Source organism: Tenacibaculum sp. MAR_2009_124 (assembly GCF_900105455.1).
Taxonomy (GTDB): Bacteria; Bacteroidota; Bacteroidia; order Flavobacteriales; family Flavobacteriaceae; genus Polaribacter.
The window spans coordinates 576,713-692,055 of sequence record NZ_FNSF01000005.1; the positions used below are offsets into that span (position 1 = coordinate 576,713).

116 protein-coding genes and 1 tRNA gene (2 of these 117 running past the window's edge) are annotated in these 115,343 nt (G+C 32.5%); 37 read left to right on the forward strand and 80 right to left on the reverse strand.

The features are described 5' to 3' along the window. Nucleotides 1–37 carry the end of an ATP-dependent nuclease gene (locus BLW23_RS13195; RefSeq protein ID WP_093670592.1) on the forward strand. Its footprint begins 1,886 nt before the window's first position, so the window shows 37 of its 1,923 coding nt (coding positions 1,887–1,923); its start codon lies beyond the left edge, outside the window; the stop codon is at nucleotides 35–37. A 12-nt stretch (nucleotides 38–49) separates the two neighbouring features. Here BLW23_RS13195 and BLW23_RS13200 read toward each other — a convergent pair whose 3' ends face one another. The 6 genes from BLW23_RS13200 to BLW23_RS13225 all read right to left on the reverse strand — a co-directional run bounded on the left by BLW23_RS13200 (nucleotide 50) and on the right by BLW23_RS13225 (nucleotide 5,989). Beyond that, nucleotides 50–1,420, reverse strand: a complete 1,371-nt coding sequence (locus tag BLW23_RS13200; RefSeq protein WP_176829824.1) for an alanine/glycine:cation symporter family protein — start codon at nucleotides 1,418–1,420, stop codon at nucleotides 50–52. 174 nt (nucleotides 1,421–1,594) lie between these two features. Continuing rightward, nucleotides 1,595–2,884, reverse strand: coding sequence for an aminopeptidase P family protein (locus tag BLW23_RS13205; protein WP_093670594.1), 1,290 nt, complete (start codon nucleotides 2,882–2,884; stop codon nucleotides 1,595–1,597). Nucleotides 2,885–3,072: 188 nt separating this feature from the next. Then, the gene (locus BLW23_RS13210; RefSeq protein ID WP_093670596.1) at nucleotides 3,073–3,654 is read right to left on the reverse strand and encodes a Crp/Fnr family transcriptional regulator; all 582 of its coding nucleotides are present in this window, start codon (nucleotides 3,652–3,654) and stop codon (nucleotides 3,073–3,075) included. A gap of 173 nt (nucleotides 3,655–3,827) precedes the next feature. Continuing rightward, on the reverse strand, nucleotides 3,828–4,079 hold the full coding sequence (locus BLW23_RS13215; RefSeq protein WP_093670597.1) for a hypothetical protein: 252 nt from the start codon (nucleotides 4,077–4,079) through the stop codon (nucleotides 3,828–3,830). A gap of 75 nt (nucleotides 4,080–4,154) precedes the next feature. Then, a complete protein-coding gene (locus tag BLW23_RS13220) occupies nucleotides 4,155–5,120 on the reverse strand; it encodes a succinylglutamate desuccinylase/aspartoacylase family protein (RefSeq protein ID WP_093670599.1) in 966 nt (321 codons plus the stop codon). Beyond that, nucleotides 5,087–5,989, reverse strand: coding sequence for a RimK family alpha-L-glutamate ligase (locus BLW23_RS13225; RefSeq protein ID WP_093670601.1), 903 nt, complete (start codon nucleotides 5,987–5,989; stop codon nucleotides 5,087–5,089). The genes BLW23_RS13220 and BLW23_RS13225 overlap by 34 nt, the downstream gene beginning before the upstream one ends. A gap of 276 nt (nucleotides 5,990–6,265) precedes the next feature. Here BLW23_RS13225 and BLW23_RS13230 point away from each other — a divergent pair, with 276 nt between their 5' ends. The 11 genes from BLW23_RS13230 to BLW23_RS13275 all read left to right on the forward strand — a co-directional run bounded on the left by BLW23_RS13230 (nucleotide 6,266) and on the right by BLW23_RS13275 (nucleotide 19,884). Then, a complete protein-coding gene (locus tag BLW23_RS13230; protein WP_176829825.1) occupies nucleotides 6,266–9,088 on the forward strand; it encodes a glycosyl hydrolase in 2,823 nt (940 codons plus the stop codon). A 159-nt stretch (nucleotides 9,089–9,247) separates the two neighbouring features. After that, nucleotides 9,248–10,468 (forward strand): IS4 family transposase, encoded by a 1,221-nt coding sequence (locus tag BLW23_RS13235; RefSeq protein WP_093667314.1) that lies wholly within the window; start codon nucleotides 9,248–9,250, stop codon nucleotides 10,466–10,468. 122 nt (nucleotides 10,469–10,590) lie between these two features. After that, complete coding sequence (folB, locus tag BLW23_RS13240) at nucleotides 10,591–10,953, forward strand: dihydroneopterin aldolase (RefSeq protein ID WP_093670603.1); 363 nt, start codon at nucleotides 10,591–10,593, stop codon at nucleotides 10,951–10,953. A 56-nt stretch (nucleotides 10,954–11,009) separates the two neighbouring features. Continuing rightward, nucleotides 11,010–11,080: transfer RNA gene (locus BLW23_RS13245), tRNA-Cys, on the forward strand. 235 nt (nucleotides 11,081–11,315) lie between these two features. Beyond that, nucleotides 11,316–11,480 carry a hypothetical protein gene (locus tag BLW23_RS23265; protein WP_176829826.1) on the forward strand — a complete coding sequence of 55 codons (165 nt, stop codon included), beginning with the start codon at nucleotides 11,316–11,318 and terminating at the stop codon, nucleotides 11,478–11,480. Nucleotides 11,481–11,643: 163 nt separating this feature from the next. Next, nucleotides 11,644–12,489, forward strand: a complete 846-nt coding sequence (locus BLW23_RS13250) for an MBL fold metallo-hydrolase (RefSeq protein WP_093670605.1) — start codon at nucleotides 11,644–11,646, stop codon at nucleotides 12,487–12,489. A gap of 10 nt (nucleotides 12,490–12,499) precedes the next feature. Then, nucleotides 12,500–14,140 carry a S8 family peptidase gene (locus BLW23_RS13255; protein WP_093670607.1) on the forward strand — a complete coding sequence of 547 codons (1,641 nt, stop codon included), beginning with the start codon at nucleotides 12,500–12,502 and terminating at the stop codon, nucleotides 14,138–14,140. 95 nt (nucleotides 14,141–14,235) lie between these two features. After that, complete coding sequence (locus BLW23_RS13260; RefSeq protein WP_093670609.1) at nucleotides 14,236–16,080, forward strand: M1 family metallopeptidase; 1,845 nt, start codon at nucleotides 14,236–14,238, stop codon at nucleotides 16,078–16,080. A 611-nt stretch (nucleotides 16,081–16,691) separates the two neighbouring features. Next, nucleotides 16,692–17,138, forward strand: a complete 447-nt coding sequence (locus BLW23_RS13265; protein ID WP_093670611.1) for a hypothetical protein — start codon at nucleotides 16,692–16,694, stop codon at nucleotides 17,136–17,138. Then, on the forward strand, nucleotides 17,128–18,021 hold the full coding sequence (locus BLW23_RS13270) for a sensor histidine kinase (protein ID WP_093670613.1): 894 nt from the start codon (nucleotides 17,128–17,130) through the stop codon (nucleotides 18,019–18,021). The genes BLW23_RS13265 and BLW23_RS13270 overlap by 11 nt, the downstream gene beginning before the upstream one ends. Before the next feature lie 171 nt (nucleotides 18,022–18,192). Continuing rightward, entirely contained in the window at nucleotides 18,193–19,884 is a 1,692-nt protein-coding gene (locus tag BLW23_RS13275) for a glutamine--tRNA ligase/YqeY domain fusion protein (protein ID WP_093670615.1), read from the forward strand. 47 nt (nucleotides 19,885–19,931) lie between these two features. Here the strand turns inward: BLW23_RS13275 and BLW23_RS13280 are convergent, their stop codons facing one another. Both BLW23_RS13280 and BLW23_RS13285 read right to left on the reverse strand, forming a co-directional pair. After that, nucleotides 19,932–21,518 (reverse strand): Ig-like domain-containing domain, encoded by a 1,587-nt coding sequence (locus BLW23_RS13280; protein ID WP_093670617.1) that lies wholly within the window; start codon nucleotides 21,516–21,518, stop codon nucleotides 19,932–19,934. A 63-nt stretch (nucleotides 21,519–21,581) separates the two neighbouring features. Then, on the reverse strand, nucleotides 21,582–22,127 hold the full coding sequence (locus BLW23_RS13285; RefSeq protein ID WP_255362793.1) for a ComF family protein: 546 nt from the start codon (nucleotides 22,125–22,127) through the stop codon (nucleotides 21,582–21,584). A gap of 190 nt (nucleotides 22,128–22,317) precedes the next feature. Between BLW23_RS13285 and BLW23_RS13290 the strand changes: the two genes are divergently transcribed. The 6 genes from BLW23_RS13290 (at nucleotide 22,318) to BLW23_RS13315 (ending at nucleotide 28,472) form a co-directional block, all read left to right on the forward strand. Beyond that, nucleotides 22,318–22,878, forward strand: coding sequence for a class I SAM-dependent methyltransferase (locus BLW23_RS13290; protein ID WP_093671806.1), 561 nt, complete (start codon nucleotides 22,318–22,320; stop codon nucleotides 22,876–22,878). Nucleotides 22,879–22,943: 65 nt separating this feature from the next. Continuing rightward, nucleotides 22,944–23,810 carry an SH3 domain-containing protein gene (locus tag BLW23_RS13295; protein ID WP_143032174.1) on the forward strand — a complete coding sequence of 289 codons (867 nt, stop codon included), beginning with the start codon at nucleotides 22,944–22,946 and terminating at the stop codon, nucleotides 23,808–23,810. 27 nt (nucleotides 23,811–23,837) lie between these two features. Further along, complete coding sequence (locus BLW23_RS13300; protein WP_093670621.1) at nucleotides 23,838–24,716, forward strand: hypothetical protein; 879 nt, start codon at nucleotides 23,838–23,840, stop codon at nucleotides 24,714–24,716. Between the two features lie 143 nt (nucleotides 24,717–24,859). Next, nucleotides 24,860–26,401, forward strand: a complete 1,542-nt coding sequence (locus tag BLW23_RS13305) for a glycine--tRNA ligase (RefSeq protein WP_093670623.1) — start codon at nucleotides 24,860–24,862, stop codon at nucleotides 26,399–26,401. A 293-nt stretch (nucleotides 26,402–26,694) separates the two neighbouring features. Then, nucleotides 26,695–27,951 (forward strand): transposase, encoded by a 1,257-nt coding sequence (locus tag BLW23_RS13310; protein ID WP_093668298.1) that lies wholly within the window; start codon nucleotides 26,695–26,697, stop codon nucleotides 27,949–27,951. 299 nt (nucleotides 27,952–28,250) lie between these two features. Then, entirely contained in the window at nucleotides 28,251–28,472 is a 222-nt protein-coding gene (locus BLW23_RS13315; RefSeq protein WP_093670625.1) for a hypothetical protein, read from the forward strand. Between the two features lie 33 nt (nucleotides 28,473–28,505). Here the strand turns inward: BLW23_RS13315 and BLW23_RS13320 are convergent, their stop codons facing one another. Together BLW23_RS13320 and BLW23_RS13325 are read right to left on the reverse strand one after the other, a co-directional pair. After that, on the reverse strand, nucleotides 28,506–30,041 hold the full coding sequence (locus tag BLW23_RS13320; RefSeq protein WP_093671808.1) for an SGNH/GDSL hydrolase family protein: 1,536 nt from the start codon (nucleotides 30,039–30,041) through the stop codon (nucleotides 28,506–28,508). A 13-nt stretch (nucleotides 30,042–30,054) separates the two neighbouring features. Then, complete coding sequence (locus BLW23_RS13325) at nucleotides 30,055–32,814, reverse strand: TonB-dependent receptor (RefSeq protein ID WP_093670627.1); 2,760 nt, start codon at nucleotides 32,812–32,814, stop codon at nucleotides 30,055–30,057. Between the two features lie 366 nt (nucleotides 32,815–33,180). Here BLW23_RS13325 and BLW23_RS13330 point away from each other — a divergent pair, with 366 nt between their 5' ends. From BLW23_RS13330 to serS, 3 genes are all read left to right on the forward strand, one after another. After that, nucleotides 33,181–34,119, forward strand: a complete 939-nt coding sequence (locus tag BLW23_RS13330; protein WP_255362794.1) for a bifunctional riboflavin kinase/FAD synthetase — start codon at nucleotides 33,181–33,183, stop codon at nucleotides 34,117–34,119. Between the two features lie 159 nt (nucleotides 34,120–34,278). Continuing rightward, nucleotides 34,279–34,506, forward strand: a complete 228-nt coding sequence (locus BLW23_RS23915; RefSeq protein ID WP_093670631.1) for a helix-turn-helix domain-containing protein — start codon at nucleotides 34,279–34,281, stop codon at nucleotides 34,504–34,506. Nucleotides 34,507–34,571: 65 nt separating this feature from the next. Then, entirely contained in the window at nucleotides 34,572–35,846 is a 1,275-nt protein-coding gene (serS, locus tag BLW23_RS13340) for a serine--tRNA ligase (RefSeq protein ID WP_093670633.1), read from the forward strand. Between the two features lie 56 nt (nucleotides 35,847–35,902). Here the strand turns inward: serS and BLW23_RS23270 are convergent, their stop codons facing one another. Further along, entirely contained in the window at nucleotides 35,903–36,046 is a 144-nt protein-coding gene (locus BLW23_RS23270) for a hypothetical protein (protein ID WP_176829827.1), read from the reverse strand. A 206-nt stretch (nucleotides 36,047–36,252) separates the two neighbouring features. Between BLW23_RS23270 and BLW23_RS13350 the strand changes: the two genes are divergently transcribed. The 4 genes from BLW23_RS13350 to mgtE all read left to right on the forward strand — a co-directional run bounded on the left by BLW23_RS13350 (nucleotide 36,253) and on the right by mgtE (nucleotide 40,608). Continuing rightward, nucleotides 36,253–38,028, forward strand: a complete 1,776-nt coding sequence (locus BLW23_RS13350; protein ID WP_093670637.1) for a tetratricopeptide repeat protein — start codon at nucleotides 36,253–36,255, stop codon at nucleotides 38,026–38,028. Between the two features lie 69 nt (nucleotides 38,029–38,097). Beyond that, on the forward strand, nucleotides 38,098–38,427 hold the full coding sequence (locus BLW23_RS13355) for a DUF4286 family protein (RefSeq protein WP_093670639.1): 330 nt from the start codon (nucleotides 38,098–38,100) through the stop codon (nucleotides 38,425–38,427). 38 nt (nucleotides 38,428–38,465) lie between these two features. Next, nucleotides 38,466–39,278, forward strand: a complete 813-nt coding sequence (rsmA, locus tag BLW23_RS13360) for a 16S rRNA (adenine(1518)-N(6)/adenine(1519)-N(6))-dimethyltransferase RsmA (protein ID WP_093670641.1) — start codon at nucleotides 38,466–38,468, stop codon at nucleotides 39,276–39,278. Then, a complete protein-coding gene (gene mgtE / locus BLW23_RS13365) occupies nucleotides 39,259–40,608 on the forward strand; it encodes a magnesium transporter (RefSeq protein ID WP_093670643.1) in 1,350 nt (449 codons plus the stop codon). The genes rsmA and mgtE overlap by 20 nt, the downstream gene beginning before the upstream one ends. 11 nt (nucleotides 40,609–40,619) lie before the next feature. Here the strand turns inward: mgtE and BLW23_RS13370 are convergent, their stop codons facing one another. From BLW23_RS13370 to BLW23_RS13385, 4 genes are all read right to left on the reverse strand, one after another. Then, entirely contained in the window at nucleotides 40,620–43,598 is a 2,979-nt protein-coding gene (locus tag BLW23_RS13370; protein ID WP_093670645.1) for a T9SS type A sorting domain-containing protein, read from the reverse strand. A gap of 602 nt (nucleotides 43,599–44,200) precedes the next feature. Then, nucleotides 44,201–45,409 (reverse strand): T9SS type A sorting domain-containing protein, encoded by a 1,209-nt coding sequence (locus BLW23_RS13375; protein ID WP_093670647.1) that lies wholly within the window; start codon nucleotides 45,407–45,409, stop codon nucleotides 44,201–44,203. Between the two features lie 131 nt (nucleotides 45,410–45,540). Further along, the gene (locus tag BLW23_RS13380) at nucleotides 45,541–46,227 is read right to left on the reverse strand and encodes a LysE family translocator (RefSeq protein ID WP_093670649.1); all 687 of its coding nucleotides are present in this window, start codon (nucleotides 46,225–46,227) and stop codon (nucleotides 45,541–45,543) included. Nucleotides 46,228–46,243: 16 nt separating this feature from the next. Continuing rightward, nucleotides 46,244–47,287 carry a ferredoxin--NADP reductase gene (locus tag BLW23_RS13385; RefSeq protein ID WP_093670651.1) on the reverse strand — a complete coding sequence of 348 codons (1,044 nt, stop codon included), beginning with the start codon at nucleotides 47,285–47,287 and terminating at the stop codon, nucleotides 46,244–46,246. Nucleotides 47,288–47,408: 121 nt separating this feature from the next. Between BLW23_RS13385 and BLW23_RS13390 the strand changes: the two genes are divergently transcribed. From BLW23_RS13390 to BLW23_RS13405, 4 genes are read left to right on the forward strand one after another with little or no spacing between them, the layout of a single operon-like run. Further along, a complete protein-coding gene (locus BLW23_RS13390; protein WP_093670653.1) occupies nucleotides 47,409–47,747 on the forward strand; it encodes a PadR family transcriptional regulator in 339 nt (112 codons plus the stop codon). An 11-nt stretch (nucleotides 47,748–47,758) separates the two neighbouring features. Beyond that, the gene (locus tag BLW23_RS13395; protein ID WP_093670655.1) at nucleotides 47,759–48,403 is read left to right on the forward strand and encodes a hypothetical protein; all 645 of its coding nucleotides are present in this window, start codon (nucleotides 47,759–47,761) and stop codon (nucleotides 48,401–48,403) included. Continuing rightward, nucleotides 48,400–49,068, forward strand: coding sequence for a hypothetical protein (locus BLW23_RS13400; protein ID WP_143032175.1), 669 nt, complete (start codon nucleotides 48,400–48,402; stop codon nucleotides 49,066–49,068). Before BLW23_RS13395 ends, BLW23_RS13400 begins: the two co-directional genes overlap by 4 nt. Nucleotides 49,069–49,073: 5 nt before the next feature. Further along, nucleotides 49,074–49,778 (forward strand): hypothetical protein, encoded by a 705-nt coding sequence (locus BLW23_RS13405; protein ID WP_093670659.1) that lies wholly within the window; start codon nucleotides 49,074–49,076, stop codon nucleotides 49,776–49,778. On the opposite strand, the gene rsmI is transcribed toward BLW23_RS13405, so the two are convergent. Next, a complete protein-coding gene (gene rsmI, locus BLW23_RS13410; RefSeq protein ID WP_093670661.1) occupies nucleotides 49,771–50,448 on the reverse strand; it encodes a 16S rRNA (cytidine(1402)-2'-O)-methyltransferase in 678 nt (225 codons plus the stop codon). The genes BLW23_RS13405 and rsmI overlap by 8 nt on opposite strands. Before the next feature lie 76 nt (nucleotides 50,449–50,524). On the opposite strand from rsmI, the gene BLW23_RS13415 reads away from it, so the two are divergent. Further along, nucleotides 50,525–52,294 (forward strand): 1-deoxy-D-xylulose-5-phosphate synthase, encoded by a 1,770-nt coding sequence (locus BLW23_RS13415; protein WP_093670663.1) that lies wholly within the window; start codon nucleotides 50,525–50,527, stop codon nucleotides 52,292–52,294. 31 nt (nucleotides 52,295–52,325) lie between these two features. On the opposite strand, the gene BLW23_RS13420 is transcribed toward BLW23_RS13415, so the two are convergent. The 5 genes from BLW23_RS13420 to BLW23_RS13440 all read right to left on the reverse strand — a co-directional run bounded on the left by BLW23_RS13420 (nucleotide 52,326) and on the right by BLW23_RS13440 (nucleotide 55,383). After that, nucleotides 52,326–53,312, reverse strand: coding sequence for an SPFH domain-containing protein (locus BLW23_RS13420; RefSeq protein ID WP_093670665.1), 987 nt, complete (start codon nucleotides 53,310–53,312; stop codon nucleotides 52,326–52,328). A 168-nt stretch (nucleotides 53,313–53,480) separates the two neighbouring features. After that, nucleotides 53,481–54,083, reverse strand: coding sequence for a hypothetical protein (locus BLW23_RS13425; RefSeq protein WP_093670667.1), 603 nt, complete (start codon nucleotides 54,081–54,083; stop codon nucleotides 53,481–53,483). A gap of 38 nt (nucleotides 54,084–54,121) precedes the next feature. Beyond that, entirely contained in the window at nucleotides 54,122–54,973 is an 852-nt protein-coding gene (locus BLW23_RS13430; protein ID WP_093670669.1) for a hypothetical protein, read from the reverse strand. Next, nucleotides 54,973–55,176 carry a hypothetical protein gene (locus tag BLW23_RS13435; RefSeq protein ID WP_143032176.1) on the reverse strand — a complete coding sequence of 68 codons (204 nt, stop codon included), beginning with the start codon at nucleotides 55,174–55,176 and terminating at the stop codon, nucleotides 54,973–54,975. Before BLW23_RS13435 ends, BLW23_RS13430 begins: the two co-directional genes overlap by 1 nt. Before the next feature lie 3 nt (nucleotides 55,177–55,179). Continuing rightward, nucleotides 55,180–55,383 carry a hypothetical protein gene (locus BLW23_RS13440; protein ID WP_093670673.1) on the reverse strand — a complete coding sequence of 68 codons (204 nt, stop codon included), beginning with the start codon at nucleotides 55,381–55,383 and terminating at the stop codon, nucleotides 55,180–55,182. A 448-nt stretch (nucleotides 55,384–55,831) separates the two neighbouring features. On the opposite strand from BLW23_RS13440, the gene BLW23_RS13445 reads away from it, so the two are divergent. Continuing rightward, nucleotides 55,832–56,557, forward strand: coding sequence for an alpha/beta hydrolase (locus tag BLW23_RS13445; protein WP_255362795.1), 726 nt, complete (start codon nucleotides 55,832–55,834; stop codon nucleotides 56,555–56,557). A gap of 53 nt (nucleotides 56,558–56,610) precedes the next feature. On the opposite strand, the gene BLW23_RS13450 is transcribed toward BLW23_RS13445, so the two are convergent. From BLW23_RS13450 to BLW23_RS13460, 3 genes are all read right to left on the reverse strand, one after another. Beyond that, nucleotides 56,611–57,261 (reverse strand): DUF2306 domain-containing protein, encoded by a 651-nt coding sequence (locus BLW23_RS13450; protein WP_093670677.1) that lies wholly within the window; start codon nucleotides 57,259–57,261, stop codon nucleotides 56,611–56,613. 96 nt (nucleotides 57,262–57,357) lie between these two features. Next, nucleotides 57,358–57,711, reverse strand: coding sequence for a hypothetical protein (locus tag BLW23_RS13455; protein ID WP_093670679.1), 354 nt, complete (start codon nucleotides 57,709–57,711; stop codon nucleotides 57,358–57,360). 82 nt (nucleotides 57,712–57,793) lie between these two features. Continuing rightward, nucleotides 57,794–58,138: a winged helix-turn-helix transcriptional regulator gene (locus BLW23_RS13460; protein WP_093670681.1), complete on the reverse strand. Its 345-nt coding sequence runs from the start codon at nucleotides 58,136–58,138 to the stop codon at nucleotides 57,794–57,796. A gap of 101 nt (nucleotides 58,139–58,239) precedes the next feature. Here BLW23_RS13460 and BLW23_RS13465 point away from each other — a divergent pair, with 101 nt between their 5' ends. Continuing rightward, nucleotides 58,240–58,977 (forward strand): SDR family oxidoreductase, encoded by a 738-nt coding sequence (locus BLW23_RS13465; RefSeq protein WP_093670683.1) that lies wholly within the window; start codon nucleotides 58,240–58,242, stop codon nucleotides 58,975–58,977. A 94-nt stretch (nucleotides 58,978–59,071) separates the two neighbouring features. On the opposite strand, the gene BLW23_RS13470 is transcribed toward BLW23_RS13465, so the two are convergent. From BLW23_RS13470 to BLW23_RS13490, 5 genes are all read right to left on the reverse strand, one after another. Beyond that, the gene (locus tag BLW23_RS13470; RefSeq protein ID WP_143032177.1) at nucleotides 59,072–59,704 is read right to left on the reverse strand and encodes a hypothetical protein; all 633 of its coding nucleotides are present in this window, start codon (nucleotides 59,702–59,704) and stop codon (nucleotides 59,072–59,074) included. Between the two features lie 255 nt (nucleotides 59,705–59,959). After that, nucleotides 59,960–60,307, reverse strand: coding sequence for a hypothetical protein (locus BLW23_RS13475; RefSeq protein ID WP_093670687.1), 348 nt, complete (start codon nucleotides 60,305–60,307; stop codon nucleotides 59,960–59,962). 174 nt (nucleotides 60,308–60,481) lie between these two features. Beyond that, on the reverse strand, nucleotides 60,482–60,820 hold the full coding sequence (locus BLW23_RS13480) for a P-loop nucleotide/nucleoside kinase family protein (RefSeq protein WP_176829828.1): 339 nt from the start codon (nucleotides 60,818–60,820) through the stop codon (nucleotides 60,482–60,484). Between the two features lie 593 nt (nucleotides 60,821–61,413). Continuing rightward, the gene (locus BLW23_RS13485; protein WP_143032178.1) at nucleotides 61,414–61,935 is read right to left on the reverse strand and encodes a hypothetical protein; all 522 of its coding nucleotides are present in this window, start codon (nucleotides 61,933–61,935) and stop codon (nucleotides 61,414–61,416) included. An 89-nt stretch (nucleotides 61,936–62,024) separates the two neighbouring features. Continuing rightward, nucleotides 62,025–65,054, reverse strand: a complete 3,030-nt coding sequence (locus BLW23_RS13490; RefSeq protein WP_093670693.1) for a fibronectin type III domain-containing protein — start codon at nucleotides 65,052–65,054, stop codon at nucleotides 62,025–62,027. A gap of 197 nt (nucleotides 65,055–65,251) precedes the next feature. Here BLW23_RS13490 and BLW23_RS13495 point away from each other — a divergent pair, with 197 nt between their 5' ends. Beyond that, a complete protein-coding gene (locus tag BLW23_RS13495; protein ID WP_093670695.1) occupies nucleotides 65,252–66,124 on the forward strand; it encodes a hypothetical protein in 873 nt (290 codons plus the stop codon). Between the two features lie 63 nt (nucleotides 66,125–66,187). Here BLW23_RS13495 and BLW23_RS13500 read toward each other — a convergent pair whose 3' ends face one another. The 24 genes from BLW23_RS13500 to BLW23_RS13615 form a co-directional block, all read right to left on the reverse strand. Further along, on the reverse strand, nucleotides 66,188–66,691 hold the full coding sequence (locus BLW23_RS13500) for a hypothetical protein (RefSeq protein ID WP_093670697.1): 504 nt from the start codon (nucleotides 66,689–66,691) through the stop codon (nucleotides 66,188–66,190). Nucleotides 66,692–66,893: 202 nt separating this feature from the next. Further along, the gene (gene atpG / locus BLW23_RS13505) at nucleotides 66,894–67,754 is read right to left on the reverse strand and encodes an ATP synthase F1 subunit gamma (protein ID WP_093670699.1); all 861 of its coding nucleotides are present in this window, start codon (nucleotides 67,752–67,754) and stop codon (nucleotides 66,894–66,896) included. 73 nt (nucleotides 67,755–67,827) lie between these two features. Then, nucleotides 67,828–69,408: a F0F1 ATP synthase subunit alpha gene (gene atpA, locus BLW23_RS13510; RefSeq protein WP_093670701.1), complete on the reverse strand. Its 1,581-nt coding sequence runs from the start codon at nucleotides 69,406–69,408 to the stop codon at nucleotides 67,828–67,830. A gap of 21 nt (nucleotides 69,409–69,429) precedes the next feature. Continuing rightward, on the reverse strand, nucleotides 69,430–69,987 hold the full coding sequence (gene atpH, locus BLW23_RS13515) for an ATP synthase F1 subunit delta (RefSeq protein ID WP_093670703.1): 558 nt from the start codon (nucleotides 69,985–69,987) through the stop codon (nucleotides 69,430–69,432). 7 nt (nucleotides 69,988–69,994) lie between these two features. After that, entirely contained in the window at nucleotides 69,995–70,495 is a 501-nt protein-coding gene (locus tag BLW23_RS13520; protein WP_093670705.1) for a F0F1 ATP synthase subunit B, read from the reverse strand. A gap of 105 nt (nucleotides 70,496–70,600) precedes the next feature. Beyond that, nucleotides 70,601–70,795, reverse strand: coding sequence for an ATP synthase F0 subunit C (gene atpE / locus BLW23_RS13525; RefSeq protein WP_093670707.1), 195 nt, complete (start codon nucleotides 70,793–70,795; stop codon nucleotides 70,601–70,603). Between the two features lie 44 nt (nucleotides 70,796–70,839). Further along, nucleotides 70,840–71,958, reverse strand: coding sequence for a F0F1 ATP synthase subunit A (gene atpB, locus BLW23_RS13530; RefSeq protein WP_093670709.1), 1,119 nt, complete (start codon nucleotides 71,956–71,958; stop codon nucleotides 70,840–70,842). 125 nt (nucleotides 71,959–72,083) lie between these two features. Beyond that, nucleotides 72,084–72,464, reverse strand: coding sequence for a DUF6168 family protein (locus BLW23_RS13535; RefSeq protein WP_093670711.1), 381 nt, complete (start codon nucleotides 72,462–72,464; stop codon nucleotides 72,084–72,086). Next, complete coding sequence (locus tag BLW23_RS13540; protein WP_093670713.1) at nucleotides 72,457–72,690, reverse strand: AtpZ/AtpI family protein; 234 nt, start codon at nucleotides 72,688–72,690, stop codon at nucleotides 72,457–72,459. Before BLW23_RS13540 ends, BLW23_RS13535 begins: the two co-directional genes overlap by 8 nt. Then, entirely contained in the window at nucleotides 72,659–73,066 is a 408-nt protein-coding gene (locus tag BLW23_RS13545; protein ID WP_093670715.1) for a bactofilin family protein, read from the reverse strand. Before BLW23_RS13545 ends, BLW23_RS13540 begins: the two co-directional genes overlap by 32 nt. Nucleotides 73,067–73,091: 25 nt before the next feature. Continuing rightward, on the reverse strand, nucleotides 73,092–75,332 hold the full coding sequence (locus BLW23_RS13550; RefSeq protein WP_255362796.1) for a type IX secretion system periplasmic lipoprotein PorW/SprE: 2,241 nt from the start codon (nucleotides 75,330–75,332) through the stop codon (nucleotides 73,092–73,094). A gap of 147 nt (nucleotides 75,333–75,479) precedes the next feature. Further along, on the reverse strand, nucleotides 75,480–76,175 hold the full coding sequence (locus tag BLW23_RS13555; protein WP_093670719.1) for an ABC transporter ATP-binding protein: 696 nt from the start codon (nucleotides 76,173–76,175) through the stop codon (nucleotides 75,480–75,482). Nucleotides 76,176–76,190: 15 nt separating this feature from the next. Further along, nucleotides 76,191–77,669, reverse strand: coding sequence for a DUF5687 family protein (locus BLW23_RS13560; RefSeq protein ID WP_093670721.1), 1,479 nt, complete (start codon nucleotides 77,667–77,669; stop codon nucleotides 76,191–76,193). 160 nt (nucleotides 77,670–77,829) lie between these two features. Further along, a complete protein-coding gene (locus tag BLW23_RS13565; RefSeq protein WP_093670723.1) occupies nucleotides 77,830–78,330 on the reverse strand; it encodes a DUF1761 domain-containing protein in 501 nt (166 codons plus the stop codon). A 92-nt stretch (nucleotides 78,331–78,422) separates the two neighbouring features. Further along, nucleotides 78,423–79,412, reverse strand: coding sequence for a DUF4837 family protein (locus BLW23_RS13570; RefSeq protein WP_093670725.1), 990 nt, complete (start codon nucleotides 79,410–79,412; stop codon nucleotides 78,423–78,425). 4 nt (nucleotides 79,413–79,416) lie between these two features. Beyond that, nucleotides 79,417–80,955, reverse strand: a complete 1,539-nt coding sequence (locus BLW23_RS13575) for a lytic transglycosylase domain-containing protein (protein WP_317039326.1) — start codon at nucleotides 80,953–80,955, stop codon at nucleotides 79,417–79,419. A 78-nt stretch (nucleotides 80,956–81,033) separates the two neighbouring features. Beyond that, nucleotides 81,034–81,795 carry an exodeoxyribonuclease III gene (locus tag BLW23_RS13580; RefSeq protein WP_093670729.1) on the reverse strand — a complete coding sequence of 254 codons (762 nt, stop codon included), beginning with the start codon at nucleotides 81,793–81,795 and terminating at the stop codon, nucleotides 81,034–81,036. 44 nt (nucleotides 81,796–81,839) lie between these two features. Further along, the gene (locus tag BLW23_RS13585; RefSeq protein ID WP_093670731.1) at nucleotides 81,840–82,073 is read right to left on the reverse strand and encodes a hypothetical protein; all 234 of its coding nucleotides are present in this window, start codon (nucleotides 82,071–82,073) and stop codon (nucleotides 81,840–81,842) included. A gap of 60 nt (nucleotides 82,074–82,133) precedes the next feature. Beyond that, a complete protein-coding gene (locus BLW23_RS13590) occupies nucleotides 82,134–82,787 on the reverse strand; it encodes a 3-oxoacid CoA-transferase subunit B (protein WP_093670733.1) in 654 nt (217 codons plus the stop codon). A gap of 130 nt (nucleotides 82,788–82,917) precedes the next feature. Then, nucleotides 82,918–83,262, reverse strand: a complete 345-nt coding sequence (locus BLW23_RS13595) for a four helix bundle protein (RefSeq protein ID WP_093670735.1) — start codon at nucleotides 83,260–83,262, stop codon at nucleotides 82,918–82,920. A 31-nt stretch (nucleotides 83,263–83,293) separates the two neighbouring features. Then, complete coding sequence (locus BLW23_RS13600; RefSeq protein ID WP_093670737.1) at nucleotides 83,294–83,995, reverse strand: CoA transferase subunit A; 702 nt, start codon at nucleotides 83,993–83,995, stop codon at nucleotides 83,294–83,296. 15 nt (nucleotides 83,996–84,010) lie between these two features. After that, entirely contained in the window at nucleotides 84,011–86,314 is a 2,304-nt protein-coding gene (locus BLW23_RS13605) for a penicillin-binding protein 1A (protein WP_093670739.1), read from the reverse strand. Then, entirely contained in the window at nucleotides 86,314–86,817 is a 504-nt protein-coding gene (locus BLW23_RS13610; protein WP_093670741.1) for a gliding motility lipoprotein GldH, read from the reverse strand. Before BLW23_RS13610 ends, BLW23_RS13605 begins: the two co-directional genes overlap by 1 nt. Beyond that, nucleotides 86,792–88,399 (reverse strand): PSP1 domain-containing protein, encoded by a 1,608-nt coding sequence (locus BLW23_RS13615; protein WP_093670743.1) that lies wholly within the window; start codon nucleotides 88,397–88,399, stop codon nucleotides 86,792–86,794. The genes BLW23_RS13610 and BLW23_RS13615 overlap by 26 nt, the downstream gene beginning before the upstream one ends. Before the next feature lie 301 nt (nucleotides 88,400–88,700). Between BLW23_RS13615 and BLW23_RS13620 the strand changes: the two genes are divergently transcribed. After that, complete coding sequence (locus BLW23_RS13620; protein WP_093670746.1) at nucleotides 88,701–89,915, forward strand: S8 family serine peptidase; 1,215 nt, start codon at nucleotides 88,701–88,703, stop codon at nucleotides 89,913–89,915. Between the two features lie 116 nt (nucleotides 89,916–90,031). Here the strand turns inward: BLW23_RS13620 and gdhA are convergent, their stop codons facing one another. Continuing rightward, the gene (gene gdhA / locus BLW23_RS13625) at nucleotides 90,032–91,375 is read right to left on the reverse strand and encodes an NADP-specific glutamate dehydrogenase (protein WP_093670748.1); all 1,344 of its coding nucleotides are present in this window, start codon (nucleotides 91,373–91,375) and stop codon (nucleotides 90,032–90,034) included. A gap of 193 nt (nucleotides 91,376–91,568) precedes the next feature. Between gdhA and pheS the strand changes: the two genes are divergently transcribed. The 3 genes from pheS (at nucleotide 91,569) to BLW23_RS13640 (ending at nucleotide 94,493) form a co-directional block, all read left to right on the forward strand. Next, complete coding sequence (gene pheS / locus BLW23_RS13630; RefSeq protein WP_093670750.1) at nucleotides 91,569–92,588, forward strand: phenylalanine--tRNA ligase subunit alpha; 1,020 nt, start codon at nucleotides 91,569–91,571, stop codon at nucleotides 92,586–92,588. Nucleotides 92,589–92,701: 113 nt separating this feature from the next. After that, on the forward strand, nucleotides 92,702–93,097 hold the full coding sequence (locus BLW23_RS13635; RefSeq protein WP_093670752.1) for a hypothetical protein: 396 nt from the start codon (nucleotides 92,702–92,704) through the stop codon (nucleotides 93,095–93,097). 175 nt (nucleotides 93,098–93,272) lie between these two features. Beyond that, complete coding sequence (locus BLW23_RS13640; protein WP_093667314.1) at nucleotides 93,273–94,493, forward strand: IS4 family transposase; 1,221 nt, start codon at nucleotides 93,273–93,275, stop codon at nucleotides 94,491–94,493. Nucleotides 94,494–94,587: 94 nt separating this feature from the next. On the opposite strand, the gene BLW23_RS13645 is transcribed toward BLW23_RS13640, so the two are convergent. From BLW23_RS13645 to BLW23_RS13770, 26 genes are all read right to left on the reverse strand, one after another. Continuing rightward, entirely contained in the window at nucleotides 94,588–95,742 is a 1,155-nt protein-coding gene (locus tag BLW23_RS13645) for a hypothetical protein (protein ID WP_093670754.1), read from the reverse strand. Between the two features lie 350 nt (nucleotides 95,743–96,092). Continuing rightward, nucleotides 96,093–96,455: a cupredoxin domain-containing protein gene (locus BLW23_RS13650; RefSeq protein ID WP_093670756.1), complete on the reverse strand. Its 363-nt coding sequence runs from the start codon at nucleotides 96,453–96,455 to the stop codon at nucleotides 96,093–96,095. 29 nt (nucleotides 96,456–96,484) lie between these two features. Beyond that, complete coding sequence (locus BLW23_RS13655; protein ID WP_093670758.1) at nucleotides 96,485–97,042, reverse strand: carboxymuconolactone decarboxylase family protein; 558 nt, start codon at nucleotides 97,040–97,042, stop codon at nucleotides 96,485–96,487. A gap of 268 nt (nucleotides 97,043–97,310) precedes the next feature. Beyond that, on the reverse strand, nucleotides 97,311–97,634 hold the full coding sequence (locus BLW23_RS13660; protein WP_218134054.1) for a hypothetical protein: 324 nt from the start codon (nucleotides 97,632–97,634) through the stop codon (nucleotides 97,311–97,313). Nucleotides 97,635–97,644: 10 nt separating this feature from the next. Next, nucleotides 97,645–98,484, reverse strand: a complete 840-nt coding sequence (locus BLW23_RS13665) for a helix-turn-helix domain-containing protein (protein WP_093670760.1) — start codon at nucleotides 98,482–98,484, stop codon at nucleotides 97,645–97,647. A gap of 814 nt (nucleotides 98,485–99,298) precedes the next feature. Beyond that, nucleotides 99,299–99,697, reverse strand: coding sequence for a hypothetical protein (locus tag BLW23_RS13670; protein WP_093670762.1), 399 nt, complete (start codon nucleotides 99,695–99,697; stop codon nucleotides 99,299–99,301). A 326-nt stretch (nucleotides 99,698–100,023) separates the two neighbouring features. Continuing rightward, nucleotides 100,024–100,446 (reverse strand): hypothetical protein, encoded by a 423-nt coding sequence (locus tag BLW23_RS13675; RefSeq protein WP_093670764.1) that lies wholly within the window; start codon nucleotides 100,444–100,446, stop codon nucleotides 100,024–100,026. A gap of 441 nt (nucleotides 100,447–100,887) precedes the next feature. Beyond that, nucleotides 100,888–101,367 carry a hypothetical protein gene (locus BLW23_RS13680; protein WP_093670766.1) on the reverse strand — a complete coding sequence of 160 codons (480 nt, stop codon included), beginning with the start codon at nucleotides 101,365–101,367 and terminating at the stop codon, nucleotides 100,888–100,890. A 1-nt stretch (nucleotide 101,368) separates the two neighbouring features. Continuing rightward, entirely contained in the window at nucleotides 101,369–101,740 is a 372-nt protein-coding gene (locus BLW23_RS13685) for a hypothetical protein (protein WP_093670768.1), read from the reverse strand. Between the two features lie 725 nt (nucleotides 101,741–102,465). After that, nucleotides 102,466–102,804, reverse strand: a complete 339-nt coding sequence (locus BLW23_RS13690) for a YrhB domain-containing protein (protein WP_093670770.1) — start codon at nucleotides 102,802–102,804, stop codon at nucleotides 102,466–102,468. 79 nt (nucleotides 102,805–102,883) lie between these two features. Next, nucleotides 102,884–103,312: a hypothetical protein gene (locus tag BLW23_RS13695; protein ID WP_093670772.1), complete on the reverse strand. Its 429-nt coding sequence runs from the start codon at nucleotides 103,310–103,312 to the stop codon at nucleotides 102,884–102,886. Nucleotides 103,313–103,314: 2 nt separating this feature from the next. Then, nucleotides 103,315–105,984: a hypothetical protein gene (locus BLW23_RS13700; protein WP_093670774.1), complete on the reverse strand. Its 2,670-nt coding sequence runs from the start codon at nucleotides 105,982–105,984 to the stop codon at nucleotides 103,315–103,317. A 14-nt stretch (nucleotides 105,985–105,998) separates the two neighbouring features. After that, nucleotides 105,999–106,595: a hypothetical protein gene (locus BLW23_RS13705; RefSeq protein WP_093670776.1), complete on the reverse strand. Its 597-nt coding sequence runs from the start codon at nucleotides 106,593–106,595 to the stop codon at nucleotides 105,999–106,001. A 111-nt stretch (nucleotides 106,596–106,706) separates the two neighbouring features. After that, nucleotides 106,707–107,558, reverse strand: a complete 852-nt coding sequence (locus tag BLW23_RS13710; RefSeq protein WP_093670778.1) for a hypothetical protein — start codon at nucleotides 107,556–107,558, stop codon at nucleotides 106,707–106,709. 174 nt (nucleotides 107,559–107,732) lie between these two features. Continuing rightward, nucleotides 107,733–109,061, reverse strand: coding sequence for a hypothetical protein (locus BLW23_RS13715; protein ID WP_093670780.1), 1,329 nt, complete (start codon nucleotides 109,059–109,061; stop codon nucleotides 107,733–107,735). 387 nt (nucleotides 109,062–109,448) lie between these two features. Further along, nucleotides 109,449–110,489 (reverse strand): hypothetical protein, encoded by a 1,041-nt coding sequence (locus tag BLW23_RS13720; protein WP_143032179.1) that lies wholly within the window; start codon nucleotides 110,487–110,489, stop codon nucleotides 109,449–109,451. 66 nt (nucleotides 110,490–110,555) lie between these two features. Beyond that, entirely contained in the window at nucleotides 110,556–110,984 is a 429-nt protein-coding gene (locus BLW23_RS13725) for a phage holin family protein (RefSeq protein WP_093670784.1), read from the reverse strand. After that, on the reverse strand, nucleotides 110,977–111,408 hold the full coding sequence (locus BLW23_RS13730; protein WP_093670786.1) for a TIGR02594 family protein: 432 nt from the start codon (nucleotides 111,406–111,408) through the stop codon (nucleotides 110,977–110,979). The genes BLW23_RS13725 and BLW23_RS13730 overlap by 8 nt, the downstream gene beginning before the upstream one ends. Before the next feature lie 225 nt (nucleotides 111,409–111,633). Beyond that, entirely contained in the window at nucleotides 111,634–112,032 is a 399-nt protein-coding gene (locus tag BLW23_RS13735; RefSeq protein WP_143032180.1) for a hypothetical protein, read from the reverse strand. A 347-nt stretch (nucleotides 112,033–112,379) separates the two neighbouring features. Then, nucleotides 112,380–112,658, reverse strand: a complete 279-nt coding sequence (locus BLW23_RS13740; protein ID WP_255362797.1) for an immunity 22 family protein — start codon at nucleotides 112,656–112,658, stop codon at nucleotides 112,380–112,382. Nucleotides 112,659–112,691: 33 nt separating this feature from the next. Then, nucleotides 112,692–113,168: an SMI1/KNR4 family protein gene (locus tag BLW23_RS13745; RefSeq protein ID WP_093670792.1), complete on the reverse strand. Its 477-nt coding sequence runs from the start codon at nucleotides 113,166–113,168 to the stop codon at nucleotides 112,692–112,694. Between the two features lies 1 nt (nucleotide 113,169). Continuing rightward, nucleotides 113,170–113,358, reverse strand: a complete 189-nt coding sequence (locus BLW23_RS13750; RefSeq protein ID WP_093670794.1) for an HNH endonuclease — start codon at nucleotides 113,356–113,358, stop codon at nucleotides 113,170–113,172. 347 nt (nucleotides 113,359–113,705) lie between these two features. Continuing rightward, nucleotides 113,706–113,942 (reverse strand): hypothetical protein, encoded by a 237-nt coding sequence (locus BLW23_RS13755; protein WP_093670796.1) that lies wholly within the window; start codon nucleotides 113,940–113,942, stop codon nucleotides 113,706–113,708. Between the two features lies 1 nt (nucleotide 113,943). Beyond that, a complete protein-coding gene (locus tag BLW23_RS13760; protein ID WP_093670798.1) occupies nucleotides 113,944–114,327 on the reverse strand; it encodes a hypothetical protein in 384 nt (127 codons plus the stop codon). Between the two features lie 191 nt (nucleotides 114,328–114,518). Beyond that, nucleotides 114,519–114,914 (reverse strand): hypothetical protein, encoded by a 396-nt coding sequence (locus BLW23_RS13765; RefSeq protein ID WP_093670800.1) that lies wholly within the window; start codon nucleotides 114,912–114,914, stop codon nucleotides 114,519–114,521. Between the two features lie 15 nt (nucleotides 114,915–114,929). After that, nucleotides 114,930–115,343, reverse strand: partial view of a hypothetical protein gene (locus BLW23_RS13770; protein ID WP_093670802.1) — the end only. Its footprint extends 672 nt past the window's final position; 414 of the gene's 1,086 nt are visible here — the last part of the coding sequence; its start codon lies beyond the right edge, outside the window; its stop codon occupies nucleotides 114,930–114,932.

Sequence of the window (115,343 nt, forward strand, 5' to 3'; positions counted from 1 at the left end):
TCATTTCATTAAACCCTATCATCAAAAAAGTAGCTAAATTTTAAAGCCGTTAATTATTAAAAGCTCCTGCTTTCAGTCTGCCAAAATAATCTTTAGCGGCTCTTTTAACCTTTGGTGCTAATATTAATGTTGAAATGACCGTTGGAATTGCCATTAATGCATAAGCACTATCAATAATACTAATTACAAATTTTAAATCGATTACTGAAGCAATAACAATTGTCACTATGTATATGTAGTTGTAATACTTCCCTATTTTAATTCCAAACAAATAACTCAAACAACTATACCCATAAAATGAATAGGTGAACAGTGTAGAGAATGCGAAAATTAAAACGCAAATTGTAATAATTATGCTTCCTAGATTAGCTGGTAGTACTGTATCAAAAGCAACCAGTGTTAATGAAATACCATTACCTTCAAATCCTTGCCAAACTCCCGAAGCTAGAATAGCCAATGCAGTTAATGTACATACCAATAAAGTATCAATAGCTGGCCCTAACATCGCTACTAACCCTTCTCTAATAGGTTCACTTGTTTTTGCAGTTCCATGCATCATGGGAGCCGTTCCCAAACCAGCCTCATTAGAAAATGCTGCTCTTCTGACACCCGTTATTATCAATGTTCCTAAAGCCCCTCCAACTACAGCTTTTCCAGAAAAAGCATCAGTAAATATTAATGAAAATATTGATGGCACGTCTTCTATTCTTAAAATTAAAATTGTTAGAACGGTTACTAAATATACCACCACCATAATGGGCACCAACTTACCTGCTACCTTTCCAATTCGTTTTATTCCTCCAAAAATTACCATTGCAGTAATGATCGCAATGCTAATTCCTAAGAGAAGCTTTGCGGTATCAGTATTCGATTCTCTCACCTGAAAAACATCTACCAAGGTTTGAGTTAATTGATTTGCTTGGAAGGCTGGTAAGGTTCCAAATAATCCAGCAAAAGCAAAAAATGCAGCTAACGGTTTCCATTGTTTCCCTAAACCTTCAGTAATTACATACATTGGTCCCCCTTTAATATTTCCTTCTTCATCTTTCCCTCTATACATTACAGATAAACTACAAGTAAAAAACTTAGTAGCCATTCCTACAAAGGCGCTTACCCACATCCAAAAAATAGCACCAGGACCTCCAGTAGCAATAGCTATAGCAACACCGCTAATGTTCCCCATTCCTACGGTGGCAGCAATAGCAGAAGATAAAGCCTCGTAGTGCGATAAATCACCAGGAGAATCGTGCTTATCATATTTACCACTTAAAATACGAACTGCATGCCTCATATACCTAAAAGGAACTAATCCAGAATAGATAAAAAGGAATAGGCCACCTCCAATTAAAAGAATTAATAATGGAATTCCCCATACCCATTGAGAAAATTCAGATATAAGGCTTTGTATAGATAAATACATACTACTTTTATTTTGTGCGAAAGTACGGAATCTTCAGAAATTAAACTTTTCATGTAGTTCAAATGCTGTATTGATTATTTGGGTGTTTTCATCCACAACCTTATCAAAAACAAAAAAGAATGGTGTTTTAACCATTCTTTCTTATAATTCATTTTGAAAATTTTAGTTTGACAATTAATTCATCAAATCTTCAATTTCATCCGCTTCAATAGGTATGTTTCTCATTAAATTAAAAGGGCTCTCATTTTCTTGGATTATTACATCATCTTCCAAACGAATTCCGAATCCTTCATCGGGCAAGTAAATCCCTGGCTCAACAGTAAATACCATATTGGCTTGCATTGGTTCATGCAATAAACCATAATCATGCGTATCTAAACCGATATGATGTGAAGTTCCATGCATGAAATACTTTTTATAAGCTGGCCAATTTGGATCTTCATTTTGTACATCTGCTTTATCTAACAAACCTAATCCTAGTAATTCATCCGTCATGATTTTCCCAACCTCAACATGGTAATCTGCCCAAATAGTTCCTGGTACTAACATTTTAGTCGCTTCATTTTTGACCTTATTTACTGCATTGTATACAGCTTTTTGTCTGCCCGTAAACTTTCCAGAAACAGGAATTGTTCTTGTCATATCTGCAGAGTAGTTCGCATACTCCGCACCAACATCCATTAAAATTAAATCTCCTGAATTACATTGATTATTGTTTTCTATATAATGTAATACATTAGCGTTATTTCCTGATGCAATAATTGGAGTATAAGCAAATTTTTTAGAACGGTTTCTTAAAAACTCATGAATGTATTCGGCTTCAATTTCGTATTCCCAAACCCCAGGCTTTACAAAACCTAGCACACGTCTAAAACCTTTTTCCGTAATATCACAAGCTTTTTGCATTAAATCAATTTCAATAGCATCTTTAACTGAACGTAATCGCTGTAAAATTGGGTTACTTTTAGCTACTGAATGCGCAGGATATTTATTTCGTAACCACTTTGTAAAACGATCTTCTCTTGTTTCAGTTTCAACATTCGCTCTGTAATGCTCATTCGTATTAATATAAACCGTATTGGCATAACTCATTAATTCAGACATTACTTTTTCTAAATCTTGCAACCAAAATACTGTTTTAACTCCACTAACTTCAAAAGCTCTTTCTTTGGTTAATTTATCACCTTCCCAAACAGCAATATGCTCGTTAGTTTCTCTTAAAAATAAAATTTCTCTGTATTGTGGTTTTGGACAATCAGGAAAAAGTACAAGAATACTTTCTTCTTGATCTACCCCACTTAAATAAAAAATATCTCTATGTTGTTCAAAAGGCAAAGTACTATCTGCACTTACTGGATAGATATCATTTGAATTAAAAACCGCTAAACTATTCTCTGACATTTTAGCCATAAAATTTTTTCGATTCTTTACGAATAAATTACTATTAATAGGTTGGTATTTCATCTCTATATTTTTATATGTTTATACCTTTTATAATTTGAAATTACCATCGCAGAACATTCTTCTTTTCCATTTATAAAAGAGAAAGTTTTTATTTTCTTGTACGATTATTTCAAATATCAATTGGTATGTAGGAATATCTTGCTCCAAAATTAATTAAAATCATAGTGAGTACTTGCAGCCAAATGGCACTATTTTACATTCTTTCGAATTCTACTCATATGTCTTTTTGAAATCCCTAAGAAAGAAGCTAAGTAATGCAGAGGTACCTCATTCAAGAGATCGGGCTCATTAATGAGTAATTTTTTATATCTATCTTCTGGTTGAAGAGTTAACAAATCAAGTCGATAATCATCAATTAAAAAAATCTGGTTTTCAATAAGGTTGTAATAAAATTGTTTAAAAGCTATATTAGACTGCATCAGCTTCTGAAAGTCATGTGTTTTTACAACTTTAAGTTGACATTTACTCAATGCTTTTATATTCTTTGATGAAGGTGTTTGCTTTAGGAAACTTTTTAAGGATGTTGTACAACTATTTTTGAGAGCTAAGTAGGTTGTTTTATCTTCATCCTTCACCGTAATTGAATGTTGCAGAATACCACTTTCAACAAAACAGAAATGTTTACAAATTTCTCCTACTTCAACAAATGTCTTATCCTTAGGAAGTTCGTATAAACTAAAAGCTTCCAAAATTTCATCTACATAAACATTCAAATTATTATCATTAATTACTTCAAAAAGATAATTTCGAAAATTTGCGACATCCTTCATTACAATCTATAACTTTTTTGCAATAAATGTATAAAAAAGAAAGATGCTATCAATAGCATCTTTCTACCCTTCATCCTATTCACTCACATAGTGAGTCAAAATCTTTCGACATTTGTCAAAATATCTTTAAAATGATTACATTTCTACCTTGGTTCATCCAAGATAAGAACATCTTATTTACTCATGGCGTTTTTAATAAGTCCAATAATGACCATTAAAACTCCACCTCCAACACCACCACCTGCGATGCTTCCTAAGATACCTCCGAGATCAATTCCTAACATTCCAAGTAATTGACCTCCAAGACCACCTCCTAGAATTCCCACAACGGAGTTCCAAAGTGTTCCCATAGAGAATTTTTTAAGCAAAGCGCCTGCCAGGTTACCACCTAGGGCACCTGTTAATAAACTAATTATTAATTCCATGTTTTGATTTTTTTGGTAGTTATCACTACCTAAATTAACTAAAAATAAAACAATAAAACAAATAAAATCAACACATTACAGTTCTCCAACATGAAATAAAGCATCTCCCATGTTAATAATTGGAAAGTTATTCTTTGCAATTACATAGCCATTTATTGGAGATTTAACTTTGTAGTTCGTCTCTCCATAAGTATCCATTATACTTCCTAAAATTTGGCCTTTTTTTATTGCGCTTCCATTAGCGACTTTTGTAGAAAAAAGCCCTGCTACTTTTGCTCGTACCCATTTTCTTTTATTTAAATGTATACTCTCTATTTCGGTTATAGTTTCTGGTACATTGGTTATCATTTTGAAGTATTGTAAAACTCTTAATGTTCCATCTATACCTTCTTTAATAGCATTCTCATCTAATCTTAAAGACTCTCCTCCTTCGTATACAATTACAGGAATGCTATTTTTATAACATTCATTTCGAAAAGATTTAGGTATTAACTTAGAAGCGAACATTAAAGGTGCGTTAAAAATTTTAGCCAACTCCAATCCCTCTCTATCCTGAGGAGTATATCTAATTTGAGGAAAATTATTTCTTTGTGCTCCGCCGGTATGATAATCAATAGCAAAATCAACATTTTTAATCAATTCTTCCATTAAATAACGAGCAATTCTACTGGCTAAAGAACCCGATTTAGATCCTGGAAAACTTCGATTTACGTCTTTTCCGTGCATATTTCTTGTTAAGTCAAGAAAACCAAAAACATTAAGTAAAGGAAGTACAATTACACATCCTTTATGAATTTTATATCGCTTATCAATAAGCATTCTTCTTACTAATTCAATACTATTCGTTTCATCACCATGCAATCCTCCTTGAAGTAAAACTGTAGGGCCTAATTCATCTCCATTAAAAACATATACAGGAATTTCTATCAACGTCCCCGTCGCCAATCTATCCACGGGAATTTTGATTAATTTAGACTCCCCTAATCGAATTCTTTCATTTCGTATAACTACCTCTTCGTTCTTGAACTCTTTGTCAAACATTTTCTCTCAATGTATTTAATAATTTCTTCTGCTACATTCACTTTTGTATAGGCCTCTATTCCCTGTAAACCAGGAGTTGAATTTACTTCAATTAACAAAGCACCCCGTTTCGAACGTATCAAATCAACTCCAGCAACTGGTAATCCTAAATAATGCGCCGCTTTAATAGCCATTTCTTCTTCTTTGGAAGTTAAACTTACCACTGATCCAATTCCTCCTCGATGAATATTTGATCTAAAATCATCCTCCAGACCTTTCCTTTTCATTGAAGCAATCACTTTATCTCCAACCACCAATGCTCTTATATCTTCACTATTGCTTTCTTTAATGAATTCCTGCAATAAAAAGCTCGTATTCATGGTATGTAGGGTGTCAATAATCGATTTGGCTGACTTTTCTGTTTCTGCCAGTATAACCCCCATTCCATGTGTTCCTTCCTGTAATTTAATAATCACTGGGGCTCCGCCAAGAAGATCTATTTGTTCTTTAATAGTATCAGTGTTTACAGAAAAAACGGTATCTGGAATTGGAATATGCTTCCTGTTCATAATCTGTAAAGTTCTGAGTTTGTTTTGAGCTCTTAAAATCCCTAACGATCTGGCGGTACTAAAAACATCATTCATTTCAAACTCTTTAACAATAGCCGCTCCATGACCTGTAATAGATGCTCCAATACGAGGAATAATAACATCAGGTTCGTCAATGATATCATCTCCTTCGAAAATAACTTGTCTTTTTCCCTGACTTAATTTAACGGAACATTTGGCATGATTAATAATACTTACATCGTGTCCGCGATTAATGGCCTCATCATAAAGTCGTTTGGTAGAATACACTTGACCACTAACAGAGAGGATAAAAATGTTCATAAGCAAGATATTGTTATTGATATTTAAAAACTATGATTCTTCATTAAATCTACCTAGCTATTTGCTATAATATCTAATCCATTTTAAATTCCATAATCAACGATTTATGAAATTTTCTCAAAGATTCTATATAAGAATTTTCGTGTTCTCACAAATCTAAGCTTTTTTTTAAGTTTTATATAATTGAGCTTAAAGGAAAATCTTAATATGTGTTAATTATTTTGAATTAGGTATGGGTTATAGTACTTTCATCGTTTCAACCAAAACATCAACTAAATGAAAACCATTCTAAAAACGGCCCTAGTGCTGTTGTCTTTGAACGTAGCAGCGCAACAAATGCCCACTTCTTCAAAGATTATGAAGCAATCTTTGAAAGATAAACAGGCTCTTCATAACAATTCAATTGTTAAAAACATCTCTTTTAAGAATATTGGCCCAACAGTAATGAGCGGACGTGTTGTTGATGTTGATGTAAACCCTAATAATACCGCTGAGTTTTATGTTGGGTATGCATCTGGTGGTGTTTGGTACACAAATAACAATGGAACAACATTTACTTCCATTTTTGACAACTCTCCAACTCAAAATGTCGGAGATATTGCTATTGACTGGAAAACTGGTGTCATTTGGGTTGGAACAGGAGAAAACAATTCTTCTCGTTCGTCGTACGCTGGTATTGGTGTTTTAAAATCTACTGATAAAGGAAAAACATGGGAGAACATGGGATTACACGATAGTCATCACATCGGAAGAATCCTTATAAACCCAAATAATTCTAAAGAAGTTGTTGTTGGAGTGATTGGTCACTTGTACTCTTCAAATGAAGAAAGAGGAATTTTTAAGACCGTAGATGGAGGAAAAACATGGAGTAAAACATTATTTATAAATAACAAAACAGGAATTATAGATATTCAGCAAGTGCCTAATGATTTTAATGTTTTATACGCCGCGTCATGGGAAAGAGAGCGTAAAGCATGGGATTTTGACGGTGACGGCTCAGGGTCGGCTATTTATAAAAGCACTAATGCTGGGAAATCATGGGTAAAGATTACGGAAAATAGTGGTTTCCCTGAAGGAACAGGAGTTGGTCGAATTGGATTAGCTGTTTTTAATGAAAATACAGTATACGCCATTCATGATAACCAATTCAGAAGGAAGAAAGAAAAATCTAAAAAGAAAACTTCAAGTTCATTGACTAAAGAAGACTTTAAAACAATGAGTGTTGAAGAATTTTTAGTTTTAAAAGATAAAAAGCTTAATTCATATCTTAAAACCAATGGATTTCAAGAAAAATACAGAGCTCAAAACGTAAAACAAATGGTACGTGCTGGATCGGTTAAACCTATTGATCTTGCTAAGTATTTAGAAAATGCCAACACCTTACTTTTTGATACTCCTGTTATTGGGGCTCAAGTTTTTAGAACTACGAATGGTGGTGAATCTTGGAAAAAAACACATGAAGGATATTTAGATGATTTATATTATTCATATGGATACTACTTTGGTGAAGTAAGGGTTGATCCAAGAGATGAAAACGGAATTTACGTTTTAGGAGTTCCTATTTTAAAATCAAAAGATGGAGGAAAAACATTTAATTCGATCAGTAAAGAAAATGTGCATTCTGATCATCAAGCTTTATGGATAAACCCTAAAAAATCTGGACATTTAATTGACGGGAATGATGGTGGTTTAAACATTTCTTATGACGACGGAGAAAACTGGACAAAACTAAACTCTCCTGCCGTTGGGCAATTTTATTCAGTATATGCCGATAATCAGAAAAACTATAATGTATACGGAGGCTTACAGGACAATGGTGTTTGGGTTGCTAATAATAATGCTAAAATGAATAAGTCATGGAAGCAATATGGTAAAAACCCTTACGAAAACTTAATGGGAGGTGACGGCATGCAAGTAGCTGTCGACGACAGAAATTCCAATATAGTTTACACAGGTTATCAATTCGGAAACTATTACAGAATTGACAGAGAAACAGGTAAACAAAAATATATTCAACCTAAGCATACTTTAGGAGAAAACCCATATCGTTTCAATTGGCAAACCCCCATTTTGCTTTCAAAACACAATCAGGATATACTTTACCTTGGAGGAAATAAATTGCACCGTTCATTAGACCAAGGAAATAATTGGGAAACTATTTCTGAAGATTTAACTCAAGGAGGTAAAAAAGGAAATGTTGCTTATGGAACATTAACAACTATTTCTGAAAGTCCTTTTCAGTTTGGATTGTTATATGTTGGTTCCGATGATGGTTTAATTCATATTACTAAAAACGGTGGTGGATCATGGGAAAATATTTCAACAAACCTTCCAAAAGATCTTTGGGTAAGCAGAGTCATTGCCTCTAAACACAAAAAAGAAAGAGTATATGTTACTTTAAACGGATATCGCTTTGACGACTTTACTAGTTATGTTTTCCAATCGGATAACTACGGAAAAACATGGAAAAGGATAAGTAGTAATATTTCAACGTCACCAGTAAACGTTATTAAAGAAGACCCTGCAAAAGAGACTATTTTATATGTAGGAACTGATAATGGCGCTTATGTTACTTTCAATAATGGTGAGGAATGGCATCCATTTTCTAAAATTCCGAATGTTGCAATTCATGATTTGGTTATTCAACCGAAAGCAAAAGAACTTATATTAGGAACTCATGGACGCAGTTTGTACAAAGCTAACATCGCATCTTTCCACTATCTTAAAAATACTAATAACAACACTCTTTTCCCTATAAAAAACATAAGAAAGAGTTCATATTGGGGTAATTCATGGAGCACATGGCTGAAATCAAATACACCTAAGCATGCAATCGCTTTTTTCTCGGATTCTGATAAAAAAGTAACTCTAACCATTAAATCAGATGATATTGTTGTAAATACAATTACCGTCAATGCGACCAAAGGATTTAACGAGACTATTTATGACGTTTCTTTTTCTGAAAAGGGTAAGAAAACTTATTTAAAGAAGAAGAAAGAGGTTCATCTGAAAAAAGCTAAAAACGATGTATATTATTTACCAAAAGGGAAATATACAGTTGAATACTCAGGAGAGAAACAAACTTTTGAAGTTAAATAAAAAAAGCGCCTAAGGGCAGTCATGGTCGGAAGATTTTTCTTCCGACTTTTTTTGTTTCTAAGAAATAAAAAAAAATTATTTTAACCTGCTGTTTTTCAGCTGTTTAACTTGTTTTTGAGTATTGTTTCCTGTATCTTATATACTGATAATTAAGCTATTATGTCAGTATTTAAAGATCATAAAATATCCGTAAAAGAATTATTAGGTATTATTCCAGAAGCTCTTTTATCTAAATTATCATCCACAACTAATGTGGATTATTACACCAAAGTGCTTCATGGTAAAAAAATGTTTTATTTGTTGCTTTATGGTATTGTAGAAAACGAAAAATTAAGTCAACGTACCTTAGAAGATACTTTTAATGATTCTCTGTTTAAAACTCTTTTCAATTTAGATAAATCAGAATCCATCAGAAGAAGTTCTATCTCAGAAAGGTTATCTAAAATTGATTCCGATTATTTCGCTCAAATATATCAATGCATTTATAGCCAGTTTCACGATGCTTATCCAATGACTTCTAATAACGAAAAACATCAATTAGTTCATGTGGATAGCTCGATGGTTAGTGAAGCTGCTAGTAAATTATTAGAAGGAATTGATCATAAAAATGGTAAGAAATCTGTTAAATATACTATTACCTTTGATGGTTTATTGCCTTGTGAGTTTAAAGTGTTTACAGAACCTAAGTATTCCAGTGAAGATATGGCTTTGCCTGAAGTTATAATGGATCATGTAAAACAACACAAAAATCATAAAAATATTTACGTCATTGATAGAGGTCTTCAATCTACCAGAACCATGAAAGATTTTAGTGGTAATGATATTTATTTTATTGCTAGAGCAAAAGAAAATAGAAAATATGTAGAATTGGAATCTTTACTCGATAAAAATCAAAACTCTGACCTAGGAGAGTTAAGCCTTATAAAAGATAGTAAAGTATATCTGTATACTGGTAAAGCTATAAATAATAAGAGAGGAAATATTCACTATAAACAAGAGTTAGTAAAGACTCCTTTACGTTTGATTGTTGCAAAAACAAAAACTGAAGATCACAAAGAATTTTGTTTTATTTCTAATCAATTTGATCTCTCTGCTAAGGAAATTACGCAAGCCTATAGAAAGAGATGGGATATTGAGGTCTTTTTTCGCTTTATAAAGCAAGAACTAAATGTAAGTCACTTAGTATCTTTGAATAAAAACGGAATCAAAGTAGTTCTATATATGACTTTAATTGTAGCAATGTTAATAGCAATCTATAAAAAAGCTAACAATATTGGGTATAAAACGGCTAAAAGAAGGTTTAAAATGGAACTCAGAAATTTAGCCATTGCTATGATTGTGGTAATTTGTGATGGAAATTTAGATCATTTTGAAACTTAAAAATAAATGGTCGGAATTTCTTCCGACCATGACTGGCCTAAGGGCGTTTTTTTTGTCTTAAATCTAAATTTAATTCAAAATAAAACCCTCCCTCAATGTTAAAAGATTAATATCTTTGTTTCATGGGAATAATACAAGTAAATAATATCCGTTTATTTACCAATCACGGATGCTTAGAAGAAGAAGCAAAAATAGGTTCAGAGTATAAAGTTGATTTAGAAGTAAAAGCTGATTTAACCAAATCTGCTCAATCGGATGTGTTAGTGGACACGGTTGATTATGTCCATTTAAATAATATTGTAAAAGAAGAAATGGCTATTCGTTCTAAGTTATTAGAGCATGTAGCTAAAAGAATTTTAGACCGTATTTTCGAAGAGTTATCTTTAGTGGAACAAGCTGAGGTTAAGGTTGCTAAAATCAACCCTCCAATTGGTGGAAATGTTGAGGAAGTTGTTATTATTTTAAAAGATACTCGTAAAAATTAAAAAACATTTGCAATAAACAATAAAAGGTGTAAATTTGCAATCCTAATCATTAATAGGGTGTCGTGGCCGAGTGGCTAGGCAGTGGTCTGCAACACCATCTACAGCGGTTCGAATCCGCTCGACACCTCAAGAAAAAACCTGATCAATGATCAGGTTTTTTTTATGCTTTACAATTTCGTCTAATTCTCATGAGAATTGAACCACTTTTAAAACTAAAACACAGAACTCCATTCCTGTTACCAACAATTCTATTTCTTATTACTTTAAGATACTCCCCTATTTCCAAACGGTAAAACATTCGACAATTCCATCTATATTATTTTTCTTAAATTCGGGTCAACCAAATTAAAAACCAAACTATTATGTCTAAATCATTTTTAACCCTTAAGGGAGTTCAAAAATTAAACAAAGAAGATCAAAAAGAAATTAACGGAGGTTTCTCTGGACTTTATTGTTATAGAAACTCAGATTGTTGGAAAATTGATAGAGCTTCTTTTTGTAATAGAAATAATTGCATCTTTTTCTAAAACTTTAAAATGCGATCCTCGGGTCGCATTTTCATATATTGTAATTATTTGGTTTTAAGAATTCAAACTAACACTTTAAAAATATAGCAATACTCCCTCCAAAAACTGACTCTTTTGCTTTTTATTAACAAAAAATTAGTTAAAATTCTGCATCTTTGTAGCTATGCGTATATATCCTATTGAAACAGGTAATTTTAAATTAGATGGGGGTGCCATGTTTGGCGTTGTACCAAAATCGATTTGGCAAAAAACGAATCCAGCCGACGATAAAAACATGATTGACATGAGTATGCGCTGCCTGCTCATTGAAGACGGAAACCGTTTAATTTTGATCGATACTGGTCTCGGTAACAAACAATCTGACAAGTTTTTTGGATATTATTATTTGTTTGGAGATTTTTCATTAGATACTTCTTTAGCGAACCACGGTTTTCATCGTGATGATATTACTGATGTTTTCTTAACGCATTTACATTTTGATCATTGTGGTGGTGTTATCCAATGGAATAAGGACCGAACTGGATATATGCCAGCATTTAAAAACGCTAAAGTTTGGAGTAACGACAGGCATTGGCAATGGGCAGTTGAACCAAACCCCCGTGAAAAAGCTTCTTTTTTAAAAGAGAATATTCTACCAATTGAAGAAAATGGACAACTGAACTTCATTCATCGAAATGCTAAAGATCAAATAGGATTTGATGTAATATTTGTAGATGGGCATACAGAAAAACAAATGTTACCTAAAATTGAATATCAAGGTAAAACAATTGTTTTTATGGCCGATTTATTACCAACGGTTGGACATATTCCTCTTCCTTATGTAATGGGCTACGACACAAGACCGTTACTTACCATTAAAGAAAAGCAAGTTTTTTTAAGCGAAGCAGCTGACAAGGAATTTTATTTATTTCTAGAACATGATGCTCATAATGAGCTTTGTACTGTTAAGCATACCGAAAAGGGTGTTCGTTTAAAAGAGAGTTATAGATTTATAGACATTTTTAATTAAGATAGAAATTATGAGAGTTTTAAAGCCTGTATTTTATTCGGCTATGGCTATTACAACCTTAGTAGGTTGTTCTTCAATAAGTAAAATCCCTGTACCTTCAGGTAGCAATACTGTTGTTAACATTGCTCCGAAAAAAGCACCTTTAACAGAATACCAAGAAAACAATTGGCAACATTTAGATTTAGCAACGGACTCAATTCCGGGAATGAGTGTTTTAAAGGCTTACAAGTTTTTAAATGGTAAACAAGGAACCGAAGTAGTTGTTGGCGTTGTTGACAGTGGTACAGACTTAAAGCACGAAGATTTAAAAGATGTTGCCTGGGTTAATAAAAATGAAGTAGCTGGTAACGGTATTGACGACGACAAAAATGGTTATGTTGACGATATTACTGGATGGAACTTTCTAGGAGAATCGTATGCTGAACACTTAGAATATGAGCGTATTTTAATGAACCCATCTATTGCTGATGCTGAAACATTAGCGGAAGTAAAAGCTTTTCAAGAAACAAAAGTTGATGAGGCTCATAAAACGAAAATGAACTATGGAAACTACTTATTTGGCTGTGCAGAGTCTAGCAAAGTTTTAAAAGATCATTTTGGTAAGAATGATTATACTGCTAAAGATTTAAAAAACATAAAAAACCCAACTCCAGAAATAGAAAGAGCGGTAGCTTTTGCAGGGCAAATGTTTAGCTATTTTTCGTCTCTAGATGAAGCAAAAGAATACTTCGAAAAAGAGCTTAAAAAAGCTGATAAAACTATTAATGGAGAAAACTTAAAGGAAGATTATCGTAAAGTTGTTGGAGACAATGCCTACGACATAAATGATAAGCCTGGATATGGTAATGGAAAGACTGGGCACTCCGAAAAGGGAGAGTCTCATGGTTCGCATGTAGCTGGAATTATTGGTGCAACTAGAGGTAACGGTAAAGGTATGGATGGTGTAGCTGGAAACATCAAAATAATGGCAGTAAGAACCGTTTCTGATGGTGACGAGTATGATAAAGATGTTGCTTTAGGTATTCGCTATGCTGTTGACAATGGGGCGAAAGTACTTAACACAAGTTTTGGTAAAGCCTTTTCACCTAATAAAGAATGGGTATATGAAGCTATTAAATATGCCGCTAAACATGATGTGTTAATTGTTAATGCAGCAGGAAATGACGGAAAAAATATCGATGTAGAAAAAACCTTTCCAAACGATGCTCCAGATTTAAAAAATGAAATCGCTGATAACTTTATTACGATCGGAGCGATGAGTTCGAACTATAACGAAAGTTTACCAGCTAGTTTTTCTAACTATGGTAAAATAAATGTAGATGTTTTTGCTCCTGGAGTTGATATATACTCAACGACTCCAGAAAATGAATATGGTAAGAAAAGTGGTACATCAATGGCTGCTCCTAATGCTGCTGGTGTAGCTGCGTTAGTTCGTTCTTATTACCCACAATTATCAGCAAGTCAGGTGAAGCATATTTTGATGAACTCTGGAACTAAAATTGACATTAAAGTGTTAAAGCCAGGTTCTCAATCGCAATCATCTCCAAGAGGAATTTTAGTTCCTTTCTCTGACCTATCAGTTTCTGGACGTGTAGTTAACACTTACAATGCCTTAAGAATGGCTGACAGAATGGTAAATGGAAGAAAATAACAAATTTAATTTAAGTATATTTGAAAAGAGCATTTATGAAAATTAAATGCTCTTTTTGCATAATAAGAGGACTATTTTAATTAAAATTAATTCGTGTGAAAAAAATAATATTAGCAGTACTATCTCTTTCTATATTAAGCTGTGCTTCTGCACAAAATCAACAGACAGCAGATAACATTCAACAAAAAAAGAGCAATAATGGTTATTGGCAACAACATGCTGATTACACCATGGATATCGATGTAGATGTAAAAAAGTATCAATATAAAGGAAAGCAGAGTCTTATTTATACAAACAACTCTCCTGATGCCCTAGATAAAGTTTTTTATCATCTATATTTTAATGCCTTCCAGCCTAATTCTCAAATGGATGTTCGATCAAGAAATATTCAAGATCCAGATAGACGAGTTGGTGATCGCATTAGCAAATTAGCTCCATCTGAAACAGGTTATATTAAAGTGAAAAGCTTGAAACAAAATGGTATTGATGTAAAGTTCAAAACAGTTGGAACTATTCTTGAAGTTACTTTAAACCAACCTATTCAACCAGGAGAAAGAGCGACCTTTGATATGATCTTTGATTCTCAAATACCTAAACAAATTCGTAGATCAGGACGAAACAGTAAAGAAGGGGTTGCTTTATCAATGACGCAATGGTATCCGAAAATGGCTGAATACGATTTTGAAGGATGGCACACTCCTCCTTATTTGGGAAGAGAATTTCATGGTGTATGGGGAAATTTCGACGTAACCATTCATATCGACAAAAAATATACAATAGGAGGAACAGGCTACCTTCAAAACCCGCAAGAAGTTGGACATGGTTATGATACAAACGGCCTTCCTGTTGAAACTGTTAAAGGCAAGAAACTTACTTGGCATTTTAAAGCACCAAACGTACACGATTTTACTTGGGGAGCTGATCCTGAATTTATTCATGACACCTATTCAATGAAAAATGGTACCATTTTACATTTTTTCTACAAGAAAAATTTAGACAAAATATATTTAGAGAACTGGAAGAAATTACAAAGTAAAACGGCCGACTTAATAACCTATTTCAGTGAAAATATTGGGCAGTATCCTTACAAACAATATTCTGTAATTCAAGGAGGAGATGGAGGTATGGAATACGCTATGTGTACCTTAATTACTGGACAACGAAAATTTGGAAGTTTATTCGGTGTTACTGCGCATGAGTTAGCACATACTTGGTTTCAATTTTTATTAGCTACCAACGAAGCTAAACATCCTTGGATGGATGAGGGCTTTACAACATATATTTCAAATAAAGCTGTAAACGATATAATGAAACAAGGTAAAAAGAACCCTAACTCAGGGTCTTATGGCCACTATAATCATATCGTAAATAAAAATACAGAAGAACCTCTAACAACACATGCCGACAGATACCATACAAATGGAGCCTATAGCATGGGGAGCTACTCTAAAGGAAGTATCTTTTTATGCCAATTAGAATATATTATTGGGGCTAAAAACGTTCAAAACACATTGAAAAAGTATTTTGATGATTTCGCGTTTAAACATCCCACACCTAACGATATTAAAAGAACTGCAGAAAAGGTTTCTGGAATTCATTTAGATTGGTACTTAAACGAGTGGACGCAAACAACACATACAATCGATTATGGAATTAAAGGAATAGATGGTAAAAATGTTACCCTAGAACGTGTAGGTCAAATGCCTATGCCTATCGATATTAAAGTAACTTATACCGATGGTTCTAAGGAAATGTTCAACATCCCACTAAGAATGATGAGGGGAAGTAAACCAACAAGCGCAAAAGTTATTGAAGACTGGACTTTTGCACATCCAACCTATACTTTTACAGCTTCAAAAAATGTAAAGTCAGTTGAAATCGACCCTTCTAACCTCATGGCTGATACGAACCTATCTAACAATACATTAAACAACCAATAAACACTAAAAAACATACAAAGGTGGAGAAAGTTCTCTGCCTTTTTGTTTTATATACTCTTTTGCAAACTTTAAGTACTTTTTTACACCTCGCATTTATAATTTGAAATAGCCATCAAAGCAACTTTTTTTGATTTCTGCTATCGGAACTTGTTTAAACAAATTCTCAGAATAAAAAGAAAAAACAGTCTTCCTGTTTAATCACTTCAACTAAAACAAGTGTTACCATCCCTCGTAAGTAGCTTTATCATAAAACTTCAGTAGATTTCTTCGTAACAACATCGAAATCGAAGTACATAAATACTTCATTAATTTACTATTCACCTCAACCAAACAAAACCTTTAAAAATATTTTAAATATTTAATTTTCAAAATGTTGCATTTGCAAACAAAATGATTTAAGTTTAGATAATGTAAATCAAAAAAATATCGTTCAACATAAAAAATTATAAATAGAGCTCTAAGTTAAAAACATTTTAACTTAAAAATACATACATAGAACGAACCATATAAGGCTTACATCGAAATTAAAAATGTAAAATCAGGTTACTAGTATTTTAGTATTCGATCTTTTAATAAATACCTGACAATTTTAAATACAGTTAATATTAGTTATGACGATTACGGAATTAGAAGAACATTTAAAAAACTGTAAAGACCTCAAAAATCCGGCAGATAACTTAACAGAAGAGAATAGAGATGCTATAATTTCTACTATTTTTCTTTGTAACCCAAACGTTGTATATATGTATGAAACTACGCATCATAACATGCAGAAAATAAAGGTGCAAAGACAATGGTTATTCGAAATAACGAAAAACCATAAATCATACGACTTAATTGTAGATTTATCAAGATCCAAACCACCTAGTGCAGAAATAAGAGAAGGTATTAAAACATTTCTCAACGATAAAATGAATCGCATATACATTTATATAGGATCGAACGTTTTACTAAAACTAGCTGCAAAATTTGTTTTATACTCCGTATTTAAAGACATGGATTACAGCTTTGTAAGCTCAAGAGAAGAAGCCTTAAAATTATCTGTTAATGACAATTAGCGTTGAATTTTTAAAAAAAGTGATTCAACATATTGTTGATATCTCAAATGATAAATGCTCAATATCGGAGAAAGATATCATTTCTGCTTATGAAGAGAATGAATTAAAGGCTGAGTTATTATCAGGATTATTTTTCCTGTATGAAACGATTACTCTTCACAAAAAACGACTCAATGAAAAAAATAAGGTTCTGGAAAAAAACAATATTGAGCTAGAAGAATACGCTCATTTAGTTTCCCATGATTTAAAATCGCCTTTACGTGGAATACATTCACTATCAGAGTTTATAGAAGCAGATTTAGAAGTTAAAAACTATCAAGGAGTTACCGATTATTTGATTCTTTTAAAAAAGAGGATTGAAAAAATGGATAATATGATTAATGGTGTGCTAAAGTATTCCAAAATAAGCAAAAGCAAAGCACCTATTGAAAAAGTAGATGTAGCCAAATGCATCAATGAAATTTATGAAACCTTTTACAAATCGGATGTTGAGTTAACCATTACCAATAAATTTCCGCTTATTAACAGTGAAAAAGTAAAGATATTTCATCTTTTTTTTAATTTAATAGAAAATGGAATTAAACATAATAGTAAGCCAAAAAAAACAATATCAGTTTCTTACAATGACAATGTTAACGACCATATTTTTTACATAAAAGATAATGGCTTAGGAATTCCGAAAAAATACCAAAAGAAAATATTCTCTCTATTTGAAACCCTTGATGGTGAGAACAAGAATAACACAGGTATTGGTCTTTCAATAGTTCATAAAATTGTTCTTGGACTTGGTGGAACCATCGGATTAGAATCAGAGCTAAAAAAAGGAAGTACATTTATAATAACACTTCCCAAAAACACAAATTCTGAAACAATAGTACTTTAAATTTAAATACGTTACAATACTTTTAACTCACCAAAACACTTCATACAATTTAATTTGGTGAACAATAATTTTCTCTTTTTTAAAAACACCTCTATACCTCAGCTTAGAATACCTTTATACGTCAACTATTTTACGTAATTTTGTGAAACATTAACACGCGATATAAAAGAAATGTCAGAAGAAAAAAAATCGTTAAACTTTATTGAACAAATAGTTGAGGAAGATTTGGCTAATGGAATGCCAAAAGAGAATTTACGTTTTCGTTTTCCTCCTGAACCTAATGGTTATCTGCATATTGGACATACAAAAGCGATTGGTATCAGTTTCGGACTAGGAGAGCAATACAATGCTCCTGTTAACCTTCGTTTCGATGATACAAATCCTGCTAAAGAAGAGCAAGAGTATGTTGATGCTATTAAAAGAGATGTTACTTGGCTAGGTTACCAATGGGCTAGCGAACGTTATTCATCTGATTATTTCCAGCAGTTATATGATTGGGCTGTTCAATTAATAAAGGATGGTAAGGCTTATGTAGATTCCCAATCTTCTGAAGAAATGGCGCAGCAAAAAGGTACACCAACCGAGTCTGGTGTTGCTGGACCATATAGAAATCGTTCTATTGAAGAGAGTCTTGATTTATTCACCAGAATGAAAGAAGGTGAATTTGAAGAAGGCACGCATGTTTTACGTGCTAAAATTGACATGGAATCTCCAAATATGTTAATGCGCGATCCTCTTATGTATCGTATTCTAAAAAAAGTACATCACCGAACTGGTAACGATTGGGTTATTTATCCAATGTACGACTGGACTCATGGTGAAAGCGACTATATAGAACAAGTTTCTCACTCATTATGTTCACTAGAATTTAAGCCACATAGAGAGCTTTATAATTGGTTTAGAGATAATGTACATGGCTACAGCAAATCAACTTATCCATTAGCTCCTAAACAACGTGAATTTTCACGTCTTAACTTAAGTTATACTGTAATGAGTAAACGAAAGTTAATGAAACTGGTTGAACAAGAAATTGTTTCTGGTTGGGATGACCCAAGAATGCCTACAATATCTGGCTTAAGGAGAAGGGGCTACACACCTGCTGCCATAAGAAGCTTTATTGAAACAGTAGGAGTTTCAAAAAGAGAAAATGTTATTGACGTGGCCTTACTAGAGTTTAAAATTAGAGAAGACCTAAATAAAACGGCAAACAGGGTAATGGGTGTTTTAAATCCTGTTAAATTGGTTATTACCAATTATCCTGAAGCCAACGAAGAGCTTTTAATCGCTGAAAACAACCCAGAAGATGAAAACTCAGGCACACGTGAGGTTCCATTTTCAAGAGAGTTATACATAGAACGAGAAGACTTTAAAGAGGAGGCTAATAGAAAATATTTTCGTTTAACTATTGGCAAAGAAGTTCGTTTGAAAAATGCTTATATTATAAAAGGAGAAAGCTGTATTAAAGATGAGCAAGGAAACATTACAGAAATTCACTGTACATATGATCCACTAAGTAAATCTGGTAGTGGTACAGAAGAAAGTAAACGTAAGGTAAAAGGTACATTACATTGGGTATCTATTAAACATGCTGTAAGCGCTGAAGTTAGAGTTTATGATCGTTTATTCTCTGATGAAGCTCCAGATAGTCATAAAGACAAAGATTTTATGGATTTCTTGAATCCTGACTCTTTAAAAACTATTAATGCTTTTGTTGAACCAAGTTTGCAAGAAGCTAAAATAGGAGACCGTTTTCAATTCCAGAGACTGGGCTATTTCAATATTGATGATGATTCAACTCCTGAAAAACTAGTATTTAATAAAACAGTTGGCTTAAGAGATACTTGGGCCAAGTCGAATAAGTAATATCATATTTTTCACATAAAAAAGCCCGCAATTTGCGGGTTTTTTATTTATTCAATTTCAAATATTTCGTTCTGTATCCAGTTGGCTCTAAGCTTAAACTCCTGAGGCATATAAAGTACTTCTTCGGGTTGAATTCGTTTTAAATAATTTCCAGTATCCCAAATACCATTATTATTATCATCAATAATCGCTCTTACTGTATACTCTTTGGGCTCCAATAAATCGAATGTTATCTTTTTTGACGATTTAATTTTTTCTTCAATAGCAACCTTATCACCAAGTAGTAATTGAATGATAACCATTTTATTCTTCGTATTTCGAATATCTAATACAATACTACCATAATCTTCTATATCTTTTGTTCCGAACTGATAGTTTAACGTATCATTTTTTGTTTCATATAAATCGCCAATCGCATTGGGTAATACTTGCATGCGATAGTTCCAATTCCTTTTTGATTCAAATAAAACAGCCAATCTATTTATGTCCATCTTTTTCAATGTATAAGGCACTTTAATCGTGTCTTTATCTACAAATGAAAATTTAGTCGAATCAATCATCTTAATAGGATTGTTCGTTTCCAAAAACAACGTATCTCTTGGATTTAAAATAGAAGATATACTTGACATTACCTTTAAAGAATCGATCTTCTTTTTTCTTAAACGTACCGTAATAGTATCAATAAAGTCCTTTTTCATTACCAAAAAGTTTAAAGAATCTACCTCTAAAGGTGTGTGCCAATAAAATAACGTATCCTTCTCTTTTTCGAATTGAGTAAACGACTCAAATGAGTCAGAGGTTTTAGATAACAATTTTACTTTTAAACCCTTCTTCCCTCCTTCAAATCCAAATTGGATTTTACCTTTAAACAATTCTTTTCCTCGCTTAAATTTAAATGGTTGTTTTTCTCTAAACAACCTTATTTCTTTGGCTATAATACTATCCCTTGGTAATTCAATAGTATCATTTATAAAACCTAATTGATCCGTTTTAGGGTTAAACAAATAATCATTTGCAGGCTCTTTTAAAGCCATCATAAAATACTTTCCCTCCTTAATATTTGTAAAATTAAAATGTGTAGAATCTAAGGTATTCGTAACATATTCGGGTTTCTTTTTATATACAATCGAATCTGTAAACGAGCTGTCGAGTTTATACAATAAAATACTAATGTTTTTTTCTTTCTCTCTGTTAAACGAATGTGTAATATTTCCGCTTACTTCAAGAGAATCAATAGTAGTTCCTGTAGAAAACACATACTTAAAACTCTCTAATTTATTTCCTTCGTTATTATCTTGAACTGCATTTCCAAAATTAAATGTATAAGTAGTATTCGGCTTTAATGTATCTAATATTTTAATATTGAAATATTTACTCGGTGTTCCTTGTGGAGTAATAACCAACGGGCTTTTTAAAGGAGGTGAAACAACCAATTGCTTCGTTAAATCTTTTAAAACCACATACTCATCAAAATATATTTTAACTGCTTTTTCATTAAAATTAATACTTTCATACGGAGGATTTGCCGTAATCATAATTGGAGCATCCTCATCTTTTGGTCCTCCTTCAGGTCTCCCTTTGCGAGCACAACTAGAAATTAATATGGCTAGAAAAAAAACACAAGTTTTTGACATTATCTTCACGAAGCAAGTATTTTAAATAAGTATCAAAAGTAGTAAAATAACAGTAACCAATGCTTATCCAATCTCAGTATATGCAATAGTACATATACTTATTTTGATATTTTTAACTTTTAACAACTCCTCACAACAGGAAACCAAAGTTGCTCCAGTTGTAATTACATCATCAATTAACAAAACATGTTTATTTTGTAAATATTCAAGATCGGAGATATGGAATTTAGAATCTGCATTGGAAAACCTTTCAAAACGCCGCTTTAACGTTTGACTTTCATTTTTAGAAACTCTTTTTAATACATTGATAATATATGGAACTTGCAAATAATTACTAAGTACCCCTCCAAACTTACTCACCTGATTATAACCACGTAACTTCAGTTTTTTCTTATGCAATGGCACTGGCAAAACAATGTCAATTTCCTTAAATAACTTTAATCTTTCAATTTCATAACACATCCTTCTTCCAAGAAAAACGCCAATGTTTTGTTCTTTTTTGTATTTTAACTCATGAATTAATTTTTGAGTAATTCCAAATTTAGTAAAGTACAAGAATGAATATACATTTTCAACGGGTACTTTTCCGAAGAAAATATTTTGTAACATATTTTTTGTTGACTCGTTATATACAATAACAGGGAGGTCGTTTAAACAAATAGTACATAAAAATTGCTCATTTCTTAAAAGTATGGATTGACAATTAACACATACATCAGGAAAAAAAATAGAGAATATATCTTTTAAGGGTTTCATTTTCAATAGCTTTTTGTCTAAGATATTAAATAACATCAGGATTGTGAGTAAAACAATAAGTTTTTTCAAAGAGGCGGTAAAAAATTATAAAACATCAGGAACCTTAGTTCCTAGTTCAAGGTTTTTAGCAAATAAAATGCTTAGCAACATCAATTTTTCCGAATCTCAAGTAATTATAGAGTTAGGTCCAGGGAATGGTGCTATTACTAAAAACATTTTAGAAAAGTTAAATCCTGAAGCACTCTTAATATGTTTTGAAATAAATAATGTATTCTATGAAGAACTTAAAGAAATAGAGCATCCACAACTTATTATACTCAAAGAATCAGCAGAAAATATTATTATAGAGATTGAAAAATTAGGCTTTAAAAAAGTAGATGCTATTGTCTCTAGCCTACCTTTAACCATTATCCCTAAGCACATTTCCAGTAAAATACTGAATAACAGCCATTCGTCTTTAAAGAAAAATGGAATATTCATTCAGTATCAATATTCCCTGTCATACCTAATGAAACTTAAGAAAGTTTTTGGGAAAAATATCACATTAGACTTCGAAACACTAAATTTTCCTCCCGCTTTTATTTACAAATGTGTTAAAAAATAGTATTTTAGCGTAGAACTCATTAGTTTTGTCCATTGTAATTCCCCCTTAAGATGGTTGCCAAAAATTTGAAAAATAAAGGATTAATAGCCTTCTTACTTTTACTTGTTATATTCATTGGTCTTCTGGCCTACCAGAATTCTAGAGACTTTTTTATGTTAAAAGATGCTTTTGATATTGAAAAACAAGAACTAGAAAACGAGCTACAAGAAGTAATAGAAGAGTACCAAAATATAAACTATGAAAACCATGAGTTTTCAGGTAAAATTAAAGATCAGCTCGGTAAAGCCATATCTTTGCGCGATACTATTCAAGGTTTAAAAGTATCTGGTTTTAATCTCCTCCGCGTATACAGAAAACGAATTTCTAATTTAGAAAAAGAAAACAGAGAGTTGTTAAATAAATTGGACTCACTTAGCAAAATAAACGAGAATTTATTTATTGAAAATGACAGTGTTAAAGGAATACTAAGTGAAACCGAACAACTAAACTCTGAACTTTTCAATAATAATAAAGCTTTAGAAAGGAAAATTGAAACTGCTACCACACTTGAAGTTTCCAATGTGAATTTCAGTGCAATGAAAAAGAAAAGCAGTGGAAAGTTAACAACAACCTATAGGTCATGGAAAACGGATGCCTTTAGAGTTAAATTTGATTTACTCGAAAATAAAATTATTGACAAAGGTACAATACCTATACACATACAATTAGTCAATCCAAAAAATGAAGTAATTTATGTAAAAGGTAGAACACGGTTAAAAAACGGAAAACGAATCATCTACAGTAACACACTAAAAGCCAACTACTTTAACAACACACTATCTGTTATGTCGTTAATCGATGTAGATAAAGAAAAAATTGACAAAGGAAATTATAAAGCTAAAATCTATGTAAATGGAAATTACGTAAAAGAATCAAGTATTAAACTAAAATAACAACCCCTGAAAATCCCCTGAAATACAATGAAAGCAAACAATACAAAAAATGCGGTTTTAATAGTCCTGTTATTCGCTGTTTTATTTTTAACTCTGTATAATTTAAAAGTTTCAAGCGAAATAAAAGACTTACAAGGTGTTTTTAAACAAGAAAAAAAAGATTTAAAGAGCGCCTTAGATGAAATGATTAAAGACTACACCGATGTTGTTGTTCGTAAGAAAAGTCTATCAAAAAGATTACGCATCGAAGTTCAAAAGATGAAAGACTTACGAGATTCTGTAGCCAAATTAGAAGGAAACAATTATAATTTAATCAGAAAGTATCGAAGCAAAATAGCCAGTCTTGAGAGAGAAAACAGACGATTATTTATAAAAATTGATTCGCTTAATTCCGCCAATCGGGCTTTAGCTCAAGAAAACGTTATCACTAACGAAATTTTAACTCAAAAGGAAACTGTAAATACCGAGCTAATTGAAAAAAATAAAGCGTTAGAAGCGAAGGTTGCAGTTGCCGCGAAAATTGAAATTAGTCCGGTAAAAGTCATTGCAATGAAAGAACGAAGCAGTGGAAAACTTACAAGTACTTCTCGATCGAGTAGAACAGATGCCTTTAAAATAAATTTCGATTTACTAGAAAACCCTTTAACATCTGCAGGAAAGAAAAAGGTTTACATTCAAATTATAGATGAAAAGAAGAACGTAATTACCCCTAAAGGTAAAGCCAGTTTAAGCAATGGCGCTAGAATTCAATACAGCGATTCACTTCTCGTAAATTACGACAATAGCAAATTGAGCTTAGTTTCTTTTATTCTTGTTAACCGTGATGATATTTTCAAGGGAAAATATACCATAAGTGCGTTTGTAGAAGGAGAATATTCTGGAAATTCATCAGTTAGCCTAAGGTAAAGCATTACAAATATTTAAAAAAACATATAGCTAACGGCTATTCAATTAAATAAGCGTTAGAAAAAACAAAAGTGAAGGTTAAAAATCTTCACTTTTTTTTATGTATTTAACAATAGTTTAAAAGCTTCTGTTATTTTTGCAGAATGGCAAAACAAGAAGATTTATTTAAAAAAGTAATTTCGCACGCAAAAGAATATGGTTATATCTTTCAATCTTCTGAAATTTATGACGGACTGAGTGCGGTATATGACTACGCTCAAAATGGAGCTGAGCTTAAGAAAAATATAAGAGACTATTGGTGGAAAGCAATGGTTCAAATGCATGAAAATATAGTAGGTATTGACGCCTCTATTCTTATGCATCCAACTACTTGGAAAGCTTCGGGCCACGTTGATGCCTTTAATGATCCTCTTATTGACAACAAAGACAGTAAAAAAAGATATCGTGCTGATGTTTTAGTGGAAGATTACTGTGCTAAGATTGAAGCCAAAATTGATAAAGAAGTAAAAAAAGCGCAAAAACGTTTTGGAGATGCTTTTAATAAAGAAGAATTTTTATCTACGAACCCTCGTGTTCTTGGTTATCAAGAAAAAATACGATCGATATTAGGTAGATTGGCAAAGTCATTAGAAAATGAAGACTTAGCCGATGTAAAGCTGTTAATAGAAGAATTAGAAATTGCTGACCCATTAACTGGAAGTAAAAACTGGACGGATGTTAAACAGTTTAACTTAATGTTTGGAACTCAATTAGGAGCTTCTGCAGATAGTTCAATGCAAGTATATCTGCGTCCTGAAACAGCGCAGGGTATCTTTGTAAACTTTTTAAATGTTCAGAAAACTGGTCGTATGAAAATTCCTTTCGGAATTGCTCAAACGGGTAAAGCCTTCAGAAATGAAATTGTTGCACGTCAATTCATTTTTAGAATGAGAGAATTCGAACAAATGGAAATGCAATTTTTCGTAAAACCAGGTACTCAAAAGGAATGGTATGAAAAATGGAAGGAAACTCGTTTAAAATGGCATTTATCTCTTGGAATGGATAAAGACAATTATCGTTTCCATGATCATGAAAAATTAGCGCACTATGCTGATGCCGCTGCTGACATTGAATTTAAATTCCCTTTTGGATTTAAAGAATTGGAAGGAATTCATTCCAGAACCGATTTTGACTTAAAAGCTCATGAAGAGCATTCTGGTAAAAAATTACAGTATTTTGACCATGAAGAAAACAAAAACTATGTACCATACGTTGTTGAAACCTCAATTGGTTTAGACAGAATGTTCTTAGCCGTTTTCTCTCATGCTCTGCAAGAAGAAGAACTTGACAACAATACGACTAGAGTCGTTTTAAAATTACCAGCAGTTCTAGCGCCTGTTAAGGCTGCCATTTTACCTTTAGTAAAGAAAGATGGCTTACCTGAAATAGCACGTAAAATAGTAGATGACTTAAAATGGGATTTTAACGTTGCTTACGATGAAAAAGACGCTGTAGGTCGCCGTTACCGTCGTCAAGACGCTGCAGGAACTCCTTTCTGTATTACTGTTGATCACGATACTTTGGAAGACAACACAGTTACCATTCGTCATAGAGATACGATGGAGCAAAAACGTGTTAAAATAGACGATTTAAGAGCGATTATCAAAGAAGAGGTAGATGTACGAACTTGGTTGCAGAAAATGTAAAAGACACATCTTAAAATAAACATACAGACCTATCTGACAACAGATAGGTTTTTTTATTTCTAATATATTCTTAGGCACTGTCATAAAATAGCTAAACCCTTGTTTTTACGAGGGTTTTGTTGTATCTTATATTCATAATAAACCCCGAAAATCACCAAAAAAGGTAAAAAACGGGGTTTCCATTTGTGTAATTATGAAAATACGAAGAATTTCTGAAATGCAACACCGCATTTCAATTTTTTCCCCTCAGTGAGAATTATGATGCTCATTACACACGTTTTTTAGAGGGAGATTTGGGCAAAATCTATTCTGCTATTGATTGGGATGACTTGGTTACTACTTTAAATATTACTGAACAAAAAAAAGGGCGTAACTATCTTTTTAGCCCTAAAGGAAGACTTGGCTTGATGTTTTTAAAGCATTATGCCAATTGTTCGGATAGGAAAATGATTGAACAACTCAACTCAAATTTAGACTATCAATTTTTCTGCGATATAGAATTAGGTTTTGAACGTTTAACAAACTATAAAATAATAAGTCAAATACGTTGTGAATTAGCAGAGAAACTAGATATTAATTTAGTAGAAAAAGTTCTTTTTAATTCTTGGAAAAATCATATTGATAGTACCGACCAAATCGTAATGGATGCTACTTGTTACGAAAGTGAAGTTCGTTATCCTACCATCCAGAAATTACTTTGGGAATCTGTTCACTGGTTGTACAATCAATTACGTAAAACTTGCTCCATCTTAGGAACTAAGATGATCAGAAGTAGATATAACAAGTGGAAAAAACGTTACCAAGGATTTAGTAAAATGCGAAGAAAAACCAAGTCTAAACGTACTTCATTAACCCGAGCTTTACTGAAGCTATTAAGTAAGTTTATCGATTTTGAAAAGGAATTATCCAAGGCCTACAATATCGAGTTTAAGCCCTTGTATTATAAGCGAATCGACACAATCCAAAGAATTTACAAACAACAAAAAGATCATTTTGATACAGGAGAAAAAATCAAAGATAGAATTGTAAGTATTCATAAGGATTATATCCGTCCTATTGTTCGCGGAAAAGAAGTAAAGCCTGTTGAGTTTGGAGCAAAAGTTAACAAAGTTCAAATTGATGGAATTAGCTTTATAGAACATATTAATTTTAATGCGTTTCACGAAGGAAACCGTTTTATACAAACAGTTCAAAAAGCGCAAGGGTTAACTCGAAAAAAGGTAAAAGTAGCCGGTGGAGATAAAATTTATGCTACCAATAAAAACAGAACATATAGTAGCTCAAAAACCATACAGACAGACTTTATCCCCAAGGGTAGAAAACCTAAAAATCATAAAGAGAAAAAGCAACTTAGGGCTATCATTGCTAAAGAAAGAGCAACAAGATTAGAAGGCTCTTTTGGTAAGGATAAAGAACATTATCACCTACGGAAAATAAAAGCCAAAACAAAAAAGAATGAAATTCTATGGATATTCTTTGGTATACACACAGGAAATGCATTAGAAATTGGTCGAAGAAAAATAGCTCAAACAGACCAACAAATAGCCTAAAATAAAATCTTAGTATTTTTTTCATGGGAGAGCTACGTCTTGTAGGTACGTTTTTAGGAGATTCAATCAATAAAACCTCTTTTAAACAGAAATAGAGGATAGAATTTATATAATTTTATCCTCTATTTTCAATGTATTTTAAAAAATAGACTGTTTTCTGAAAGTGCCTTCTTAAACCATTTACAAATTGCAATTACTTTAATAAAACGCCCTTTTCTCTTTTGCGGTAATTTCAAATCATAACTGGTGTTCTTTTCAATTAAAACAGTAATTTTATCCTCTTATAATCCAAAAACACAATGAAGTTAATAAAAATATTATTTGTCATCTTTATACTTTGGATGATTACAGGAGCCATTTTAATAAACATTGAACATCCAAAAGCAGAAATTGTAATGGGCTTAGGCGTCTTTTTTATGGCATTTGTATTAATGCCTGTTTTCATTTACCATCGCTACAAAGATGGTAAATACAAAAAGTATGTACTAGATTCTAATAAAAACAAAAAGGTCGAAGATTAATCTTCGACCTTTTTTATATAAAATTTTAATACGTTATTCTAGTGTTGGAGAGTAATTCGTTGGATAATCTGCAGCTTTAGCTAATCCATTGGTAGCATCAGCAAAGTTTGATCCATAGGTTGTATCGATCGCTTTTAAAATGGTATTTGCCATTAATGCATATCCTCTTGCTGTTAAATGGATTCCATCTAAACCTATTAAACCACCAAATACTAAACTTGTATTCGTTGTAAATTCATCAAACACAATTCCCGTTGTCGAAGCCTCTTCTAAAATTGCTTTAAAGTCAGCCAAAGCCAGTCCTTTTGCATTTGCTACAGAAACAATTGTACTGTTATAAGAATCTGTTGCTACTTTTATCTCAGCAACTTCATCAGAAGTTAAAACCCATTGATCAGTTAATGGAACCGATACGCCGTTTATAAGCTGTGGATTACCTCCTACAGTGGTTCCTATAAAAGCAGAACCAGGTAGTACTAATAAATCATCAGCTGTTGTTTGTCTAAGACTAACTAGTGCAGGATTAATTGCTGTTAAATCAGTTAAAGCTTCATCTAAAATAACAACAGCATTATCACCTTCAGCAAAAGTAATAGTTCGTTTTGCTATCTCAGCGTCGGCCATTTCTTGCGTCATTGGTGTATTAGCTACTAAAAATGCAAATGCCTGCTGAATTCCTGCATTATAAGCCGCATAACCTTGATTTACCGCTCCCGCAGTTGCTGCATCTAATGGAACAGGATTATAAGGTACGGTTGTAAAATAAGATAAAGAAGTTATATAAGGTACTGTTGCTACAACACCTTTTGCACCTCCTGCTGTTAATGCATCAACAATACCAGAGAATGTTTGTGCAAAAACATTTGGATCTGTAATATCCGTTGGTCCATAAGTTGCTGGATCTAAGTTTCCTGTTTGATTTACACCTGCTCCACCTGCAATTGCATACCCCAATACATCATTCCCTCCAATTTCAGATAAAGTGAAAAATGTTGGTTGTTTAGAAACGGCCTCAGCTACAACTGTTGGTTGCGACGGAGACATTCTTACAAAGTAAGGATTTGCTGTACCATTTGCCAAACCTGCTAAAGAACCATATCCAGGAGCTACGAAGTGAAAACTTTTTGCTCCAGGAACACCATAATTATGAAAATCAGGAGCTCCTGTTGCAGGAACACCTACTTGCGTTGTTGGGGTCTTATCTAACCTAGCCGGACCTGCTCCATTAAAATAAAATCTAGGCTCTTGTACAACCGTTGTACCGCTAACTAAGCCTCCAATATTATCAGACATTAAAGGTTGATTAAACGTACCGCCATTGGCCATAGAAAATTTTCCTGATAATATATTTGGAAAAGAATTTTCTTGCCCTTTTATAAACATTGCTCCGTCAGTAAAACCTGCTGTAAAAGAAGCTCCAACTGATATATATTTTGAAAAGTCTGCACTTCCCGCTTGTAAAGCAACTTCTGGCACCACTGGTCCAGTAATTTCTTCTAATTCGTTATTTACATCACAGGCGGTTAGCATAACGGCTAAACCTAAAACCCATCCTATATTTTTTTTCATCATCATCAAGTTTTTAGTTATTAATAGTCCAAGAAACAAAATACTGCGAACCAATTGCTCCAACTCCAGGAGCACTTAAATACTCTTGTCCTGTAAGATTTGTTCCTCCAACTTTAAAGACTGACTTTATTGATGGAACACTATAATTTACCTGAGCATCTAATACTGTTCTTGCATCTACAGTACCTTCAAGAAATGTAGATTCCCAATAAAAATCATTTTGCCAACGGGCGCTTATATTGAAACCAAAGTTTTCGAATAAATTCGGGTGTCCAAATTGTGCCTTTACCTTATGCTCTGGAGTATTAAATCCAGCTTCAAAATCAGGATCAGACGCTTGATCAAAATCAAACTTCGACCAAGTATAATTTAAGCTTGCATTAAATCCATTGAATACTTTAGTAGACAACCCCAATCCAACACCGTAAGAACTAACTTCAGCTACAGAGTTCGTTTTTACACTAAATAAAGCAGACTGATTCCTCAAAGCTCCAAGTAAAGCTGCACTATCATTTTGATCAACACCACTAGGGTCAAGTAAAACCAAAACATCTTTTGTTGCAATAAAATTATCATACATGTTATAGTAAGCACTCAAATCTATTGACAATTTATTCTTTCCTGTTGGAATGGCGCTACGATATCCAACTTCGAAAGCAGTCACCTGTTCAGGACTAACAAGACTGGTATTGACCATTTCAGGACTACCAGTTTCCACTGAATTAGCCGAATAACCTCTTTCAATAGCATGTCTTGCTGTGACTTCAAATCCATTTACAGTTTTCGTAAATCTATCTAAATTATCAGCCGCTGTACCAATTAAAAAACTAGCTCCAGTATCTAATCCAATATACTGATCTTGTGTTGTCGGGTTTCTAAACCCTGTTTGAAAAGAAACTCTGAAGTTATGATCCTTTGTTTCACCTGCTGCATAAGCTAAAGAAACACGAGGTGAGAAGTTTCCTTCAAAATTTTGAGACTTATCATAACGAATTGAACCTGTAAATTTCAAACGATCGTCCATCATTTTCTTTTGAATTTGGGTGTATAAACCAAATTCATTAAAACTAATTGGCCCATCAGAATCAGTATAAATCGTTCCAGAAGAGTTTAAATTATATTGACGAAATGAACCACCAAATTGAACCTCTGCCCAATCGATATAATCTCTTAAGTTTAAATTTGCATCTGCATGATAGTAATTTGTATTATCCTTTAACCTAGCACCTGTTGTAACATCTGGGTCGGCTATAACTTCATTGAAATACCTGTTAAACTCTGCAGAACCAGGTAAAGCCCTTCCATTGTCAGCAACATTTCTAGCTTCTTGATGAATTTGATCTAGAGATAAATTTTGAGGATTTCCAGCGAGGCTTATTCCAGCGATAGTACCAATATATTGCCCAAACCAATCTGTATTAGACTTCCATCTATTATTGACATTAATAGCAGCAAAACGAGTATCGTATGAATCTCCTGCATCTTCTCCTGCATAATATCCTCTAACAAAAAAGTTCTTTCCTCTAACTTCCAATTTATGTTGCTCCATAAAAAAGTTTCTAAGGCTATATCTATTCAGTCCTTGATAAATAGTGTTACCTGTTCCAAACTTCGAGTTCCAAATAAATTCTAAGCGGTCATTACCTAAAGGTCTGTAATGTAGTGCTCCATTAAACTTTATACTTTTAGCACTATAATCAATTAAATCATTCTCATTATACCCAGTTCTACTAACTCTTTGATCTGGAACAAAACCAAGCCCACCTGAAGCGTCTCTAATATTAGTCGCAACTTCATCACCATAAACATTCACCCCATCATAAACTATGTCTGAGTTCAGATTTCCAATTTCTCTAAATCCAGGCTTATAAGTTCTACCAACTCCATTTGTATTTCTATAATCAGTTGCATGCCACTCTTCACCAGTGAAATGATTAAAACTAACCTTCGCTGCAAATTTATCGTCAAACACATGAGCTAATCTTATACCTACATCGTAAAAACCGTTATCACCTGCTGCTTCTTGACTTGTTATACCTGTTTTGAAACCAACACTGATGCCTTGATCATCAAATGGACTTTTACTACGCATTAACATAATACCATTAAACGCATTTGCTCCATAAAGAGCTGATGCCGCACCTGGCAAAACTTCAACACTTTGAACATCCAGTTCCGACATTCCTAATAGGTTCCCTACTGCGAAATTAAGAGCTGGTGAAGCGTTATCCATTCCATCAACTAGCTGGATAAATCTTTCATTTCCAAAAGTAGCAAACCCTCTAGTATTCACAGATTTAAATGTTAACCCTCCGGAATTAATGTCGACGCCTTTCAAATTTTCGATAGCGTCATAATATGAAGCAGAAGCCGTATTTTTAATTGCTCTCGAATCAAATCTTTCGATAGTAACTGGAGATTCCATAATACGTTCAGGAGTTCTTGAAGCAGAAACTACTACTTCGTCTAAAGAAGTTGCATTTTCTGATAAGCTCACTTCAACTGCTTGATTGTTTTTCGTTATCTCAACCGATTTCGTTTGATAACCAATTAAAGAGACTTCAATTGTAAAAGGAGGGGTGTCTGTAACAGTTAATATAAATTTTCCATCAAAATCTGTAGTTGTCCCTACAGCTTTTCTTGAAACTTTGATATTAGCTCCTGGAAGAGGACCTCCCAGTGTTGCGTCACTCACAGTACCAGTAATTGTTGTTTGCGAAAACATCAAACTACTGCATAGTGCAAATGCAACTAGTAATAATCTATTCATCATAATTGTGTAAAATAATTTGTTAACTAAACGCAAAATACGATTTTTTTTGATTTTCTAATTATTTGTGTTAAATTTTATTAAAACCTCTATATTTTCTTAGTGCCTCGTATAAATTTTAACATAACTTCATTAAACTCCTTTAACTCAATGACAAATTCGTAATCTCAACGAGACGATTTAAAATTTGATCAAACATGCATTTTTCACTTTAACCATAATGGTCCTATTCAGAAGCAAGAAAATGTTAGATTTTATTGTGCTTTCAATTCTCATAACGAAGTTCTAAAGGATAATTTGGCTTAAATGAAAATACATTTTCAAAATGTGTTTTACAAATTGTACATTTGTAAAAATTTATATTGTAAATTGGAAGTAACCCATTCTATTTTTGATTTTAACCCCTCTCAAAAAACATATGTTACCATTGGGACTTTTGATGGAGTTCATATTGGTCATCAGAAAATTATTAAGAAATTAATTGAGGATGCCAAATTGAGTAATAAGAAATCTGTTGTTCTTACTTTCTTTCCTCATCCGAGAATGGTACTTCAACAAGATGTTACTATTCAACTAATTAACACGATTCAGGAAAGGACTCAACAATTAGAAAGCTTAGGTTTAGATTACCTCATCATTCATCCGTTTGACAGAGAGTTTTCTCGTCTTACGGCCTTGGATTTTGTAAGAGATGTTCTTGTAAACAAATTGAACATTGATAAGTTAATTATAGGGTATGATCATCATTTTGGAAAAAACAGAGAAGGAAATATAGAGCAGTTAACCGAGTATTCACATTTATATGACTTCAATGTTGAAGAAATTCCTGCTCAGGACATTGATGATGTTTCAGTTAGTTCAACAAAGATAAGAAACGCTCTTTTGGATGGTCAATTAAAGGTAGCTAATAATTATTTAGGCTATAATTTCAGCTTATCGGGTAAAATTGTATCTGGAGAACAGTTAGGACAAAAAATAGGTTTTCCAACAGCAAACATTCATATTGAAGAAGACTACAAACTAATTCCAAAAACTGGAGCATATGTTGTGAAGTCTACTGTAAATAGCCAATTAATTTTTGGAATGATGAATATTGGAGTTAGACCTACAGTTAACGGAAATAATAGAACTATTGAAGTACATTTTTTTGATTTCGACGCTAATATTTATCATCAACAAATTACAGTTGAATTACTTTACTTTTTAAGAGATGAACAAAAGTTTAACTCGGTAAATGAACTAAAAGAACAATTAGAAAAAGACAAAAGAAATGCAGGCGAATTTTTAAAAAGTTACGCCAACTTCTAATTAATTAAATTATTAAATAAATCCCCCTTTATTCTTAAACCTCTTGAATTAGCTTTTGACGTAACTATCAAACAAAGTTAATCGTTTTAAAGTCTTTATAATGACACATTTGTCATTATGTAATTCATATGTTTTTAAGAATTTGTATCAAAAAAAAGAATGATACTGTCAAAAGAGGAGATAACTTTAAAAAAGATTGCCCTTTGCGTTAAAATTCTACGAGATGAGTACAATGTAACTTTGAGTGAATTTTATATTGACACTGGGATTCATTTAGCGAGAATAGAACAAGGCAAAACAAATATTACTATTTCTACGCTACACAAGATATGTGAATACTTTAATATCACCCTATCTGACTTCTTCATGATGATGGAAGAAATTTAGTCGTATCAAGCCATTGCTTAAATCTATTACTTCCGTTATCTTTGCTCTTCTTAAAAAAATAAAAGATGTTACAAATTCAGTTTATTAGAGAAAACAAACAAACTGTTTTAGAAGGGCTTGCAAAACGTAATTTTGCAGATGCTGAAACAATTATTGATCACGTTTTAAATACAGATGAAACCAGAAGATCAACACAGGTTTTATTAGACAATGTATTGGCCGAATCTAATAAACTGTCCAAGGAAATAGGCGCCCTTTTCAAATCTGGAGAAGTTCAAAAAGCGAATTTAATCAAGGAAAAAACGGGGCAGCTAAAGCAGGAGTCAAAAGAGCTTACAGAAAAGTTAAGTGCTGCTTCAGACGAGCTTCAAAATTTATTATATCAGATTCCAAATGTACCTCATGCTTCTGTAGTTGCAGGAAAAAATGAAGAAGATAATGAAGAAATTTACAAAGAAGGAACGATTCCTGATCTTGGAAAAGCGGCATTACCTCACTGGGAGCTTGCAAAGAAGTATGACATTATCGATTTTGATTTAGGAGCCAAAGTAACCGGGGCAGGTTTTCCGATTTATAAAGGAAAAGGAGCGAGATTACAACGTGCTTTAATTTCATATTTTTTAGATAAAAACACAGATGCTGGCTACACAGAAGTTCAAGTACCTCATTTGATTAATGAAGCTTCAGGATATGGAACTGGTCAATTGCCAGATAAGGAAGGACAAATGTATCATGTTACTGTTGATGATTTATATCTAATTCCTACGGCTGAAGTTCCAATAACAAATATGTTCAGAGGTAATTTATTAAAAGAGGCTGATTTACCAAAGGCTTTTACTGGGCATACACCTTGTTTTAGAAGAGAAGCGGGCAGCTATGGAGCACATGTAAGAGGTTTAAATAGGTTACACCAATTTGATAAAGTTGAAATAGTAAGAGTAGAACATCCTGATAATTCGTATAATGCTTTAGATGGAATGGTTGAGCATATTAAGGATATTTTGAGGGAATTAAAATTACCCTACAGAATTTTACGTTTGTGTGGCGGAGATACTGGTTTTACCTCAGCACTAACATTCGATTTTGAATTATATTCAACAGCACAAGAACGCTGGTTAGAAATTAGCTCTGCTTCAAATTTTGAAACATATCAGGCTAATAGATTAAAATTACGTTTTAAAAACAAAGAAGGAAAGAGTCAATTCGCACACACTTTAAATGGTAGTTCATTAGCATTGCCAAGAGTGTTAGCAGGAATACTCGAAAATTATCAAACGGAAGATGGTATAAAAATTCCTGAAGTGTTAGTTCCTTATTGTGGTTTCGATATTATCGATTAATTCAATAAAGAAGATATAAAAAAACAAAAGGTAAGTTTCTGTAGAAACTTACCTTTTCAGTTTGCAATTACTGCAACCATTAACTTCTTATATCTATTCATTTCTAAAAGAGCATCAAAATACTGAGGTATTTGTCCTTTTCTCATAAATTCATTTGCTCTTTCTTTTGCCGATTCGTATTGTCTTGATAAAGTTTTCATTTGTGTATGATTTAGTTGTGTTAAATAGAAAACAAAGTTCATGCCAAAAAATATTTTTAAAAAATAACAAGTACCAATACCATTCCAACTTTTCATACTGAATTTTGTTATAAAATATTTAAAAAGGAAGTAACCCTTTGATAATAGGTCTTTTTTTAAGATTTTTGTGTTACTGGTGTTCCATAAAATTCATTAGTACCATTTTAATGAAAAAAAATATAGCCTTTCTCTTTTTGTTTTTTCTTTGTTCTTTTTCTTTTGCTCAAAAGAACAATTTTATCATTGCTGAAAATTATTTCAGAAATAATGAATTTAAAAAAGCCATTCAGCTTTATAAAGGATTGTACAAAAAAAGCCCATACAATACCACCTATTTAAAGCGATTAGTTACTTGCTATCAAGAAACCAATCAATTTTCTTTAGTTGAAAACCTTGTTACTGAAAAAATAAAACGATTTCCAAAGCAAACTTTTTTGCTAGTTGTATTAGGACATAATTTTGAAAGGCAGCAGCTTTCTGAAAAGGCTGATGAATACTATAAAAAGGCATTAGAAACAATAAAAAGCAACCGTGGTTATGGCAGTGTAACTGCCAATCTTTTTAAAGAGTATAACAAGCTAGATTATGCTATTGAAGCCTATACTGGGGTTATGGAACAAAACCCTAAAGCCAATTTTGGATTTCAACTAGCTCAAATTTATGGTGAAAAGGGTGATTTTGAAAAAATGTTTGAATCGTATGTCGATTTGGTTGATAAAAACGAAAACTTTGTCAACAATGTAAAACGTTATGCAAACCGATATATTACTGAAGAACCTGAAAACGAAAACAACATTTTATTCAAGAGAGCATTGTTAAAAAAATCAATTAGCAAACCAAAGAACATATGGAACAACTTACTTGCATGGCTTTTTATTAAACAAAAACAATATCAAAAAGCACTTATTCAATATAAAGCTTTACTAGCCCGTAATGCCGATCATTTGTCAAGTGTAAAAGAACTAGGAAAAATTGCTTATGACAATTTAGATTATGAGACAGCCAAAGACTGTTTCAACTTAGTTATTGAAAAAACAAATTATGAAAGCGATAAGTTTCATGCCATTTACATGAACCTAATTATTGATATTGCTAATAAAGAACAGAATTTGGATGCCAAGTTTAGAGAAGTTTTTGAACAATTTGGAACCAATAGAAAAACGATATACATACAACTAGCTTACGCCGATTTTTTAACTTTTCAGCGCAGTAACCCAGAGAAAGCCATTTTGGTGTTGGAAAAAGCACTAAAATTGGCAGGTTCAAAATTTGCCAAGGCCTCTGTTAAACTAAAATTAGGTGAGGTTCTTGTATTTACCAGAAAGTTTAACAAGGCTTTAATTTATTTTTCTCAGGTTCAAACAAAGTTTAAAAATCATGAATTAGCGCAAGAAGCCCGCTTTAAAGTAGCGCAAACATCTTATTTTAATAGCGATTTCACATGGGCGAAAGCACAACTTAAAATATTAAAAGGATCGGCAACCCAACTCATTGCAAATGATGCTACCGAGCTATTTTTAACTATTTCTGACAACCAACCTTCTGATAGTATTCCTTCGGGATTAAAAGAATATGCCAAAGCGGATTTACTTGCCTATCAAAATAAAAATGATGCCGCTATTGCTATTTTATCTGAAGTCATTTCAAACTTCAAAAATCAACCAATAGAAGATGAGGCTTTATTCAAGCAGGCTGAACTTTATGTAAAAAAAGAGAATTTTACTGAGGCAATTTCTAACTTTGAAAAAGTTCTATTGTTAAACCCAGAAGGAGTTTTAATTGATAATAGTTTGTATGCTTTAGCAGAACTATACAACACAAAATTAAATAATCCGAAAAAGGCCTCAGAATACTACCAAAAGATTATTTTTGACCACGCTTCGAGCATCTATTTAGTAGACTCAAGAAGAAAGTATAGAAAATTAAGAGGCGACGACATTTAATTAACTCATGCTTAGATTATTTCTTGTACCAATGTACTCTTTATCTTTGCATTTTCACCATATTTAAATATGTACATATACAACGTTACTTTAAACGTAGATGATAGCATTCACGATGAATGGTTAGTTTGGATTGAAAAACATATTCCTGAAGTTTTAGCAACGGGTCACTTTTTGAGTGCAAGAATGACTCAGGTTTTAGTTGAAGAAGAAATGGGAGGAACTACGTATTCTATTCAATACAGTGCTAAAAACCGAGAAGATTTAGACAACTATTATAAGTTTAGTGCCGAGAAATTAAGAAGTGATGGTCTGAAAAAATTTGCGGATAAAGTGCTTGCTTTTAGAACAGAACTGAAAGTTATTAAGGAGTTTTATCCGGTCGCAAACAATAACTAAAGGGATACAAAACACCTTTTAAATAGGAACTGATAGCAATGAGTGTAAGAGCAAAAAAACATCTAGGACAACATTTTTTAACCGATGAAAATATAGCAAGGAAAATAGCTGATTCTTTAACAGAAAATGGCTATGACAATGTTTTAGAAATAGGTCCAGGAATGGGAGTTCTTACCAAGTATCTTCTGGAAAAAAAGCCAAAGGTAACTGTTATGGAATTAGATTCAGAATCGGTTACGTATTTGCAAGAAACATTTCCTTTAGAACATATTAAGCTAAACACCTCCGCTGAAAAGTTTACCATTATTGAAGGTGATTTTTTAAAACAAGACTTACAAGCTACCTTTTCAGGTAAACAAGTAGCCATTATTGGTAACTTCCCTTATAACATTTCTTCTCAAATCGTATTTAAAGCCATTGAAAAACGTGAATTCGTTCCTGAGTTTTCAGGAATGTTTCAAAAAGAAGTGGCACAACGAATTGCTGAGAAAAAAGGAAGTAAAACCTACGGAATATTATCGGTGCTTACTCAAGCTTTTTTTGATGTAGAATATTTATTTACAGTACCACCCACTGTTTTCAATCCGCCTCCAAAAGTTGATTCGGGAGTTATCAGACTCATTCGAAAAGAGAACTATACACTTCCGGTTGATGAAACTTTATTTTTCAGAGTTGTAAAAACAGCATTTAACCAACGAAGAAAAATGCTTCGTTCGAGTTTAAAATCATTTAATCTTTCGGTCACTTTAAAAGAAGACCCTATATTTGCTATGCGTCCTGAACAATTATCAGTACAGGATTTTGTTGATTTAACATCTAAAATAGCAAACAATGGCACTGAAAATCACTAAAGAACTTATTGAAAGTGTAGAAGGTTTAATTCTAAACAAAAAAGACGCTGCTCTGAACGACTTTTTTGCAGAAACGCATCATGCTGATATTGCTGAAGTTTTAGATGAGCTTTCATTTGAGGATGCAATCTATATTATTCGTTTATTAGACTCTGAAACTACCGCCGACGTTCTTATGGACGTAGACGAAGATGTACGAGAAAAAATATTCGAGAGACTTTCTTCTAAAGAAATTGCTGAAGAGATTGAAGAACTTGACACTGATGATGCTGCCGATGTTATTGCTGAGCTTCCAGAAGAAAGAAAACAGGAAGTAATACAGAATATAGAAGATAAAGAGCACGCGAAAGAAATTGTCGAGTTATTACGCTATCATGAAGATACCGCAGGTGGTTTAATGGCCAAAGAACTTGTTAAAGTAAACGAAAACTGGAATGTACTTACTTGTGTTAAAGAAATGCGTCAGCAGGCCGAAGAAGTTACCCGAGTACACTCTATCTATGTAGTTGATAATGATGGTAAACTAAAAGGTAGGTTATCATTAAAAGATTTACTGATGGCCTCTACTCGATCGAAAATTGCCGATGTTTATATCCCAAAGGTCGATTTTGTAAATGTTCACGATAGAGCCGAAGATGTAGCCAATGTGATGAGAAAATATGATTTAGAGGCAATTCCTGTTGTTGATGAGTTAGGTGTTTTAGTTGGAAGAATTACTATTGATGATATTGTTGATGTTATTAAAGAAGAAGCCGACAAAGATTATCAATTAGCGGCAGGTATTACTCAAGACGTAGAGGCTAGTGATTCTATTATTCAACTAACAAAGGCACGACTTCCTTGGTTGTTTTTAGGTTTGATAGGAGGAATTGGAGCTTTTTTAATAATGGGTGAATTTGAACATACATTTAAAGAACATGCTTTTTTATTCTTCTTCACGCCTTTAATTGCCGCTATGGCAGGAAATGTTGGTGTACAGTCATCAGCTATTATTGTTCAGGGGCTTGCCAATGACGATGTGAAAGGAAGTATTAAAAACAGACTCGTTAAAGAAATGCTTTTGGCCTTGCTTAATGGTATTGTTTTGGCTATTTTTCTATTTCTCTTCGTTTTTGCTTATGAGAAAGATTTCATGAAAGCTTTAGCTATTTCTACATCGTTAATCATTGTTATTGTCGTAGCGGGCTTAATAGGTACTTTTATTCCATTATTTCTTGATAAAAGAGGAATAGACCCTGCTATTGCAACAGGGCCTTTTATTACTACTAGTAATGATATTTTTGGAATTTTAATTTACTTTTTAATAGCTCAATTAATTTTAGGTGTTTAAGAAATTTGTTCTTATTCCTTAATTATTCTTCTTACAGCAGTTTTTCCGTTGGCTCCAATAATTTTTAAAAGATACACCCCTTTTGAGTATCCTGACATGTTAATAGATGCATTTGTGGTACTCAGTAACTTATTCCCAAGAACACTATAAACAGAACAGCTTTTAAAATCACTTTGATTTTTTAAAGAAATAACGAATACTTCTCTCACCGGGTTTGGTGATACGGTAATTTCATTTTTAAAGTAATCTTCCTCTACCGAAGCTGTTTGACAAGATTCACTAAAAATAGCAGTTGCATCCTTCTCCCAAGCATCACTTCCAGTTGATTGTTGAACATCATCAACTTGAATACAACTTAAATCAGGGTTATTTAATGAGGTAAACCTTGTGATATCTTGGTTTTTCCTATTTTTAATATTTAACCTTTTCAGCTTATTGTTTTCACATAAAACACTAGTCAGCCTAGTATTTCCAGATAAATCAAGTGTCTCCAACTTGTTATTGTTAACATTGATGATAGATAATGATATATTTTCTGATAGATCAATCTCTGTCAAGAGATTATCTTGTAAATAAAGATCAGTTAAACGAATAGCTCTGTTCAAGTTTACTTTATTGATTTTATTATTTCCAGCCCACAAATCTGTCAAATACAAATTGCTTGATAAATCAAGTTCTTCAATATTATTTCCAATGCAAAACAAGCTTTTCAATAACCTATTATCAGCTGTGTTTAATACAGTAAAATTGTTGTCACTTACATTTAGACTTCTTAAGTTTACAACACCTCTAGTGTTAATATTTGCTAGCTCATTATCGCTCAAGTCTAATGTCTTTAGTTGAACTGAATAATCTGGCAGCAATACATTATCAATTTTATTATTCGAGCATATAGCTTTCTCTAATCTTAAATTATTGCTAATATCTAAACTTGTAAGCACACATCGAACGGCCGAAAGCTCTCTCAAGTACGTAGAAGCAGAAACATCAATGCTGCTTAAAGAAAGATTATCTAACAAATCAATTTTTATTAAACGAATATTACGCTTAAAATCAATTGTTGTAAGTTTTGTTTGAGAAAACTCTAGTTCTTCTAATTTACTATTATTAGGAATTTGAACTTCCTCGAGATGAGTCCCTGTAAAACTAACTTTCGACAAGTTAACATTAGCACTTAAATCCAAACTTGTTATGCCAGATCCAGTTGCCGAAATTATTTCTAATTCTAAACATTTTGATAGATCCAAATTCGTTAGTGCATTGTTTTCACCGAAGGTTAAATCCACTAGATTCGTATTATTAATTAAATTCACACTAGATAAACGTAAGTTTCTCGTAAAATCAATATGAGTTAACTTAGTATTTGTAGATACATCAAGAGTTGTCAAATCATTCTTTGAACAATCTAATTTTACTATATTAACAAAGGCTTCTATTCCTTTAAGAGAAGTAATACTTTTATTACCACATAAAATATTTCCAGTATATGCATTCGCTTCCGACACTTGAATCTCGCTATCAGCATTGGTGTTAATGGCAGATACGCCAAGTAAATATGTTTTAAAATTCGCATCGGGAATATCTACTATCGGATCTACCTGACAAGACTCTCTATAGGTTGCTAAATCATCTTTCTCCCATGTTGCATTAAGTCCAGATTGTTCTGCATTATCAACTTGAATACAAGTCAAATCAGGATTTAATAAAGAACTAAAATTTGTTATATCTGTATTTTTCCCATTTTTAATATTTAAGCTCGTTAGTTTATTTTCTTTACAAGAAACATTTGTTAGTTTTGTATTTGAAGACAAATCAAGTTCCTCTAACATATTTTTGTCAACATTTAAAACGGACAATAACGGACTTCCTGATAAATCTATCTCTGTCAGTTGATTATTCTGAAAACTAACATTTTCCAACACTACTGTTGCAGGAAAAGTAACTTTTTTGATCTCATTACTATTCGCATTTAAAGTTTTCAAAAGCGGATTAGTTAACAAATTTAACTCCTGGATATTATTTAGCTCACAATCTAGAATAGTTAAGTACCGATTATTTGTTGTAATTAGAGCTACAAGATTATTATTATTTATTATTAAGTTACGCAGATGTGATATACCAGAAATATTAATATCTTGAAGTTTATTTTTATTCAACTCTAAAGTTCTTAATCGGTATGAATTAACTGGTAATCGTACATTTTCTAATTTATTATCAGAACAAAAAACTTTTTCTAATTTTAAATTTTGACGTACATCTAAATTCATAAGTCCTCCTTCAGTAGCGTGAATTTCGAGTAAATTTGGACAAGACGAAACATTTATATTTGCAAGCAACGTATTTCTAAACAATTCGATTTTCCTTAAACGAATATTGTTTTTAAAATTAATCCCTGTAAGCTTTGTCTCATTCAAACTTAATTCTTCAAGCTTACTATTATCAGGTATATTTAATTCTTCTAAATGAACTCCTGTAAAAGTTATCTTTCGTAAATCAACGTTCAATCCTAAATCTAGATTCGTCAAACCACATCCGTTTGCGATAATCTTCCCAAGTCTTAAACATTTTGTAACATCTAAATTCACTAATGCATCATTATTTCCAAATGTTAAATTTTGTAGTAGAGTGTTATTTACCAAACTCACATTTAATAAACTTCTATTTCCCGTAAAATCTAAGTGAGTCAATTTCGTGTTAGATGACAAATCTAAATTTCCTAATTCGTTATTTGAACAATTAAGTTTGGTTATGTTTATAAAAGCTTCAATCCCCTCTAAAGAATTGATCATAGAACTTACACACTCAATACCACCTCTAAAGGTATTCGCTTCTGATACTTGAATTTCATTATCACCATTGGTGTTAATAGCTGTATTATTGACCAAATACTCTTTAAACTTTTGATCTGGGATGTTTACAATTTCATTCGCATGTAAAAAAGAGATTGAGAATAGGGAAATTAAAATAGTGAGTAGTTTAATGTTTTTCACAATAAATTTAAATTAATATATGTTAAATAATAGGTTGATTTTCATTCAATAAGTGCGCAGATATTTAGTAAAGGGAAAACTTTACTATCTTTTTTTCTAATAAAACGGAGTTCACAGTAGGCTTAAGACGACCTAATATCATATACCAATTGAAATTACTGGTATAATTTTAAATTGCTTTTTTAATAGTTGCTTGTTAGTTTTTTTCTTTAGTTTTCAATAAATACAACTCTCTCACCGATGTCGATGTACTTCGTTTAAGAAAGTCATCTCAGAAACTCGCACTCGATCATTATCATTCGGATGCATGCCTATTGAACCCAATACTATTTCTTTGATTCTAGTTTTAGAAATATCAACTATTTCATTGGCTATTGTGGTTAAAGTGAAGAGGAAAAGGGGGAGGGTAAATAGTAGTTTTTTAGTTTTCACAATTCTTCTTTTGATTATTCTAATTTTGGTAAAAATATCCTTATCCGAACCGAACAATTCCTATCATTACGTTAAAATTTCAATTTTAACTGTTAATGTTTTTAACCCTAAATTTAGGCATAAAAAAAGCCCCTGATATTTCAGAGGCTTACTTAAATTAAACTAACAAGTTAGCTCTTAAATATTTTTTTGACAGCTACTTTTTTGTCAGTACCAGTAATTTTCACAATATAAACACCTTCCGATATATGAGACATATCAATTAACATATCCTTTGTATTAAGAATTTCTTGCCCAGTAATATTAAAGATTGCACAACTCTCAAAAGTTGAATAATCTTCCACTTCAATTGATAGTAGATCTTTTACCGGGTTAGGAGTTATTTGAATATCATTGCTAAATGATAAATCATACACAGAAGCCGTTGCACATTGCACATTAAAAGTAACCGAATCGTCGACATTCCAGTCAGAACGATTGTTTACTAATCCCAAATTACCTACTTGAATACAAGTTAAATTCGGATTGTTATATGCTCTCAATTGTGTTAATTTAATATTATTACCATTCTTTAAGTTTAGAGAATGTAACTCCGTTCCATGACAGGTTAGTCGCTCTAAGTTTATATTCGCCGATAAATCTAAATCACGTACTTTAGTTCTGGCACAATACAACACCTTTAAAGCTGTATTATTACTTAAATCTAACTCACTTATAGCATTGTTTCCACAAGAAAAAACAGAAAGGTTGCGGTTATTTAAGGTATTAATTAAATCTAGTTCATTTTGACCGCAGGCAAGTGTTATAAGATTGGTATTATGAGAAATATCTAAGCTTCGCAATCTGTTAGAAGAACAAGACAAAATTCTTAGCTCCAAATTCTTACTCAAATCTAAGTTCGTCAATTTATTTTGTCGAATCCATAGGTGATTAAGCATAACATTATTCGTTACATCGATAGACGATAAGTCGTTATCGTATATCATCAAATAATTTAATTTGGTATTTCGAGTTACATCAATAGAACTAATGCTCGTTCTGTTACATGATAAAGACCTTAATTCTAAATTATTAGTAACGTCTAAGCTCGTCAAATTGTTTCTTCCACACCTTAACCATGTTAGCTTGGTGTTTTGCGATACATCCAAAGATGTTAATGAGTTTTTTGAACAGTCTAATTCTTTCAAGTTTATAAAAGCTTCAATACCTTTTAAATCCTGAATACCTAAACTATGACAATTAATTTTTCCAGAAAATGCATTTGCTTCTGAAACTTGAATTTCGTTATCATTGTTCGTATTTATTGCTTCGTTTCCGATTAAATAGTTCTTAAAACTTGTATCAGGAACGTTTACAATACTGTTAGATTGTCCTGCCACTATGTTTAAATATAGCAGCAAATTTAGTAGTAAAAAATTGGTTTTCAATGTAGTAATCTTAAGGGGTTTGAGGACCCAAAACTACTTCTTAAGAAGATTTAAAAACCACTTAAAGTGTTAAAATTTTAGAGTTATTTGTTAAAGTTTTCTATCTGAACTTTATCTATAATAGTATCCATTTTTTCTTTCGGAATAAATCCTTTTAACATGAAAAATGCACCAAAAACAATCAATAAAACTCCCATACCTCTTTTTATTCTATAGATAACTAGTGGAGTTAATTTACTCTTTAATTTTTTTGCTAGGAGAATTTTCATCAAATCGGCAAAAGCATATCCAAAAATTACGATTACGAAATACCAAAAAATAGAAACAGGATTCATATTTAACGTAGGTCCAACAACTACCATAATACCAAGCCATCCCGCTAACACACCAATATTGATAAAGTTTAGTAAAAACCCGTTTAAAAATAATTTGAAGTAATTATTCGCCTTGGGAACCTCAACTTGATCGTGATCAACTTCTTTTTTATTACTCTTATCTAAATATGTTATTATACCATACACGATAAGAATAAGCCCCCCAATTAAAAATAATCGAGGGTCATCCTTTATTTTTTCTAATAGATTTCTACTGCCATAATAGGCGATCATTATAAAACTTACATCGCCCAAAATAACGCCAATATCAAAAACTATTGCTGCTCTGGCACCTTTAAGGATACTTGTTTTTAAAAGCATAAAAAACACTGGCCCTATCATGAAAGCCATAAAGACACCTACAAAAAAAGCGTTTTTAAAAGTATAAAAATCCATTTACTATTTTTTTTATCTAAACCTCATCATAATCAACTGAAATTTGCTCAGTTGTTGGATGTGCAACACAAGTGAGTACTAATCCTTCTTCCAACTCATCATCAGTTAAAATAGAATTTTTAGTCATTATTGCCTTTCCTTTAGTAACCTTAGCGATACAACTACTACAAACTCCACCCTGACATGAGTATGGAACATCTAATTTATTACGTAATCCAGCAGCCAAAATTGTATCTGATTGCTTCATTGTAAAGGTTGTTTCCTCATCATCAACCAAAACTGTTATTTCAGTTTCTCCTTCCTTTACCTGACTTGTATTTTCTTCAGAAGTAGACGCAGTAAACAATTCATAATTAACAGCATCTTTACTTAAACCGTTTTCTAGTAATGTTTCCGAAGCAATCGTTATCATTTCTTCAGGACCACATAAAAATGCCTGATTAAACTGAATTCCCTTGTAAGTATTTTTAATAAAATAATTCACATGCCCTTTATCTATTCTGCCAAATAGAGCATTATCATCACGTTCTCTACTAAATACATAATGTACCTTTAAACGCTCAGCGTATTTATTGCTTAAATCATTTAACTCATTATAAAAAATAGTATCTACTTTACTTTTATTTCCATATACCAAAGTAAAATTTGCACTTGAATCCTCTAAAGTAGCTTTCACCATAGAAAGAACAGGTGTAATTCCACTTCCTGCGGCAATTCCAATATAATTCTTTCCAGTTTCAGGCTCTAAAATAAACTTCCCTTCTGGCTCAGATACTTCTAGCTGATCTCCATTATTTAATTGGGTAGTTGCATACGTTGAAAATTTTCCGTTTTCAACAGCCTTAACCGCTACTTTTAATTCTCCACTACTTGGCGATGAACAAATTGAATATGCCCTTCTTACATCTTCTCCATTAATTTCCTTCTTTAAGGTTACATATTGACCTGCTTCAAATGAAAACTTATCCTTCAATTCTTGAGGAATGTCAAATACAATAGAAACGGCATCTGCTGTTTCCTTAATAACTTCTTTAATAAGTAGTTTATAGAATTTTGCCATGGTATTAGTTATATTCCGCAAAAGTAGTGAACAAATAATGAATTTTTCAAGTAAAATAATACCTAAGAATTTTATACATAAGAAAATTATGTATATATTTGAAAAGTAAATTAAATATGAAATGGGAAACCAAAAATTGTATAAAGGTTCTTTACAGACCATTATTTTGAGGTTGCTTGCTCAAAAAGATAAGATGTACGGCTATGAAATCTCGCAAAAGGTTAAGGAATTAACCAAGGGAGAATTGCTGATTACGGAAGGCGCTTTGTATCCTGCTTTGCACAAATTGGAGGCTGAAGGACATTTAGAAGTTGAAGTTGCAAAAGTAGGAAACAGGCTGCGCAAATATTATAAGCTTACCGAGCGGGGTTCCAAAGAAACTGTTAATAGACTTTCTCAAATGCAGGATTTTATACAAACAATGCAACAATTGGTAAATCCTAAATTAAGTCTTGATTAAAAAACGCAGCTATGGAATTGACAACACTTCAAACACAAAAAATTGAAAATTATTTAGATAACAAAGGAATTTATTATGTTGATATTAGAATTGAAATCTTAGATCATTTAGTTACTGATATTGAGTTTCAATTGAAAAACGACGTTTCTTTTGAAAAAGCTTTTTCTGAATCAACAATGAAATGGAACTCTTCATTAGTCGATACTTCAAGTTATCATATTGGATATGTTTACTCCAAACCCAAATTTGTAATTGAAAAGTTGAAAACACTTATTAAATGGCATAACTTCAAAATTATGGGAGTTTTAACACTGTTTATTATGATCAGACCATTCATAAGGCCAACACCGTTAATAAGTGCGGAATTGATAAACAAAACTTTAGGTTATCTTATTTATTTTCAATCATTACTTTTATTAATTGGTTATGCTATTATCTTAAAAAGTAAAATAAAAACCAGCTATCGATTTATTTATCAATCACAGATTCTTGGCTACTTATTTATACCATTAGTCTTTACTATCTCGCCAGCTGCAAAAAACGGAAATCTAGATGCAGCTATATTTATGTTCTTTTCTATGAGCATCTTTGTTTTTATTCTCGGAATAAAAGTTTTTAGAAAACATTTAGAATTTGTTAAAATGAATATTGCATGATGGAATTGACCAAACTTCAAATACAGCAAATCAATAATTTTTTGGAAGCCATTGGAGTTGAATACGTCGATATACGCTTTGAAATGGTGGATCATATTGCCAGTGAAATAGAAGGTACCGTGCCAGATTTAGATACTTTTTTTAAGAATAATCGACTTCAGACTCCTTTTTTAAAATACATGCTGAGTAAAAAGAACGCCTACAAAAAGAAATACGATCGTATTGTAAAAAGAAAACTATGGTCAGAATCCTTAGTTATTTTAAAGGATATAGGTATCCAAGCTCTGAAGCCTTGGAATATGCTCATAATTTCTTTAGCTGTGGTAATTAATTACTTTGTAAGTTCTCTTGAAACTAATTATGCTCTCATTTTTCCAGTAACGGCTTTGTTGGCATATTACAGTTACAACTATTTAGTAACTAAAAACTTTAAAAAGCGTTACGGTAAATTAAAAATTGTTCACTCTTATTCATTTGTAAGCAGTACAATTGCTTTTATATTATATCAGTTTTACATTCCTTTTCAGAGAAAGCCTATAGAAACTACTTGGAATGCCAATTTCTATTACACACTATTGCTATGTTTTTTTGTCATTTTTATTGTTGGAAGTAGTTTTATTTCAAGAATGGAAAGCATTGAAAACAAATACAAACAATTAATTTAATCGCTATGGAATTAACCAATCAACAAATTGATCAACTATACGAATTCACAAGGAAACACTATGTTGAACATTATGATTTACGAACAGAATTAGTTGATCATCTTGCCAACGACATTGAGAATATTAGGAAAGAGGATAAAAACTTATCTTTTAAAAAGGCTTTGGACATATCATTTAAAAAGTTCGGAGTTTTTGGATTCATGAATATAGTAGAGCAAAAACAAAATCAATTAACTAAAAAGTATGTTAACATACTTATAAACTTCACAAAACAATGGTTTCAACTACCTAAAATTATACTTACCATTGCAGGAATCTTTATTTTTTATAAGATTCAGGAATTCAAAAATTCTTATAACATCTATTTCGGCTCACTATTTTTTCTACTTATTATTCAATCTATTATGATGATTGTAAACAAGCAAAAACTGAAAAAGAAGCACAAAATAAGTGGTAAGAAATGGATGCTTGAAGAGATACTTCAAGTACAAGGAGTCGTTAACTTTTCTTTTTTATTATTAAACCTTTCTCAATTTTTTTCCATTGGTAGCAAAAATTTTGTTCACACCTCTGAGCCAATAAGAGTGCTACTTGCATTTTTTATGGTTGCGGCAATCATTCTTACCTTTATAGCCTTGTATCTTATTCCAAAAAAATCTGAAGAGCTATTAAAAAAGCACTATCCTGAATATGAACTAGAACTTACTTAACTTTCTTACCATCAACAATTATAACAATCTCACCTTTAGCGGGCTTCTCAGTATAATATGATAGAATTTCTTTTACATTTCCTCGTTTGGTTTCTTCAAATAATTTCGTCAGTTCTCTAGATACAGAAACCTCTCGGTCTTCACCAAAGTATTCCGCAAAATGACCTAAGGTTTTTAGGAGTTTATGAGGACTTTCGTAAAATATCATCGTTCTTGTTTCATCCGCCAAAAACTTCAATCTGGTTTGTCTTCCCTTTTTTACAGGTAAAAAACCTTCGAAAACAAATTTATCATTTGGTAATCCAGAATTCACTAAAGCAGGAACAAAAGCAGTTGCTCCAGGTAAACATTCGATATCAATATTATTTTGAATACAAGCACGAGACAGTAAAAAACCAGGATCTGAAATTGCAGGGGTTCCCGCATCTGAAATCAGAGCAAAAGTTTCTCCACTTTGTAAACGTTTTACAACAGTATTTACCGTTTTATGCTCATTGTGCATATGATGTGATTGCATATGTGTAGATATTTCAAAATGCTTTAATAGCTTACCGCTAGTACGAGTATCTTCCGCTAAAATAACATCTACTTCTTTCAGAACTTTTATCGCTCTGAACGTTATGTCCTCTAAATTCCCAATAGGCGTTGGAACTATAAATAATTTGCTCATAGGGCAAAACTACAAAGTTTTATGCTTTCATTTAGTAAATATTGATCTCATCATTGCTTTTTGTACTTTTGCATCCATGTCACAAAAACTGTTAGAGACCATTAACTATCCGTCAGATTTACGGGAACTATCAATAACTGACTTACCTATAGTTGCTAAAGAACTTCGTGAATTCATTATCGATGTAGTAGCTACCAAAGAAGGTCACTTAGGAGCAAGTTTAGGAGTTATTGAACTCACTATTGCCCTGCATTATTGTTTTAACACTCCAGAAGATTTATTGGTTTGGGATGTTGGACACCAAGCTTATGGTCATAAAATTTTAACAGGACGAAAAAACATTTTTGATACTAACCGTCAACTCGGAGGGATTTCTGGTTTTCCAAAAAGAACTGAAAGTAGTTATGATACTTTTGGTGTTGGGCATTCTTCGACTTCGATTTCAGCAGCCCTAGGAATGGCCATTGCATCAAAACTTCAAGGCAAGAATAAACATCATATCGCAGTAATTGGAGATGCTTCTATAGCCAGTGGAATGGCTTTCGAGGCTCTTAATCATGCTGGTGATACAAACACCAATTTGTTGGTCATTTTAAATGATAATGCCATCGGTATTGATCCTTCTGTTGGAGCTTTAAAAGATTATTTAACAAGAATTAAATCTTCCAGAAACGATATTGAGCAGCATAATATCTTCGAAGCTTTAAATTTTGACTATTCTGGCCCCATTGATGGACATAATTTTGATGAGTTATTGCGTGAACTAGAACGCTTAAAAACAGTTAAAGGCCCTAAGTTTTTGCATGTAATAACAACGAAAGGAAAAGGCTTACGTCAGGCGGAAGAAAATCAAGTGAAATATCATGCTCCAGGAAAGTTTGATAAGGTGTCTGGTGATGTGCTTCCGAAAGCAAAAAGTAATTATACAAAATTCCAAGATGTTTTTGGGAAAACTGTTGTTGAACTTGCTAGGCAAAATAAGAGGATTGTTGGCATCACTCCCGCAATGTTAACAGGGAGTTCATTAAAGTTTATGCTTGATGAATTTCCAGAAAGAACTTTTGATGTAGGAATTGCAGAACAGCATGCTGTCACTTTAGCTGCAGGAATGGTTGCTGAAGGATTAATTCCATATTGTAATATCTACTCTACCTTTTTACAACGTGCCTATGATCAAGTAATTCACGATGTGGCATTACAGAATTTACCAGTAATTTTTTGTTTGGATCGTGCTGGTTTGGTTGGTCAAGATGGAGCTACACATCATGGTGCTTTTGATATTGCTTACTTAAGATGTATTCCAAACCTTATCGTTTTCGCTCCACGAAATGAAATTGAGCTTCGAAACATTTTATATACTGCTCAACTCGGTATACAAAATCCGATTGCTATTCGCTATCCAAGAGGAAAAGGAAAATTAGAAAACTGGCAACTTCCTTTCCAAAAGATTGAAATTGGAAAAGGAGTGGTTTTAAAAGAAGGTAAGGATTTAGCTATACTGTCTGTTGGAACAATGGCTAATAATGTAACAGAAGCTTTAAATTTAGTTAAAGACAGCAGTACTATTGCACATTACGATCTTCGTTTTGTCGAACCATTAGATCAAGAACTAATTTTAAGTGTTCTCAACAAATTTGATCAAATAATTACAATTGAAGATGGGACAGTTAATGGTGGATTTGGTTCTGTTATCTCTGAATTTGCTCATAAGCAAAAATATAAAGGTGATATCCATATTCTCGGAATACCACATGAATTTATACACCACGGAACCACAGATGAACTTCAAAAACAATGTGGAATTGATATTAACTCACTCGTATCACTCTTCGAAAACCACCTCTAGTGAACTTTAAGTTTGATCTTAAAGAATGCCATTACATACTATCTAAAATAGCTTTCTTTTTTTCAGCATATTCCTGTTCATTTATGAGTTCCATTTCAAAAAGTTCCTTTAACTCTTTTAACTTCTCCACAGGTGATGTTAATTGATTAGAGTTTTCTTTTGTTTGATTCATTATTTCGTTTGCCATCAACCCTGCATTTGTTGCCATTATAAGCCCCGAACCTCCAGCTTGATTATTTGCAGCATCTCTCATTGCTTGAAGCTGTTGATGTTCTGTATAATTTATGCCTGCTATTTCGGCTGCTTTTACCTCAGCTTGTACATCTGAAATTTTCGCTATCCTGTCTAAAGTATCTTGATCAAATCGAGTCCCTTCAATTCTAAAGTCTAATACTTCAAACCCTAAGTTATCAAAAATTAGACTTGTCTTATCTCTAGTTTCTTTGGCAATAGTATTTAAGTTACTATCGATGTCAACATAAGAAAATTTAGCATTTGCTAAATAGTCCGTCATGGGTTGCAACATACGAGACAAAAATACTTCCTTCAAATCATGATGGTAGTATCTCTCCTGCCCTGCAATCACATTTTCAAAAAACCATTGAGGCTTATTAATTCTTATACTATAATTTCCAAAAGCAGACAGCAAAATTGGAAAAGTATATACAGGGTCTTTGTACGCAATAGGAGAACGAGTACCCCAGCGCATATTTAAAACATCAGCCTTTCTATAAAACCATAACTCTAGTACATGTTCACTTTTATCCTTTAGAGATAAAAAATTCTTAATTGAGGTAATAAATGGTTTATTTCCTGTTTTTAAATCATAAATACCCTCTTCATTAATATGCCCTTCTATTTTACCTTCATAGGTTATAATACATCCTTGTCCTGGCTGAATAATAAGCTTGGATGCGTTTTTTACTTCCTCTCCATCTTCCGTTATTTTAATGAATAATTCATCTGGTTGGGGGTCGTTCCACTGAATTACCGATTTGAATTGAGCTTTAAATTCCATTGTTTATTGCACTTGTTTTATAAGTAAACGAAGGCGATACCAATAAAATCGAATCATTCTCTTACCGAAGTTTAGCATACCATTTAACCAAATACTCCATAAGGTAGTAAAAGAATTCATCTATTCTTTTTATTGATATCACCCCAAATCAAATTACTATGTCATTAATTAAAAGTCAATATCTTCACTTATATCTGTAACTTGCCCTTTATACTTTTCTGAATAATACTCATCCCACCTAGCCTCAAGCTCATCGTGTAAATTAAATACTCGAACGCGCTCCTGCTGTGCTTCACTCAGTGGAGCATCATTAATAAACTCTTCCGATGTTTGCTGATCCACATCCATTACTTTTTCTTTGTAGTAAGCAGACCAATGCATAGCCAATTGAGAGTATTCGGTTAAAGAAATATCAAACTCTTTTTCCATATCAATGGTAATACCAACTTTGTCGGCATGTTCCATATATTTAGCCATTTTAATGGTATCAGACCATTCAGGATACTTTGCTAAGACCTTTTCAGGACCTTCTGCTCCTCCTTCTACATTCGCAAACTTACCTTGTTTCGGATTTGTAAAAACCTGACCATAGAAAGCTAAATCATCATGAGATAATTCTGCCATTTTATTGTTCCATCCATTCATTGTTGCTTCCCATACTGGTAACTCAATTCCTAGTACCTCACATACCTTTTCTGTGGGCATTCCTGCTGCTATATTTGCACATGCGCATGCATAATCTTTAAATGTTACCCCATTAATTGCTTCCATATCTATAATTTTCTATTTAATAATTTAGTCTCTTCTTCTTAAAGATCAAACTCCCTTTTTCGTTCTTCATAAACATGTTTCATTTTCACTTCTACATCATGTTTAAATGTTTCTTTATATTCCGGTAAAAGTTGATAGCGCTCTTCCATATATCTTTCCCAATAAGTACGTTCTTTTTGCTCTCTTCGTTTAAATGCAACCAACAACTCAGATTTATCTTCATGGTCAGCTTTTGAGGGCATTTTTTTATAATTTCTTACTTCATTTTGTAATGCATCCCACTCAGCAATTACCGTATACCTAACAATGTTGTCTACCACCCATCGTATTTGAGCAATTTTATCGCTTGGTATAAATGTGTTCACAGTATTACAATAACTACAACTTACATAATGAGACCTAAAAATGTCTTTTTTAACTTCCAGCTCAGCACCGCATTGTGTGCAATTAAAGTTTTCGTTTAAAAATGTAATGGCATGATCATAAAATCGTTTGGATATTTTTCCTTCAAGAACAATTTGATACCGTTCTATTCTTGAATAAATTGACTCGTTTAAAATAGTTCCCTTTTGTGCCTCGTCAATTGCATCCCATTCCTCTATGTAATTTAACATTTGTGGCTTTACTTTTTTTTCAAAAGTGTTTTCCACTTTATCTCCCAATCCCATTAATTGCGATTTTATACCCGACCAAGCATTAAGTGTAGGATTAATATCATAATTGCTGTCAACAAGACTTTCTAAAAGTGCTTCCTCAGCATGAATCAAAGATTCCTGAAATCGAGTTTCAATTTTAGACAAAAACTCATCCCACTTTTCAACAAGAATTAAATAATCGGGATGATCTAGCTTGTTTTTTTCGTCTTTTTTCTTTCTAAAAAAATTCAGCATTATACATCCGTTTTTACTTCTTCATCTATGTCCATAAACCTAAATCCGCAATAATCACATGTAGTAAGGTTTGTATCTTTAGGTCTGGCCGCTCCACAACCTTCACAGGTTCTTGTATCCGTCCTAGAATCCTCGCGGCTTTCAGTCCAAACCTTTTTCGTTTTATTGGCGTTATCAGTTATTTTTTTAAAAGGATTTGCCATCAATTATTGCATTTCCTCTTCTTTTTCATCCTTACCTCCGATAAACCAGAGAATGGCTCCGAGAACAATAATTCCAATTTTAATACCCCAAGCCGAGGTTTCTCCCCAAGCATAAATCCACATTAATACCCTTGGCACCATATTAACAAAGTTTAAAACAATGGCGAAAATTCCTAAAAAAACTAAAGTTGATCCTATTTTCTTCATGATACTATTTTTAATAGTTGTTCACCAAAAATGAAAATTATCATTAAGAACTAGAAATCAAGCTATTATTTGTAAGCATAGTTTTATTATTTGTTAATAACCAGTATTTTAACATCTATGTAATCTAATACGATTTACAAGTAAATATTTCACATATGAACAGCTTCTTTTTACATTCTAATGCGTTAAAAAAAGAAACCGTAGCTAAGGCTATGCCTTGTTTTTTGCCTTTTCTAATGAAAAAATAACTCAATTAATTTATACGAAATTTTTAATCACAAATCGTATAACACCAGTTGAACTATCTATTTAATTAGTAATTTACGTTCACCAAACCAGTAAAACACTTGAAATGTTAAAATTGAAATTGATCTTTCTTTTTTTTATCTGCCATTGCTTTAGCATTCTAGCCTCGCAAGTAGAAACTTTGAAAATAGTAAGTAAGGCAATGAATAAAACTATTAAAAACACTATAATTATCCCTGATACATACGCTGAGCAGAAGGAAGGATTCTCTGTTCTTTACCTTTTACATGGAGCTCAAGGGAATCATTTAGATTGGTTATCAAAAGTTCCAAAAATCAAAGAATATTCAGATACTCATAATATAATTATCGTTTGTCCAGATGGAGGTTTGACCAGTTGGTATTTTGATAGTCCTATTGATGAAAGTATGAAATACGAAACCTATATTTCATCAGAACTTATTGAAACAATCGATAAGAAGTATAACACCAATGCACAAAAAAAACATAGAGCCATTACCGGCTTAAGTATGGGTGGTCATGGTGCGTTGTATTTAGCACTGAAACATCAAGACATATGGGGAGCGGCAGGAAGTATGAGCGGCGGTGTTGATATTCGACCTTTTCCAAATGATTGGGACATTCGCAAAAGATTGGGTTTATATGAAGAGAATAAAAATATATGGGACGAGCATACTATAGCCGGTTTAACGCATTTATTAAAGAATAGTTCTATGAAACTTATAATTGATTGTGGTTACGATGATTTTTTCTTTGAGGTAAATAAGCAACTTCACGATAAACTATGCCAAAATAATATAGAACACGATTATATTGAACGACCAGGTAAACATAACTGGGAATATTGGGCAAATGCTATTCAATATCAGTTATTGTTTTTTAATGACTTTTTTAACGGAAATCAATAGGAGAAATATGCTTCCTTTACTTTTTTAGCTATTATTCCCCAAACCACTCTAAATTAATTCTGAATTTTGATGACAGTCTTTGTTTTATTCAATTTTCTCATCCAATATGCAATTATAAAACTTCCTATAATCCCTGGAACAAACCAACCATAAAAGCTTGGGAAAAAATTATTCACTACTACAAATGCAGTTGTCGCTGAAATATAACCTCCAATCATTTTTCCTAAATGTAATTTCAGCCATCCTTTTTTCAGACGTTCAGGGTTTTTAAACAATATCAAATCTCTTACCGAAAACATTATTCCTACAATTGCAAAAACAGTAAGAATTATATTTAAACTATCTGTTAATAAAACAGGTAGTATAATCATTAAAACTCCCGTAATAATCATAATAATTGAGATAAACTTATCAATTATCAAATCTGTTTTTTTGCGTTTAAAGTTCAACGCTCTATTTCCGGTTAATACGAAGTAAAGACTAAAGATTCCAACGGCAAACAAAAACGGACTTTCATGTTTTGGTAAAACAGCAACAATCATTGCAGATAAGCCACATAAAATCATTGAATAGTAAAAAACGAGTCCTGATTTCTTATGTATAACCCCTCCTTTTTTAGCAACCATAGATATAAGACCACCGATCAATGCTATTCCACCGAAACTTGCATGAATAACTATTAGAATTTGTATCGCTTTTTCCATTTTAGATGTATTTAACGGTTTAAAATTCTAATATTAAATTCATTTGGACTCTTTTAATTGACCTAACTGTCATTTTTAAGTGATGAGTTGTTTTTTCTAATCCCAAAAATGAAGATAGTATTTTGAAAACTTATTGAGACCTTCCTGAATCTTTCCTTCGTCGTATTCAAACTTCTCATTAAACTGAAATTTATAGCTCAATATTTGATTAAAAGTATTAATCATCTCGTTAAGTTCTTTATTCCAATTTATCTTCATTTCAATTTCATCTTTATCCGAATAATACTCCTTTCTGTCCCCATCTTCCAAAACCCATACCGGTAACGAATAACCATTTTTGTTGTAGTTCTCCTGATAGTTTTTAAGCCGTTCTAGAATAAATTCTGCCATTTCATATTTCGTCTCGTACCAAGACCATTTATCACCTGTACCTTCCTTTCTTTTACTCATATTAGCGCTTTACACAGTTTTATCTATGGTTAATTACATAGTTTCACAATAAAGTTTACACTTCTTAATAGCTTGTGTTGTTTTATTTCAGATTCATATTACTCCATTCCATTATATTAGTCAAATTCTCCTTTAACGATTTACCTTTTTCAGTTAATCTGTATTCAACTTTAGGTGGAATTACTGGATAAGATTTTCTGTGTATTATTTTTAATTTTTCCAAGTCTTTTAACTGCTGTGACAACATTTTTTGACTAATTCCATCAATGGCTTTATCCAATTCATTAAATCGCATAACTTCGTTTAAGAGTAAAAGCCAAATAATAACAGGTTTCCATTTCCCTCCAATTTGCTCCATAAATATAGTTATTGGACATTCTTTAGCTTGTTGGTATTTTTTTTCAGTTTTTTTTCTCTCTGTTTTCATCTAAAACGTATTTTTCCGACCAATTAGTTAGTTACTTACTAAAAAGTTAGTACTTGTTCAGTGTAAAGTTATTTGCCAAATTTGCAAAAAAAAGGATTAAAATGAGTACTAAAACAATAGTAATTACTGGAGGAACAACAGGAATCGGTTTTTCTTGTGCGGAATATCTTTTGGGTTTAAATTATCAAGTAATAATAACAGGAAAAACTAAAGATAATTTAGATAGTGCAGTTTCTAAATTAGGAAATAATTCCGTTGGGATTTTGTCCGACACGTCGTCTTTAAACGATATTGATAATTTAGTATCACAAGTTAAAAGCCGCTTTGGAAAAATTGATGGTTTATTTATAAATGCAGGTATTTTTAAAGCTTCTAATTTTGAACAAACCTCTGAAGAATTGTTCGATCAAACAATGAATATCAATTTTAAAGGAGCTTTTTTCACGATTCAAAAGTTTATTCCAATTTTAAAAAACCCATCAAGTGTTGTTTTAAATACTTCAATTGTAGTTTTCAAAGCATTTGCAGATACAAGTGTTTATACTGCAAGTAAAGCGGCACTGGAAAGTTTGTCTAAAGTTTTAAATATTGAACTTGCCGATAAAGGAATTAGAGTAAATATAGTTAGTCCAGGTGTTACTGAAAGTCCAATTCAAAAAAAGTCAGGAATGAGTGATGACGCTATTGATAATCTTTTAAAACACTTTTCGAGCACTTCACCTATTGGCAGAATTATTCAACCAACTGATATTGCTCCAATAGTTGAATTTTTGCTTTCGGACAAGTCGCAAGTTTTGAGAAATGAAAAAATTATTGTTGATGGTGGAACCACACTTTAATAAATGCTTAAAAGTAGTTTTTAATATGTCTTGATAAGAGTTAACAGCTTATTGATATGTAACTAATTTTGTTATACTTTACTTCAAGTTGTAGTTATTCGTTTTCTTCGATGAACTTTAGCATTATCTGGTCATTATTGCAGTATGCCTTTTCATAAGAATTAATCTCTTTTAACTCAAAATAGAAAGCTGAAGTTAATAGCCTATTCTTAATATTTATTAAGTTTAATATAAATATCATAGGGGAAATCTTTGCTTCACTGTCTAATCTATTAGTTATAAATAAACTTGAATACACGTTCTCATGAACTTTTCTACTATCTATATAGGCCATTTGTTCAGAATTGAAGTATTCAATTAATTTAGCATCATTCAAAGCATCAATCCTACTTATTTTATTTATAGGCCAACTTTTATATGAATTATTAAATATTTTCTCTAAGTCCTGCTTCTCTTTTAAAGATATTGTTTTTTCAGGCTTAAAAAATATAGCGAAATTATCAAGATCTTTTTGATTAATATTGTTTAGCTCAATATTCGATTCCAAATATACACCTATAATATCTCTATCAAGAATGTTTGTTTTTTTTAATTTGTCTTTCACTTTAGTATTAGAATAACACTCAAACCATGCTTTTAATTTTGGAAAAATAATGTTTAACTCTTTTTCTTTTGATAAAAAGATTTTACCATCTCTATTACTTTTACATCCAATTATAAAAATCATAAAAGTAGAAACAAGTAAAAAAATAATATTCTTAAATTCCATAGTCAGTTTTAATTACGGCTAATTTTCGTCTACAAAGACATTGCATGTTTTAGTACTAAAGTTAGCGAATTTAATTCCAATACTTATCTTTCAATACTTTAATCAATAAGCTCAGATAGAGTGGTCATCTCCTTCGACAATAACTTCTCAATTTTGTTTGTCATTTATTTCAGATAAATAAACTTCAGTCATTTTAAAATTCTCGATTAGTTTTTACCATAAATGAGGTTTTGTAAAATAAAGCCAACCACACCATAGAGTCCAAAAACAGCTAAATAAAGACCCGATTAAGAAAAATATCATTCGGAACCTTTTGATTCCAATTTTATTTTTGAAATAATACCAATCAAACAATTCTAATAGAGTTCCAACTGAATAAAAAACATTTGCTCCGATTCCCCAAATCACAATTCCGATTATATCGTCTATAGTCCAAAAAAAATCTGTTCTTGAAATCCCATCATAAATTGCAAAAAAACCGAAAAGTCCAACAGCTACATTGTAAATCCATCTTTTAGATTCCCACCATTTAATGTTTGTTTTTAGTTCTTCTATTGTCATTTTCTCAAATTAACCACTAGACCATGATTAGCTAGAAATTTAAAATTACTGAATTTCCGAGTAAGAACTTAATCATACTTTTTATTTTGTCATATTTTACCTGCTTAACAGATGATAATAATGATATTAGTAATGCCGAAGGGCCTATTACTTCTTGTTTATTAAGTATCAGGTTTATTCTTTGGGGTTTGTATCTATTACTATTGCATTTGTTAACTCACTTTCCGTTGGTTTATGAAATTCTCCTTCCATAAAATCAAGTATTACATCACATTTTCGATCAGAAATACTTTTTGCTAATTCCCATATTTGTTTTTCGCATCGTTCGACTCTCTCCATTATCCATTTTAGACTCATCGATTTAGGTAGATCATCTCCATACAATCTCCACATCCAGTCATCTATCGACAAGTGTATTCCTTGAACTTCATCCGTTAATTTCTTCGAATATGTTGATTTTCCAACCCCTTGAGGTCCAAAAACAATATGTATTTTACCCATTCTTTTTTTCATTCTATAGTTCTTCGTCTTGCTTGCATTTAACATTTTAAATTTACATACTCATCAAGCCTGCTTGAGATGTAAAAATCTAAATAACTACTCCAAGCCCATTCAAAATAAATAATTGAGATTCAACCTTATTCTTAAAGTAACAAATCATTAATCCTAAAAAACAAAAACAAGGATTAAGTGCATAAATTGCTTATCATAAAATAAGGGTAATATCAGTTTTACTAAGGCTTTGTTTTCGATTTAAACACTCACCCGAGCAGTAATCGTAAAAAGAAGGAATCTTACAGAAGTCAGAAATACAATGAAGAGAGCCATTTGTCCTATATCAAAAGTGACTTCAGTAATTATTCCAATTATTACGGTCCTGGCCGATGCTTTATTTATCTTTACCGCATTTCCAAGTCTTTTTATTAACACCAATACCTTTTCATATACTTCCTACTTATCAACAACTTATATTAAGCATTGTTTGAAATTACAAATGATCAGAATATCGAAAATATCTAAATTTTATGTGAATGGATGTCTTTCATATAAGCAAAAAAGAGAGTTGAAAAATCAACTCTCTTTTATAAATCACAAATATAATTTCATTAATATTTTACGCTGAAAGACGCCTCAGTAAAATTAAAGTCCGCCTCAACTGTCTCATTTCCGTTATCATATTGGCAATGAGTAAGCCTTCCTGAAAAATCACCAGAAATCGTACTTCCATCGTTAGATGTTGTAACCAAAACAATGTTACTAGGAGTATTAACACAATCCCATGCAGAAACCCAAGGGCTATAAACATAGCGTTGCCCTGCAGCTTCATATAGTATCTCTGCTAAAGAACCAGTACCTACTTTATCTTTCAAAATTGAAACAGTAATAACCTCATTAGTAGCACCGTCAACAGTTCCTGTTAATTTAATAGCACCTCCCAAATCTTTGTATACATGGTAATCATTCTCCCCAACAACAACTTGGTTGAAAATTACTTCCCTACCGTTAATTGTCATTTTAATTTCGTTCTTAAAAGACGAGTCTGGATTTGTTTCCTCATCATTACCTGAGCATGATGAAAATACGATAATACTTAAAAGTAAAAATGTTTTGAATAATACTTTTTTCATAGTTTGCATATTTAAATTTCGGCAAACATATGTTATAAAAAATAAAAAGAGGAATGCATATTGTTAAAATAATACACTCCCCTTTGTAACTAGTTCTTTATAATTCTTTTAGATATTTTTTTCTCTCCAAATTCATCAAACAATTCTACTATATAAATAGTATTGCTCGAAAGTTTAGATATGTTTATGGAAGTTCCTTGAACCTTAGATTCGTATACTTTTTTCCCAGTAACATCGAATATTTTTACATTTAAATTAGAATCAGCTCCTTTTATATATAATATTTCAGAAGCTGGATTAGGATACATTTTTAACGTTGAAGTTAAATTCGGTTTGCTCTCCACGGTCGCTCTAAGTAATGTATTGGTAATATTTACCGTATAATCTTCTACTTCTCCATAGGCAAACGAAGCTTCACATGCAGTTGGCGTAGCATTGTATTTCATTACAATTCTCATACGTGTAGCTCCGAGGCTAGCCGAAGATGGTACTATAAATGATCCATTTATCGAAGCGTCTTTTGATCTACTTTTTGTCCAAACCGTTTCTCCAGCATCTGCAAAGTCACCATCCTGATTATAATCAATAAACACTCCGTATCCTTCACTGTAAATTGTTCCAACCCAAACTGGAGTTATCGATATGGTAGTTGAAGCTCCTCTAGTCAAACTTGTTGAGATTGACGTAAAATCTGAATAACCATTTCCTCCCGTGGAAGTATTATTGATAGACCCGATTCTTACGTTTCCAATATACTCATCAGCAACACTATTTCCTTTTGAAGAACAATACGTTAATGAGTTTCCTGGAGTAGTTACGTTCACTGTATTACTTGATACAGAAACATTACCCGCCGCGTCTTTTGCTTTTACTGTAAAAATGTAAGAAGTGCTTGCTTGTAATCCGCTAACTTGATATGTGGTTGTAGTAACAGTGGTAAGCTTGGTTGCTCCTTTAAAAACATCATAGCCTGTTACACCAATATTATCAGTTGAAGCAGTCCAACTTAAACGTAACGACGTTTGAGAAATACTACTAGCAGTTAAATTACCTGGAGCAGTTGGAGCTTGGGTATCGGAACCTCCACCGCCAGTTGTAATACGAGCATCATCCACAGCAATATCACTTGACCAACCATTTCCTGTTTTACCTACAATTCTTAGTTTCATTTTCTTTCCGAGATAAGATGCTAAATTGACTGAAACTGAATTCCACTGATTTCCTTTACTTCCCGAAGTTGTCCAAACATCTGACCAACTAAACCCATCTAATGATGCTTTTATCGTCAATGATCCAATATTACTTCCGTACATATGATTTTTAAATGCAAAAGATGCCGATGTTTTTCCTGTTAAATCGATACAAGGGCTTTCCAAAATAGCAGTTGCGTTATGCCCAATTTGTCCAGCACTATTGTTCGTTGATGCCTCCAAAAACATATAATATGAGCCTTGCGCAGCCGAACTTGGTCCAGTACTCGACGAAGGAGTTCCTCCGCTATCTCTTACCCAATTTCCATCATCACCTGTTACTTGTGTCCATCCATCGCCAGATTCAAACCCTTGGCTATACGGAAAAGATGATATCGTAGAAGAGCATGATAATTGAATATCTGTAGTCGTTGCTGTTATGGTATTACTAGACAGTGATGTATTACCTGCTGCGTCTTTCGCTTTTACGTAAAAAGAATAGGTCGTTTGAGGCGATAGCCCAGTTACATTAAATGTAGTGCTATTCGCGGTTGCTATTTTAATTGACCCTCTGTATATATCATATCCTGTAACTCCTATGTTATCGCTTGAAGCCGTCCAATTTAGTGTTAAAAAAGTACCGTTTATAGCACTAGCTACTAAGTTGGTTGGTTTCGTTGGTGCCTGATTATCGACAACATTATTATTTAAGATAGTAATTACACTTCCATTTGATGGATTCCATATATCCAATCCAGCGGGAGTTGTGAAAGGGTTAGAGTTGGAAACCGAGCCAACACTATTAGCATTGTCAACTTTTACCGTTCTAACTTCAATTTTGTTCGCATCAACAAATATCCATTTAAACTGATTGAAAGTCGCATTATTTCGAGTCCATCCTTTAGCATCATTTGACGAACGAAGTGGTGCTCCCCAACATCCTTCACCAACATATACGGTTCCGTTTGTATTATCTCTAACAAAACCTTCCTCACATCCTGATCCACCTGAACATGGTTTCATTGGCCATGTAGATTTTACCGTATGCGAATCAGATTCAAACACTAAATTTACTCCGTTATTATAAAACAACTGAGCCCAGTTTGAATATTCATCATTTCCTTCTGACTTCGAAGAAACATGAGGTCGCATAGGCTTATGGTATTGAGCCGATTTCCAAATAGAATTGTTCGCACTCAGTTTTTGACTTAACCAAGAACCTTGGCTTCCTCCTGCAGAAATTTCAGAATTCAACGTGAAAATTGTATACAAATTACTTCCAAAAGTAATATCATAATAAACACTAGTTGAGGGTACATTAAACAAATGATACACACTATTGTTAGAATCTTCATGATTTCCTCTTGCCGGCACAATAGGAAACATTCTACCATCACTAGCCGTGGTATTTTGCCAATCATCAAGCCAGTTTTTCCATTCTGTACTTGAATCACCATTGGTCATGTCACCTCCAAAGAATACCGCAGTAGGCTTTAACTTAGAAACTAAAGTATTCGCATTTCTTCGAGGGGTTCTGTTATTCCTAGAATCTCCTCCTGCAATAAATGACATCTTTTGATTATTACTAGGGGCAGTTTTAAACCAGAAGCGACTACTGGTTCCTTGACTATCTCTAATAACAAAATAGTAATTGGTGTTTGGGGTTAAACCAGTCAATTTAGCAAAGGTATTACTCATTCCTTTGTAAGAAACTGAACGATCTACCGTTTTTGAGCTTGGATAACTTGACCAGTTTGTTCCGTAATCTGTAGTGCCATAATGCACTTTAGGACTTGTACCAGAAATCTGATTCCAACCAATCATAATTGTGGTAGATGGATTATCGGTAATAATTAATCGGTACTTGTCGTTGGACGAATAAGTTGTGAAGGTTACTAGAAGTAGTAACCACAACATAATTGTTTTCATAAGGAAGGGTATTTTGGTTAGTATTATTATAACACATGCAAATATATTTTTACATGTTAAGAGTATATAACTAAAAAAAACAATTAATAGTATAATAATCTATGAAAGAAGATGTTAACTATTAATAAATGATTTTCTAACCAATATTTAACCATAGGCGAATACACTCATTTCTATATTTGCCGAAATCTTTAAGTATGAAAAACTCAACCCTTCTGCGTATTTTAAAGATTAGCTCTTTTTTAATTTTTTTAGGAAGAGCTTATCAACATTTGTTCTGGGATGCTCCATTTAGAAGCTTCTTCTGGGATCAACATCTATTAGAACCTATTGTAACCAGTGTTTTTGGTGTTTCTTGGCAATCGTATGTTACCAATTTAAACACAGATCATGCAATTCAGTTTTTAACACGAAGTACAGGAGTACTTTATAGCTTATGTGCAGTAATTTCTTTAACTATTAACGAAAAATCTAAACGTTGGATGTATTCTGTTTTAAAATTAGGTTCAGTAAGTTTAATTCTTTTAGCATTATTATTAACTAAAGAGAAGTTCTATCATTTGGTTATGTTCTTTGAGCATACCATTCAATTTGGAGTTCCAGTAGCTTTAATCTATTTTCTAAAGAGTAAAAATCAAGATATTCTAGTATTGTGCTTGAAAATGGTTATCGCCTTCGCCTTCACTTGTCATGGAATGTATGCTTTAGGCTATTTTTACCCACTTCCTGGCAACTTTGTAACCATGACCTTAAACATATTGCCTATACAAGAAGAAATGGCTAAAAACATGCTCTTTTTAGCTGGTATATTAGATTTTGTAATAGCCATCGCCATTTTTATTCCAAGAATTACTAAAATCGCTTTACTATATGCTGCTTTTTGGGGATTCGCAACCGCTTTAGCCCGTATCCTCAGTGGCTTCCACTATGATGTTTCTTTGAGTATTATACATCAATATTTATATCTGGTAATTTATCGATTACCTCACGGCATTATTCCTTTATTAGTTTATTTTCTAATAAGGCAACCTATCAAAAGCACTAGGATTACTAACCTAGTTTCTGTTTAATTTTATCATAATTATGATAAAAAAAGCGAACCTTAGGGTTCGCTTTTGTGTTTTATAGCTTTATTACTCTATGTTTAATGTTATCGGCAACGTATATCCCGTTCTAACAACTTTCCCTTTTTGTCTCCCTGGTTCCATTTTTGGTAGTAGTTTAGCTATTCGAATAGCCTCTTTCTCTATAACTGGATGAGAAGCCCTTGCAGTTATATCTTCAGCCATTCCACCTGTACCAATTTGAAACATCAAATAAATTATTTTCCTTCCTGATTTAATTCTAATACATCTTTCTTCATATTCGTTGGTCTCTTTATTCAGTATTTGTTTCTTTTCAATACAATTAAAAATATCCATATTGAAAGCTTCCAAGACATGTTCATTCATTTTTCTGTTCAAACACGCCTTCTTTCCTTTTTTACCCAACACATACTCACAGCCTGGAAAAATAGGCACTTCATTTATTACTGAAATAGGTATACTTTTAACTTCTTTATCACTATTATTATTGTTTTCTTTTTGCCCGTATATAGATATAGAGATAAAAAGAATAATACATACTACGTGTTTCATAAGAATCGCTTTTAAATCGAACCAAATATGAGTTAAATAATAGCACTTAATTATTCTATCTATTATCTGTAGCGGTAAGGTTATTATTTGCTTGATGTTATACTATTCTCGCTAATAGCAAGGGTCAGATATATTAATGCATTAAAATAAAAAAATCCAAAACAAATGTTTTGGATTTTCAATATTATATAGAATATTATTCTTAGTTATTCAATGCCTCTGCACCACCAACGATTTCAAGAATTTCGTTTGTAATTGCAGCTTGACGAGCTTTGTTATAAGTTAATAATAACTCATCGCGTAATTCCGTAGCATTATCTGTTGCTTTATGCATTGCAGTCATACGAGCCCCGTGTTCGGCAGCAAATGAATCACGAATAGCCTTGTATAATTGCGTTTTTAATGATTTAGGAATTAACTCTAAAACAATCTCTTCTTTTGAAGGTTCGAAAATGTAATCTAAGTTTACGTTTTCATCACTTTCAATAGGCTTAATTGGTAAAAATTGCTCTACTTGAACAATTTGAGTAGCTGCATTTTTAAATCTGTTATAAATGATTTCGATTTTGTCATACGAACCATCAACATACAAATTCATTAGCTGTTCAGCAACTCCAGAAACATTATCAAAAGTTAACTCATCGAAAATATCATTTCTATTTTCAATTACGTTATGCTCTTTAGATAAAATATCGTTTCCTTTTTTACCAATAGTAAGGATATCTACAGCAACTCCGTTATATTTTTCATTGATTGTTTTAACCGTTCCTTTAATAATAGACGAGTTAAAACCACCACATAATCCTCTATTTGAAGTTATCGTAACCAATAATACTTTTTTAACTTCTCTTTCTGTAGAATAAGCTCCACCTGCATCACTATCTAGAGTAGCACTTAAGCTCTGCAATAACTCTGTAAGCTTAGATGAATATGGACGCATTGCCGTAATAGCATCTTGAGCTTTTTTCAACTTTGCAGCCGATACCATTTTCATGGCAGAGGTAATCTGCATTGTTGATTTAATAGAACTAATTCTGTTACGTATTTCTTTTAAGTTTGCCATACTCGTAGTTATTTAGTATTGAGTATTGAGCATTGAGAAATTTCATCTCAACACTCAACACTAAAATATTTTATTAAGCTGAAAATTTTGCTGAAATTTCTTTAGCTGCTTCAGTTAAAGTATCAATTACTTCATCTGTTAATTTACCAGCTTTTAATGTATCTAATGTACCTCTATGCTTTGCATTTAAGTACTCGATATAATCGCTTTCGAATTCTTTTACTTTATTTACTGGAACATCTCTTAATAAGTTCTTAGAACCTGCATAGATGATAGCAACTTGATCTTCCACAGTAAAAGGATCTCCTTGATTTTGCTTTAAGATCTCAACGTTACGCTTACCTTTTTCAATTACATTTAAAGTAGCAGCATCTAAATCAGAACCAAACTTAGCAAATGCTTCTAATTCACGATATTGTGCTTGATCTAACTTTAACGTACCAGATACCTTCTTCATTGACTTAATCTGAGCAGAACCTCCTACACGCGATACAGAAATACCTACGTTAATTGCAGGACGAACCCCTGAGTTAAATAAATCAGACTCTAAGAAAATCTGTCCATCAGTAATCGAAATTACGTTTGTTGGAATATATGCAGAAACGTCTCCCGCTTGAGTTTCAATAATTGGTAATGCTGTTAAAGATCCACCACCTTTTACTTTACCTTTCAAAGACTCTGGTAAATCGTTCATTCCTCCAGCAATTTTATCATCATTGATAAGTTTTGCTGAACGCTCTAATAATCTTGAGTGTAAATAAAATACATCACCAGGATATGCCTCACGTCCTGGAGGTCTTCTTAATAATAATGAAACCTCACGGTAAGCAACAGCTTGTTTTGATAAATCATCATAAACAATTAAAGCTGGTCTACCAGTATCACGGAAGTACTCTCCAATTGCAGCTCCTGCAAACGGTGCATATACTTGCATTGGTGCAGGATCTGAAGCATTTGCAGCAACAATTGTTGTGTATGCTAACGCTCCTTTTTCTTCTAACATATTCGCTATTGCCGCAACAGTAGAAGCTTTTTGACCTATTGCTACATAAATACAGTAAACAGGCTCTCCAGCATCAAAAAATTCTTTTTGATTTAAGATAGTATCAATAGCAACAGTAGACTTACCAGTTTGTCGGTCACCAATAATTAATTCACGTTGACCACGTCCAACAGGGATCATTGCGTCAATCGACTTAATTCCTGTTTGCATAGGTTCTGTAACTGGCTCTCTATAAATTACCCCAGGAGCTCTTCTCTCTAGTGGCATTTCGAAAGTTTCACCTTTAACAGGTCCTTTTCCATCGATAGGGTTTCCTAAGGTGTCAACTACACGTCCAACAATACCTTCTCCTACTTTTAAAGAAGCAATTCTTTCTGTACGCTTTACAGTAGATCCTTCACTAATTCCTGTTGAAGGTCCTAATAATACAACACCAACATTATCTTCTTCTAAGTTTAATACGATTGCTTCCAATCCGTTATCAAACTCAACCAATTCACCGTATTGTACATTTGACAAACCGTAAACACGAGCAATACCATCACCCACTTGTAATACAGTTCCAACTTCATTTAACGTAGCTTTCGCTTCGAAATTTGTTAATTGTTCCTTTAAAATTGCTGATACTTCAGCTGGTTTAATTGCTGCCATCTTATATCTTTTGATGTAAAATTAAATTTTTGGAATATAATGACTATTGTCAAATTCTTTTCTTAATTCATTGAATTGGTTTGATATACTTGCATCGTACTGTACATCGCCAACTCTTAAAATAAACCCACCTAAAATATCAGGGTTTACTATATTTTCAATATTCGCCTTGTTTCCAGTAATTTCAACAATCTTGGCTAATATTCTTTCTTCTAAATCTTTAGTTAAAGGTACTGCTGTAGTAACTTTCGCTAACTGAATGCTTCTGTGATAATCATAAATAACGGCATATTGTTTTGCTATTGGTTCAAGCATTATCATACGCTTGTTTTCTTCCAACACATTAAACAATCCTTTTAAAACGTTATTTACCTTATCTCCAAAAAGAGCGACTAATACTTTACGCTTATCTGCTGCCTTAATAACAGGGCTTTTAAGCATTGCTTCTAAATCGCTACTTCCCGCAATAGTGTCAACGATTAACTTCATGTTATCATTAACCTCAGTTTCTATCCCTGTATCTTTTGCAAGGTTTAGTACTGCTTTTGCGTAACGTAGTGCTGGTCTTCCTTGTTTCATTGAATGATTAGTTTAAAGTAACTTCTTCTAACATTCCTTCAACAAGCTTTAATTGATCGTCTTGAGAAGCCAATTCTTTCTTAACAACAGTTTGTGCGATACCAATTGATAACTCAGCAACTTGATGTTTTATATGAGCCAAAGCAGCCTGCTTTTCTTGCTCAATTGAAACCTTTGCGTTTTCGATTAATTTTGTAGCCTCTGAAGATGCATCTTCTTTTGCATCAGCAACTATTTTCTCCTTGATTTCACGAGCTTCTTTTAACATTGCATCTCTTTCAACTCTCGCTTCTTTCAATAATCTATCATTATCAGCTTGTAAATTCTGCATTTCTTTTTTTGCTGCTTCAGCTGCATCTAATGCATTTTGAATACCTTCTTCACGTTCTGTTAACGCACTCATTATTGGTTTCCAAGCAAACTTAATCATTAAAAATAGTATGATAACTAAAATTAATGCTTGCATGATAAATAACCCTGGAGAAAAATCATTTAATAACTGATCCATTATATCTGTAATTTATTCTTTTAAAATTTGTTTTGTCTAATTTGAAAACATTTCCTGTAACCAACCGTTACAGGAAAATGTTTTACTTTTTAATTTCTTTCGGAATTATTTCCCTAAGATTAAAGCACCAAATGCTAAACCTTCTAATAATGCTCCGATGATGATCATCGCTGTTTGGATTTTACCAGCAGCCTCAGGTTGACGAGCAATTCCTTCCATTGCTTTTCCACCGATTTGACCTAATCCGATTCCTCCACCGATTACGATTAATCCTGCTCCAATTAAATTGTAAGTTACCATACTAATTGATTTATATATAAATTAAACAAATTCTTATTCTATTCTTAATGATGATCGTGTTCTGCAACAGCCATCCCAATAAACAATGATGATAACATTGTAAAAATAAACGCTTGCAAAAACGCCACTAATATTTCAATAACAGAAATAAACAACGCCAACAATAAAGATAACCCTGTGGACCCAACTACCCCAAATTGATTCTTTAAAGTAATCATTAAGGCAATCAAACTCATTACAACGAAGTGACCCGCCGTCATATTGGCAAACAAACGAATTAATAATGAGAAAGGCTTGGTTAACATCCCTAATATTTCAATAGGTGCTAATATTATTTTCATTGGAACCGGTACACCTGGCATCCAAAAAATATGTTTCCAATAATCTTTATTCCCGCTAAATTGAACAATAAAGAAAGTAAACATAGCTAAACATACGGTAACCGCAATTTGACCAGTTACGTTAAAACCTAATGGAGTTAATCCTAACAAATTCAAAATCCAAATAAAGAAGAAAACAGTTAACAAGAACCCCATAAATTTACGGTAGTGTTTCTCTCCAATATTCGGCTTCGCTATTTCGTCTCTTACGTATAATACCAATGGTTCTAATACACGACCAAAACCTGTTGGAATCGCTCCTTTCTTGTATCCTTTAGCCAATGATCTAAACCCTAAAAACATTAAAAGTCCTGCGAACAACATTCCAAAAACACTTTTTGTTATTGAAAAATCTAAAACTTTGTGCGCATTTGTAGCATGATGTGACTCATCAAAAGCTACAGCTGTAGCTCCTTCATTCAACTCATAAATTTTACTATGAATCTTCACCAACTTCACATCTCCTTTATCAACAATTAAATGACCATCATCGTTATGATGAAACGCTGAAGACATAAAAGTTTTCAACCCTTTACTAGTCCAAACGATTACAGGCAGAGGAAAACCTACATGTTTACGTTCACCAGCATCATTTGTATACGAATACAATGCAAAATCGTGAGAATCTGCTAAGTGATGTTTAATATATCCTCTGATACCTTCAGGAGTGTTAATTTGACCTCCTTTACTTGAAGTTTCTCCGCCACCAGCAAATGCTGTGAACGAACTAAATACTAGTGCTATTACTGTTAAATAGTAGATAGGTTTTTTTGCTATCATCATACCTTGCTAAATATAGATTTACTTGGTCTCTAAATTTCCGTGCAAAGGTAAACAATAAATTAAAACTACAAACCCTTTTTTTATTTAGTTTTCCTAAGGTAGTTAATTAGCTCTGCGTCTGAAAATTATTTGTTATTCAACAGTTTTGAGATAAAAACAGCTTCCAGCGCTAAAAACAAAAATAAAGGAATTATTAAAGAGAATTTTTCTGCTTTTGTTAATACCGCTTCCTTAAAAATTGCATTCTGAAAAATAAGCAGAAAAAAACCTATTTTTAAAAACATAGATGCTAAGTAGGCATAACCTGCCTGATTTGGCATTTTGTCTGCGATAAACTCAACGATACCATAAATTAATATAGCAGCGATGACAAAAAAGCCATAAACAGAAAAAAGTGAGTACCCTAAGGTTAATTGTTTTATTTGTAGTATATAAAAGTGAGGTAAATAACTTGCTATATATGCTATAAGCACTACAACAAGAAAAATTATAATACGTTTAATCATTCTTATCTTTTGATAGTTTACTTACTTGACGAATCACTGAAAACATGGCTGCAAAAACCGCTGCAAGTGTACAAATTTTCAAGTAAAGTTCACTATCGTTTGGAAATTTATTATCTAACCATTTACCTAGTATACTCCCTAAATAAATGGTTAGACCCATTTGCATGGCTATGCCCGAAAAACGAACGTACTTATTAAGCTGTTTTTTCGGCTTTCTTTTGGTCATTTTTCTTTAATTCTTTAACAGCTCCTTTCATAGAACAAGTAGCATTAAAAGTTGCTCCAGGTTCAACAGATAGCTTTCCGATGACAACATCGCCTGTAATATGAGCGGTTGCTTTTACAGTTAATACACTAGAAACTGATAAATCTCCAGCAAATTTACCTTCAACATCTGCATTGGTGCATTCGGCTTTGCCTTTTATTAAACCGGCTTGTCCAATAATAATTCTACCATTGGTTTGAATATTACCTTCAAGGGTTCCATCAATTCTAAAATCACCTTCAGAGACGATATCACCAATAATTTTGGTGTTTCCTCCAATTACATTTCTTTCTGAAACTACTCTGTCATTCGATTTTTTATTGTCTTTACTAAACATTTATGGGGACTTTATGGGTTAATTTTTATTTACTCAATTGTTTTAATATTTCTTCTGCCTTTTTACCTGCATCGGTATTAGCATAACTCAAAGAAACAAATTCAAGGGCTTCCTTATAACTATCCTGATCTTTGCACTTCCCTATACATAAGGCTTTTAACAGAGCTAATTTAGGAATTAAATTTGAATTTTTAACTCTCGGTTCGAACTTGTCGATTTCAACCAAAGCTTCTTCAAATTTATTTAGTTTGTATATAATGTATATTTCTTTATATCTGTTAAGAACCTCATCCGTTTTCTTTTCCTCTACCAACTTCACGTTTGGCTCTCTTATAATTTGTGCAAATTTACTATCTGGGTACTGAGTAAGCACTATATTTTTATGCTTATTTGCTTTCTCTTCATAATTCGCGTCTGAATAAACTTGATACAAATGGTAATTTATAGCCAAATCTGATTCCTTATGCCCTTCAATATTCAAAAGTCTTTCAAAATTAGCAGAAGCCAATGCAGCGTTCTTAAACTGTTCTTTATAAATAAGACCTAACTGATACAGTGCTACGTTTCTATCTTCTTTTAATTTCGTAATATCCTCTTCTTTCGTTGGAATTGCATCTAAATAGGTAGTTAACTCATACTTTGGGTTCACTAGTTCTTCCTCCTCTTCGCTATCCTCCGTGGGGTCTTCATCAATTAAGATCGTTTCTTTTTCTGAAAGCCTCCAATTATCTTCTAACGGGCGATTCCCCCAAACTCTTTGAAACTCTACTTTACCAAATGCTACTGTTTGATCGTTATAAAAATACCACTTTCCTCCTTTGGCATTATTCCCAATTAATGACGGGCCTCCAAAAGAACTCCCAAAGTTTTGAGCGTTTAACAATTGTTGCCTTCTCTCTTCATCTTCCTTTTTCACCTTGTCAATATACTCCTGAAAAAAAGCCTTTCTTTCATCAATACTCATGGCAACTATTTTCAAAATACTGTCATTTGTTTTAACAGTTTCCTCATGTTTCCTTAAGGTCGTTAATCCTTTATTTTTTCTACGAATTCTACGAATCCTCTTTTCTTGATCGAACTCTTTTGATACTTTCCCTAAAACACTATCGTAATAGGTTCCTGCCAATACATATTCTTGTTTATCGAAAGCAATTTTACCCAACTGTTCGTATGCGTAGGTTTTCTGATAATCGTTGTTAGTTTTCGCTTTCAACGACTTATTAAAATACTCAACGGCATTATCTATCTTATTTCTTCCAAGCTCAAGTACACCTGCTTGATAATACAATGAATTTAAAAATTTACGGTTATCAGTGTTTCGTATCAGTTTCTTTAACCTACTTAATACTAACACCGAAGCAGAGTCGTTTTCAGTATTTTTAGCTAATTCAATACTAGCTCTGATTCTATATTTTCTTGGAGCTTTTCGCGTATCTGCTAACTTTTGAAATACCATTCGTGCAGAATCACGCCTGTCTAATTCACTATAAATTTGTCCGAGAATAAACATATTTCTAGCAGATTGCTCTTTATTCTTAAATGTTCTTGAAGACAAAGCTAAATGTTCAATTACCTTTTGAATGGTATCCGTTTTCTCATAAGCCATTGCCATAGCAGTGTGCGCTCGTTCTCTTTGAATATCTGTTAGGCTTTTTTCGTTCTTATCTAACTCAATTAATAGGTTAAGAGTTTCAATGGCAAGCTTCTCATTATCTAATCTGACATTTGCTTTTGCTCTCCAAATTTTAGTATCATAGATTAAACTTGCTTTCGGGTAATTAGAAATTACATAATTCAACGCCTCAACAGCTGGTATAAATCGTTGTGTATAATAGCGTGCTTTCCCTAGTAGTAAATATGCCTCATCTATTTTACCATTTCTCTCTATTCCTCCAATATTCATGGAATGCTTTTGAACTGCTTTTACAGCCTTTTCCTCTGCTTTATCAAAATGAGATAGGGGTTTACTTTCTTCCTCTTCTTCGGAATCATCAAAGCCCGTTCCTGGCCTAAACGACGGTGCCTCTATAGTGTTTTCATTAAAGGTAATTGGTTCGATAGGCAATCGCTTCCAAAAATTATCCTGATGCTTTTCTTCAATTTCTTTTAAGCCCTTTAAAAATGCTTGTTCACCATTAAACAACACGTTATATTTCGTTGTTAACGAATGAAAACTACGGTTTACAAAAGTGTTTTTTCTGGTACCACAAGAATACACTATGGCAAAAACAATACTGAAAACTAATATTTTGGATAGTTTTTTCATAAAAAAAATACGCATTTACTTTACAACAACTATACTGATAAGTTATTGTGTGTAAATGCGTAAAAATAACAATTATATGCTAATTTCATTATTACTTGTTAAGATTTAAGCTGTATTCCTCATAATAGGGCACTCCAGGTTAAATTCTTAGGCAGAAAAGTAATGCTCTAATTCTTGCAAAGTTTGAGTAGATGTGTGAATATCCTTCACTAAATTTCCGTTTTCTAAAACTACTATTCTCTCACAAACTTCAGTAACATGACTCAAGTCGTGACTTGATATTAATACTGTAACATCTTTATCTTCCGCTAGTTTTTTGATAAGTGTTTTTAATCGGATTTGGGTTGTTGGATCTAAATTAGCAAAAGGTTCATCTAGAACTACAACCTGAGGATTTCCCATCATGGCAGCTACAATCCCCACCTTTTTCTGATTTCCTTTACTTAAATCTCTCAGATACTTTTTCTTTCCTAATATTTCATCATTAAAAAACTCTTTAAAAGGTTGTAAGAAGGCCTTTATATCCGCCTTATTCATTCCTCTCAGACTCCCTATAAACTCAAAATATTCGTTTGGTGTTAAGTAACCAATTAAAAAACTCTCATCAATGAATGATCCTGTGAATGTTTTCCAATTTTCGCTTTTATCAACAACAACATTGTTATTTGATATTTCCCCGGAGGTAGGTCGAATTAAATCCAAAAGTGTATTAAAGAAAGTTGTTTTTCCTGCACCATTATTCCCAACTAACCCGAACGATTGTCCCGTTGGAATTTCTAAATCTCCTATATGTAAAACCTCTGTATTTCCGTATTTCTTAGTAAGATTTGTTACTCGTATCATAATTTTGTTTTTCGATTAGTTTTCTTGATCAAATGCGTGAATCATAGCATATTTATTAGCGATGTACTTATTCGTAATAAATGTCATTAATTTTTGATGGAATGCAATCCCTAATAAACCTAAAGAGGTTAACACCATAACTGCCATTTCAAAATTTACTAGCCAGTTTAAAAGTCCGAAAATTGCCATTGGAAGTACCATTAAAGGAATTCCGATAAGCCATTGAACGGCTCCAGTACCTTGATAATTGAATGCCGCCTTTTGATCGAGGTTGATTTTTTTACGATTAAATGTTCCTCCCCACATAATAACATGAGTATTTACTCCAACATTATATATAGCCGCTGCAAAGTGAGCCAATAGTATTTTCCAACCAAAATATACATATGGAATTCCAAGAACAAAAAGGATAATAACGCTCATTGACATCAGGGTGAATTTTGATTTTAAGTAACGCTCATATTTAAAATTCTGACTCATTAACATTTTATAATACCCACTATCCCAAGCTGGAATGAACTGGCCAAAATTGATTAAGAAAATTCCTGTTGTGAAAACTCCAATAAAAATGAAGAAGAACTCTTTGTCTGCATATTCCGGATTTGGATAAAATACTAAGCCATATAATAATCCAATGATAAGCATCCAAAGCGTTGACTTTGTTCTTTTATTTCTCATGATTAGTTTTAAGTCTAACTGCATAAAAGGAGCGATATCTCCAAACTTTTGAGTCCATGCATAATCAGTAGTTTTAGCCTCCTTTACCTCTGCCTTTACAGCGGAATCTAAAAACAAACTATCTTTTAACATTTTAAAGTTTAGCATATATAGCACTCCTAGTAAAAGAACCGGAACAATAAGTAAGATAGGGTTTTTACTAATGGCTAACATTCCTGAAGAAACCAAGTCGAAAAACGATATAATTTTAAAATAATCTAAAGCGAATAGACCCGATGTGACAGCAATTAAAGGTAAAAACGACAAATCGCTTTTAGCACTTAAATTCTCTATTACAAAATTCAGGTAGTTTACAGTAAGTACAACTAAAACAATTCCTGCTAACCATGTTACTGTTTCTGGCAAACTATATCCCTTTCCAATAAGCACAATACTAAACGGTATAAATGCAAATAGTGGTAAAAAGTTAAAAAATGAAGTCGCAGACTTACCCAATACATAGTTTACAATTTTACTTTTTTTAATAGGTAGTGTTAGTAATGGTTTTATAGTCATTACCGGTAGTTTTTGTAAAAAGAATCGAGCCATTAAATCAACCAATACCCAATAGAAAAGAAACCCATTTATGATTAAAAAAGGATCACTTTCTGGAAAGAACTTTTTGAGTGCTGGAAAAATACCTACACCACCTAACAAAAAAATTACAATTAAGTATAGTGCAAAAAATCCCATTAATATTTTTATTCCAATTCCTTTTTGCCAATAGGAAGAACGAAAATATTGTTTCCATTCTAAGTTTAAGAAGTGTGAAGTCATTTGATTTATTTAATTGTTGATACCTATAGGTAAGTGAGTTTTTCAATTTGTTACAAAAATTAAGAAATTAGTTCGATCATATCATCTCCAAACTTGGAAAAATAGCATAAAAAAATCACTAACTTTTGAGGTTAGTGATTTTTTATTTTTAGTAGTTATTTTAAGCCCATTGGCAAACAACTCCTCCCATTAATGCAAGAGTTATCATCCAATATCCTACATTAATAGCAATATATTTAAAGGTTTTTCTTTCAAACAAAGCTTTCGTTCCAATAACTGGCAATACAATAAAAAGACCAGAAAGAACACCATGTAAAGCGCCATGTTTAAAGGTTCTAAAGCGATTTCCATAATTTGCCATAAACTCTTTATAAGTGGCGAACCCTTCTCCAGTTTGTTCCATAAAACCTGGTTCTCCTGCCAATGTTTGAAAAACACCAAATTGATGAATTACGATGGATTGAAGAAAAAGGGCGAGTATAAAACTAAACACAAAACTCAATCCAAATATCACTAACATATTTCCACCTTCTACATCCTTTTGCGTGAAATTCATTTCCTTCATCCATGCCTTTTGAAAAAGCATAGGACCATACCAAAGAAACCCCATAATCATGGGTATAAAAGCAGCTCCTAAAATTGCAAAATAATTTGTTTCCATTCTTAAAAAATTAAAGTTAATCACCTCTAATATAGAAAAAAAGCCATCATGTTGTAGTATGATGGCTTTTTGAAGTCAATTATAAACTGACGTTATTTTATTTTCAATGTTTTTGCAATTGCTTCCAATTCAAAAATAAAATTTCTTTTATTTACAGAAGGAGCATACGTAAATCCTTCAAAAACGACCAACCTATTATTCTCTTTATCAATAACGGTATAGTTTAAAAAAGGCCCTGCCATGAAATCATTTTTTACTTCCCATTTTCCACGAGTTTCATATGCCTGTTTTCCGTTGAATTTCACCTCATAAGTATGCGGTGTATAGGCTTGTTCCGTAATCATATACATCCCTTCTTTACTTCCTGGAATATGCTTTTCACCGATAGCATCTCTCATTGCTGCAATATTATCGGCGACATCCATTCCTTCTTCTAAAGGAAGGCTATATATTAAAATATTATTCGAACCATCTCCTCTTGCAATACCACTTTTTAAATGCTGACGTAACCATAAAAACTCACCTGTATCGTCTACTAAGTTGTATCTTTTAGGGATATCAACACTAATATTCAAATTTTGAATCGTTTTGAACTGAGATTCATCTAAACGCTCTCTTCTAAATATATTTTGCGTAAACTTAATATCTTCTTCCTTGAAAATTTCAATAATCTCCTTGCCTCGATTTTTAATTAAGCTTATAATTCCTTCTTCATCTTTTGCTGAAGCATGCACAATAATCTGAGGTGCTGCATATTTGTTTCTTTCAACAGAAATATTTTCATCTTTCCCTTTTCTTAAGATTAAAATTGCTTTTCCGTTTTTAATAAAACCTTTATAACCAGAAGGGTCTATTTGGCTAACACTAAGCAAGGTTTCTGGTTGCGGAAGTCCGACTTGATGTTCTCCAAAAACTGTTCGGATTTCATCACCAATTTTTCCTTCCCAATCACTTCCTTTTACAACGACCAAAATGGCATTCGTGTTTCCTGATGAACCTGGTAAGATAATATCTTCTTTTGTTCCTTTCTTGCAGGAAGTTACTATTAACAGTAACAGGGGTATTAATAATAGTTTTCTCATGCTTTTAACTTTTAAATATTTTAAGTTTCATTCCTGGCTTAAGACTTTTCTTTCCCCAAAAATCATTCCATTCTCTTAATTGTTCTATCGAAACAGGAGAAAACTTTTTTGATATTGACCAAAGAGAGTCTCCTTGTTGAACTGTGTATACTTCATGATTACCCTTAGGCAATGCTTTCTTTTTCTTCTTTTTTGATACAGATTTAGGAATTGCCAAACGTTTCGGATGAATACTTAATCGTTGCCCAATTTTAAGATTGTGGGTCCTCATACCATTCCAACGTTTAATATCACGAACCCTAACACCGAATTTATTCGCTATTTTACCTAAATAGTCCCCGCTCTTAACCCGATAAACAATGCGCTGATCCATTTCAAAATATTTTGGTAATGGTTTTTCGCCTTTTTCTTCATCTTCTTTTGCCATTTCATAAATTTCCTTCTCTTTATCTAGAAAATCTATAATCCTTTTCTTAGGCAGTCTTACTGCATAGTTTCTCCCTTCAACATAAGGTATTGTATTAAGTTTATACTCTGGATTTAAAAAAGTAAGTACTTCTTCATCAACATTAACCTTTTGAGAAATTTGTTCAAAACTTATGGTTCGTTTTACTCGAATAGTATCCGTTTCAAAATGAAAAACATCAGGGCTTTCTGGATATAAATCGTGCTTTTCTGCATATTCAAAAATATACATGGTTGCGTAAAATGCAGGAACATAAGCCGCAGTTTCTCTAGGTAAAAAGGGACGTATATTCCAGTAATTTTTATATCCACCAGACCTCTTAATTGCCTTAGACACATTTCCAGGACCTGAATTATAAGCTGCTAAAGCCAAGTCCCAATCTCCAAATATTTTGTATAGTTGACTTAAGTATTTACAAGCGGCTACAGTCGATTTTACTGGATCTTGACGTTCATCGACATAAGAACTTACGTTTAAATTGAACTGTCTTCCTGTTCCATACATAAACTGCCATAAACCTGTTGCTCCAACATACGAACGTGCTCTCGGTCTTAAAGCGGATTCAACTATAGACAGGTATTTCATTTCAATAGGAACATCAAACTGATCTAGGTATTGCTCAAACATTGGAAAATAGTATTCAGCCTTCGCCATCAATGCTGGGTAATATCTTTTCCTGTACTTTAAATATCTGTTAATTTCCTTTACAAGAGCTGGATTATAGGCAAGATTAAAAGGTGTTTTATTATCTAGTTCTTTAAGTCTTTTTTTTAGAAGTTCTTCGGAGAGAATAGCGGTTGTACTCCCTACAATGTCTTTATCATTAATTACATACTGAACCCCTTCAAATAAAGAAGAATTAAATTTTTCTTCGATCAGAAGACTATCAATTACTTTTAAGTCCGAATCCGAAAAAAACTCCTCTTTACCAGTCACTACAAGAGAGTCTGCTGAGTTTATTATTGCATTCGATATTATAGGATTTAAGGTGTCATTTACCTGTTTTAAGGAATCAATAGGTACTTGTGCCATTGACAAGCTTGAATAGAAAAGTAGTAGGTGTAGTAAGCGTTTCAAAAGAGTGTTTTTTAGTGATTTCTTAATTTTATAAAAACAAAAAAGCGCATGTTATTGTGCGCCTTGGGGTTAACGTTGTTAAGCATTTATTTCGACCACAATAGGACAATGATCAGAATGTTTAGCTTCTGGCAAAATATATGCTCTTTCTATTTTATCTTTTAAAGGATCTGCTACCATACAATAGTCAATTCTCCATCCCTTATTATTAGCACGAGAATTAGCGCGGTAACTCCACCAACTGTAATGGTGTGGCTCTTTATTTAAATGACGGAAACTATCAATAAACCCACTATCAATAAACTTCCCTATCCATTCACGTTCTTCAGGTAAAAATCCAGATACTCCTTTCATTTTAGGATTGTGAATGTCAATTTCTTCATGACAAATATTATAGTCTCCACAAATTACAACATTCGGAACGTCCTTTCTGAGTTTGTTCACGTACTCATGAAACTCGTCCATGTAGTTAAACTTAAAGTTTAATCGATCACTATTTGTCCCAGAAGGTAAATATAAACTCATAATGGAAATACCATCATAATCTACCCGCAAGTTACGACCTTCAAAATCCATGCTTTCAATTCCCGTTCCATATTCAATATGATTCGGCTCTGTTTTACAAAAAACAGCAACTCCTGAATATCCTTTTTTTTGAGCTGAGAACCAATATTGAAAAGGGTATCCAGCATCGGTAAAATCGTCGGCATTTAGCTGTTCTTTCTGAGCTTTGGTTTCTTGAATACAAATCACATCTGGATTTGCTTGTTTAAGCCATTCTAAAAACCCTTTTTTTATTGCTGCCCGTATGCCGTTTACGTTATATGAGATTATTTTCATTGTTTCGTTTTACTCACTAAGTGAGATTTAAATGCTCCGACGCTTTAGTCGAAATTTTTAAACTTGTTTCCTTTGAATACCTTATGGGCTTGCCCTGAGGTTATTGCTTGTTCTAATTCTTTTGTTTTGGTAACCTCCACAAAATCATTTTCGGATTTATCTGTAATAACTTTACAGTAATAACACCCCTTTTCTTTACGATTAAAGTTAAACCATTTATGATTTGCCCCGACCTCTTCGCAGTTTCTACCTTTATTGGCAATTCCAAGATCAATCAAAAACCAAGGAAGTCTTAGTCTTAACCAAAGCCTTCAGTAGTAAGGATGCATGATTCGGTTTTAAATATCCATTTCAGGCACTTCACCATTTATAACTAGAGTCCCTTCTGTTGCCTTTTGAATTTCTTCTACAGAAACACCTGGTGCTCTTTCTAATAAATAAAAAGTATTATCCTTAATTTCCAAAACGGCCAAATTGGTTACTATTTTAGTTACACAACCTACTCCTGTTAATGGTAAAGAACACTTTTTTAATAGCTTTGATTCTCCACGTTTGTTTGTGTGCATCATTGCTACTATAATATTGTCAGCACTCGCTACTAAATCCATAGCTCCTCCCATTCCTTTTACCATTTTACCAGGAATTTTCCAATTGGCAATATCACCATTTTCCGCTACTTCCATAGCTCCTAAAATAGTTAAATGAACGTGTTTCCCTCGAATCATAGAAAAACTAGTTGCTGAATCAAAGAAACTAGCTCCTGGAAGTGTTGTTATTGTCTGTTTTCCGGCATTTATAACATCCGCATCTTCCTCACCTTCAAAAGGAAATGGTCCCATTCCTAAAACCCCATTTTCACTTTGAAATTCAACCTCAATATCATCACGAACAAAATTGGCTACTAATGTTGGAATTCCAATTCCAAGGTTTACATAGTACCCATTTTTTACCTCTTTTGCTATTCGTTTAGCGATTCCGTTTTTATCTAACATTTTCTAATGTATCAATTTAATAATGTATGAATGTACCAGTATAATAAGCTTTAATGTAACAATTATACTATTTAACAATCATTAAAATTTCAATGTTTATAATCGATCTTCTTTATTAGCCAACCATTTCCTATCTCCTATTCTTAATACTAGTACTCAGTATTTTGTATAAAATCAATCCAAGTTCCTCAAGTTTCTTCCTCAACATTAAGTCCGTTGGATAACTTTCTGTTCTTTCACAAAGAATTAACCAATATTTGGTCTCTTCTAATTCTTTCGTCGCGATTTTAATTTTATGTATAAAATCAGATTTACTTTCGGCATTCTGAGCTTCATGTATATTAGCTCCAATACTTGTTCCTGATTTTAATAATTGCTTTGATACTACAAACTTTCTTTCCTTTTCTAGTATCTCGCAATACTCAATAATTAACAGTGCTAATTCAATGGATTTCTCAACCGCTGGATTTTTCATTTACACACTGTTCTATTATTACATTAAACTATTAACCACGTTGACGAACAGTACGTTGTTCAATTCTTTTCTCATATTTTTCGCCTTGAAAAATACGTTGTACAAAAATCCCTGGAATATGAATATTATTAGGGTCCAATTCTCCTACAGGAACCAACTCTTCCACCTCAGCCACAGTAATAGTCGCAGCTCCACACATATTCGGATTAAAGTTTCTTGACGTGCCCTTGAAAACTAAATTTCCAGCAGCATCACCCTTCCAAGCTTTTACAAATGAAAAATTCGCCTTAAAAGCTGGTTCTAACACATACATTTTACCGTCAAACTCTCTTACTTCTTTACCTTCGGCCACTTCTGTTCCGTATCCAGCAGGCGTATAAAAGGCTGGGAAGCCAGCTTGAGCAGCTCTACACTTCTCTGCCAAAGTTCCTTGAGGAGTTAATTCTACTTCTAACTCACCCGATAACATTTGACGTTCAAATTCGTCGTTTTCACCAACATATGATGAAATCATTTTTTTTATTTGACGATTCTGTAATAATAATCCTAATCCAAAATCATCCACGCCTGCGTTATTAGAAATACAGGTAACATCTTTAACTCCAAGTCGCACTAGTTCAGCAATGGCATTTTCAGGAATTCCACATAATCCAAATCCACCTAACATTAAAGTCATTCCATCCTTTACACCAGCTACCGCCTCTTGAACGTTTTTTACTTCTTTATTGATCATATATAGCTGTTTGTTTTAAAAATCTGTATCTTCATTTTCACCGTCCTCACCATCAATTTCCTTACCATCTTTCTCCTCAGAAGTCTTTGAACAATCTAAGTTGATTGTTAATTCTCCTGATGGTTTTTTAAAATCTTTCTGACTGATAGTTAACGTTTCATCAGCATAACATTTTTGCATAAATAATGCCCAAGTTGGCAATGACATGGTAGCTCCTTGACCTCTTCCTATTCCATAGAAATGGGTTGCTCTGTCTTCACCTCCAGTCCAAACTCCCGTTGCTAAATTCGGTACAATTCCCATAAACCATCCATCAGATTGGTTCTGAGTTGTTCCTGTTTTCCCAGCAATAGGATTGGTAAATTTATAAGGGAACCCTGTGCTTTCTTTATTCTGTCTTGTCCATCCAGAACGTAATCTAGCTCCTGAACCTGATTGGGTAACTCCTTTCATTAAATCTAAAATAACATAAGCAGATTCTTCACTTAAAACCTCCTTTGTTTCTGGAACAAATTCCTCTAAAACAGTTCCATTTTTATCTTCAATTCTGGTAATCATCATTGGACTCACTCGTAATCCTTTATTCGCAAATGTAGAATAAGCGCTAACCATTTCTATCAACGATAAATCTACTGATCCAAGAGCAATTGAAGGATTCGCTTCAATTTTAGATTTAATACCTGCCGATTGAGCCAATCTGGCTACGTTTATTGGAGAAACCTTATCAATTAACTGAGCGGTAACTACATTCGTTGAATTCGCTAATGCCGCTTTTAATGTCAGCTCACCTCCATACTTATTATTAGAGTTTTTCGGAGTCCAATCTTTAGGCATCCCATATTTCTCTTTTGGTATTGTATATGGCGTATTTGGTAACTTATCACAAGGTGACATCTTCAACTGATTAATTGCAGTAGCATATACAAATGGTTTAAAGGTAGATCCAACCTGTCTTTTTTGTTGCTCAACTGCATCATACTTAAAGTACTTATGACTGATACCACCAACCCAAGCTTTAATATGTCCTGTTTGTGGCTCAATAGAAACCAACCCTGATCTAAGGAAATGCTTGTAATATCTTATAGAATCGTACGGTGTCATTACGGTGTCACGATCTCCTTTCCAAGAGAACACCCTCATTTCTGTTTCGGTATTGAAAGCTTTTTCAATTTCGCTTTCACTAGCTCCTTTTGCCTTCATTTGTCTATAACGATCAGAATTTTGCTTGGCTCTTCTAATCGTACTAGCAATTTGTTGCTTATCTAAATCGTAAAATGGAGCATTTTTGTTTTTCTTTTGTTCTTTATGAAAGAAAGATTGAAGATTCGCCATATGCGATTTCAATGCATCTTCGGCATACTTTTGCATGCGTGAATCAATAGTTACATGCACTTTCAATCCATCTTTATAAATATTGTAAGCTTCTCCATCTGGCTTTAAATTATTTTTCGCCCATCTTTTTAAAAGCTGCTTTAAATTCTCCCTAAAATAAGTAGCTAAACCATCACTATGACTTTCGGGAGTAAAGTTTATTTTTAAAGGAAGTTTCTGAAACGAATCTTTTTGTTTCTCGGTTAAAAATCCATTCTTTTTCATTTGTGAGAAAACAACATTTCTTCGACGTAATGACTTCTTCTTTGAAATTTCTCTATAAGGGTTAAATTGTCTAGGATTTTTAAGCATTGCTACAATAATGGCCGATTCCTGTATATCCAAATCTTTAGGTTCCTTTCCGAAATAAATCCTTGCTGCTGAACGAATTCCTACAGCATTGAAGATAAAATCTTGCGTATTCAGATACATAGTAAGTATTTCATCTTTGGTATACTGACGCTCTAACCTAACAGATACTACCCACTCCATCATCTTCTGAATAATTCTTTTGAACTTATTTGAAGAAGCTCTTTTGGTAAAAAGGTTTTTCGCTAACTGTTGTGTAATAGTACTGGCTCCTCCTCCAGCACCCATTTTTGCAATAGCTCTAGCAAGCCCTTTAAAATCTATTCCTGAATGGTCATAAAAGCGCTCGTCTTCAGTAGACACCAATGCTTTTATTAAATTATCTGGTAAATCTTTATATTTAATTGGGGTTCTATTTGCTTTTACGTAGTATTTTCCTAATGTTTTTCCATCAGCAGAAATCACTTCAGTAGCTAAATCACTTTTGGGGTTTTCAAGTTCCTCAAAAGTTGGTAATGGTCCAAATACTCCCCAAGAAGCCATTAAAAATAGAAGGCAAATAAATAAAAAACCTCCTAAAATAATTCCCCAAAACCACTTTATGTATTTTCTAAAGTTTGTTGTTTTTCCCTCTGTCATTACTTTGTTTTTTCAATTCTGAATCCAACATCAGTAACTCCTTCTAAATATTCAATCCCGCTAACTTCTCCATTTTTTCTCATAGCTTGTCGAATTTTAAAGGTATAGTTTCCCTTCGTTGGAAATAGTATATTCTCTTTATAGTATAGTTTACTTTCTTTAATATCTGAAAACCCTTCTCCCAAAAACTTCCCTGTAGCATCAGCCATATCGTACTCTAATGTATCCACTACTAAATTTCCATCTGGGAAATCTATCTGGGTAATTACAAACAAATTGCTGTAACCATAATCTTTATTATTTCTAATATTGATAAACAGGTTCTTTTGATTTAAGGTATCTTCAACTGAAAACGTAAATTTTAATTCGTTATTCTTACTCCATTTTTGATCAGTCAATGATAAATATTCATCAAAAACCCTTTTTTTATCACAAGAAATAAAAAGTACTGCCGCTATTAAACTACCAATTATAAATTTACTTTTGCTTATCGTTTTCAGCATTATTTTTGTTATTGTTTCTTCTTTTATTATTGTTATTATTTCTTCTTCTCTCGTTGTTATTGTTTTGTGGTTTTTTCTCCTTGTTTTCAGCCTTTGGAGTTGTGTTCTGTTTTAGTTCCGACCTTTGTTTATTGTTATTGTTATTTCTTCTTCTCTTATTGGTATTATTTTGCGGCTTATTATCCTTACTTTCGGGTTTTATCGTTGTATTCTTTTTTGGTTCCGCCTTTTGATTATTATTGTTGTTATTTTTTCTTCTTTTATTGTTATTGTTTTGCGGTTTATTGCTATTCTGAGCTCCTTTTTTAGGAGTTTGTTGATTCGGTTTTCTACCTTGATTGTTGCTATTCCCTCCTTTTTTATTTTGAGGCTTTTTACCATCAACTTTTTGAGTTCTTCCTTGATCTTTAGCCTTGTTACTTGGCTGTTGTTTATTATTTCCTCCTTTTTTTGATCTTTTCCTATTTCTTCTTGGTTTTTTCGGAGTATCGAATCTTGTTAAACTGTCTTGACCTACAACATTTTCAAAATCTTGTTTAGGCTCTTCTATTACTTCTAATTCATATTCCTCGAGTGGAGAACCTAATTCATCTGCCTCATTTAATTCAATGATTTCTTGAACTTGATCTAAAGACAACTTAAACCACTTATAACTTTCTTCTTTATAAGTATACCAAAGCAATTCTTTAAAAATATCCATCTTCACAAAAATGGCCTCTCCTTTTTCGGTTTTTAACACCAAATCTTGCTTTGGAAACTGTTTTAACGCGTCTAAATAAGAATCTAATTCAAAATTTAAACAGCATTTTAATTTACCACATTGCCCTGCTAATTTTAATGGGTTAAGTGATAACTGTTGATATCTTGCTGAAGCTGTATTTACCTTTCTAAAATCGGTTAGCCAGGTAGAGCAGCATAACTCTCTACCACAAGAACCTACACCACCTAATCTGGCAGCTTCTTGTCTCATTCCAACCTGTTTCATTTCTACTCGGATAGAAAAAGCACTCGCTAAATCTCTAATTAATTGACGAAAATCAACACGATCATCTGCTGTGTAGTAAAAAGTTGCTTTTGTTCCATCTCCCTGATATTCTACATCAGAAAGTTTCATTTTTAAGCCCAACTTCCCTATAATTTCTCTTCCTCTACGTTGTGTTTCTTTTTCGCGTTCTCTTGCCGATTGCCAAACATCAATATCTTTTTGTGAAGCCTTTCGGTATATCTTCTTTACATCCTCGCTATCGGCACTTATTTTTCTCTTTCTCATCTGAACTTTTACAAGTTCACCTGCTAAAGATACTATACCAACGTCATGCCCAGAAGAGCCTTCCACCGCTACTGCGTCTCCCATTGAGACACTTAGCTTCTCTGCGTTTCTATAAAAATGTTTTCTTCCGTTTTTAAAACGAACCTCGTATATATTAAATGGAGCTTCACCCGTAGGTAAAGTCATATTTGATAACCAATCAAAAACAGCTAATTTTGTTCCACTACTACATGATCCTGTGGCACAATTCCCATTGCTTTTGCAACCATTTGGGACACCGCTTTTGTTAGTTGAGCAACTGCTACAACCCATAATTTATGTTTATATTTTTACCAACACTTCTTAAATCTGAACACATTCAGTATCAAGAAATGCCTGCATTTTGTTGATTTTAAGTTATTTATTTTTCCTTCTTGAATATTTTCTTAATCAGTAAAGATACATATTCTTAATCAATGTAAAAATTGAATTTTCTCATTGATTAGCAAGTTAAAATTTATAGATTTTGCAAAAAACACAATTAATTACAACACATATATCATTAAACACAACTAAAAAACATTAATTTAGCAAAAATTGAATACAATTATTAACTTTTTACCTTTCTAACAGAATGAAAAAAACAAATTTGAAAGTAGCTGCTCTGATGATTTTTGGAGCAATTTTTATTGGGTGTAATGACCAAGACACATTAAACAGCCCTTCTGATGAAAATGCAATTGATAATGAAGCTAAAACCATTAGCAATCAATACATTATCACATTAAAAAAAGGAACTTTAAGCCAACCTTCTTCCAGAGGTAGCAAAAGAGCCTACAACGCGTCTATTGAAACGCTTAAAAGTGAAGTAAGCAATAAATTCCAAACGCTAAAAATCGAGAATGACAACATTAAAGCGACCTTCGGATATGCCTTAGAAGGGTTTGTAGCGAAATTAACAAAAGCACAGATTGAGGAGTTAAAAAATGATCCAAGAGTCAAAAGAATTGAAGAAGACTACATGATTACCTTGGCACCGAAAAAAGGTAAGCCAGGAGGTGGTGGTGGAAGTACTCCACAAGAAACTCCTTGGGGTATTACACGAGTAGGAGGTGCTGCTAGCGGAGTTGGTAAAACGGCATGGATCATAGACTCTGGGATAGATTTAGACCACCCAGACTTAAACGTTGATACTGGCAGAAGCAGAACCTTCGTAACATCAGGAAAAGATGCTAGATCAGCCGATGATGGAAACGGACATGGTTCACATGTTGCTGGAACCGTTGGTGCACTTGACAATAGCATAGGTGTAATCGGGGTAGCTCCAGGCGCTAATTTAGTTGCTTTAAAGGTACTTGACAGTAGAGGTAGTGGACAATTTTCTTGGACTGTACAAGCTCTTGACTACGTAGCTGCTAACGGAAGCGCAGGTGACGCTGTAAACATGAGTTTAGGACCAAGATCAAGATACACTGACTCAGCAGTTGATCAAGCTACACTAAATGTAGCCTCTTCTGGTATTAACATTGCTATAGCAGCTGGTAACTCAGATGACGATTGTTCTTTTTACTCTCCAGCAAGAGTTAATCATCCAAATGTTTACACAATATCAAATATGACAATTAACGAAGTGCTAGCTTCATCTTCAAACTATGGAGACCCTGTAGATTATGCAGCACCTGGAACTTCGATTAAATCTACTTGGAAAAGTGGAGGTTATAACACCATTAGCGGAACATCAATGGCTTCGCCCCACGTTTGTGGACTTCTATTAACAGGTGGTGTTAGTGGTGATGGGTTTGTTCAGGATAAAGACAATGACCCTGACCCTATCGCTATTAGAAAATAGCCCTATTTATTTTTGTTTCGAAACGAGGCATCTTATACAATAAAAAAACCTCACGTGTTAGTTTTAAACTAATTCATGAGGTTTTTCTTTCTATTTATAACGCTAAGGAAAGTAATTTAAACCACTCCTTGGTCGATCATTGCTTCAGCTACTTTTACAAATCCAGCAACATTCGCTCCTTTTACGTAATCAACATATCCACCTTCTTGTGTACCATATTTCACACAAGCTTCGTGAATGCTATTCATGATTGCATGTAATTTACTATCAACTTCTTCACGTGTCCATGATAAACGTAATGAATTTTGAGACATTTCTAAACCAGAAGTTGCTACACCTCCAGCATTAGACGCTTTTCCTGGTGCAAAGAAAATCTTAGCTTCTTGGAATACTTCAACAGCTTCTGGAGTAGAAGGCATATTCGCTCCTTCAGAAACACAAACACATCCGTTTGCAACTAACGTTTTTGCTTCTTCTCCATTTAATTCATTTTGAGTTGCACATGGCAACGCTACATCACACTTAACACTCCAAGGTCTTTCTCCTTTAAAGAATTTAGCCGATGGGTATTTTTCAACGTACTCGTGAATTCTACCTCGCTTTACGTTTTTCAGCTCCATAACAAATGCTAATTTCTCAGCATCGATTCCAGCTTCATCGTATATATATCCAGATGAATCTGATAAGGTAACTACTTTACCACCTAATTCAGTTACTTTTTCAGTTGCAAATTGCGCTACGTTACCAGAACCAGAAACCGCTACGATTTTCCCTTCGAAAGAATCGTTTTTAGTGTTTAACATATTCTGAGCAAAGTATACATTACCGTAACCAGTAGCTTCAGGACGGATTAATGATCCTCCCCAACTAGCACCCTTACCAGTTAACACACCAGTAAATTCATTACGTAAACGCTTGTATTGACCGAACATATATCCGATTTCACGGCCTCCAACACCGATATCTCCAGCAGGAACATCTGTATCAGGACCAATGTGACGAGATAGTTCAGTCATAAAAGATTGACAGAATCCCATAACTTCACGATCCGACTTTCCTTTAGGGTTAAAGTCAGAACCTCCTTTACCACCACCCATTGGCAATGTTGTTAAAGAATTTTTGAAAACTTGCTCAAAACCTAAGAACTTTAAGATTGATAAGTTTACCGATGGATGAAAACGTAACCCTCCTTTATATGGACCAATTGCCGAATTAAATTCAACTCTATATCCTCTATTAACTTGAGTTTCTCCATTATCATCTACCCAAGGTACTCTAAACATTATTACACGCTCTGGCTCAACCATACGCTCTAATAATTTTTTACCTTGATATTTTGGATTATTTTCAATGAACGGAATTACTGTTTCTGCTACTTCGTGTACAGCTTGCAAAAACTCTGGTTCATATGCATTACGTTCTTTAACGTAATCCATAAAAGCATTTATTTTAGACTCCATAAACCTTTTAGTTGTTCTGTTATTAAATTTTAACAATTTTACGCAGCAAAGATAGTTAATTTACAATTTGTTAAATTCAATTTTTTTGTTTATTTTAATGTATTCTACAACGTTTTCGTTATTCCTTAAAATCCCATGATTTTTTAACTAAAAAACCGTAAATTTGCCACTTAATTTTTGTGATTAATACATAATGTTAGATAAGGTAAAGGAACTAATAGGGGACGTTAAGACGTTTCAAGCTACATCTAAAGAAGAAATAGAGGCTTTTCGAATTAAATATTTAGGAAGTAAAGGATTATTAAAGGATCTTTTTGCTGAGTTTAAAAATGTTGATGCGGAATTGCGTAAAGACTTTGGACAGGCCTTGAATAATTTGAAAAACTCTGCTGAAGCTAAGGTTACCGAATTAAATGAAGCTATTGAGAGTGCTATAGAGGATAAAGGTAAGTACGGTGATTTAACCAGACCTGCTGAACCTATTGAGTTAGGATCTCGTCATCCAATTTCAATTGTTAAAAACCAAATTATTGAGGTTTTTAACCGAATTGGTTTTACCGTTTCAGAAGGGCCAGAGATTGAAGATGATTGGCATAATTTTACGGCTTTAAACTTACCCGAATACCACCCAGCACGTGATATGCAGGATACTTTTTTCATTGAAAAAAATCCAGATACTTTATTAAGAACTCATACCTCATCAGTTCAGGTGCGTTATATGGAAAATAACGAACCTCCTATTCGAACTATTTCTCCAGGTAGAGTGTTCCGTAATGAAGATATTTCTGCACGTGCTCACTGTATTTTTCACCAAGTTGAAGGATTATATATTGACACTGATGTTTCTTTTGCCGATTTAAAACAAACATTATTGTATTTCACGAAAGAAATGTTTGGAAAATCTAAGATCCGTTTACGTCCGTCATACTTTCCATTTACCGAACCAAGTGCTGAAGTTGATATTTACTGGGGACTAGAAACAGAAACAGATTATAGAATTACCAAAGGAACTGGATGGTTAGAAATTATGGGCTGTGGAATGGTAGATCCGAATGTTTTGAAGAACTGTAATATTGATCCTACTAAATATTCTGGGTATGCTTTTGGAATGGGTATTGAGCGAATTGCCATGCTTTTATATCAAATTCCTGATATTAGAATGTTTTACGAGAATGATAAACGATTTTTAGATCAGTTTAAATCTGTTATTTAATACAAAAACTATTTGTAAGAGCTCAATTCTCTCTCAAGTTTTACAACATATTAAAATAAGGTTGCGAAGCTATCATGCTTTGCAACTTTTTTTATAAAAAACAACCTAAACCGATGAAAAAAGATATTCATATTCCAAAAGTAACCGATATTGAAATGGCCATTGCCCTAGAGTACAATGAAGCTCATAATGTTGATGAGTGGATTGTTTATCTGATTAATAAAAAAGAAACTCCATTGGAAATGGTTGTTATCGTTTCTCAAGGATTTTCAGAAACAAAAACCACTTCTGTATTCAGAAAGAAAATAGATTTACTACCTGGACAATCTTCAGCTAAAATAGAATTAATTCAACCCGAACTATTTGCTCTAGACAATAGGTTTCAAGTGACCTTTTTTGAAAACAATACGCTTTATGATAAAACCTTTTTGTTTAAAAAAGATACGATAAAAGAAAATAACCTAAGTAATATAAAAGAACTCAACAAACAAGGCATTGTTTGTAAGTAATATCACGAATATAAAAGAGCGAGTTTTTAACCAGTCATGGTCGGAAGATTTTTCTTCCGACTTTTTTTGTTTCTAAGAAATAAAAAAAAAATTATTTTAACCTGCTGTTTTTCAGTTGTTTAACTTGTTTTTGAGTATTGTTTTTTGTATCTTATATACTGATAATTAAGCTATTATGTCAGTATTTAAAGATCATAAAATATCCGTAAAAGAATTATTAGGTATTATTCCAGAAGCTCTTTTATCTAAATTATCATCCACAACTAATGTGGATTATTACACCAAAGTGCTTCATGGTAAAAAAATGTTTTATTTGTTGCTTTATGGTATTGTAGAAAACGAAAAATTAAGTCAACGTACCTTAGAAGATACTTTTAATGATTCTCTGTTTAAAACTCTTTTCAATTTAGATAAATCAGAATCCATCAGAAGAAGTTCTATCTCAGAAAGGTTATCTAAAATTGATTCCGATTATTTCGCTCAAATATATCAATGCATTTATAGCCAGTTTCACGATGCTTATCCAATGACTTCTAATAACGAAAAACATCAATTAGTTCATGTGGATAGCTCGATGGTTAGTGAAGCTGCTAGTAAATTATTAGAAGGAATTGATCATAAAAATGGTAAGAAATCTGTTAAATATACTATTACCTTTGATGGTTTATTGCCTTGTGAGTTTAAAGTGTTTACAGAACCTAAGTATTCCAGTGAAGATATGGCTTTGCCTGAAGTTATAATGGATCATGTAAAACAACACAAAAATCATAAAAATATTTACGTCATTGATAGAGGTCTTCAATCTACCAGAACCATGAAAGATTTTAGTGGTAATGATATTTATTTTATTGCTAGAGCAAAAGAAAATAGAAAATATGTAGAATTGGAATCTTTACTCGATAAAAATCAAAACTCTGACCTAGGAGAGTTAAGCCTTATAAAAGATAGTAAAGTATATCTGTATACTGGTAAAGCTATAAATAATAAGAGAGGAAATATTCACTATAAACAAGAGTTAGTAAAGACTCCTTTACGTTTGATTGTTGCAAAAACAAAAACTGAAGATCACAAAGAATTTTGTTTTATTTCTAATCAATTTGATCTCTCTGCTAAGGAAATTACGCAAGCCTATAGAAAGAGATGGGATATTGAGGTCTTTTTTCGCTTTATAAAGCAAGAACTAAATGTAAGTCACTTAGTATCTTTGAATAAAAACGGAATCAAAGTAGTTCTATATATGACTTTAATTGTAGCAATGTTAATAGCAATCTATAAAAAAGCTAACAATATTGGGTATAAAACGGCTAAAAGAAGGTTTAAAATGGAACTCAGAAATTTAGCCATTGCTATGATTGTGGTAATTTGTGATGGAAATTTAGATCATTTTGAAACTTAAAAATAAATGGTCGGAATTTCTTCCGACCATGACTGAGTTTTTAACTCGCTCTTTTTATTTACCATTTAAAATTGCTGGTATTATTATCTCTGCATTACTTATGCTGTAAAGTACATGCTTTATTAATTTTTTCAACTTCTTGAATAAAGCTTTCAATATTGTTATATGCCCCTTCGAAAACATTTATTTGATTCACCAAGTTTTCTATTGGCTGAAGTACCTTATCTGAAAACGAACTTAATTCTTCTGATAAATCGGACAGAATACTTAACCCTGGAATGGATGGTAAATGAATGTTTAAATGCAAGGCCTTTAATATTGGATTCAACACGGCTCTCATTGCTTTGTTTAACAAATCCATTACGGGACCAATAACACTTAATCCACCCCTGATAATTTGTTCAACACTAAATGAAAAATACACTGTATGCCACCCGCAAGGGTAAGGAACACCCCACTTATGACATATTTTAGGATACCCTCCATAAGGAACACGTATTGTATGACTTAACGCACTTTTTACCGCATTTAATTGTGAAATTAAAGGGTTTAATACATTCATTACTGCATTTATTTGGTTTTGTAAACTTACCAAGCCCATCACCAAATGTTTTACATTTTCCGCTTCTTCTTGAGCGTCATTTATCGCATTTAGTATTTGAACTTGTATACTATCGAACTTCAAAACTGTTGGATCAACCTTGCTTGAAGCATTATCTAACTGGCTTTCTAAACCAGATTTAATCGAAGATTCTGGCAATGCATTAATACAATGTATTGCACTTCCTAAAGTAGCAACAAATTGATTTTCAGCATTCATCAATTTCAGTAGGAGCTGGTCCAATTGGGCCACTTTTGGCTCCACTTTCTCAATTCCATTTCTAATTGGCCCTACTACTTTTTCAACTTTGTTTGATACGGAAAGTGCCTCATCGATTGGTTCCTTAAAGGTACTCAGCACATTTTTAAGCTCAGATGCCTCGGCTCCAATTTCCGGAATAATTGAGACAACCTCTAGCAGCTCAACTGCCTCGTTTAACGCCGAATCTAAGTCGCTCAAAGTGGTGTTAATTTTTTTAGAAATGGTTAAATCTTTATCTATGATTTGCAATTCTTGATCTAACGCTTTTACATCTTCTTCTAATTTCGAAGTGTTAGACTCTGTGGTACTTACATCATGCATTAATTTGTTAGCTTGTTCCATACTCATGGTTACCCCATCAGTAATTTGTGGATTCACTGTAGACATAATTTTTTAGTTTTTATTATGGTTAATTAATAAACTCTCAAAAGGGAGCAATCTAGAAGGAAATACAAACCCAAGTTCGAAATTTTCTAGAATCACAGAAGAAAAAAAACCTTAAAAGCAGCAAATCAAGACCTAAGCGTACACAAAACACCCTTAACAGGATTTAAAAAAGAACAAAATACATCTAAAAAAAAAGGGGTACTCTTTCGAATACCCCTTTCCAAAATTATACATTTGAAAATGTTCCCTTTAAACAACTATACAAAACATTTGTATATTTTTCATCCTAAGCATACTCATTAAATTCAATTGTATAATCTAAAAACTAAAACCTATTATTATCACTTTAATTATTTAACAGTAAGCGTATACTGTGGCGTTGGATTTAAGGGGCAAAAGTAAACGTATTTCCCTTTTTTTAGAGTTACTTCTTTTGTTTTAGATTTCCCATTTTTTTTCACTAAAGAAGTAACATATGCGTTTTTGATATGATTAGCTTGATCAGTTTTTCCTTCTGGAGCCAATACAAACCCTACATCACGTCCTACCTCATTATTTGCTATCTCAAAAACATACGTTCCTTCTGAAAGTGTTATTGATTTTTGAGTAAACTCTCCTTCTGTCTGTTCAAGAGCCACTGTTTTCACTTTTTGTGCATTTCCTTGGAATGCAAATCCTACCAATAAAACTAATGTTGCTATTATTTTTCTCATTTCTATTTATGTATTTATATAGTATTCTATTATGCGTTTACCGCATACTTTCCTGCCTCTACTTTAGGGAAATCAATTTCTGTTTCAGCAATATGATTTACATAGTTTGTTAACGTGTTTGCTACTACGTTTAACACTATCTCTAAAACATCTCCATCATTATAACCAGCATCTTTTACCGCTTTTAATTCCTCTGAAGTTACATTTCCTTTATTTTTTGTAACGCTTTGTGCAAACTGTAATCCTGCTTTTATTTTTTCATCAGAAGCTTCTCCTTTTCTATTGTTTTCAATTTCACCTTCCGATAAACCATTCATTTTACCAATAGCTGTATGCGCTGATAAACAGTAGTTACACGTATTTTCTTCGGCGATAGCCAATGCTAACTGCTCTCTAAATTTGTTTGAGAAGTTCCCACTAGCAGTTAACTCTCCTAAGCTTAAATACGTTTGTAACGTTGCTGGTGAATTTCCAAACACCTTAATAAGATTAGGAATAAATCCTAATTTTTTATTTACTGCATCAAATAACTCTTTCGATTTTCCTGTAGTTGTTTCTGGGTCTAAAGTTTCTAATCTTGTACTCATAATTTTTAATTTTATAGGTTATTTATTTTATTACTTAAATTTTTACACTGATTGTTATTTGCTGAATCTTCGTATTCTTGATATCCCCAACAGTTCGGGCAATTTGTTTTTTCTGACTTCATATTATTTGGTTTTTATTTCTGATACAAAGATGCGACCAGAATAGACCTCAAAAAATGGACAAAGGTTCCTATGACTTGGACAAATGGGAAAAGGGAAGGTTTTTGCAGTTAATTATTGCTATTTGACCTTAGAATTGAATAAAAAATTAAAAGTTTTGAGTTGTAAATTTTAAATTTTGAGTAAGAGTTTTGTCTTTTGGCTCGGGAGTTTTGTCTTTTGGCTCGGGAGTTTTGTCTTTTGGCTCGGGAGTTTTGTCTTTTGGCTCGGGAGTTTTGTCTTTTGGCTCGGGAGTTTTGTCTTTTGGCTCGGGAGTTTTGTCTTTTGGCTCGGGAGTTTTGTCTTTTGGCTCGGGAGTTTTGTCTTTTGGCTCGGGAGTTTTGTCTTTTGGCTCGGGAGTTTTGTCTTTTGGCTCGGGAGTTTTGTCTTTTGGCTCGGGAGTTTTTAATTTCGCCAGCTCAATTAACTCCAATAATGAAGATTTATGCGGTCTTTTGAAATTGCTTTGGTGATTTTCCCGTTGCTTTCGTAAAAAAGCGAGAGAAATAAGCTGGATCATTAAATCCTAAATCAAATGCTACATACTTTATTGTTTCGTTAGAATACAACAACTGTCTTTTAGCTTCTGTTACAATTCTATTTTTAATAAAATCACTTGGAGTTTGACTTCCTATTTTTTGAAAGTGCTTACTGAGAGACTTTGGAGACAAGCCTAATCTATTTGCATAATCGGTAACACTATGCATTTTTTTAAAGTTTTGCTCTACTAATAAACTAAAGTCTTTATACAGTTTAGTTTCTGCATCATCTTTAATTATTTCGTACTCCTTTTTAACACGAACGGAGCAAACTATAAACTGCCTTAAATACGATTGCAACATATCATATTGAGCAGTTTCTTCTTGCTCAAACTCTTCAATTAAACTTTCTAATATAAAGTCCAGTTTTTTAGTATCCTTTTCACAAGGAGAAACAAAGGGAGTTTTGTATATATTATTAAACAACACACCATTGCAAGCAACTTCCGCATCATGAGCCTGTATACAATAAAAATCTCTCGTAAAACTTAATTGATATGCTTCTTTTATTTTTTCAGACTCTACCGAAAATACTTGGCCAGGGGAAAGGAAAAACAATACATTTCCATTAAATTCATAACTTTCAAAATCGATATTATAAACTCCTTTACCTTCTTTAATCCAAACAATTTTATAGGAATCAATTTGTTCCTCTTTATTTAAAACACAAGCCTTTTCAAACACAACTTGTTGCAAGGAAAATACATTATTAAAGGTATATGTTTTTATGTCTTGTACAGCCACCGTTGGTATGTTTTAAAAGAAACTATAAAATTATAAAAATAGATGAACTCGTAAGCATTATGTAAAAGCAAATGTTAGCCATATTAATAGATTTAACACTTTTAAAATTTGCCATTTTGCTAAAAAGTTAGTCGTAAACAACTTAATTACTAACAAAAAATCAAGTTACCACAAACCCACTTAACTAAACCTCAACATGTTGACAAATACTATCTACAAATTAAAACTACTGCAATGAAACGCTTTTTTCTCTTTTCTTCTTCATAAGAAAAATGAGACCATAAACTAAGGCCGTTATTAATTTTTATAATTCAACTAAAGAAAAACATCATCATTTTCATTTCCATAATCGTCAAAAAGTATCGTTTTTTAGTAAAAACACTGCAAAGAAACACTACACACTCCGACTATATTACAGTAAATCATAATTTTACGTAACAATAACCCCTAAATATTATCACTATGTTGTTTATTTACGAATCTTCGAAAGAAACCTTTAAGTTTTACGTTCCAAGCAAAAAAGCAAAGAGGGCTTTTTATTGGAGTTTTAGCTTGAATTAGGCTATTTGCTATTACCAAATAGCTCAAAACCAAAAAGCTAAATCGAATACAAGTTAATTATTATTTTGTGATACTGCTAAGTTATCACAAAGAAACGAACTGTAATTACTTAACTACAGTTCGTTTCTTATTTATACAATCAAAAACTCTTAATTACTTATAATCGTAGCGATCTTCATCAGTATATCAATAGAAATCTAACCACACTTATACCTATAAAGAATACAATTCCAAATTACAAACTTAAAGTAGTCTATTCTTTTTTTTGGCGAATCCGAGGTCCAAATATAAAACGTTTTTTACGCCTTCTATCATAAATATACTTGCGTATTTCCCGTATCTCATCTTCAGTTAATTCTTCATTATATATTACTTTTTTACCATCAAAAGCAAACACTTTGAATAACACAGGGCTATACTCGAATAATTTCGAAAAACGCTCAATTTCGGCTCCAATTAGTAAGTATTCCTTTTCGAAATATTGCCCATAATCACTTTCTCCTGAGCAAACAACACGATTCCAAAATAACAAGCGATCAACACATATTGATATATCAAGTGAGTCCATTTTTCCGTATGCCTCATGTAATAATTTTTTAACATTCGCTCCTCCTGTTAAATTGTATAATAACTCTTTTATTTCTGGCTTCATTATTCTTTTTTTATTAAATTTTTTATTTCTTCTATAACTTCTTCAATAAACGCAAAGAGTGCTTTTTATTGGAGTTTTAGCTTGAATTAAACATTTAATTGTCAAATAATACTCTTTCATAGATGCACGTTTTATAAAATGCATCTATGAAACAGTTATTATAACAATCTATCTCTTTTCTAGTTTAGAAACACTCTTTCTGCTCCATTTTTTAACGAAACTCTTAAACCCCTCTTTTTCCTTTAATAATAATTCCCAACTCCTATTACGTTCATTTAAAACCTCCCCTAAAACAATTCAAAAGCCTCACAAATATTCTTGTTAATTTATTTTTTTCTTTCTTTTACTGGAATGTAAAAATTAGTAACCTTTCGTTCTCGGTTTTCATCTATAAATTGCCTAATCGCATTTTGTTCTCGTTCAGACACACTCAAATTAAAATAAACATACTCATCATCTAATCGAAAGAGTTCGTTCAACTCTGGACACTTCTTAAACAACGAAATCATCCTATCAACATACCTCTGAGGATTTACAGAATTTTCTTTTATTAAACTTAACTTCTTAGGGTCAAGCTTTAAAGTTTTTATCATTCGTAAATCCAACCATTCAACAAGATCTCTTATTTGATGATAATACTGATTAGCCTCAGAATCGACATCAATTCCCCCTAAATATTTTAACCTACCCCTTTCGTCAGATATATAATTTAACATATCCGATAATAATTCTCTTATAATGGTTTTCATTTCTTGTTGTTATAATTCTCTTTAATAAATTCAATCATTTCCTCAAAAGTTTCGAAATCGACTTATTGTTTTGTTATAATTTGAAACTCTCTTTCGAAATACCTTACCCCTGTTAGCGCTCGACTGCGTCGAGTGCTGTAAACTCTGAGAAAAGTCTAATACGCTATTTAATATTGTTATAAGATGAAAACCTTCAAAAAGTAATACCGATTACTTAGATGAAACATTATGCTGCAAGCACTCGTCAAAGACGAGCGCTAACAAGAGGCTTACTTTTTGAAAATCATAAAAAACAACCATTTTATCGCGAGTAACAGCTTATAAAATCGTTATTATAGTTTTTATCGGACAACAATAACTCTATAACCTAATTTACTTCAAAATGTACTCCATATTCTACCCTAAACCACACGAAAGGATTCGTGCGGCATCTGAGTTAGTCTATTCTTTTTTTGTATACTCATCATATATTGTAATATATCTTACAATAGTTTGGGCCAAAGCATTATCTTGATTGTCAAATTCCGGAAAATACGCCATAGAATACCCTTTATTATATTTCATAACATTTTCAAATCCTTTTTTTTGAAGAAAATCATCAGGTGCAAAAAAATTTCTACTAGTGCTTAAAGTAAATCGTAATTGAGTTAAACCAAAAACATTATAATCATCAAAGACTTCAGGTATAATTGAGTTAGGAACCCCCAGTAAGAATACGTTTTTGGCATTTTCCTTTGTCAAAAGACCATTCATATAATCTTTATTTGGCATCAAATAATAACCATTAAAATTAGCATCAAACACTCTTACCTCTTCCAATTCATATCCTAACAGCTGCCCTATCTGAGCAAAAACATTAGGTAAATCAAAAAATGCTAATTCTTCATGGCTTTGTTGCGTTAAAATTTTTATCGATATCATTCTATTGTTTTTTTAAGTTTTTTGTTTTTATCTCTATATTAAAGTTAATCAATAACTCATCATCTAATCCTAAATTATATTTTTTCATAAAATCCTCAGAAATATTAAAGCCGAAAGATTTTAACTCCTTAATTTTAAAAAACTGAGTTATATCAGTAAAAACTATATTAGCTTCATCTAGGTTATATCCAGCCTGTAACATAGTTGTCTTAACATAATTCATACTTGGAGCTTCCAGGACATTAAGGTTAGTAAAATCAGTAATTCCTTTTTCCTTTGCAACTTTAGTTAAATACCCCATGGTTTCTAAGTTTTGAATCTGAGACATTTTAACTTTCTCAATTCCTCCTTCAGGTATATTTAACAATTTCATTTGTCTCAATGTAAAATATGCCTGAGTTGGAATCCCTGCTAGCGCTCGACTGCGTCGAGTGCTGTAAACGCTGAGAAAAGTCTAATACGCTATTTAATATTATTATAAGATGAAAACCTTCAAAAAGTAATACCGATTACTTAGATGAAACATTATGCTGCAAGCACTCGTCAAAGACGAGCGCTAACAAGAGGCTTACTTTTTGAAAGTCGTAAAAAACAACCATTTTATCGCGGGTAACAGCTTATAAAATCGTTATTATAGTTTTTATCGGACAACAATAACTCTATAACCTAATTTACTTCAAAATGTACTCCATATTCTACCCTAAACCACACGAAAGGATTCGTGCGGCAGCGGGTGTCAAAAAGTATCTTTTTTTTGTCAAAATCTTGCAAAGAAATACTACATACTCCGACTATATAACAGTAAATCATAATTTTACGCAACAATAACCCCTAAATATTATCACTATGTTGTTTATTTACGAATCTTCGAAAGAAGCCTTTAAGTTTTACGTTCCAAGCAAAAAAGCAAAGAGTGCTTTTTATTGGAGTTTTAGTTTGAATTAGGCTATTTGCTATTACCAAATAGTTCAAAACCACAAAGCTAAATTGAATACAAATTAATTATTATTTTGTGATACTGCTAAGTTATCACAAAGAAACGAACTGTAGTTACTTAACTACAGTTCGTTTCTTATTTATACAATCAAAAACTCTTAATTACTTATAATCAAACCGATCTTCGTCGGGATACCAATAGAGATCTAAACTCTTTGACATCGTATTATTTTCATAAGCCTTTATATATTCCTCAACTTGAAAAGCCGTGCCAAAATTAACAACTCTTCCTGTTTCTTTCTCCACTAAGAAAGGAGCATTTCCAGCTATTGCATATTTTTCTTCCTTAGTTTCAAAATAATCTTTACTTGTATAGCCATAAATATTCCCATAATCTCTTTTAGTTACCCTCTTATATAAAATTAAAGGTAAATTTGTCATCTTCGCCTTCTTTTCAATATACTTTTGAGCAACATCTAACATTTCCTGATCTGTTAACATAATAATATCTTCATGATATCAACCGAACCCAAGATATTTTTCTTAATACGAATTATCCTCTTCAATTACTAACACCCTTTTAATCTTGTTTTTTTACAGGAATATAAAAATTAGTAGCATTTCTTTCTCGGTTTTCTTTAACAAATTCTCTAATTTCAATTTGTTCATCCTCAGATAGATCTGGACTAAAATAAACTACCTCCTTTTCCAATCTAAATACAAGATTCAATTCAGGGCAGTTTCGAAAAAAAGCCTCCATATCTTTTATAGAACTACCATAATCCAAACCCTCATTACCTCTCAATTTAAGTTCTTTCGAATCACCATCTGAAAGACTAAGCTCAATAGGATCCAACCAATTAGCCAACTTAACAACAAGAGAAAATACTCCTGAACTACCATCTATTTCGTCATGCGCCTTTTTTAAATAACCCTTATCACTTAAATTTTTACGAGTTTTTAAATACCTAAGCATTTCTTTTAACAATTTAGTTACTTCTGTTTTCATCTTTAATATTCTTTTTTAATAAATTTAATCATTTCTTTAAAGGTCATAAAATCTGGATTTTGTTTAGTTACAATCTGAAACTCTCTTTCAAAATATCTTGCCCTAAATTCTACAAGTTGGTCTAAAGTCAACTCTTTTATATAACCACCAACATTCCGTCCATTATAAACAAGATTTTTAGTTCTTTCATACAATTGATCATAATCTTCCATTATATCGTTTATCCTATCTAACGCGTGCGTTCCTTCATGAACAATCTCATTAAAAAATTTATCAACATCTGTTGTTTCCCGAAAAAACATAATTCCATCATACTCAAAAGCTGAAATCCTTTCAACGTGTTCAACTTTCCCACCACTATAATGTTGAGCATAAGCTTTAAATGACAAAGGATCCAAAATTTTTCTTCTAATATCATCTTTATCTAAAGCTCTCGCAATTAATGTACCCTGAGGGGTTACATTTTTTAACTGCTTAACAATATCCGAAATAAAAATCTCTTTAATTGGCTTTCCTTTCTTTTTTATTCTTTTAAAAAAGTCTTCAATTTTAGCATTAATCCCACCAACTTTTTCAATTTCCTTTTTTACAAGATCTTTCTCAGACACTTTCAACTCTCCTTTCTTCACCAAATTATCCAAAGACTTTGTGAATTTAGGGTTTTCTACAATTTCCTTAGCGGATTTCTGCAACTTTCCTTTTAAAAACACCGAAACTTCACCCACTAAGGCAACCATTTCCAGATAAAACAAGTATTCAGAAATACTTTTCCCTAACTCTGTATCATTAGCACTTGTTAGTTTTAGCAAGGTATTTACTGTACCAGAACTCACTTCAATTGCTCCAGCGGCTGCTTTAACAGTTTTAATTGCTGATGTTACCTGCTTAGTTTTATACAATAAGGTTTTTCCTTTATTAAGAAGCTTCACTAAACGACCTACTTTAATGAGGTTACCAACACCAGACACTGTGGTTACAATATCTACCGCATATTCCACTCCAGTAAATACATTTTCCCAAAAGGCAGTTTGATCGTTGGCATACAATAAAAATGCTGGTAGTTTTGTGCTTAATGAACCTTCTTCTTTATTTTGTTCTTTTAAAATAAAGCCTGCATTTTTACTATCCTTTACTAGGATAGGCGAAAACGGATGATAACTGTATTGTAAGGTTTGATAATCATCAACTTTTTCTGTTCTGCCAGTATCAATAAATCTTGATTTTGGCTCGCCATACCCTACATTCACCAATTCAGGAACTTCCTTTGTTCCCACTTTTACTCGAACACTAAGATCAATTTTAGCTTTACTTCCTTCCCAGTTTATTTTTGCATTATCATAATGAAAACCTAGAGTTTTATCTGATCGATAATCCAACAAGACTGGGCTTTCTTCTGTAATTTCAATTAACTTGTTAGTTTTGGGGTTACTATTTGCATACGAACTATTTTTCCAAATACTCCAAATGAAATAAACATAGGCTTTGAATTGCTCTCCATCCAAACCATCGACGAGTTTTTGTAAAAGTGTTTTATTATCTGCCTTAACGGTAAGTAACTTTTTTAAGTACTCGTTATTCTGCTCTCTTACATAAACCAGCTCTTTTTCTTCAACTACTTCCCTTCCTACATCTTGCTTGTTTTTATACTTATGGGTATATCTATGATATAGAATTTTTAATAGTTTTAGCAGTAAATCTTCTTCATTAGTTCCTAAAATATCAGTGATATTCCCACTTGCCAGTGTTTCTACTGCTGCCCACAAAGAGGCTTTATTGTAAAACACAAAATACAATGCTTCTGGTATTTGATAAATAAGGGCTTTTCTATCTTTTAAATTTGACTTATTGGCTACTGGGGTTATATGGTATCCTACACGCTCTAAAAAACGATGACGCCATTTTGACCTGAAATCATTTACTTCGTTATAAAAGTTAAAAATAGTTTCGTTTAAAAAGCTTAGTGCTCCAGATAAAGTTTTGAAACTAATTCTCAAAGCAATCATCGGGATTTCGTCTTCATCTAATAAAAAAGATGGTAGCATTTTGTTTGCATCTTTTTTATAGTAATACGATAATTGATAGGGATTTCGATCTCCTAATCGTTTTGACAAAATAGGAAAACGATGTACTGAGGCATTTAAAGAAGCTACAGATATTCCTAAATTTTCACTGGCTTTTTCACCGTACACATTGGTGTAGTGATATGTCTTTTCGTTAAAAAGAGAGAAATTACTGGGGTTAAAACTGATATAATCTTTTGAATTATCGGCATGTACCACCTCAACCAATCCAACTAATTGATTGTTTGGATTGATAAAAAACTGAAATCCCCCATTATAGATTTCCTCAGGAATGGTTACCTCTACCAATGGCTCTTGAAAATGAGCATCGGTAAACACTCTTTCATCTCTATCATAGGAAACATTTTTATAATAGCTATTTCCTCGAAGAATATATCTATTATAAGCAACATTATTAGCATCCATAAAGAATGTTTGGGAAATATTTACTTCTTTATTTTCTCTTGGAAAATCTTTTAAAAGTATAGTTTTCTCTTGAAAACTTTGCTCTCGTGTTATTTTAATTGTTATGATCTCTTGATCTACTTTTTGGGTAAAATCTGGAATTTTTAAGTAATCGATGAGATCATCCATCGTTATTATTTTACTCATACTTTTTCTTTTTTCTAATTAAACAATCGAAAACCTATTCCGATGTTGTGCGTCGGTTGGTTTAATTCACTTAGATTGATTCGATAGCTAGCGAACCATTTTTCCTTACGATTGTATTGTAACCCTACACTGAGATTATCAAATTTTCGAGAATTACCTCCTATCTCTGAAAACAGATACAATCCACTACTATAGCTCTTGGGGTACTCAATTGTTTTAGTTGTTTTAATTTGCTTTGGTACTTTCAACTTATAAGAGAGTCGACTGGCTAATAGCCTACCTTTAATTAAGTCGTAACTATAAATTTCAAGATCATCATTTTTTAAAGTGTCTTTGTATATTTTAGCTTGCTCGTAGCTCTTTTTGTCTTTTAGAAAAACCGTATCTCTTATAATCTTGGTAACATCATTTTTATGAACGTATACCTTTTGATACTTTATAGTTTGCACTTTGAAAGTATCTACTCTGGTCTTCCAAATCGTATCGCTAACAATAGTAATTTTTGGTTTTTCAGTTATTAATACTCTCTTTCGTTTTATTAATAAGTTCAAGAGAAGTAAAACAGCAACTAACACCAACATTAGATTTTTAATTTTGGTAATTTCCTCCATGACTTTTTCGTTTTTGACAGTAAAATGATAGTGATTCTTAACTGGGTTAAGACATGTTGTTAAGCCAAAACAAGGGGATAAATCCCCTTGGCTTAGGTTTCTTATTAAGAATTACATTACAACTGCCACCCCATAACCATCAGTTGTAATTACTCTATAGGTAACATAGACAGTCACACCGTCATTTCCTGAGCTTACTACCCCCGATGTTTGAGCTGTAAAATCAGTATTCACTGGAATACTTCTACTTTCTTGTGATCCTTGAGATGTTTTTACAACGTAGTTGTAGGTGTTTACATCAGCTAATGACACAGCCATAATTCCTTGATTAAATTCCAAATAAGCATCGCCATAATAGGTTCCATTAAAGTTAAAAACAGAATTTACCGAAAGGATATCAATAATTGTATTCGCTCCTTGTGCCGGAATAATCGTTTTCACCTGATTTGTCTCCAATTCAGCTGCCGATATCAATACTTTCGCCGTTTTAACAACAGAATTATCCTTAGGAATATCGCTTAAATGCGCTATTGTTCCTGATTTTCCTTGCAAAGTATGAATTGTTGAACCTACAATATCAGCTTTTATAGTTGCCGATCCCGTATTTCCTGACTCTGTGAAATCCAATGCATTTCCCCCAGTTCTTACCCTTCCTCCCGAGGTAATATTTTGAGCTGCGCTGATATGACTGTTACTTTGAATATATTCTGTATACAAGGAAGCCTTGATCGTTTTAGTCCCTGTAATTTCTTGATCGGTATTTGTAGTTACAAAATCACCACTAACTCCACCTCCAGTAGCCACAGAAACATCTCCATTCTCATCAATCATGAATCTACGGTTGGGTTCTCCAGGCATTTGTTTCGCATCGATATAACTATCGATTAAATCCGAATATTGCTGCTGTGTAGGTTTATCTCCTGTTTCAAAAAATTGTTTTAAGGTTTCTTTACTTTGTTTCATGTGTTAATTTTCTTTTTTAATGACAACATGTAACCTTAGATGTTTAAAATAATCATTGCCATTAATTATAATAATTATTTTAAACATGTCGGTTTCATCTTTTTTATCTATTTGTTCTTTGATAAAAAAGAGTCACTAAAAACTGGTTTTGCTAGTGACTAGACTTTTTGATTGTTAAATTCTTGAGTTGACCGAAGCTGTAATTCCTATATCTCCTTTTGATAATATTTGCCCCGTTCCTGCAATCATACTATCCACTCTAAAGCGAGTTAAATTCGAGTTAGAAAGCTGAAACCAAATCACTACTCTATTATCAGTATCACTAATATAAGACCCAGCACCTAAAACTCCTATACCCGCATCTGGATTGTTATGTACTATAGTTTCGCTACTATTTCGAATTCCATTGGGACTAAAAAGAAAGCCCATACATCTCAAATCAATAGCCGTGCGAGAACCATTTGAAGATCCCGTTATATGAATATGCCAACGTGAATGCCCTTCGTTATCATGATAAGGTGAGGTAACTCGGTGCTTGTAAGGTAATTTTAAATGATAAAATATGTTTGATATATTACTTTGATCATAAAATTCTGCTATCCCGGAGTTTAAAGTAGCTTTATTTTGACTAGTTTCATGGCGCATAACTCCTTTAATATGAAAATCTTCTAAAGGATCTACTCCGTTCAAACCTATTTTATGAGACAAAACATCTCCCTTAATGATGTTTCCAATATTTAATTTATTGCTATCGCCAGTTGATTCAGTATCAACCCTACTTCCAATCAAAATATTATTATTACCAAATCTATTGGTTTTACCCGACTCAAATCCGATAATAGTATTATCTGTTCCTCCCGCTAAATCACTTCCTGCTTTTACTCCTACAAGCACATTTCTATGATTACCGTTAGCAGCATCGTTACCTAAACCGTTTCCGGCTTGTTCACCAAGAATAATATTATCATCACCAACACCATCAACACCTGCATTTCCAAGAACTATATTTCTATACCCTCGTGTTTCATTTCCGTCAGGGTTCTGTGTTAAAAAGTATACTGATTGTTTTTCAACGGTTACATCTTGCAGATCATTAAGCTTATTTAAACTCCCCCCTCCTACTATATTGCTAAAGTCAACAGTAAACGTTGAGCTATCATCTCTTTCAAAAGTTGCCATTCCTGCTGGATCGACTGTTCCTGACACTAGGCGAGATAAATTTGTATCGTCTAAGTAATTTGTTAAATCTATTTCTTTCACAACTACTCCATCCTTTAATAAGGATAGTTTATTTGCTATAATTTCTGAAAGTGTGTATTCTGGTGTTTTTAATTCTGATGCGACTTGTACATCTCCATTCTCATCAATCATGAATCTACGATTGGGCTCTCCAGGCATTTGTTTCGCATCGATATAACTATCGATTAAATCCGAATATTGCTGCTGTGTAGGTTTATCTCCTGTTTCAAAAAATTGTTTTAAGGTTTCTTTACTTTGTTTCATGTGTTAATTTTCTTTTTTAATGACAACATGTAACCTTAGATGTTTAAAATAATCATTATCATTAATTCTAATAATTATTTTAAACATGTCGGTTTCATCTTTTTTATATTTTTTCATTCATTTTGATAAAAAAGAGTCACTAAAAACTGGTTTTGCTAGTGACTAGACTTTTATTTAGCTTTAATCTATATAAATTCCCTGCCTGATTAAGAGACTTTATCAAAGTTAAAGTCATTCTTTACAAAAACTTTAAACTTACGCATGTTAAAGCTATCTATTTAATTATTTTTTTTCTCAGAGTCAGAGCTTATGAAATAATCTTATATCTTTATATTCTCTTTCTCTCGATACTTTCCTTTGCCTCTTATCTGCGGCATGTGTTAAGTTTTAAAAAGTTTTTGTAGAGTCATACTCTATTGTAATACTTCTAGCGCCCTGTTTTACATACAAGCCTCCTGAAGCATTTAAAATAGCCCCCACAGGTATGTATGTAGAAGTCAAAGCTGTTATATACCTACTGTCTTGTGGTCTAATTTCTTCAGGTAATCCAGAAAATAAAAATCCGTCACTTTGCATTGTTAAAGAAATTACTTCTAAGAAAACAGTTCCATTTTCTTTTTTCTTAGCTCTAGCTCTATTATAAGTTGCTGATTGTTCTGCTAAATAAGGTGTTAAATCAATCCAATCTCCCCATTTATTATTACTGCTCGGTATATCCTCTAACCTTGCTAATGTTCCTCCACTTTCTGGTAAATTAACACTATTAGAACCTAAAGTATTTGTATTTATTCTTACAGTCATACTAACACCACTCTTTAGAAATGTAATTACTGGGTTGGTAGGTGAATTTACTCCGACAGCAGGAGCTTGTAAATAACTAACATTAGCCGTTCTACAATAAAAATCTCTGCTACCTAGTGTTAGATTTTTCGTTGCACCTGTGTATGGAACCCCTTCAATTAAACTAGGCTTATTCTTAATAAAATCCGATTGGGTATTATCAGTTTGATTCCAATCTGCTTGAATTTGTGCACCCGAGCTACCTACAATACTACTAAAGTCAACAGTAAACGTTGAATTATCATCTCTTTTAAACGTTGCTATTCCTGTTGGATCGACTGTTCCTGAAACTAATCGAGATAAATTTGTATCATCCAAATAAGTAGTCAAATCTATTTCTTTCACAACTATACCGTCCTTTAATAAGGATAGCTTATTCCCTATAATTTCTGAAAATGTGTATTCTGGTATCTTTAATCCTGGAGCAACTTGTACATCTCCTGTTTCATCAATAACAAATCTTCGATTCGCTTCTCCTGAAGGTTGTTTAGCATCAACATAACTATCAATTAAATCGGTGTATTGTTGTTGTGTTGGCTTATCGCCTGTTTCAAAGAATTGTTTTAAAATTTCTTTGTTTTGTTTCATTTCTTTCTTTTTTATCGGTTTAAACATTATTTGATAAAAAAGAGGCGCTAAAAACAGTGTTAGCGACTAAACTTTTTCTTTTTTCTCTTTTTCTTCTTCTTCTGCTATTTCTCCCATAGCCTCATTAAATCCGTTTTGGTTTACTATTTTAAACAACGCCTTTAATGGATTTACTCCATAGATTTTATTGTAATTTTCTAAAATGGATTTTATTTCAGTAACTGCGATAAATCCTGCTATTATTTTTAAAAAAGGCACTTCATTTACTATGTGTTTTTCTAAAAAATACGCTGAGATAATAACCAAATTGTAAATGAAAAATTTAGATATGGTATTTGCAATTTTTTCACTTTTTATGGGTTGATGTAACTTTATTGCTGCATATGCCCCAGTAATAAAATCGACCACAATTAAAAACATCACGGTAGTTAACACTCCATTTAATGGCGAAAGCAATGCAAATAGCCAAAAAATAACATGTATTAACCTATCCATCTTTACATAATTTTCTATAATCTAGAATTCTATTCTTCGGATAAGCTTTTATACTTACGCTATTTCCTTGATTACCTCCTAAGAGGTATACATATCGTTTCGACTCTTTTACTAGAAACCCAACATGGCCTTTCCAGCTATTAGGTGACTCTCTCCACAAAACTACAATATCACCTTGTTGAGGATTCATTGTAGAAGCTCCGACGGTTAACCAGCTTCTCGCTGTTAATCGATTTGATTTTTCATATCCTGCTTGTTGTGCTACCCAGTTTATAAAAGCACTACACCAAGAGGTTTCATCTTTAAATTTTGAAGCGTCAAACCCTAAAGAGGTAAAGTAATTTACTATTTGAGGATGATCTTTTGATCCTTGTACTTCTTTTACTCCGAATTGAGATAACGCTACTGACATTAAACTATTCATACAAATGTTTGATTTTAAGCGTTAGCAGATAAAACTAGTAAGTTCCTGATTCTTTTTCTTATTTTTTCTTTCCTGAACGGGGGATAATCTAACTATTAAGTTTCTGCATAACATAAAAAGGTTAATAAATTCCAATGAACTGTTGATAAGCTCTGCAAAGATATAACATTTTACAAACACATACAAACATTTTACAGTTTATTTTGTAAAATGTGAATACATACATCATTTTCTGAAATGAACCCATCCATTTTTTACCGTTTCTGTGTTGATAAATACACTATTACTCGAATCAAAAACAATCAAAAAGTCATGTAAATAATTACGAATCTCAAACAGCATGCCTGACCCTTCAATTGTAATTCCCAACTGCTCCTTTAACTGAGTACAATAATGGAAGTCAATACACTCATTGGCAATAACGCACATGGAAAAACATTTTAAAACCCCGCCAATACAAGCAATAAAAGTCAATGAAAATATTTCATTTTCGAAATTGACAGCACTAGCAATTCTATTTACTATAGATAACGATTTAGATAAATCGACTACATTTTCTTCTCTTGTAACTTTAAAAATTCTTTCAATATTAGTAGTATATTCACTCTTATTATAGCAATCCATAACTTTTCTTTTTTTATAATTCATAGCAAACATAAACATAGCAACATATGTTTAAACTTCATTCAATTGACATCCTATTTTTATGTTAAATTTAAAAGCGACCATTGTTGTCGTACAAATTGTAATACCACAAAAAATGTTTGTCAGTTTTCGGTGATACCTCTAGTGGTTCCTGCTAACAAAACACACGAACTTCCGAACTAGAAAACAAAAAACTACCTCAATTATGCATTGAGATAGTTTTTAAATTTTGTACTATTATGTCTATAAAAACTTAGCACAGATTACGAATCCGCCCTATCCGTTTAATCTTCAGTATAATTAAACACCCCTAAAAACTTTAGTTTTTAATCCCCTATACCTTTCGTTTCATACTCAAAATTGTAAATAAGGATAATTGAGTTAAAATCATTCCATCTTAACTCAGGAATATCTTGAATAAAAGACTCTACATAAGAGAAACCTTCAAATATCTCATTTTTATTCGTTTTATTTTCATAAAAATCAACTTCTTGAAATTGATTATCCAAATACTCATCACCAATTTTCTCGATAAATAAAGAAGAAACATCTCCTTTACTATTATATCTCTCTTTCATAAATTGATTTAAACTTTTACAAGCCAAATAGAAACAAAATTCCTCATCTGCTACATAAAATTAATCTTCTTCATATATTTCAATATCTTCCAACCCGTTTATAAATTCTTCAAACGAATCACAAATGAAAGTTGGCTCATCAGTTGTTCCATCTAAAAAAATTAAATAAACACTTCCAAAATCCAAATCATTCATGGAAAAACAAAATTTAGCCCCTCCAATATCATCAGCAAAAGGATAGAAATGAGAAGACAAATTCTTTTCTAATATTTGATGCGTTTTTATAACATCTCTAGAAGATATAACTAAATCATCAACTTTATCATTATCAACCATAGTAATAGCATAAAAACTATCAACTTCCGACCCATCCTCATATGGGTTGCCAAATGCACTTAAATTAGGATAACCACCATTTGAAGCTAGAATAAAACTTTTGTATAAATTTGGCAATTTAAGCTCAAACTCGTTAACAAATTTCTCCAACTCTTCTGGAGAGATAGGCTCTCCTCCTTGTATTAATTGAATTTTTTTCATATTAATTAAATGTTTTTTTTCTTCTCTTATAAACTATTCTGAATAAGTCCATCCATAACCCAGCACCTCCTTTATGAGGACAAGACCACTCATGTAATTTTTTATTTACAAGCTGCATCGTACACTCTCCTGTTATTGGATCATAATCGTCCATATGATGCCACGTATAACCAGATGGCTTCTTCTTCAAACCAACCTTTTTATTAGGCTACAAAACAAAAAACTACCTCAATATTACATTAAGGTAGTTTTTAAAGTTATAGTTATCTGTTTACGTGTCCGGTACGGATTACAAACATCCATTTTTTGAGTTTCAAGTAGCATTAAAGCTATCTATTCAATGGACAAATACAATGGTTTGTTTTCCAATAAACACTCCTTACATATTGATATTATTTTATAGAAATCTGACACCTGTCTACTTATAGGTTTTGTTAATGAAAGACATAGCGGATAGTCCTTTCCATTCCATTGTATTACTTCATTTACCGGTCCTCCAGCATCAGGAACAGGCTCAACACTTGGAAGCTTCTTCTCCTATTCTCTTTCAAAAACTTCCTTTATTTGTTTAATTTGATTACTCTCTATTACTTCATCTCTAAAAACTTCATCAACCTTGTTATTTAAAACCTCTCTTAACAAATCTTTGTAAAAAGTAACTAGGGTGCTGAAACTAGATCCAACATTAAAAAATTTATACTCATCTTGCTTTGCAAAAGTTGAATAGTATTCTTTATCAAAAAAACTATCATTTGAAATTCTTATGTAACTCATATTATTTTTCTTTTATAAATTTTAGAATAACGGTTTCTTTGGTTAAAGGAAAATTTACTGGATCATACCAAACTGTAGTAAACCCATTATCCTTTGCCCATTTTCCCGTAAATGTCTCGAAGGCGGATAACTCTACATCATTATTACTTTTCGTCATAGCCTCCCAAAACTTTCTCAAATTAACAGACTGGCCACCATAAGATTTATACAAATCATCATCTTTTAACCAAACTCCAAAGTTTCCGTCTACGCTTCCAAAATTAGGATGGTTTTTAAAAAAAGACAAAGAATCATCCAATACTATTTTTCCTATCCCTGCAACTTCATCTGTGATTTTTGTTGGAATAAATAAATCTCCATATAATATTTTTTTCCCTTCCTTCACAGGCAGATTATAAGGGTTTGATTTATCAAACAAGGTAACTTCTAAATTAACGTTTCTCTTTGTATTATTTAATTTTAATGAATATACAAGCTTATTTTGTCGGAGATTTGGGGATATATTGTAATATAACAAAAAAGGTTACCGAATATTTGGTAACCTCTCCCTTAGTTCATCACACTAATTATTAAATATTATTCATCAGTATACCCATATTCATCAACTTGAGGCATACCTGTATGCCTAGCTACTGAATTATACAATGCCTTAGTATTTACAAATCCACCATCAGTTTGATTACCTTCAGTATCATACTCATAAAAAACTACTGAGGAAGCCCCGTATTCGAGAGACTCATATTCAATTTTGCCATTATCGTGATAATCAACAGCCCAACCCATAGTTTGTCCATCAACATACTCTTGCTCCGAAGCAACGAAACCGTTATCATGATAGCTAAACACAACAAAACCAGTAAAAGGTTTCCCTTCATACCAATACTCTAAGCCTGTATATTTCCCTGTTCCTTTATCATCTAAATCTTCCTCTTTTACTCTTATTTTTTCAGATCTTTTTAATTCTTGATTCATAATCATATATCTTTTTTAAATAAATTTTTCAATAAACTCTATGCCATGAGTCATAAAATTACAGTCTCCGCATCTAATCATCACTCTATTTCTTAATAAATTTCTATTAAAACCAATAAATTCTTTTAACAGTTCATCACTGATTTTATAACCTTTAGCTTCTATTCTCCATAACAGCTCATTCATAGACAATACCTCTGCATGTATTCCCGGTAAATCTCCTGTCTGCCTCCAACTATAATTGGAAGAATGTTTAACTCCGTTATGAAATTCTCCTATTTTTTCAAAATGCAATTTCAATCTATTTTCCAAAAATGGATGGATATCATATTTAATATGCCCTTCAGAAAGCATATATTTATAAACCTTTTTAACATCTCCCAATTTAGATGTCTGCCTATTGATTCCACTCTTAGACAAAAATTTATT

Excerpts from the sequence above, each read along its gene's own strand:
- BLW23_RS13605 (WP_093670739.1), bottom strand. The coding sequence starts at position 86,314 with ATGACAGAGGGAAAAACAACAAACTTTAGAAAATACATAAAGTGGTTT.
- BLW23_RS13675 (WP_093670764.1), bottom strand. The coding sequence starts at position 100,446 with ATGAAAACCATTATAAGAGAATTATTATCGGATATGTTAAATTATATA.
- BLW23_RS13495 (WP_093670695.1), top strand. The coding sequence starts at position 65,252 with ATGAAAAACTCAACCCTTCTGCGTATTTTAAAGATTAGCTCTTTTTTA.
- BLW23_RS13590 (WP_093670733.1), bottom strand. The coding sequence starts at position 82,787 with ATGTTAGATAAAAACGGAATCGCTAAACGAATAGCAAAAGAGGTAAAA.
- BLW23_RS13265 (WP_093670611.1), top strand. The coding sequence starts at position 16,692 with ATGACGATTACGGAATTAGAAGAACATTTAAAAAACTGTAAAGACCTC.
- BLW23_RS13460 (WP_093670681.1), bottom strand. The coding sequence starts at position 58,138 with ATGAAAACAGAGAGAAAAAAAACTGAAAAAAAATACCAACAAGCTAAA.
- BLW23_RS13325 (WP_093670627.1), bottom strand. The coding sequence starts at position 32,814 with ATGATGAATAGATTATTACTAGTTGCATTTGCACTATGCAGTAGTTTG.
- BLW23_RS13210 (WP_093670596.1), bottom strand. The coding sequence starts at position 3,654 with ATGAAGGATGTCGCAAATTTTCGAAATTATCTTTTTGAAGTAATTAAT.
- BLW23_RS13435 (WP_143032176.1), bottom strand. The coding sequence starts at position 55,176 with ATGGCAAATCCTTTTAAAAAAATAACTGATAACGCCAATAAAACGAAA.
- BLW23_RS13480 (WP_176829828.1), bottom strand. The coding sequence starts at position 60,820 with ATGAAAAAAAGAATGGGTAAAATACATATTGTTTTTGGACCTCAAGGG.
- BLW23_RS13270 (WP_093670613.1), top strand. The coding sequence starts at position 17,128 with ATGACAATTAGCGTTGAATTTTTAAAAAAAGTGATTCAACATATTGTT.
- mgtE (WP_093670643.1), top strand. The coding sequence starts at position 39,259 with ATGGCACTGAAAATCACTAAAGAACTTATTGAAAGTGTAGAAGGTTTA.
- BLW23_RS13300 (WP_093670621.1), top strand. The coding sequence starts at position 23,838 with ATGAAAGCAAACAATACAAAAAATGCGGTTTTAATAGTCCTGTTATTC.
- folB (WP_093670603.1), top strand. The coding sequence starts at position 10,591 with ATGGGAATAATACAAGTAAATAATATCCGTTTATTTACCAATCACGGA.
- BLW23_RS13555 (WP_093670719.1), bottom strand. The coding sequence starts at position 76,175 with ATGATACGAGTAACAAATCTTACTAAGAAATACGGAAATACAGAGGTT.
- BLW23_RS13580 (WP_093670729.1), bottom strand. The coding sequence starts at position 81,795 with ATGAAAATAATCTCATATAACGTAAACGGCATACGGGCAGCAATAAAA.
- BLW23_RS13445 (WP_255362795.1), top strand. The coding sequence starts at position 55,832 with ATGAATAAAACTATTAAAAACACTATAATTATCCCTGATACATACGCT.
- BLW23_RS13440 (WP_093670673.1), bottom strand. The coding sequence starts at position 55,383 with ATGAAGAAAATAGGATCAACTTTAGTTTTTTTAGGAATTTTCGCCATT.
- BLW23_RS13250 (WP_093670605.1), top strand. The coding sequence starts at position 11,644 with ATGCGTATATATCCTATTGAAACAGGTAATTTTAAATTAGATGGGGGT.
- BLW23_RS13650 (WP_093670756.1), bottom strand. The coding sequence starts at position 96,455 with ATGAGAAAAATAATAGCAACATTAGTTTTATTGGTAGGATTTGCATTC.
- BLW23_RS13425 (WP_093670667.1), bottom strand. The coding sequence starts at position 54,083 with ATGGAAGCAATTAATGGGGTAACATTTAAAGATTATGCATGCGCATGT.
- BLW23_RS13225 (WP_093670601.1), bottom strand. The coding sequence starts at position 5,989 with ATGAACATTTTTATCCTCTCTGTTAGTGGTCAAGTGTATTCTACCAAA.
- BLW23_RS13280 (WP_093670617.1), bottom strand. The coding sequence starts at position 21,518 with ATGTCAAAAACTTGTGTTTTTTTTCTAGCCATATTAATTTCTAGTTGT.
- atpE (WP_093670707.1), bottom strand. The coding sequence starts at position 70,795 with ATGGTAACTTACAATTTAATTGGAGCAGGATTAATCGTAATCGGTGGA.
- BLW23_RS13255 (WP_093670607.1), top strand. The coding sequence starts at position 12,500 with ATGAGAGTTTTAAAGCCTGTATTTTATTCGGCTATGGCTATTACAACC.
- BLW23_RS13430 (WP_093670669.1), bottom strand. The coding sequence starts at position 54,973 with ATGCTGAATTTTTTTAGAAAGAAAAAAGACGAAAAAAACAAGCTAGAT.
- BLW23_RS13635 (WP_093670752.1), top strand. The coding sequence starts at position 92,702 with ATGAAAAAAGATATTCATATTCCAAAAGTAACCGATATTGAAATGGCC.
- BLW23_RS13715 (WP_093670780.1), bottom strand. The coding sequence starts at position 109,061 with ATGAAACAAAGTAAAGAAACCTTAAAACAATTTTTTGAAACAGGAGAT.
- BLW23_RS13745 (WP_093670792.1), bottom strand. The coding sequence starts at position 113,168 with ATGAAAAAAATTCAATTAATACAAGGAGGAGAGCCTATCTCTCCAGAA.
- BLW23_RS13215 (WP_093670597.1), bottom strand. The coding sequence starts at position 4,079 with ATGGAATTAATAATTAGTTTATTAACAGGTGCCCTAGGTGGTAACCTG.
- BLW23_RS13420 (WP_093670665.1), bottom strand. The coding sequence starts at position 53,312 with ATGGAATTTAAAGCTCAATTCAAATCGGTAATTCAGTGGAACGACCCC.
- BLW23_RS13565 (WP_093670723.1), bottom strand. The coding sequence starts at position 78,330 with ATGGAAACAAATTATTTTGCAATTTTAGGAGCTGCTTTTATACCCATG.
- BLW23_RS13520 (WP_093670705.1), bottom strand. The coding sequence starts at position 70,495 with ATGGATCAGTTATTAAATGATTTTTCTCCAGGGTTATTTATCATGCAA.
- BLW23_RS13695 (WP_093670772.1), bottom strand. The coding sequence starts at position 103,312 with ATGAAAACAGAAGTAACTAAATTGTTAAAAGAAATGCTTAGGTATTTA.
- atpA (WP_093670701.1), bottom strand. The coding sequence starts at position 69,408 with ATGGCAGCAATTAAACCAGCTGAAGTATCAGCAATTTTAAAGGAACAA.
- BLW23_RS13350 (WP_093670637.1), top strand. The coding sequence starts at position 36,253 with ATGAAAAAAAATATAGCCTTTCTCTTTTTGTTTTTTCTTTGTTCTTTT.
- BLW23_RS13610 (WP_093670741.1), bottom strand. The coding sequence starts at position 86,817 with ATGCTGAAAACGATAAGCAAAAGTAAATTTATAATTGGTAGTTTAATA.
- atpB (WP_093670709.1), bottom strand. The coding sequence starts at position 71,958 with ATGATGATAGCAAAAAAACCTATCTACTATTTAACAGTAATAGCACTA.
- BLW23_RS13640 (WP_093667314.1), top strand. The coding sequence starts at position 93,273 with ATGTCAGTATTTAAAGATCATAAAATATCCGTAAAAGAATTATTAGGT.
- rsmI (WP_093670661.1), bottom strand. The coding sequence starts at position 50,448 with ATGAGCAAATTATTTATAGTTCCAACGCCTATTGGGAATTTAGAGGAC.
- BLW23_RS13355 (WP_093670639.1), top strand. The coding sequence starts at position 38,098 with ATGTACATATACAACGTTACTTTAAACGTAGATGATAGCATTCACGAT.
- BLW23_RS13535 (WP_093670711.1), bottom strand. The coding sequence starts at position 72,464 with ATGATTAAACGTATTATAATTTTTCTTGTTGTAGTGCTTATAGCATAT.
- BLW23_RS13490 (WP_093670693.1), bottom strand. The coding sequence starts at position 65,054 with ATGAAAACAATTATGTTGTGGTTACTACTTCTAGTAACCTTCACAACT.
- BLW23_RS13600 (WP_093670737.1), bottom strand. The coding sequence starts at position 83,995 with ATGATCAATAAAGAAGTAAAAAACGTTCAAGAGGCGGTAGCTGGTGTA.
- BLW23_RS13415 (WP_093670663.1), top strand. The coding sequence starts at position 50,525 with ATGTCACAAAAACTGTTAGAGACCATTAACTATCCGTCAGATTTACGG.
- BLW23_RS13690 (WP_093670770.1), bottom strand. The coding sequence starts at position 102,804 with ATGTTAACAGATCAGGAAATGTTAGATGTTGCTCAAAAGTATATTGAA.
- BLW23_RS13615 (WP_093670743.1), bottom strand. The coding sequence starts at position 88,399 with ATGGGTTGTAGCAGTTGCTCAACTAACAAAAGCGGTGTCCCAAATGGT.
- BLW23_RS13485 (WP_143032178.1), bottom strand. The coding sequence starts at position 61,935 with ATGAAAAAAGTATTATTCAAAACATTTTTACTTTTAAGTATTATCGTA.
- atpG (WP_093670699.1), bottom strand. The coding sequence starts at position 67,754 with ATGGCAAACTTAAAAGAAATACGTAACAGAATTAGTTCTATTAAATCA.
- BLW23_RS13500 (WP_093670697.1), bottom strand. The coding sequence starts at position 66,691 with ATGAAACACGTAGTATGTATTATTCTTTTTATCTCTATATCTATATAC.
- BLW23_RS13560 (WP_093670721.1), bottom strand. The coding sequence starts at position 77,669 with ATGACTTCACACTTCTTAAACTTAGAATGGAAACAATATTTTCGTTCT.
- BLW23_RS13455 (WP_093670679.1), bottom strand. The coding sequence starts at position 57,711 with ATGAGTAAAAGAAAGGAAGGTACAGGTGATAAATGGTCTTGGTACGAG.
- BLW23_RS13400 (WP_143032175.1), top strand. The coding sequence starts at position 48,400 with ATGATGGAATTGACCAAACTTCAAATACAGCAAATCAATAATTTTTTG.
- BLW23_RS13670 (WP_093670762.1), bottom strand. The coding sequence starts at position 99,697 with ATGAAGCCAGAAATAAAAGAGTTATTATACAATTTAACAGGAGGAGCG.
- BLW23_RS13200 (WP_176829824.1), bottom strand. The coding sequence starts at position 1,420 with ATGTATTTATCTATACAAAGCCTTATATCTGAATTTTCTCAATGGGTA.
- BLW23_RS13285 (WP_255362793.1), bottom strand. The coding sequence starts at position 22,127 with ATGTTACAAAATATTTTCTTCGGAAAAGTACCCGTTGAAAATGTATAT.
- BLW23_RS13550 (WP_255362796.1), bottom strand. The coding sequence starts at position 75,332 with ATGAAAAAACTATCCAAAATATTAGTTTTCAGTATTGTTTTTGCCATA.
- BLW23_RS13700 (WP_093670774.1), bottom strand. The coding sequence starts at position 105,984 with ATGAGTAAAATAATAACGATGGATGATCTCATCGATTACTTAAAAATT.
- BLW23_RS13320 (WP_093671808.1), bottom strand. The coding sequence starts at position 30,041 with ATGAAAAAAAATATAGGATGGGTTTTAGGTTTAGCCGTTATGCTAACC.
- BLW23_RS13450 (WP_093670677.1), bottom strand. The coding sequence starts at position 57,261 with ATGGAAAAAGCGATACAAATTCTAATAGTTATTCATGCAAGTTTCGGT.
- BLW23_RS13730 (WP_093670786.1), bottom strand. The coding sequence starts at position 111,408 with ATGAATAGTTTAATGTCAGTAGCGTTATCTCAATTCGGAGTAAAAGAA.
- BLW23_RS13755 (WP_093670796.1), bottom strand. The coding sequence starts at position 113,942 with ATGAGTTACATAAGAATTTCAAATGATAGTTTTTTTGATAAAGAATAC.
- BLW23_RS13275 (WP_093670615.1), top strand. The coding sequence starts at position 18,193 with ATGTCAGAAGAAAAAAAATCGTTAAACTTTATTGAACAAATAGTTGAG.
- BLW23_RS13305 (WP_093670623.1), top strand. The coding sequence starts at position 24,860 with ATGGCAAAACAAGAAGATTTATTTAAAAAAGTAATTTCGCACGCAAAA.
- BLW23_RS13735 (WP_143032180.1), bottom strand. The coding sequence starts at position 112,032 with ATGGATTGCTATAATAAGAGTGAATATACTACTAATATTGAAAGAATT.
- BLW23_RS13570 (WP_093670725.1), bottom strand. The coding sequence starts at position 79,412 with ATGAGAAAACTATTATTAATACCCCTGTTACTGTTAATAGTAACTTCC.
- serS (WP_093670633.1), top strand. The coding sequence starts at position 34,572 with ATGTTACAAATTCAGTTTATTAGAGAAAACAAACAAACTGTTTTAGAA.
- BLW23_RS13465 (WP_093670683.1), top strand. The coding sequence starts at position 58,240 with ATGAGTACTAAAACAATAGTAATTACTGGAGGAACAACAGGAATCGGT.
- BLW23_RS13725 (WP_093670784.1), bottom strand. The coding sequence starts at position 110,984 with ATGGATAGGTTAATACATGTTATTTTTTGGCTATTTGCATTGCTTTCG.
- BLW23_RS13315 (WP_093670625.1), top strand. The coding sequence starts at position 28,251 with ATGAAGTTAATAAAAATATTATTTGTCATCTTTATACTTTGGATGATT.
- BLW23_RS23915 (WP_093670631.1), top strand. The coding sequence starts at position 34,279 with ATGATACTGTCAAAAGAGGAGATAACTTTAAAAAAGATTGCCCTTTGC.
- BLW23_RS13765 (WP_093670800.1), bottom strand. The coding sequence starts at position 114,914 with ATGAATCAAGAATTAAAAAGATCTGAAAAAATAAGAGTAAAAGAGGAA.
- BLW23_RS13655 (WP_093670758.1), bottom strand. The coding sequence starts at position 97,042 with ATGAGTACAAGATTAGAAACTTTAGACCCAGAAACAACTACAGGAAAA.
- BLW23_RS13390 (WP_093670653.1), top strand. The coding sequence starts at position 47,409 with ATGGGAAACCAAAAATTGTATAAAGGTTCTTTACAGACCATTATTTTG.
- BLW23_RS23265 (WP_176829826.1), top strand. The coding sequence starts at position 11,316 with ATGTCTAAATCATTTTTAACCCTTAAGGGAGTTCAAAAATTAAACAAA.
- BLW23_RS13220 (WP_093670599.1), bottom strand. The coding sequence starts at position 5,120 with ATGTTTGACAAAGAGTTCAAGAACGAAGAGGTAGTTATACGAAATGAA.
- BLW23_RS23270 (WP_176829827.1), bottom strand. The coding sequence starts at position 36,046 with ATGAAAACTTTATCAAGACAATACGAATCGGCAAAAGAAAGAGCAAAT.
- BLW23_RS13645 (WP_093670754.1), bottom strand. The coding sequence starts at position 95,742 with ATGTCTACAGTGAATCCACAAATTACTGATGGGGTAACCATGAGTATG.
- BLW23_RS13235 (WP_093667314.1), top strand. The coding sequence starts at position 9,248 with ATGTCAGTATTTAAAGATCATAAAATATCCGTAAAAGAATTATTAGGT.
- BLW23_RS13395 (WP_093670655.1), top strand. The coding sequence starts at position 47,759 with ATGGAATTGACAACACTTCAAACACAAAAAATTGAAAATTATTTAGAT.
- rsmA (WP_093670641.1), top strand. The coding sequence starts at position 38,466 with ATGAGTGTAAGAGCAAAAAAACATCTAGGACAACATTTTTTAACCGAT.
- atpH (WP_093670703.1), bottom strand. The coding sequence starts at position 69,987 with ATGAAACAAGGAAGACCAGCACTACGTTACGCAAAAGCAGTACTAAAC.
- BLW23_RS13685 (WP_093670768.1), bottom strand. The coding sequence starts at position 101,740 with ATGAAATTGTTAAATATACCTGAAGGAGGAATTGAGAAAGTTAAAATG.
- BLW23_RS13720 (WP_143032179.1), bottom strand. The coding sequence starts at position 110,489 with ATGAAACAAAACAAAGAAATTTTAAAACAATTCTTTGAAACAGGCGAT.
- BLW23_RS13540 (WP_093670713.1), bottom strand. The coding sequence starts at position 72,690 with ATGACCAAAAGAAAGCCGAAAAAACAGCTTAATAAGTACGTTCGTTTT.
- BLW23_RS13385 (WP_093670651.1), bottom strand. The coding sequence starts at position 47,287 with ATGGCAAAATTCTATAAACTACTTATTAAAGAAGTTATTAAGGAAACA.
- BLW23_RS13545 (WP_093670715.1), bottom strand. The coding sequence starts at position 73,066 with ATGTTTAGTAAAGACAATAAAAAATCGAATGACAGAGTAGTTTCAGAA.
- BLW23_RS13620 (WP_093670746.1), top strand. The coding sequence starts at position 88,701 with ATGAAAAAAACAAATTTGAAAGTAGCTGCTCTGATGATTTTTGGAGCA.
- pheS (WP_093670750.1), top strand. The coding sequence starts at position 91,569 with ATGTTAGATAAGGTAAAGGAACTAATAGGGGACGTTAAGACGTTTCAA.
- BLW23_RS13230 (WP_176829825.1), top strand. The coding sequence starts at position 6,266 with ATGAAAACCATTCTAAAAACGGCCCTAGTGCTGTTGTCTTTGAACGTA.
- BLW23_RS13705 (WP_093670776.1), bottom strand. The coding sequence starts at position 106,595 with ATGGAGGAAATTACCAAAATTAAAAATCTAATGTTGGTGTTAGTTGCT.
- BLW23_RS13205 (WP_093670594.1), bottom strand. The coding sequence starts at position 2,884 with ATGAAATACCAACCTATTAATAGTAATTTATTCGTAAAGAATCGAAAA.
- BLW23_RS13680 (WP_093670766.1), bottom strand. The coding sequence starts at position 101,367 with ATGATATCGATAAAAATTTTAACGCAACAAAGCCATGAAGAATTAGCA.
- BLW23_RS13595 (WP_093670735.1), bottom strand. The coding sequence starts at position 83,262 with ATGAAAAATCCAGCGGTTGAGAAATCCATTGAATTAGCACTGTTAATT.
- BLW23_RS13380 (WP_093670649.1), bottom strand. The coding sequence starts at position 46,227 with ATGGATTTTTATACTTTTAAAAACGCTTTTTTTGTAGGTGTCTTTATG.
- BLW23_RS13470 (WP_143032177.1), bottom strand. The coding sequence starts at position 59,704 with ATGATTTTTATAATTGGATGTAAAAGTAATAGAGATGGTAAAATCTTT.
- BLW23_RS13475 (WP_093670687.1), bottom strand. The coding sequence starts at position 60,307 with ATGACAATAGAAGAACTAAAAACAAACATTAAATGGTGGGAATCTAAA.
- BLW23_RS13405 (WP_093670659.1), top strand. The coding sequence starts at position 49,074 with ATGGAATTAACCAATCAACAAATTGATCAACTATACGAATTCACAAGG.
- gdhA (WP_093670748.1), bottom strand. The coding sequence starts at position 91,375 with ATGGAGTCTAAAATAAATGCTTTTATGGATTACGTTAAAGAACGTAAT.
- BLW23_RS13710 (WP_093670778.1), bottom strand. The coding sequence starts at position 107,558 with ATGAAACAAAGTAAAGAAACCTTAAAACAATTTTTTGAAACAGGAGAT.